Annotated in this window: 100 protein-coding genes (1 of these 100 only partly in view); 26 read left to right on the top strand and 74 right to left on the bottom strand. The window is 69.5% G+C overall.

Annotation, left to right across the window (positions count from 1 at the left end):
* The 4 genes from IE160_RS04945 to IE160_RS04930 form a co-directional block, all read right to left on the bottom strand.
* Entirely contained in the window at positions 1-3,207 is a 3,207-nt protein-coding gene (locus IE160_RS04945; RefSeq protein ID WP_191151814.1) for an Eco57I restriction-modification methylase domain-containing protein, read from the bottom strand.
* Complete coding sequence (locus IE160_RS04940) at positions 3,204-6,572, bottom strand: helicase-related protein (protein ID WP_191151813.1); 3,369 nt, start codon at positions 6,570-6,572, stop codon at positions 3,204-3,206. Before IE160_RS04940 ends, IE160_RS04945 begins: the two co-directional genes overlap by 4 nt.
* A gap of 192 nt (positions 6,573-6,764) precedes the next feature.
* Positions 6,765-7,970 carry a hypothetical protein gene (locus IE160_RS04935; RefSeq protein WP_191151812.1) on the bottom strand — a complete coding sequence of 402 codons (1,206 nt, stop codon included), beginning with the start codon at positions 7,968-7,970 and terminating at the stop codon, positions 6,765-6,767.
* Entirely contained in the window at positions 7,967-8,560 is a 594-nt protein-coding gene (locus IE160_RS04930; protein ID WP_191151811.1) for a hypothetical protein, read from the bottom strand. The genes IE160_RS04935 and IE160_RS04930 overlap by 4 nt, the downstream gene beginning before the upstream one ends.
* A gap of 249 nt (positions 8,561-8,809) precedes the next feature.
* Here IE160_RS04930 and IE160_RS12710 point away from each other — a divergent pair, with 249 nt between their 5' ends.
* Positions 8,810-9,130, top strand: coding sequence for a sigma factor-like helix-turn-helix DNA-binding protein (locus IE160_RS12710; RefSeq protein WP_191151810.1), 321 nt, complete (start codon positions 8,810-8,812; stop codon positions 9,128-9,130).
* Positions 9,131-9,235: 105 nt separating this feature from the next.
* Positions 9,236-10,647, top strand: a protein-coding gene (locus IE160_RS04920; RefSeq protein WP_191151980.1) for an IS3 family transposase whose coding sequence is annotated in 2 segments (ribosomal slippage) — positions 9,236-9,572 and positions 9,572-10,647 — 1,413 coding nt in all. Because the reading frame shifts where the segments join, the coding sequence is not laid out codon by codon here.
* Between the two features lie 17 nt (positions 10,648-10,664).
* Here IE160_RS04920 and IE160_RS04915 read toward each other — a convergent pair.
* Positions 10,665-11,084: a hypothetical protein gene (locus IE160_RS04915; protein WP_191151809.1), complete on the bottom strand. Its 420-nt coding sequence runs from the start codon at positions 11,082-11,084 to the stop codon at positions 10,665-10,667.
* On the bottom strand, positions 11,084-11,281 hold the full coding sequence (locus IE160_RS04910) for a hypothetical protein (RefSeq protein WP_152583125.1): 198 nt from the start codon (positions 11,279-11,281) through the stop codon (positions 11,084-11,086). Before IE160_RS04910 ends, IE160_RS04915 begins: the two co-directional genes overlap by 1 nt.
* 110 nt (positions 11,282-11,391) lie before the next feature.
* Between IE160_RS04910 and IE160_RS04905 the strand changes: the two genes are divergently transcribed.
* The 3 genes from IE160_RS04905 to IE160_RS04895 all read left to right on the top strand — a co-directional run bounded on the left by IE160_RS04905 (position 11,392) and on the right by IE160_RS04895 (position 13,402).
* Complete coding sequence (locus tag IE160_RS04905) at positions 11,392-11,802, top strand: hypothetical protein (RefSeq protein WP_152583126.1); 411 nt, start codon at positions 11,392-11,394, stop codon at positions 11,800-11,802.
* A gap of 16 nt (positions 11,803-11,818) precedes the next feature.
* Positions 11,819-12,304: an HNH endonuclease gene (locus IE160_RS04900; protein ID WP_191151808.1), complete on the top strand. Its 486-nt coding sequence runs from the start codon at positions 11,819-11,821 to the stop codon at positions 12,302-12,304.
* Between the two features lie 114 nt (positions 12,305-12,418).
* Complete coding sequence (locus IE160_RS04895) at positions 12,419-13,402, top strand: carbohydrate kinase family protein (protein ID WP_191151807.1); 984 nt, start codon at positions 12,419-12,421, stop codon at positions 13,400-13,402.
* Positions 13,403-13,466: 64 nt separating this feature from the next.
* On the opposite strand, the gene IE160_RS04890 is transcribed toward IE160_RS04895, so the two are convergent.
* The 4 genes from IE160_RS04890 to IE160_RS04875 form a co-directional block, all read right to left on the bottom strand.
* Complete coding sequence (locus IE160_RS04890; protein WP_191151806.1) at positions 13,467-14,033, bottom strand: hypothetical protein; 567 nt, start codon at positions 14,031-14,033, stop codon at positions 13,467-13,469.
* 108 nt (positions 14,034-14,141) lie between these two features.
* Positions 14,142-14,834 carry a DarT ssDNA thymidine ADP-ribosyltransferase family protein gene (locus IE160_RS04885; protein WP_191151805.1) on the bottom strand — a complete coding sequence of 231 codons (693 nt, stop codon included), beginning with the start codon at positions 14,832-14,834 and terminating at the stop codon, positions 14,142-14,144.
* Between the two features lie 174 nt (positions 14,835-15,008).
* Entirely contained in the window at positions 15,009-16,580 is a 1,572-nt protein-coding gene (locus tag IE160_RS04880) for a bifunctional phosphatase PAP2/diacylglycerol kinase family protein (protein ID WP_191151804.1), read from the bottom strand.
* A gap of 63 nt (positions 16,581-16,643) precedes the next feature.
* Positions 16,644-17,573 (bottom strand): J domain-containing protein, encoded by a 930-nt coding sequence (locus IE160_RS04875; protein ID WP_191151803.1) that lies wholly within the window; start codon positions 17,571-17,573, stop codon positions 16,644-16,646.
* Between the two features lie 26 nt (positions 17,574-17,599).
* Between IE160_RS04875 and IE160_RS04870 the strand changes: the two genes are divergently transcribed.
* Positions 17,600-19,843, top strand: a complete 2,244-nt coding sequence (locus IE160_RS04870; RefSeq protein WP_191151802.1) for a S9 family peptidase — start codon at positions 17,600-17,602, stop codon at positions 19,841-19,843.
* Positions 19,844-19,876: 33 nt separating this feature from the next.
* On the opposite strand, the gene IE160_RS04865 is transcribed toward IE160_RS04870, so the two are convergent.
* Positions 19,877-20,794, bottom strand: coding sequence for an aldo/keto reductase (locus IE160_RS04865; protein WP_191151801.1), 918 nt, complete (start codon positions 20,792-20,794; stop codon positions 19,877-19,879).
* 119 nt (positions 20,795-20,913) lie between these two features.
* Here IE160_RS04865 and IE160_RS04860 point away from each other — a divergent pair, with 119 nt between their 5' ends.
* Genes IE160_RS04860 through IE160_RS04850 form a run of 3 tightly spaced genes read left to right on the top strand, consistent with a single transcriptional unit; the run spans position 20,914 to position 23,983 of the window.
* The gene (locus IE160_RS04860; protein ID WP_191151800.1) at positions 20,914-21,654 is read left to right on the top strand and encodes a Pr6Pr family membrane protein; all 741 of its coding nucleotides are present in this window, start codon (positions 20,914-20,916) and stop codon (positions 21,652-21,654) included.
* Complete coding sequence (locus tag IE160_RS04855) at positions 21,651-22,568, top strand: aminotransferase class IV (protein WP_191151799.1); 918 nt, start codon at positions 21,651-21,653, stop codon at positions 22,566-22,568. Before IE160_RS04860 ends, IE160_RS04855 begins: the two co-directional genes overlap by 4 nt.
* A gap of 23 nt (positions 22,569-22,591) precedes the next feature.
* Entirely contained in the window at positions 22,592-23,983 is a 1,392-nt protein-coding gene (locus tag IE160_RS04850; protein ID WP_191151798.1) for a maltokinase N-terminal cap-like domain-containing protein, read from the top strand.
* A gap of 121 nt (positions 23,984-24,104) precedes the next feature.
* On the opposite strand, the gene IE160_RS04845 is transcribed toward IE160_RS04850, so the two are convergent.
* Together IE160_RS04845 and IE160_RS04840 are read right to left on the bottom strand one after the other, a co-directional pair.
* Entirely contained in the window at positions 24,105-26,243 is a 2,139-nt protein-coding gene (locus tag IE160_RS04845) for a DEAD/DEAH box helicase (RefSeq protein ID WP_191151797.1), read from the bottom strand.
* A 161-nt stretch (positions 26,244-26,404) separates the two neighbouring features.
* A complete protein-coding gene (locus IE160_RS04840; RefSeq protein WP_191151796.1) occupies positions 26,405-28,261 on the bottom strand; it encodes a DUF2207 domain-containing protein in 1,857 nt (618 codons plus the stop codon).
* On the opposite strand from IE160_RS04840, the gene IE160_RS04835 reads away from it, so the two are divergent.
* Positions 28,260-29,693 (top strand): M20/M25/M40 family metallo-hydrolase, encoded by a 1,434-nt coding sequence (locus IE160_RS04835; RefSeq protein WP_191151795.1) that lies wholly within the window; start codon positions 28,260-28,262, stop codon positions 29,691-29,693. The genes IE160_RS04840 and IE160_RS04835 overlap by 2 nt on opposite strands.
* Before the next feature lie 21 nt (positions 29,694-29,714).
* Here IE160_RS04835 and IE160_RS04830 read toward each other — a convergent pair whose 3' ends face one another.
* Entirely contained in the window at positions 29,715-30,611 is an 897-nt protein-coding gene (locus IE160_RS04830; RefSeq protein ID WP_191151794.1) for a glycerophosphodiester phosphodiesterase, read from the bottom strand.
* A gap of 67 nt (positions 30,612-30,678) precedes the next feature.
* Positions 30,679-32,160, bottom strand: coding sequence for an SDR family oxidoreductase (locus IE160_RS04825; RefSeq protein WP_191151793.1), 1,482 nt, complete (start codon positions 32,158-32,160; stop codon positions 30,679-30,681).
* A 226-nt stretch (positions 32,161-32,386) separates the two neighbouring features.
* On the opposite strand from IE160_RS04825, the gene IE160_RS04820 reads away from it, so the two are divergent.
* The 3 genes from IE160_RS04820 (at position 32,387) to IE160_RS04810 (ending at position 33,845) form a co-directional block, all read left to right on the top strand.
* Positions 32,387-33,259, top strand: a complete 873-nt coding sequence (locus IE160_RS04820) for an HhH-GPD family protein (RefSeq protein WP_224744583.1) — start codon at positions 32,387-32,389, stop codon at positions 33,257-33,259.
* A 68-nt stretch (positions 33,260-33,327) separates the two neighbouring features.
* Complete coding sequence (locus tag IE160_RS04815; RefSeq protein WP_191151791.1) at positions 33,328-33,639, top strand: 2TM domain-containing protein; 312 nt, start codon at positions 33,328-33,330, stop codon at positions 33,637-33,639.
* A 44-nt stretch (positions 33,640-33,683) separates the two neighbouring features.
* Complete coding sequence (locus IE160_RS04810; RefSeq protein ID WP_191151790.1) at positions 33,684-33,845, top strand: hypothetical protein; 162 nt, start codon at positions 33,684-33,686, stop codon at positions 33,843-33,845.
* Positions 33,846-33,871: 26 nt separating this feature from the next.
* Here IE160_RS04810 and rbfA read toward each other — a convergent pair whose 3' ends face one another.
* From rbfA to nusA, 4 genes are all read right to left on the bottom strand, one after another.
* The gene (gene rbfA, locus IE160_RS04805) at positions 33,872-34,348 is read right to left on the bottom strand and encodes a 30S ribosome-binding factor RbfA (protein WP_191151789.1); all 477 of its coding nucleotides are present in this window, start codon (positions 34,346-34,348) and stop codon (positions 33,872-33,874) included.
* 82 nt (positions 34,349-34,430) lie between these two features.
* Positions 34,431-37,109, bottom strand: coding sequence for a translation initiation factor IF-2 (gene infB / locus IE160_RS04800; protein ID WP_224744582.1), 2,679 nt, complete (start codon positions 37,107-37,109; stop codon positions 34,431-34,433).
* Positions 37,110-37,184: 75 nt separating this feature from the next.
* On the bottom strand, positions 37,185-37,472 hold the full coding sequence (locus IE160_RS04795; RefSeq protein ID WP_179873567.1) for a YlxR family protein: 288 nt from the start codon (positions 37,470-37,472) through the stop codon (positions 37,185-37,187).
* A gap of 13 nt (positions 37,473-37,485) precedes the next feature.
* Positions 37,486-38,481 (bottom strand): transcription termination factor NusA, encoded by a 996-nt coding sequence (nusA, locus tag IE160_RS04790; RefSeq protein ID WP_152583398.1) that lies wholly within the window; start codon positions 38,479-38,481, stop codon positions 37,486-37,488.
* Between the two features lie 70 nt (positions 38,482-38,551).
* Here nusA and IE160_RS04785 point away from each other — a divergent pair, with 70 nt between their 5' ends.
* The gene (locus tag IE160_RS04785) at positions 38,552-40,027 is read left to right on the top strand and encodes an alanine/glycine:cation symporter family protein (protein WP_191151978.1); all 1,476 of its coding nucleotides are present in this window, start codon (positions 38,552-38,554) and stop codon (positions 40,025-40,027) included.
* On the opposite strand, the gene IE160_RS04780 is transcribed toward IE160_RS04785, so the two are convergent.
* The 19 genes from IE160_RS04780 to IE160_RS04690 all read right to left on the bottom strand — a co-directional run bounded on the left by IE160_RS04780 (position 40,024) and on the right by IE160_RS04690 (position 61,083).
* Positions 40,024-41,289: a hypothetical protein gene (locus IE160_RS04780; protein WP_191151788.1), complete on the bottom strand. Its 1,266-nt coding sequence runs from the start codon at positions 41,287-41,289 to the stop codon at positions 40,024-40,026. The genes IE160_RS04785 and IE160_RS04780 overlap by 4 nt on opposite strands.
* A gap of 109 nt (positions 41,290-41,398) precedes the next feature.
* Positions 41,399-43,171 carry a proline--tRNA ligase gene (locus IE160_RS04775; RefSeq protein WP_191151787.1) on the bottom strand — a complete coding sequence of 591 codons (1,773 nt, stop codon included), beginning with the start codon at positions 43,169-43,171 and terminating at the stop codon, positions 41,399-41,401.
* A gap of 332 nt (positions 43,172-43,503) precedes the next feature.
* A complete protein-coding gene (gene ispG, locus IE160_RS04770) occupies positions 43,504-44,631 on the bottom strand; it encodes a flavodoxin-dependent (E)-4-hydroxy-3-methylbut-2-enyl-diphosphate synthase (protein WP_179873872.1) in 1,128 nt (375 codons plus the stop codon).
* A gap of 87 nt (positions 44,632-44,718) precedes the next feature.
* Positions 44,719-45,780, bottom strand: a complete 1,062-nt coding sequence (locus IE160_RS04765) for an alpha/beta fold hydrolase (RefSeq protein WP_191151786.1) — start codon at positions 45,778-45,780, stop codon at positions 44,719-44,721.
* Between the two features lie 11 nt (positions 45,781-45,791).
* Entirely contained in the window at positions 45,792-46,736 is a 945-nt protein-coding gene (locus tag IE160_RS04760; protein WP_224744581.1) for an alpha/beta hydrolase, read from the bottom strand.
* Complete coding sequence (locus IE160_RS04755; RefSeq protein WP_191151785.1) at positions 46,733-47,494, bottom strand: 3-hydroxybutyrate dehydrogenase; 762 nt, start codon at positions 47,492-47,494, stop codon at positions 46,733-46,735. The genes IE160_RS04760 and IE160_RS04755 overlap by 4 nt, the downstream gene beginning before the upstream one ends.
* On the bottom strand, positions 47,491-48,144 hold the full coding sequence (locus IE160_RS04750) for a TetR/AcrR family transcriptional regulator (protein WP_179873561.1): 654 nt from the start codon (positions 48,142-48,144) through the stop codon (positions 47,491-47,493). The genes IE160_RS04755 and IE160_RS04750 overlap by 4 nt, the downstream gene beginning before the upstream one ends.
* On the bottom strand, positions 48,141-49,742 hold the full coding sequence (locus IE160_RS04745) for a class I adenylate-forming enzyme family protein (RefSeq protein ID WP_191151784.1): 1,602 nt from the start codon (positions 49,740-49,742) through the stop codon (positions 48,141-48,143). The genes IE160_RS04750 and IE160_RS04745 overlap by 4 nt, the downstream gene beginning before the upstream one ends.
* Positions 49,739-50,827 carry a branched-chain amino acid ABC transporter permease gene (locus tag IE160_RS04740; protein ID WP_179873559.1) on the bottom strand — a complete coding sequence of 363 codons (1,089 nt, stop codon included), beginning with the start codon at positions 50,825-50,827 and terminating at the stop codon, positions 49,739-49,741. The genes IE160_RS04745 and IE160_RS04740 overlap by 4 nt, the downstream gene beginning before the upstream one ends.
* Positions 50,824-51,702, bottom strand: coding sequence for a branched-chain amino acid ABC transporter permease (locus IE160_RS04735; protein WP_191151783.1), 879 nt, complete (start codon positions 51,700-51,702; stop codon positions 50,824-50,826). The genes IE160_RS04740 and IE160_RS04735 overlap by 4 nt, the downstream gene beginning before the upstream one ends.
* Complete coding sequence (locus IE160_RS04730) at positions 51,699-52,457, bottom strand: ABC transporter ATP-binding protein (RefSeq protein ID WP_179873557.1); 759 nt, start codon at positions 52,455-52,457, stop codon at positions 51,699-51,701. The genes IE160_RS04735 and IE160_RS04730 overlap by 4 nt, the downstream gene beginning before the upstream one ends.
* On the bottom strand, positions 52,454-53,209 hold the full coding sequence (locus IE160_RS04725; protein ID WP_179873556.1) for an ABC transporter ATP-binding protein: 756 nt from the start codon (positions 53,207-53,209) through the stop codon (positions 52,454-52,456). Before IE160_RS04725 ends, IE160_RS04730 begins: the two co-directional genes overlap by 4 nt.
* 34 nt (positions 53,210-53,243) lie before the next feature.
* The gene (locus IE160_RS04720; RefSeq protein WP_179873555.1) at positions 53,244-54,434 is read right to left on the bottom strand and encodes a substrate-binding domain-containing protein; all 1,191 of its coding nucleotides are present in this window, start codon (positions 54,432-54,434) and stop codon (positions 53,244-53,246) included.
* Positions 54,435-54,618: 184 nt separating this feature from the next.
* Positions 54,619-55,866, bottom strand: a complete 1,248-nt coding sequence (locus IE160_RS04715) for an IS256 family transposase (RefSeq protein WP_191151187.1) — start codon at positions 55,864-55,866, stop codon at positions 54,619-54,621.
* A gap of 139 nt (positions 55,867-56,005) precedes the next feature.
* A complete protein-coding gene (locus tag IE160_RS04710; RefSeq protein ID WP_191151782.1) occupies positions 56,006-56,998 on the bottom strand; it encodes an IS481 family transposase in 993 nt (330 codons plus the stop codon).
* A gap of 107 nt (positions 56,999-57,105) precedes the next feature.
* Complete coding sequence (locus IE160_RS04705) at positions 57,106-58,431, bottom strand: M50 family metallopeptidase (RefSeq protein ID WP_224744580.1); 1,326 nt, start codon at positions 58,429-58,431, stop codon at positions 57,106-57,108.
* Positions 58,432-58,456: 25 nt separating this feature from the next.
* Positions 58,457-59,536 (bottom strand): 1-deoxy-D-xylulose-5-phosphate reductoisomerase, encoded by a 1,080-nt coding sequence (dxr, locus tag IE160_RS04700; protein WP_191151781.1) that lies wholly within the window; start codon positions 59,534-59,536, stop codon positions 58,457-58,459.
* Positions 59,537-59,559: 23 nt separating this feature from the next.
* On the bottom strand, positions 59,560-60,561 hold the full coding sequence (locus IE160_RS04695) for an FKBP-type peptidyl-prolyl cis-trans isomerase (RefSeq protein ID WP_224744579.1): 1,002 nt from the start codon (positions 60,559-60,561) through the stop codon (positions 59,560-59,562).
* An 18-nt stretch (positions 60,562-60,579) separates the two neighbouring features.
* Complete coding sequence (locus IE160_RS04690; RefSeq protein ID WP_179873552.1) at positions 60,580-61,083, bottom strand: OsmC family protein; 504 nt, start codon at positions 61,081-61,083, stop codon at positions 60,580-60,582.
* A 48-nt stretch (positions 61,084-61,131) separates the two neighbouring features.
* Between IE160_RS04690 and gabT the strand changes: the two genes are divergently transcribed.
* Positions 61,132-62,493: a 4-aminobutyrate--2-oxoglutarate transaminase gene (gene gabT, locus IE160_RS04685; RefSeq protein WP_191151780.1), complete on the top strand. Its 1,362-nt coding sequence runs from the start codon at positions 61,132-61,134 to the stop codon at positions 62,491-62,493.
* Positions 62,494-62,498: 5 nt separating this feature from the next.
* Positions 62,499-63,476 carry an asparaginase gene (locus IE160_RS04680; RefSeq protein WP_179873550.1) on the top strand — a complete coding sequence of 326 codons (978 nt, stop codon included), beginning with the start codon at positions 62,499-62,501 and terminating at the stop codon, positions 63,474-63,476.
* 15 nt (positions 63,477-63,491) lie between these two features.
* Here the strand turns inward: IE160_RS04680 and IE160_RS04675 are convergent, their stop codons facing one another.
* Genes IE160_RS04675 through IE160_RS04660 form a run of 4 tightly spaced genes read right to left on the bottom strand, consistent with a single transcriptional unit; the run spans position 63,492 to position 67,671 of the window.
* Complete coding sequence (locus IE160_RS04675; RefSeq protein WP_179873869.1) at positions 63,492-64,247, bottom strand: ABC transporter permease; 756 nt, start codon at positions 64,245-64,247, stop codon at positions 63,492-63,494.
* A gap of 38 nt (positions 64,248-64,285) precedes the next feature.
* Complete coding sequence (locus tag IE160_RS04670; protein WP_179873549.1) at positions 64,286-65,197, bottom strand: ABC transporter permease; 912 nt, start codon at positions 65,195-65,197, stop codon at positions 64,286-64,288.
* A 3-nt stretch (positions 65,198-65,200) separates the two neighbouring features.
* Positions 65,201-66,421 carry an ABC transporter ATP-binding protein gene (locus IE160_RS04665; protein ID WP_179873548.1) on the bottom strand — a complete coding sequence of 407 codons (1,221 nt, stop codon included), beginning with the start codon at positions 66,419-66,421 and terminating at the stop codon, positions 65,201-65,203.
* A gap of 41 nt (positions 66,422-66,462) precedes the next feature.
* The gene (locus tag IE160_RS04660) at positions 66,463-67,671 is read right to left on the bottom strand and encodes an ABC transporter substrate-binding protein (protein WP_179873547.1); all 1,209 of its coding nucleotides are present in this window, start codon (positions 67,669-67,671) and stop codon (positions 66,463-66,465) included.
* Between the two features lie 266 nt (positions 67,672-67,937).
* Here IE160_RS04660 and ald point away from each other — a divergent pair, with 266 nt between their 5' ends.
* Positions 67,938-69,053, top strand: a complete 1,116-nt coding sequence (ald, locus tag IE160_RS04655) for an alanine dehydrogenase (RefSeq protein ID WP_179873546.1) — start codon at positions 67,938-67,940, stop codon at positions 69,051-69,053.
* Here ald and IE160_RS04650 read toward each other — a convergent pair.
* From IE160_RS04650 to IE160_RS04605, 10 genes are all read right to left on the bottom strand, one after another.
* A complete protein-coding gene (locus IE160_RS04650; protein ID WP_179873545.1) occupies positions 69,050-71,695 on the bottom strand; it encodes an FtsK/SpoIIIE domain-containing protein in 2,646 nt (881 codons plus the stop codon). The two genes, ald and IE160_RS04650, sit on opposite strands and share 4 nt — an antisense overlap.
* A gap of 93 nt (positions 71,696-71,788) precedes the next feature.
* Positions 71,789-72,595: a zinc-ribbon domain-containing protein gene (locus tag IE160_RS04645; protein ID WP_191151779.1), complete on the bottom strand. Its 807-nt coding sequence runs from the start codon at positions 72,593-72,595 to the stop codon at positions 71,789-71,791.
* Positions 72,592-74,889 carry a transglutaminase-like domain-containing protein gene (locus tag IE160_RS04640; protein WP_191151778.1) on the bottom strand — a complete coding sequence of 766 codons (2,298 nt, stop codon included), beginning with the start codon at positions 74,887-74,889 and terminating at the stop codon, positions 72,592-72,594. Before IE160_RS04640 ends, IE160_RS04645 begins: the two co-directional genes overlap by 4 nt.
* A complete protein-coding gene (locus IE160_RS04635; protein ID WP_224744578.1) occupies positions 74,886-76,283 on the bottom strand; it encodes a DUF58 domain-containing protein in 1,398 nt (465 codons plus the stop codon). Before IE160_RS04635 ends, IE160_RS04640 begins: the two co-directional genes overlap by 4 nt.
* Entirely contained in the window at positions 76,280-77,248 is a 969-nt protein-coding gene (locus IE160_RS04630) for an AAA family ATPase (RefSeq protein WP_179873542.1), read from the bottom strand. Before IE160_RS04630 ends, IE160_RS04635 begins: the two co-directional genes overlap by 4 nt.
* Positions 77,245-83,154 carry an Ig-like domain-containing protein gene (locus IE160_RS04625; protein ID WP_191151777.1) on the bottom strand — a complete coding sequence of 1,970 codons (5,910 nt, stop codon included), beginning with the start codon at positions 83,152-83,154 and terminating at the stop codon, positions 77,245-77,247. The genes IE160_RS04630 and IE160_RS04625 overlap by 4 nt, the downstream gene beginning before the upstream one ends.
* 7 nt (positions 83,155-83,161) lie before the next feature.
* On the bottom strand, positions 83,162-84,559 hold the full coding sequence (locus IE160_RS04620; RefSeq protein ID WP_179873540.1) for a serine/threonine-protein kinase: 1,398 nt from the start codon (positions 84,557-84,559) through the stop codon (positions 83,162-83,164).
* Between the two features lie 46 nt (positions 84,560-84,605).
* A complete protein-coding gene (locus IE160_RS04615; protein ID WP_224744577.1) occupies positions 84,606-85,412 on the bottom strand; it encodes a PP2C family protein-serine/threonine phosphatase in 807 nt (268 codons plus the stop codon).
* Positions 85,413-85,452: 40 nt separating this feature from the next.
* Positions 85,453-86,049 (bottom strand): FHA domain-containing protein, encoded by a 597-nt coding sequence (locus IE160_RS04610; protein ID WP_179873538.1) that lies wholly within the window; start codon positions 86,047-86,049, stop codon positions 85,453-85,455.
* Positions 86,050-86,053: 4 nt separating this feature from the next.
* A complete protein-coding gene (locus IE160_RS04605; protein WP_179873537.1) occupies positions 86,054-87,490 on the bottom strand; it encodes an aminobutyraldehyde dehydrogenase in 1,437 nt (478 codons plus the stop codon).
* Positions 87,491-87,613: 123 nt separating this feature from the next.
* Between IE160_RS04605 and IE160_RS04600 the strand changes: the two genes are divergently transcribed.
* From IE160_RS04600 to IE160_RS04580, 5 genes are all read left to right on the top strand, one after another.
* On the top strand, positions 87,614-88,081 hold the full coding sequence (locus IE160_RS04600; RefSeq protein WP_152583427.1) for an Lrp/AsnC family transcriptional regulator: 468 nt from the start codon (positions 87,614-87,616) through the stop codon (positions 88,079-88,081).
* A 137-nt stretch (positions 88,082-88,218) separates the two neighbouring features.
* Entirely contained in the window at positions 88,219-89,547 is a 1,329-nt protein-coding gene (locus IE160_RS04595; protein WP_235923812.1) for an aspartate aminotransferase family protein, read from the top strand.
* On the top strand, positions 89,544-90,908 hold the full coding sequence (locus tag IE160_RS04590) for an NAD(P)/FAD-dependent oxidoreductase (protein ID WP_179873535.1): 1,365 nt from the start codon (positions 89,544-89,546) through the stop codon (positions 90,906-90,908). The genes IE160_RS04595 and IE160_RS04590 overlap by 4 nt, the downstream gene beginning before the upstream one ends.
* 126 nt (positions 90,909-91,034) lie before the next feature.
* Positions 91,035-91,580 carry a TspO/MBR family protein gene (locus IE160_RS04585; protein WP_179873534.1) on the top strand — a complete coding sequence of 182 codons (546 nt, stop codon included), beginning with the start codon at positions 91,035-91,037 and terminating at the stop codon, positions 91,578-91,580.
* A gap of 27 nt (positions 91,581-91,607) precedes the next feature.
* Positions 91,608-92,693, top strand: coding sequence for a hypothetical protein (locus IE160_RS04580; RefSeq protein WP_191151776.1), 1,086 nt, complete (start codon positions 91,608-91,610; stop codon positions 92,691-92,693).
* A gap of 16 nt (positions 92,694-92,709) precedes the next feature.
* Here the strand turns inward: IE160_RS04580 and IE160_RS04575 are convergent, their stop codons facing one another.
* Positions 92,710-93,702 carry an aldo/keto reductase gene (locus tag IE160_RS04575; protein WP_191151775.1) on the bottom strand — a complete coding sequence of 331 codons (993 nt, stop codon included), beginning with the start codon at positions 93,700-93,702 and terminating at the stop codon, positions 92,710-92,712.
* A 118-nt stretch (positions 93,703-93,820) separates the two neighbouring features.
* Here IE160_RS04575 and IE160_RS04570 point away from each other — a divergent pair, with 118 nt between their 5' ends.
* Together IE160_RS04570 and IE160_RS04565 are read left to right on the top strand one after the other, a co-directional pair.
* Positions 93,821-94,378 carry a methylated-DNA--[protein]-cysteine S-methyltransferase gene (locus IE160_RS04570; RefSeq protein ID WP_191151774.1) on the top strand — a complete coding sequence of 186 codons (558 nt, stop codon included), beginning with the start codon at positions 93,821-93,823 and terminating at the stop codon, positions 94,376-94,378.
* Positions 94,375-94,977 (top strand): DNA-3-methyladenine glycosylase I, encoded by a 603-nt coding sequence (locus IE160_RS04565; RefSeq protein WP_191151773.1) that lies wholly within the window; start codon positions 94,375-94,377, stop codon positions 94,975-94,977. Before IE160_RS04570 ends, IE160_RS04565 begins: the two co-directional genes overlap by 4 nt.
* Before the next feature lie 54 nt (positions 94,978-95,031).
* Here IE160_RS04565 and IE160_RS04560 read toward each other — a convergent pair whose 3' ends face one another.
* The 13 genes from IE160_RS04560 to IE160_RS04500 form a co-directional block, all read right to left on the bottom strand.
* Positions 95,032-95,793: a YaaA family protein gene (locus IE160_RS04560; protein WP_224744576.1), complete on the bottom strand. Its 762-nt coding sequence runs from the start codon at positions 95,791-95,793 to the stop codon at positions 95,032-95,034.
* Entirely contained in the window at positions 95,790-96,299 is a 510-nt protein-coding gene (locus IE160_RS04555; RefSeq protein WP_168212548.1) for a P-loop nucleotide/nucleoside kinase family protein, read from the bottom strand. Before IE160_RS04555 ends, IE160_RS04560 begins: the two co-directional genes overlap by 4 nt.
* An 11-nt stretch (positions 96,300-96,310) precedes the next feature.
* Entirely contained in the window at positions 96,311-96,571 is a 261-nt protein-coding gene (locus IE160_RS04550) for a F0F1 ATP synthase subunit epsilon (protein ID WP_152583436.1), read from the bottom strand.
* A 2-nt stretch (positions 96,572-96,573) separates the two neighbouring features.
* The gene (atpD, locus tag IE160_RS04545; RefSeq protein WP_152583437.1) at positions 96,574-98,037 is read right to left on the bottom strand and encodes a F0F1 ATP synthase subunit beta; all 1,464 of its coding nucleotides are present in this window, start codon (positions 98,035-98,037) and stop codon (positions 96,574-96,576) included.
* Positions 98,038-98,095: 58 nt separating this feature from the next.
* Positions 98,096-98,998: a F0F1 ATP synthase subunit gamma gene (locus IE160_RS04540; RefSeq protein WP_152583438.1), complete on the bottom strand. Its 903-nt coding sequence runs from the start codon at positions 98,996-98,998 to the stop codon at positions 98,096-98,098.
* A gap of 56 nt (positions 98,999-99,054) precedes the next feature.
* Positions 99,055-100,689 (bottom strand): F0F1 ATP synthase subunit alpha, encoded by a 1,635-nt coding sequence (gene atpA / locus IE160_RS04535; RefSeq protein WP_152583439.1) that lies wholly within the window; start codon positions 100,687-100,689, stop codon positions 99,055-99,057.
* Between the two features lie 63 nt (positions 100,690-100,752).
* Positions 100,753-101,544, bottom strand: a complete 792-nt coding sequence (locus IE160_RS04530; RefSeq protein WP_191151772.1) for a F0F1 ATP synthase subunit delta — start codon at positions 101,542-101,544, stop codon at positions 100,753-100,755.
* A 2-nt stretch (positions 101,545-101,546) separates the two neighbouring features.
* Complete coding sequence (locus IE160_RS04525) at positions 101,547-102,098, bottom strand: F0F1 ATP synthase subunit B (protein WP_152583441.1); 552 nt, start codon at positions 102,096-102,098, stop codon at positions 101,547-101,549.
* A gap of 10 nt (positions 102,099-102,108) precedes the next feature.
* Positions 102,109-102,342 (bottom strand): ATP synthase F0 subunit C, encoded by a 234-nt coding sequence (gene atpE, locus IE160_RS04520; RefSeq protein ID WP_152583442.1) that lies wholly within the window; start codon positions 102,340-102,342, stop codon positions 102,109-102,111.
* 57 nt (positions 102,343-102,399) lie between these two features.
* A complete protein-coding gene (gene atpB, locus IE160_RS04515; RefSeq protein ID WP_328821631.1) occupies positions 102,400-103,194 on the bottom strand; it encodes a F0F1 ATP synthase subunit A in 795 nt (264 codons plus the stop codon).
* A 137-nt stretch (positions 103,195-103,331) separates the two neighbouring features.
* Entirely contained in the window at positions 103,332-103,787 is a 456-nt protein-coding gene (locus IE160_RS04510; RefSeq protein WP_152583444.1) for a Cg1360 family ATP-synthase-associated protein, read from the bottom strand.
* Positions 103,784-105,004, bottom strand: coding sequence for an MraY family glycosyltransferase (locus tag IE160_RS04505; RefSeq protein WP_152583445.1), 1,221 nt, complete (start codon positions 105,002-105,004; stop codon positions 103,784-103,786). Before IE160_RS04505 ends, IE160_RS04510 begins: the two co-directional genes overlap by 4 nt.
* Positions 105,001-105,678: an L-threonylcarbamoyladenylate synthase gene (locus IE160_RS04500; protein ID WP_152583446.1), complete on the bottom strand. Its 678-nt coding sequence runs from the start codon at positions 105,676-105,678 to the stop codon at positions 105,001-105,003. Before IE160_RS04500 ends, IE160_RS04505 begins: the two co-directional genes overlap by 4 nt.
* Here IE160_RS04500 and IE160_RS04495 point away from each other — a divergent pair.
* Positions 105,677-106,354 carry an HAD family hydrolase gene (locus IE160_RS04495; protein WP_224744575.1) on the top strand — a complete coding sequence of 226 codons (678 nt, stop codon included), beginning with the start codon at positions 105,677-105,679 and terminating at the stop codon, positions 106,352-106,354. The genes IE160_RS04500 and IE160_RS04495 overlap by 2 nt on opposite strands.
* A 74-nt stretch (positions 106,355-106,428) precedes the next feature.
* Positions 106,429-107,592, top strand: coding sequence for a N(5)-(carboxyethyl)ornithine synthase (locus tag IE160_RS04490; protein ID WP_191151771.1), 1,164 nt, complete (start codon positions 106,429-106,431; stop codon positions 107,590-107,592).
* 17 nt (positions 107,593-107,609) lie between these two features.
* On the opposite strand, the gene IE160_RS12515 is transcribed toward IE160_RS04490, so the two are convergent.
* From IE160_RS12515 to IE160_RS04450, 8 genes are all read right to left on the bottom strand, one after another.
* Positions 107,610-108,011, bottom strand: coding sequence for an antitoxin (locus tag IE160_RS12515; protein WP_218925643.1), 402 nt, complete (start codon positions 108,009-108,011; stop codon positions 107,610-107,612).
* On the bottom strand, positions 108,008-108,478 hold the full coding sequence (locus IE160_RS04480; protein WP_191151770.1) for a helix-turn-helix domain-containing protein: 471 nt from the start codon (positions 108,476-108,478) through the stop codon (positions 108,008-108,010). Before IE160_RS04480 ends, IE160_RS12515 begins: the two co-directional genes overlap by 4 nt.
* Positions 108,479-108,526: 48 nt before the next feature.
* Positions 108,527-109,426, bottom strand: a complete 900-nt coding sequence (gene prmC / locus IE160_RS04475; RefSeq protein ID WP_431356476.1) for a peptide chain release factor N(5)-glutamine methyltransferase — start codon at positions 109,424-109,426, stop codon at positions 108,527-108,529.
* The gene (prfA, locus tag IE160_RS04470) at positions 109,423-110,505 is read right to left on the bottom strand and encodes a peptide chain release factor 1 (protein ID WP_179873517.1); all 1,083 of its coding nucleotides are present in this window, start codon (positions 110,503-110,505) and stop codon (positions 109,423-109,425) included. The genes prmC and prfA overlap by 4 nt, the downstream gene beginning before the upstream one ends.
* A 3-nt stretch (positions 110,506-110,508) precedes the next feature.
* A complete protein-coding gene (gene rho / locus IE160_RS04465) occupies positions 110,509-112,617 on the bottom strand; it encodes a transcription termination factor Rho (protein WP_191151973.1) in 2,109 nt (702 codons plus the stop codon).
* Positions 112,618-112,735: 118 nt separating this feature from the next.
* On the bottom strand, positions 112,736-113,689 hold the full coding sequence (thrB, locus tag IE160_RS04460) for a homoserine kinase (RefSeq protein WP_191151769.1): 954 nt from the start codon (positions 113,687-113,689) through the stop codon (positions 112,736-112,738).
* The gene (gene thrC / locus IE160_RS04455) at positions 113,686-114,768 is read right to left on the bottom strand and encodes a threonine synthase (protein ID WP_152583455.1); all 1,083 of its coding nucleotides are present in this window, start codon (positions 114,766-114,768) and stop codon (positions 113,686-113,688) included. The genes thrB and thrC overlap by 4 nt, the downstream gene beginning before the upstream one ends.
* On the bottom strand, positions 114,765-115,343 hold the end of the coding sequence (locus IE160_RS04450) for a homoserine dehydrogenase (RefSeq protein WP_191151768.1). The gene runs 750 nt beyond the window's last position; only the last 579 of its 1,329 coding nucleotides appear in the window; its start codon lies off the right edge, out of view — the gene reads right to left on this strand; the stop codon is at positions 114,765-114,767. Before IE160_RS04450 ends, thrC begins: the two co-directional genes overlap by 4 nt.

Genomic DNA, 115,343 nt, shown 5'->3' with positions numbered 1-115,343 from the left:
TCAAACCGGGGACGGTTCAAAGGGGTCGTGTCGGATGGTTCCCGTGCCTTCCCCGGTTGGCTTGAATAGACATGCGTATGCATGTTCGAGACCAGGCAACAGGTCCGCGAAGCCAAGCTCCTGAGCGATGATCTCGTCAATCTCGTCGGTGACGTTGCGTAACTCTGAGAGTACGTAGTTGCCCATGTACTTGCCTTTGTAAAGATTGAACATGACATGGTTCGGATATGAAGCAAGCAACTCTCCTGCAAGGCACTCCAGACGCAGTTGCGCTCTTTCGGAAAACGAGCTGGGGTCAACCGGCGTGGCCTTGATGCCCCCACCTGTGACGTCGAAATCGTCACCTGTCGAAAACCACCACACCAATGCGAACTTAGATGCGAGAGTCGCCAGCATTAGTTTGGCTGCCCGCTCGTCTTCGGTCTTGATTCGGCCGATCTTCGTCTGGTTTGTGAGACGACCGTCGCGCTCGTACGCGGGCGGGTCTTCGAGGAACACCGATACCCAGTAGAGCGCGGTTGTCTTGAAACCTACGGAGTGAGACGTCGCATTACGTCGTTCCAGCGCTCCCAACGAACCTGCGCGAGCACTTACGGCCTCGATGATTCGCCCGAATGCGGAGCTCGAAAGCCTTATCCAGCCGTGCTTCCTCTTCAGCGCTGGCGTGAGCATGAAGTACTGAAGGGTCTCGAAAAGAGCCGGCCGGAATGCTTCAAACCATCGATGTGTCTTGGTCACAAGCAATTGATTCTCGCCCGCTCCGCGGTGCCCGATGACAATAGTGCTCCTCACCCCCACGTTGCCGTTGAAGAGTGCCGCAGGCCTTCTCGAGAAGGTACTTACCCAAAGTCGCCCGAAGCGAGCCTCTAGTACCTTTCGAAGTTCAGAATATCCATCGCTGAAGCTAGCCGAAATGGGAATGATGATAGCCATTCGACCGTCGGGGCCAGTTATCTGAGCTGAGCGTTCCGTGCATGGCGCATAGATGTCGGGCAGTAAATCGGTCTGGAATCCCCTGTAGGCGTATTCTTTGACTTTGGCCTTCGCGATGTACGGAGGGTTGCCGATTACCACGTCGAAGCCGCCCTTATCGAACACCTCAGGGAATTCAATGAACCAGTGGAACGGTCTGCTGGCCAAGACCCACTCTTCGAGAGTCCCCTTGCGCTTCTCCAATGCGTAGTACTGGCGATTCACATCGTCTCGAACCTCAGTGAGCAGACTCTTCAGCCTTGACCTGACACCCTTTACTGCTTCTGCATCGCCGCCGACCTGCGCAGCGCGGAAATCCGAGTACGCAATTTCGACACGCCTCGCCGACAGCATCACTGCGGAAGACTCGTCGTCGACGAGCAGGAGCCCTTCCCCCGCAACGTCGATCTCCTCTGGCGTGCGGGCACCGACCAGGATGTTGCCCGTCTTGATATTGAAGTCGAGGTCCGGAAGAGGCTCGATCTTTGAGGGCGAATCGAGCGCTGACGCGAGTTTGAGGAAGAGGCGCAACCTCGCGACCTCGACCGCCGAAGGCATAATGTCGACTCCGTAGAGGTTCGACAAGCAAGCGTGTTTCAGGATGAAGTAGTCCCTACCTCCCTTGTGGCCGTCAACCTCGTCCATCAGCGCCTGAAGATCGGGACTAGGTTTCGCGATATCCATCGCACCGAGCAGAGACGTGTAGACCGGGACCAGAAGGTTGAGGGCAGCGAAGAGAAAGGCGCCTGAGCCGCATGTCGGGTCCACGATCCGTAGCTCGGTCATGGCTTGCCAGACAGCCAGCAATGTTGCCGGTTCACTGATGCGTCGAATCGCGTCGACTGTCAGCGCTTCGATGTTGAGGTTCGCACTCACCGCCTCGTCCACCGACGAGATCTCACCCGCCGCCAGCATGGCTCGTATGGATTCCAATGCGTTGCGACGCGCGTCCACCTCCCACCAGCTCTCCCCGGGCAGGCCGATCGACTCGGGGGCGTGCGTGAGCCACGTAGGGCGCCGGTGGCTCTCGCGCTCCGCTTCGATCGAATCAGGAAAGGGGATCGCCGCGCCGTGCTCGAGTGAGTCCCAGATGTATCGGTCCGGATCAGCCTGTGCGAGGTCCCAGACGGGAACATCTATCGACTCCAGGCGGGTCAGGATCACCGGTAGGAGCGTCGACCGCGTCATGAAGTGAGTGACATCATCTTTGGTGTAATAGGCGCCCATCTGCTTCGAGTTGACGAATTGCTCGAAGATGTAGCCGAGCACATCCGGGTTGATCTCATCCTCGGCGGCGGGCCTCGTGTCGAGATGCCAGTTGTATTCTGAAAAGAAACTGAGAATCCGCTCGAATGCACTATCGGGGACCGAGATTCGACCGCCGAACTCCTCCTCGATCGACGTCTTCCCGAAGATTCCGCCATTCACGTAGGGCACCTTGCCCAGAATGTCGTTGATCTGGGTATCCTCAATGGTTCCGGCAGGATCGTTCAGTCGCTCGAAAAACAAGGGCAGAAGAGCGTCACGGTAGAAGTTGTAGTAGTAGTCGCGACCCTTGAGCTCTTGCACGGCCGAAAGAGTGTGCTCGAGGTACCACAAGTCACCGTTCAAGAACTCCTTCTTCTGCAAGAAGTAGAGAAACATCATCCGGTTCAAGAGCGTCGTCGAGTAATCACTGGCGAACTGCTCAGACAGCCCAGCGATCTCACCAGCCAACGACTTGTGCTCTGCGGCGAACCGTTCGTAGAACCGTCGGGTCACATTCGTCGAGTCGAAATTCCCGTGTATACGATCGAGCACGTCGACGATCGTGAAGCCCGCCATGTGATCCTCCGCCGTGAAGGCGAGGCCCGCGAGACGTTGTGCCAAGAACGCCGGAAGTGCGCCTGGTGCAGTTTCGATCGACTCGAAGGTAGTAGTGCCCGCACTCGTGCGGCGCGGCCAATGCCAGAACCACGCGTCGGGGCTTTGAAAGATTTCCATCCGTTCGGCCGACAAAGGTGCGAGCTCCGAATCGACCGCACGCATCGCAGCGCGGGTCGGAGCCTGGTTCGACGTCACCGTGTAAATCCGAAAACCCTTGAGATGAGAGGCGATCGCGGGGTTGTAGTAGACACCCTCAACCTCGATCGTCGGCAGAGTGCCGCTTGGGGCATCCCAGAGAAGCTCCGAAACGAATACACCAGATACTCCTTCGACGACGAAACGTTCTTGGAGCGCCTTAACTCTCGTCATTTCCGCCAAGGGTCGACCTCCATCGCACTTGTTCCCACGGGGTTGAAGCCCATAGAGGTGATCACCTGAATACGGTCAGCACCCAGGTCGCGCACGTCGAGCAGAGTCTTGTCCTGGTGCATCGACAACAGTCTGTCCATGAGCTCATCCGAGTCGCCGAGCAGACGGGCTGCGCGAAGAATGCCCACAACGTCCTTCTTCGCGTTGTCGCGAAGTGGACTCTCATTCACCGCGTCGATGAGCTCGCTCACCTGAACTCGCGTGATCGTGGTGATGTCGACCCGGTCGACTTGACGCTTGAGGAACTCGTAGAGCTGCTTCCTGAGTCCATGATTCAGCAGCACAGTGTTCTGCTTCACCTGATCAGTCATCGTCTCCGCAGCGCGACGCATGTGCTCGAACTGGTCGTCGAGTGCCTCAGCCGCGACCTCACCATACGAGCTCTCGGTCGCCTTCAGCGCTTCCATCGGCGTCAACAGCGTCACTTCTGTTGCACTGCTCTGAATCAGGAGATCTGTGCCGGCATCTGAGCGGCCGTAGGTGATCGCGCTTGGGCTCCGATCAGTAGACACCGCCTTGGTCGAATACACGAGGTCTCTCAACTGCTGTGCGATCTCCTGGTCTGCAGCCTGTGCGCGATCCCAGACACCCAGGGCATACGACGATGCATCGACCTCACCCTCGTCTTCGCCCAAGTTCGCACTGCCGTCGAACAGCCCAGTGAAGTCGACCGTGAAGTCATCGTCCTCGAAGAACTTCTCCCCGCCGCCGATGATCTGATGGGAGTTCTTGAGCCGCGCTTGGAGCCTCTGCCGGAGCTTGATGATGGCCTCGACACCTGCGTGCGGCAAGAAGGAGATCACTCGAATCGACTTCGCGTCCTGACCAACACGATCGACGCGCCCTGCTCTCTGGATCACTTTGATAATCGTCCACGGCAAGTCCCAGTTGACCACGATGGCCGCGTCCTGGAGATTCTGGCCTTCACTCAGTACGTCGGTGGTGATGAGCACGTCGAGCTCGGTTTCGCCGGTGGGCAGACCTCCCAGATGCTCGTTCGCGTGAGGAGCGAATCTGCGTGCGATCTTTATGACGTCGCCGGACTGGCCGGTCGCGCTTCCGAACGAACGCTTCGACCAGCGCGGAAGATGTTCGGCGATGTAATCGACTGTGTCCTTGTACTCGCTGAAGACCAACACCTTCTCGCCAACTGGCTGACCCTCGATCAACTCAGCGAGAGCCCTCAGCTTCGTATCGTTTTCCGCATCCCACGTACCGCGAGCGTCGAGCAGATCTTGGAGTACCGCCGAGTCAGAACGCGCGTGCGTCAGAAGCTCTTCCTTACGAAAAAGATCGGGTCTCGCCCAGCGAATACCTGCGGGCTTCTTCGAGGCCAGTTCCTTGTGGGCTCCCTCGGCATATGCGAGCCATTGGGACGCAGTCCAGTTGATGCCCCAGGGTGACGAGTCCTCTACTTCCTGAAGTCCGTCCTCCTCGATGTCGGAATCAACGTTGTCGAGGTCGAAGAACGACTCTCCGTAATTGCCAAGCGGCACTTCGAGATGGTTCGAGAGTGCATAGTCGAGCACCGCGTTCCTTGCAATCATCCGCTTGACGGTGAGGACGAAGGCGTGCGCGCTGGATGTCAACCGCTTCAGAGCGGTGGTCCGGATGAAGCCGGCCGCGGCAGTGATTGAGATCCGCAGATCCTCGAGCATCTCCTGCTCTGCTGGGTTCTCGCCCTCGACATTCTCGACCAGGTACTTCCCCAACTGGTAACGCGCGTAGGTGAGGTTGTCGATCGCATCGAACGTCTCGTCGGTAGCCAGCGCATCGTTCGGGTCATCAGGGCCGCCCGAGTAGGGCAGAGCTTCTGGAATACGTTTCGGGAAACGGAATCGGGTTCCGTCGGGAAACTTGAGCGTGACGTCTCCGGTCGCAGGATCTGTGTGTCCATAGGTCGACTCGAGGAACTTCCTCGTGCGACGCACGAGGAACTCGCTGAGCAGACGTTGCCAGTCCTCATTCTGCTCCGACTGTTCGAACGCGGCAAGGGTGTCGAGACGACCCCCAGTCTTCTTCGCTACCTGCAACGCCCCCTGGCCCGCCCCCTTTTCAGAATCGAGTTCAGCCATGTGCCGGTCAGGTCGAATGCCGAGCGGTTCGTCCCAGCCCAGCTTCAGTCCGAGCTGCCCTCCGATGTCGCGGTGTCGTGCATTGAACATCGTGGCCGTCAACAGCACGACCTTGCTGTCGTTGTCTTCGACATAGCCTCGAATGGCATCCCATGCCTTGCGGCCTCGACTTCGAAGGTTGTGGGACTCGTCAATGAGGACAAGCCGATACCGCCTGAGCTCCGGGAGTTCCTTCCGAACCATGCTGAGACTCAGCACCTTCCCCGGAATGTGAAAGCGGTGAAGGTGCTCTTCCCACATCTTGACGAGATTCTTAGGGGCGATCACCAGCACGCTCTCCCCAACGGTCGCAGCGATGGCGGTACCCGTGAGCGTCTTGCCGAGTCCGACGACGTCGCCAATGACCGCTATTCCTTTTCGCTCGATGAGCCGCGTCGCCACTTGGACTGCGCTTATCTGATGCGGCAGCAGCACCTTCTTGACCTCGGGCGGAATGTCGAGCGTGAGCCCTTCCCTCGCATCCCGGGATAGCTCGTATGCCAGCCGAAGATAGACGTGGTACGGGCTAGGCTGCTCCAGCCGGATGAAGGACTCCTCTAGAACCCGCTCGAGCTCGCGGGTGATGTCGATGGAGAACATGTCTTCCCAGCGGGCATCGAACCAGAGCGACAGCTCGTTCGCGACCTGCTGGTCGGTCTCCTCCAGGCTCAGCTCGCCCTGCTTGACGAGACCGGCCGCTGTGAAGTTTGACGAGCCTACTACGGCTCTCCGATTCTGCATGCCTGCCGCCTCGTGAGCGATGTACAGCTTGGCATGGAGGGCCTCCCGCGCGGAGAACTTCACCTGCAACAGGCCGTTCGCAAGATCCATCTGCAGTTGTCGTAGTCCGGCAACCTCTGCTTCGGTCGGGACGCCCCACGTGAGCTGTCGGGCAAACCCCAGCACTGCCATGTTGGCACGATTCACGGCGGTACTCATATCTACAATCTGCGGGCCAGCTTCTATCGACTGGCGAACCGCATCCTCGGTCGAAACAGCCATTCCTACTAGGAGGCGGACCTGCCGGCGACCTTCTGGAGGCGGCTTCATCTGGCCGATGCTCTCCCTGAGCAGCCGCCAGCCACGGAGATTGAAGTACCCCACGCAGGCGTCGAACGCCAACGAGTGCGGAAGAACCTTGTTGAGCGCGTCCGCCAGTGACAGTTCTCCGTTGTCAACAATCGTGCTCATGGGCATATCTCCTCTTGGCAAGACGTGTTTGATGAAGCGTGATGGTGCAGGCAGCTACTGGTCTGGCCGTGGTGCGCGGTGACCGGACGTTGAGTATCCCGCTCGGGAACTTTAGTCATCATCAACCCGTCCTTCTCCGGTCAGAAACAAGTTCTCCAGACTCACACCGACCGCCGACATCGATGTCTGTAGTCATGCGAGGTGGCCCCCGAACCATTGCTCGGGCTCGACAACCGCGACGCGCACGGCGCCCTCGTCGGTGACGGCGACGAGGTCGCCATAGGTAGTAAGGCGCAGCGCCGTGTGCTCGGGAGTGGCGGCGAGCACCTCGGCCTGGAGCCGCTCGGCATGGTGGCGGGTGTCGGCGGGCACAGCATCCCGCAGGGTAATGCCGGAATCGAGGTCGACGATGCGTCCGTCGACCGCCTCGTAGTAGTGAGGCGTCAAGAACCCGCGGGCGAGACCGTCGTCGGGCTCGTCCCCGAGGTAGCCGAGCAGCCGCGGCACGTTGTCGACGAAGCCTCCGACCGCACCGTCCCGCTCGTCGACCCATACTCCCCCGAGCGGGCGGGGCGCCAGCCACACTCGCCGCTTGCGCGGCCAGAGCTCGGCGTCGACTCGCTTGCGCAGGCCGTCCCCCGTGGCCGGGTCGACGAGGTCGCCGATAGCGCTCGGAACATAGCGGGCCGCCGGAATCTCGCCCGTCCAGCGCGCGCCGATCGCGGGGCGGCGCTCGACTGCGGGGGTTTCAATCTCGATGACGTCGGCATCGGAAGAAGGGGGTTCGGGATTCTCAGCGGCTGGACGCTCCACATTCGGCTCGTGAGGCTGTGTCATGACGGGGGACTCTGGCTCAGCATCCGGACTCAGAACTGCCTCGTTGTCGATCTGCCACTTGCGGATGACATCGCTGAACGGCCGGTACTGGCCGGTGCGGATGCGCTGCAGGCGACGGACCATGCGCGTAGCCAGCGCCTCGATCGGCAAGCCGTTCATGCTCGCGAACTGCTTGACGAACCCCGCGACCTCCTCCAGCTGGGCGGCTCCGGCGTTCTCGCTGAAGTGCAGCCACGTGTTGCGGGCGTAGTGGACCTTCTTCGCCATCGCGACCGAGTCAGGCTTGCCGGAGAGCGCACGCCTCAACGGGGAGTCTGGGTTCTTGAAGTACTCGGGAAGCAAGACGCTGGGATCCTGCGGATTGATGCGCCCTTTCCAGATTCCGTCGGTGCGACGCTGCTCCTCTAGATCGGCCCACCACTCCGGGCCATCGAGCTCGGTGATGCGGGTATCGCACCGCCCGTGGAGGTCGATGCCGAGGCCGCGCATGAGTGACAGGTAACCCTTCATGATCTCGCCGTAGCTGTCCTGCTCCGGCATCTCCACCCTGACCTGCGTCATGCGTGCAGGGGCTCCAGGCCGGGCTTGCCGAAGCCGCGCGCTATCGGCATGACGCGGGTGATCGCGAAAGCGACGAACGCCGCCGTCGGGTCGTCGCCGATGGCGAAGCCTGGCGCATCCTTGAACCGCTTCGCCGCCGGGTTCAGCTCTGCGACCGCGCCGGTCTCCGCACCGTGCTCCCGTAGCAGGGCGCTGGCATCGAGGCCAGCAAGCCGGTCGAGCGTTGCCCACTCGACCGTCTGCAAGGTCGGCCACTCGCGCTCGCCGTAGGCCATGGCGCGCAGGATGCCTACACGGAGGTCGCCGGACTGAGCGAGCGACATCTTGCCGGCGCGCTCGAGGCGGCGGTAGTCGTCGGCTCCCGCCCAAAAGTCGAGGAGGCGGATGTCGTGCTCGTGCCCGTCGTCACCGCCGGGCCAGGTGCAGACGCCGATCGTGGCGTGGAAGCCGTCAGCCGTCTTCACGGTTGCGACGCGGGCGCGGCCCTCGACGACCCCCTCGTCGCGGGCCGACATGCTCGTCCCTTCGATGGTGTGCACGTCGGGGTCGATGCTCAGGGTGAGGCCGCGGAGCTCGATGGTGGGATTCATGGCCGTTCGCTCCCTCCGCTTTCCCATATGGAGTCAATGCGGGCGCGGGTCCCGACCAACGACATCGAAAGTGTGAGGACCCTCACCGCAGTTCCACCCTATTGGTGAGTGGCAGTCGCGAAGAGACCCCGTAGTGGGGTTGTCGCTCGTGGTGAATGTCCTTCGTCGAACGTACGCTGAGCAGATGTCATCAGAACGCGAACCGGAGCTACACACATCGGACGTCGGACATAGTGGAAGTTCAGTCCTGTGAATCGTGAGGAGCGCGACGCGGAATTCGTTCGGCGGTATCGCGAAGGGGAAACCCTCGACGCCATTGCACAGTCCCATGGACTCACACGAGAGCGCGTTCGACAGGTCATCAAGAAGGTCGGTGGGCCTGTAGCCGAAGCAGCTCGCACAGAACGAGCTCGACGTCGCGCGGCCGAGCAAGATCACGCGGACGCTGAACTCTTGGCACAGTTTGAGCGCCTTGCTCGTGACATGGCTTCCCGCGGCATGACACGAGGTGTCGTCGTGGGCCGCCTCACCCTGCTCTATCCAGAAACCCTACGTGTCAGGGTTGGGTGAGGCCAGTCGCTCGGAGCAAGTCCGCTGTTTGACGTAGGGCGGAGAACCAGGAATTCAACCATCATGTCCAGTCCGTCTTTGATCGCCGTGCGCGACGATAGCCTCATGACCAACGAAAGTCCCGGGCCCCGAGCTGGGGGTCCGGCGTCGCGGCGTTCGTTCACCCCGGCGCAAAAACTTGACCACCTCGCGGCCTACGAGGACGCGATCCTCCGCAACCAGGGAGGGGCGTATCTGCGTGAGCAGGGTATCTACTCGTCGCAGGTCACCGAGTGGCGCAAGCTCCGCGACGCCGGAGTCCTGGCCGGGAAGAAGCCCGGTGAGAAGATCGGCCGGCTGACCGCGGAGCAGGCCGAGATCGCCCGGTTACGGCGCCAACTCGACCAAGCTGAACAGCGTCTCGCGACGACGGAAGTTGCTCTGACCATCATGGGAAAAGCGCACGAGCTCTTGGAGAATTTGTCCAAGAGCTCGCGGGACGAACCCCCGCACACGAGCTCCTGATGACCGCCTACGTCGAGTTGACCGGGTCGGGCACCTCGACCCGGACCGCAGCACGGCTGACCGGGGTGTCGCGGGCGACTGCGACCCGCAAATCACCGCCTGTGGCTCTGCCTCGGGTGCGCGTCACGCCGGCGAATAAGCTCTCCGTTCTCGAGCGTGCCCGAATCCTGTCGGTGGTGAACTCGCCCAGGTTCGTGGACCTGCCACCGATCCAGATTTTCGCTCAGCTTCTCGATGAGGGCATCTATCTCGGCTCGATCTCCACGATTTACCGGGTTCTGACCGAGAACGCGCAGGTGAAGGAGCGCCGCCGGTTGGCTAGGCACCCGGCCCGGGCGGTCCCCGAGCTGGTCGCGACCGCGCCCGGTCAGGTGTATTCGTGGGACATCACGAAACTGCCGGGCCCGATCAAGGGCAAGTATTACGACTGCTACGTCATGATCGACATTTTCTCCCGCTATGTCGTCGGCGCCTACGTCCACACCTCCGAATCGGCGATCCTCGCGGTCGAGATGATGACAGAGACGTTCAAGATCCACGGCACCCCACAGGTCGTCCACGCCGACCGGGGAACCTCTATGACCTCGAAGACCGTCGCGGCGTTGTTGTCGGATCTGGAGGTCACGAAGTCGCACTCGAGACCCCGGGTGAGTAACGACAACCCTTACAGCGAGAGCTGGTTCAAGACCCTCAAATTCGCGCCCGTGTTCCCCGAACGCTTCGAATCCGTCGGTCAAGCCCGGGCCTTCATGGCCGAGTTCGTCGAGGGCTACAACCACACTCACCGGCACATCGGCATCGGGCTGAACACCCCCGCCGACGTCCACTACGGCCTCGCCGCAGCCAAAGCCGCCGAACGGTCAGCGACCCTCGCCCTCGCTCGCGCGCAGAACCCAGAACGCTTCAGCAGCAACCTTGACCCGAAAATCCTCGCCCTGCCCGGCACGACCTGGATCAACAAGCCAACCGAACAAGAAGCCGGAGAGGAACCCGCACCGAAACTAGCCGCCTAAAGACCCGCTGGCCTCATTCACCTTGACAAATTCCGCTGCGCCAACGTCAGCAAGTGAGTGAGTGACCCCCGCTCGGCGTGAAACTGCCAGTGCGCAGAAGGAACCGAGTGCATGTCGGTGCGGTAGTCGAGACGAAAGAGCGGCTGCCGGTCAAGCACGGAGTATGCGGCGAACTCAGAACGGACGTTCTTGAGGTACGCGCCGGACGAGTCAGCCTCGAGATAGATCTGCGCGCTCATCGTGGCAAGCAGTGAGCCATCGACGTGCAAGGGAATGAGCGCTGTCGACCCGTCTTCGGTCGTAGGTCGCACAAAGTAGCGGTCACCATGCACCGTTGCCTCGGCATCGAACCCAGGGGTACCGGGAAGCGTGCCAGTGAAGGTCTCGCTCAGCTCGCGAGCGAATGCCACGACCTTCGATTCGAGACTGCTCGCCACTACTCGAAGGGTGTCTCTGCCTCACCCAACAAGAAGCCGATGGCGTCAAGGCGTTCTAGGGCGTGCCATTCGTCGCCGATCAGAAGACCCCGCTGAGCATCCGCACGCAACGAAACCTCGTCGCGCCCAACCGACTGCACAATGGCGAGACGCTCAGATTCGAGCGACTCGCGCGTCGGTGTTTCGATTCTGCCCACAGTGACCTCCTTGATCACATCAGAGTAGATCACCGACCTCCGACAGCCACCCAAGCTCTGGACAAGGTGTGGAACGAATAGGCTGCCTGCCAACGAGGTGAGGAGCAGTCATGCTGTCGAGCGAAGAGCAAGCACTCCTGCGCCTCGAGATCTTCGCCGACCTCGAGCTCTTCATCGCGTCGCGCGGCGGGTTCGCCAGCCGCGACGAGCTCACGACCTTCACTCTGCGCAGCGGCATGCGCATGCCCGTCATCGACCGCAACAAGGGCATCCGCAACCCCGCCGAGTTCGACGCCACGCTCTCGATCGTCTCCGCCTCCGACAAGGGCCGCTACAACGTCTACGACGACGCCATCGACCGCGAGCGCGGGCTGCTCTTCTACTCGTGGGCCCAGGGCCCACTGCACGCCGGCGACAACCGCAAGCTCAACCTCGCCTTCGAGCAGCAGGCGCCGATCATCCTCTTCGAGAAGCCACTCGCCAACGTCTACGTGCCCGGCATCGGGGTGCTCGCGCCTTAGGCGATGCAGTATCGACGTGCTGCCCGACCAGCGGCAGTTCGTCATCGACCTCGACGACAGCGGAGTGCGAGCATCCCCGACCACGACCCTCGACAAGCGCTACGTCGAGCGCCTCGTGCGGCAGCGCGTGCACCAGCCCGTGTTCCGCGCGCGCGTCCTCAGCGCGTACGGCAAGCGGTGCGCCATCTGCACCCTCACATACGCCGAGCTTCTGGATGCTGCGCACATCCTGCCCGACAGCGACGAGCGCGGCCTTCCGGTGGTCACGAACGGCATGGCGATGTGCACGATCCACCACCGCGCCTACGACCAGAACTTCCTCGGCGTCAGCCCCGACTACACCGTGCACATCAACGAGCGACTGCTCGCCGACCGCGACGGGCCCATGCTGCAGTACGGGCTGCAGGCGATGGACGGCAAGCGACTCGAGCTACCGTCGCGACGCGACGACGCGCCCGACCGCGAGCACCTCGCCGAGCGTTTCCACGCCTTCAGCGTGTAGCCATCGGCGGACTGCCCCGACAACGTCACTCCGAGTCGAAGCACGGCTACGAATACCCGGATACGGTGGAAGTCAACGGCGCTCGGGGATGCGCCAGCACGTGAGGGGGCTCTGATGACCGAAGAACGACGGAGGGCGACGCGCGCGCTCGTGCTCGGCGAATCGCTCATCGACATCATCCTCGACGGCGAGACGCGCACCGAGGTGCCCGGCGGCAGCCCCATGAACCTCAGCATCGGCCTCGCCCGCCAAGGCATCGACGTCGCCTTCATCACGTCGCTCGGCGCCGACCGGCACGCCGACACCATCGAGCGCCGACTCGTGCACGAAGGCGTCGACGTGTACACGCCACGGCGCGCCGGCCGCACCTGCACGGCCACGGCCACGCTCGACGACCGAGGAACACCCAGCTACGACTTCGACCTCACGTGGATGCTCGACCACACCGACACTCCCGCAGGAGTGCCCGACGTCGTGCACTTCGGCTCACTCGGCTCGGCCCTGCAGCCCGGCGCCGACCAAGTCGACGAGCTCGTCGCCCGGTACCGTGGCGACGCCCTCGTCACCTACGACCCCAACATCCGCCCGCGCATCGAGCCCGACCGCGACGCCGCCCGCGCACGCGTCGACCGGCACGCCGCGCTCAGCGACATCGTCAAAGCGAGCGACGAAGACCTCGCCTACCTGCACCCCGAACTTGTCGCCGACCCGGCAGACATCGCCGACGAGGTGCGCGAAGCCATGATCGAGTCGACCATCGCGCGCTGGCTCGCCGCCGGCACCTCGCTCGTCGTCATCACCCGCGCCGAGCACGGCATCGACATGGCTACCGCGCAGAGCAGGCTGCACATACCTGGCCACCACCCGGCCGTTGTGGACACGATCGGCGGCGGCGACGCGTTCATGGCCGGCCTCATCGCCGGGCTCGACGTCGTCGGACTCTTCCGCGCCACCGGGCGCGACACCCTGAGCACGCTCGCCCCGCACACCCTGCGCCGCGCCGGCTCGTGGGCGCAGCGCACCGCCGAGATCACCGTCGGCCGAGTCGGAGCAGACCCGCCCACCTCGGTGGAGCTGCTGCCGCGCCGTCAGGCCTAGAGCTACTGCTCGGCGTGAGTGCAGACCAGTGCTGCCCCGGTAAGCGCGCCCCGGCGGCCGACCACTAGCAGCTGACGAGCTCCTCCGGCAGATCGAAGGTGAACTGGATCATGATCGACTCCGAGAGGTCATCGTTGACGAGGGCGCTCGCTCCCGACAGCACGCCGCCGTCGTAGGTGAACGTCGCGTTGCCCTCTTGCGTCGACCATGTGCCCTCCGGCCCCTGATAGTCGATGAAGTTCGCCCGCGCACCCGACTGCTCCTGCGTGTACGCGAAGAACAGCACGTCCTCACCCTCCGCAGACTGTGCGACCGCGATCGAGTTGAAGACCTCGGTCGTGAGCTCGTTCGACTGCACCGGCTCGCAGTTCACGGCCTCGATCACGCTGTAGCTCGTCGTGCCCACCGTGATCGTGCCCAGATCGGCACCAGCGCCGGCCTCAGCATCACCGTCAGACGATTCCGACTCGCCGCCGTCAGCCTCGGCCGGCGCCTCGACCTCCTCGCCCGCAGCCGGAGCCTCAGCCTCACCCGCACCGCCGGCGCATCCCGCCAGGGCGACCACGAGCGCCCCCACCATGAGCGGCACGAAGCCAGGCACCAGCCGCTCAGAAACGTCCTTCACCGTCATCAGTCACCCTCCCGAGTACAGACATGTCGCTTTGCGTACACGACATACTTTCCCCAAGAGCGCGCCCAGGCGCAAGCAATTGTCAGGAAACTGGCGGTGCTGCGCGACCTACTCGGCGACGACCGGCACGAACCACGGCGGGTACACGGCGACCTTGATCGACACCCCCGCCGACTTCAGCAGCGCGCGCACCTCATCGCGGCGCGGGTCATTCGCCACGGCGACGAGTGCCACCGACGACAGCGGCACCGTGCCGGGCACGAGCGCCTCCGCTGCCTGCAAGACTGCGGCATCCGAGGCCGCGCGGGCGAGCATCCGCTTACGATCCTCCGGCGACCGCGCCAGCGACGTCACCACCGCAGCCGCATCACCGTCAGAGACCACCAGGTCATCATCGACCGACGACAGGTCGACGCCCAGAACGACGAAATCGACCGTGGATGCGGCCCGCGCCTCATTACTCCACGTCGGGCCCGCAGCGCCGTCCTGCACCTCACCCCACCAGGTCGCGAGCGGGCTCAACGAGAACGGCACGCAGTCCGCCACCGATACCGAGTCGTCGACCGGCGCGGTCGACCGCAGTTCATCCGTGATCGCACTCGCCAGCTTGAGCGCCGGCGACGCGGCCGACGACGGCCGCAGCTCACCCGCCTCCAGAATCGCCGGCAGGTTCGACACGTGCGTGACGTGGAACATGCGGTGCGGAAGGTTCGGCGGCCGCACCTCCGCCGCCTTGCCCGTCGCCCCCGGCGCCGGACTGCGCAGACTCTTGGCCGCCGTGCGCGGCGACCGACGACTCACGAGCGGCTTCTGCGGCTCGGGCGGCGGATAGCACGTTGCGCACATGCCGGGCTCGAAACCGTGGACGCACTCCTCAGGCACTGCACTCCTCTACCGGGCCGGCGCGAATGCCGCGGCCCGTCACTCCAGGCTACCGCGCCCACCCGAGGGCGCCGCCCGCCCCGCAGCGCGCGGTCAGGGCGCACTCGGCGCGTACACCCGCAGACCGCCCGGCCGCATGGCGACCTCCACGACACCGGCGAGCTGCTCGACGGAGGCCTCGCCGTCGCACGCGAAGCCCGGCTTCGTCGACCGGTCGTGCAACGCCATACGCACCTCGTCGGCGTGGAACGACTGCATGGCCATCCGCGGCCGCCGCCCCGCGTGCAGGATGCGCACGTCGAGCGCGCCATCGTCGAGCCGGCCGCGCCACAGCGGCCCCTGCTCGAGCGTGCCGTAGTCGTTCACCCCCACGAACACCGACCACACGCGCGCCGCCTCACCGTTCACCGAAACCGTGAACGGCGTCGACCGGCGCAGCACCCGCCGCACCGCGAGCACCGCCCCCAGCGGCTTGCCCACCCGCTTCGCCAGACGCGAGCGCTCCTCCACGAGCTGCGGATACACCCCTAGCGACACCGTGTTGAGCGCCGTCGACCACGGGCCACCCCCGATGCGCACCTCGGCGACATCGTTCAGCAGGCCCGCACCCTCGACGATCGCGTGCGCAGCAACCGCGATGGAGGCCACGCCCGCGGTGCGGGCGAACGCATTGCGCGTGCCCGCCGGAAACACCGCGAGCGGCAGACCGTGCTCGCGCGCCACCTGCGCGACCGCCGACACCGTGCCGTCACCGCCCGCCACCCCGAGCGCGTGCACGGCGTGCGACCAGCCCCGACGCCTTAGCGCGCGTCGCGCGAGCGCCGCCACATCACTGTCGGGCGTCGTGCGCACGACGTGGGCACGCGGCAGCCGGCGCTCGATCTCGCGCCCAGCATCGCCGCCGAGCCCCGCCGCCGGGTTCACGATGACGATGAGACCGCGCCCCTGCGGCAGAGCGGGCAACGGGATGCTCGGGGCCGCCGACCCGACAGCGCGCCGACCCGACCGTGCCGACCGCGCGACCGCCGCCGAGGCTCCCGCCGCACCCAGACCGATGAGCGTGCCGCCCACCACGTCGGAGGGCCAGTGCGCCCCCGTGTGCACGCGCGAATAGGCCACCGCCGCCGCCACCGGGGCGATGACCGCGCCCGCCACCGGGCGCTCGATCGCGACCCCCGCCGCGAACGCCGCAGCGCTCGCCGAGTGGCCGGAGGGGAACGACGGCGACGACGGCAGGCGACGGATGCGCCGCGCCGCCGGCAACAGCGTGTGGTCGGGGCGCTGCCCGCCGAACAGCCGCTTGCCGATGAGGTTCGCGACCGCGCTCGCCGTGAGCAGACTGCCGACCCCGCGAATCCCGGCGCGCCAGCGCCCCGCCGCCGCGAGGGAGAACGCGATGCCGAACCACAGGAGCCCGCGGTCGGCTGCTCGAGACAGGGCGCGTAGGCCGCCATCGACCCGCGGGTGGTACGCGCCGCGGTTCAGGCGCTTGACGATCGCGCGGTCGGCGCGCCCCACCCACGCCGGCAGCACGAGGCGACGACGACCAGGCTCGGCGATCAGGCTCGGCGAGCCGGCCCTCGCCGCGGCGCGCTGGACGGCGCTGCGAGCGACGGGGGCGTCGGCGGCGCGAGCGGGACTGGAGGGCGCGCGAGAACGAGGCATAACACCACCGTGCCGCGTGGCGGCACCGCGCGAAAGGGGGTTGCGCGCCGGGCGCGTGCCCCGCTACACGAAGCGCACGGTCTGCTGCAGGCGCGTGCGCACCTCGAACAGGTCGGTGCCGCCCACGCCGACACCCGGCAGGCCTGTGCGGATGAGGTTCACGAGGCGCGACCGCTGCACGAGCAGGCCCTGCGCCCCGCGGATGGATCGCAGCTCGGTGAGGGAGGCAGGAGCCTGAGCATCATCGACCACGATCACGAACGCCGAGAACTTGACCTTCGCCGCTCGCGCGACGACTTTCGCGCGCTGCGCGAGCAGGTGCAGGGGGCGTTCCTCCGACCCGAGACCCTCGCCGATGAGTTCGCCGCGCTTGATGCGCACCGGCTCGCCCCAGTCCTCGCTCAGCACCGCCCACAGGCCCGTCGGGCCCAGCACGATGTGGTCGAGCTTGTCGTCGCGCGTCGGGCCCGCCAGCACGTCGTGCCAGATCGTGAAGCCCATGCCGAGCGTCGTGAGCGCCGTCGCCGACTTCTCTTCCGCGATCGCCGCCGCCAGCAGGTGGCGAATCTCGCGGGGTGCGCGCCGCACCAGCTGCGGGTCGAACGGGTCGACCTCGCCGTCGCCGCGGCCGATCCACTCGTTCATGAGATCCAAGAACTGCTCGCGGTACCAGCCACCGGGGTGGCCGTGCGCTTTCGCGCTCGGGCGGGTATCGCCGCGCCGCATGCCGCCGCCAGACGTCGACTGCGCCCACGTCGACCCGGGCGCACCGGCGCCGCTATCGGCGCCGACATCGTAGGCGCGCCGTGCCGCGGGCGTGCCGACGCGCTGCCAGGCCTGCTGCACGCGATCGAACTCCGCTGCCGACCCCCCGGTATCCGGATGCGCGGCACGCAGCCGCGCTCGGTACGCCCTCTTCAGCTCGTCATCGCTCGCCGTCGGGCTCACACCCAGCACCTCGTACGGACCGGCGGCAAGTGGGGACTCAGACATCTCCTCACCAGCCTACGCTGGAGACGATGAGTACCTCCCCAGCACCGACCCCGCCTACCGCCGCCCGCAAGCCGCACGAGCGCCGCCACCACGGCGATGTGTTCCTCGACCACTACGAGTGGTTGCGCGAGAAGGACAGCCCCGAGGTGATCGCCCACCTCGACGCCGAGAACGCCTACGCCGACGAGCGCATGCGGCACCTCGGCCCGCTGCGCGACCGCATCGTGGAGGAGATCCGGTCGCGCACGCAGGAGACCGACATGGGCATCCCCGTGCGGGACGGCGACTGGTGGTACTACGGGCGCACCATCGAGGGTCAGCAGTACGGGCTGCAGTGCCGCGTGCCCGCCGCCCCGATCGACCCCGCCAACCCGCTCGACCCGGCAGTGTGGACTCCCCCACCGCCCCTCGACGACCCCTCCCAGCCGCGCGAGGGCGAGCAGCTCCTGCTCGACGCGAACGTGGAGGCCCAGGGGCACGACTTCTTCTCGTTGGGCTCCTTCGACGTGAGCGACGACGGCACGATGCTGCTGTTCGGCGTCGACACGATCGGCGACGAGCGGTACACGCTGCGCATCCGCGACTTGGCGACCGGCGAGCAGCTCGCCGACGAGATTCCCGGCACCGCGGCCGGCGCCTTCTTCGACCCCAGCGGGCGTTACGTCTTCTACTCGACCGTCGACGAGTCCTGGCGCCCCGACACCGTGTGGCGGCACGAGGTCGGCACGCCGACCGCCGACGACGTGAGCGTCTTCCACGAACCGGACGACGGCTACTGGGTGGGCGCAGGGCGCTCCCGCTCGAAGCGCTGGCTCGTCATCGAGGCCTCGAGCAGCATCACGAGCGAGGCGCGCGTGCTCGACGCCGCCGACCCCACCGGCGAGTTCACCGTCGTGTGGGCGCGCGAGCACGGCGTCGAGTACGACCTCGACCACGCGGTGATCGGCGGGGAGGACCGCTGGCTCATCACCCACAACCGCGAGGCGCCCGACTTCACGGTCGTCTCCGTACCCGTGGATGCTCCGCTCAGCGAGCCCGAGACGCTCATCCCGCACGAGCCGGGTCGCCGGGTCGAGGGCGTCGACGCCTACGCGGCGTTCCTCACCCTCGACTACCGCCGCGAGGGGTTGCCGCGCACCGCGATCGCGCGCCTCGCCGACGTGCAGCCGCACCGCTCGCTGGCCGAGCAGCTGCACTGGGACGAGCTCGTCGTGCCCGTGCACGGCGGCCCCGACGCGCTCGCGAGTGTCGGCACCCGCGGCAACCCGGAATGGCACCAGCCGACGCTGCGCATCGGCTGGGTGAGCTTCATCGAGCCGACGACCATCGGCCAGCTCGACGTGGCAACCGGAGCGATCACGGTGCTCAAGCGGCAGCCCGTGCTGGGTGACTTCGCGACGGAGGAGTACGAGGAGCGCCGCGACTGGGCGCGCGCCGACGACGGCACGCTCGTGCCGATCTCGCTCGTGTGGAAGCGCGGTCTCGTCCCCGCCCTCGACGTCGATTCGGCCGCCGGGTCGTCTCGCGCCGAGGTGAGCGTCGAACCCGCCCCGGTGCTGCTGTACGGCTACGGCTCCTACGAGGCGAGCATGGACCCTGGCTTCTCGATCCCCCGCCTGTCGCTCCTGGACCGCGGCGTCGTGTTCGCGATCGCGCACGTGCGCGGCGGCGGCGAGCTGGGCCGCGCCTGGTACGAGCAGGGCAAGACGACGTCCAAGACGAACACCTTCACCGACTTCGTCGCGTGCGCACAGCACCTCGTCGACTCGGGCGTGACGGTGCCCGAGCGTCTCGTCGCCGAAGGCGGCAGCGCTGGCGGCCTCCTCATGGGCGCGGTCGCGAACCTTGCGGGCGACCTCTTCGCCGGCATACTCGCCGACGTTCCCTTCGTGGACCCGCTCACGAGCATCCTCATGCCCGAGCTGCCGCTCACCGTCATCGAGTGGGACGAGTGGGGCAACCCGCTCGAGGATCCCGAGGTGTACGAGTACATGAAGGCTTACTCGCCCTACGAGAACGTGACCGAGCAGCGGTACCCGCGCATCCTCGCCGTCACCTCGCTCAACGACACGCGCGTGCTGTACGTCGAGCCGGCGAAGTGGGTGGCCCGCCTGCGCGAGGTGGGGGCGGATGCGCTCCTGCGCTGCGAGATGGAGGCAGGCCATGGCGGCGTGAGCGGCCGATACGCGGCGTGGGCGCAGCGCGCCATCGAGCTCGCGTGGATGCTCGACGTGCTCGGCCTCGCCGACCCCGCCGACCCCGCGGAGTAGCCGAGCAGACGAGCCGGCGAGGCGCCAGCCTGGCTAGGCCAGGCGCGCGAGCTCGTCCTCGCTCAGGACGAGATCGAAGGACTCGATGAGGCTCTGCAGCTGCTCGACGCTGCGCGCGCTCGCGATCGGGGCGGCCACGCGTCGCTGCTGCCGCAGCCAGGCGAGAGCGACGGCCGCCATGCTCACGCCGCGGTCCGACGCGACCGATTCGAGCGCGTCGAGCAGTTCGACGTTGCGCGGCGTCTCGAGCAGCCGTGAGGCAGCGCCGGCGCTCGGCGAGTCGACCGTCGCACCCGCCCGGTACTTGCCGGTGAGAAACCCGCCCTGCAGCGCGCCATAGGGCAGCTCGATGATGTCGAGCTGCTTCAGGGTCGGCACGAGACCCGACTCGATATCGCGGTGCACGAGGCTGTAGCCGTCCTGCGAGACGGTGAAGGGCTCCACGCCGTGCGCCTTGGCCACATCGACCGCGGAGTGCAGGCGATCGGCCGAGAAGTTGCTCGCGCCGATGCGGCTCACGAGGCCCTCCGCGACGAGCTCGCCGAAGGTCATGACGACGTCATCCTGCGGCACCTCGGGGTCGTCGCGGTGGGCGTAGTACAGGTCCACGTAGTCGGTCTGCAGGCGCTCGAGCGACTCGTTCAGCGCCGCGCGCACGTTCGCCGGCGCGAGCCCGGGCCGGTCGGGCTTGGCGAACACCTTGGTCGCGATGCTGACCCGCTCGCGCATGCCGGGGCGCGCGCTCAACCAGGCGCCGATGACGCGCTCCGACTCCCCGCCGACGTGCCCGTCCACCCAGATCGAGTACGAGTCGGCCGTGTCGATGGCCGTGCCGCCCGCCTCGACGAACGCGTCGAGCACCGCGAAGCTCGCCGACTCGTCGGCCGTCCACCCGAAGACGTTGCCGCCCAGCACGAGAGGGCCGAAATCATGGGATGCGGAAGAAGTCATCCCGCCAGGCTATCGACCCGTACCTGAGCATCCCGACACGCAGACAGGTCGGTATGTACCCCGAATTGTCACCCCATGCATCTGGATATACCTGGTCACGGGTTGGTAACGTCGAGCAGGTGACTCCGTCGTCCCCCCTCGGCGAGACCGCAGCTTCAGCCCGACTCCACACCCTCCGCCACATCGCGGGTGTCATCAGCATCGTCGTCGGTCTGCTCGTTCTGGTCGCGCTCATCACCCAGATCACCGACCAGCTCGAGTTCGGTCGTTTCGAGCCGACCGAGTACTTCGCCTACTTCACGATTCAGACCGCGATGATCAACATCGTCGTCCTCATCGCGGGCGGCGTGCTCGCCTTCGCGATGGAACGCGATACGCGCCTCTACACGGCGATCCGCGCCTCCGCGTTCACGTACGCGCTCGTGACGGGCGCCGTCTACAACCTGCTGCTGCGCGATGTCGTCAACGCCGACGGCTACGTGGGGCCGGTGTGGGCCAACCAGGCCCTGCACGTGTGGGTGCCGATCTACTTCGCGCTCGACTGGCTGCTGACGCCCGGCCGCGTGCGCATCGGGTGGTCGACGCTGTGGCTGGCCGTGAGCTACCCGCTCATCTGGGTCGCCGTGACGCTGCTGCGCATCGAGTTCCTCGACGGCTGGTACCCCTACCCGTTCCTCAACCCGGACGGACCCATGGGCGTTCTCGGCGTGGTCACCTACGTCGTCGCGATCGCCGCCGCCATCATCGTGCTCGCGATCATCGCGGTGACCATCAACCGAGTGCACACGCGCGGAGTGCGCGAGGTGAGCCACGGTCGCCGCGGCACAGGGCCCATCCACCTGCCATCATCGAGGGCATGACCCACGGCGCGACACTGCCCTCGAGCCCACTCCCGACCTCGAGCTCGACGCACCCGCTCCTGCTCATCACCCACGACGGCTCCGGTGCGGCGACGGGCTTCGTGGAGGCCGATGCCGAGCATCCTCACCTGAACATTCACGATCTCGGGGTGACGCGCGGTGACGGCATCTTCGAGACCTACAGCATCGGCCGCGGCCACGTGCAGGCGCTCGACGCGCACCTGGAGCGCTTCGCCCGCTCGGCGCGCATGCTCGACCTGCCTCAGCCCGACCTGGGAGTCTGGCGCGACGCGGTGCTCGAGATCGGCCAGCGCCTCGCCGACCACGAGGAGGCGTGGGTGCGCACGATCCTCACGCGCGGCATCGAAGGGCACGACATGCTCACCGGCTGGGCGCAGGGCCGCCCCTCGCCCGACTACCGGCGCGAGCGCACGGAGGGCCTGCGCGTCGCCCTGCTCGACCGCGGGCTGCGCAGCGACGTCGCGCAGACCAGCCCCTGGCTGCTCGCGGGGGCCAAGACCCTCTCCTACGCGGTGAACCGCGCCGCCGTGCGGGAGGCGCAGCGGCGCGGGGCCGACGACGTCGTGTTCGTCTCGACCGACGGCTTCCTGCTCGAAGGGCCCAACTCGACCGTCGTGCTGCGGCGCGGCGACACCCTCTCGACCCCGCCAGTCGACTTCGGCATTCTGCCCGGCACGACGCAGGGCGACCTCTTCGCCGCGGCACCCGAGTGGGGCCTGCAGGCGGTCATGGAACCGCTCACACCCGACGACCTGCACGCCGCCGACGCGGCCTGGATCGTCTCCAGCGTGCGGCACGTGACGCCGATCCGCGCGGTCGATGGCGTCGAGCGGCCGATCGACGCGAGCCTGAGTGCCGCCTGGAACGGGTACCTCCACGCACGACTCTCCTAGGCGGGGCTTGTACGGTGGGTCGCATGGACAGCACGACGGAGTGCCTCACCGACTGGATGACGCGACAGCGGTGGTACGCCGGCAAAGGGCGCATCCCGCAGCTCGTCGAGGTCTTCCGTGAGGAATGGCAGGCACGCGCAGTGACGCCGCACGACGGCGACCCGTCGAGCGAGCCCGCAGCACCTGCCACGTCCCAGGCCTCCGATGATGAGGACGCCCGCATCATCGTGCTCCTCGTGCGCGACCTCGCCAACAATCCGCCCTCGCTCTATCACGTGCCGATGGTCGAGCGCTCGACCATTCCGAAGGGCGCGGGCCCGTACCTCATCGGGCGCACCGATGACGACCGCTACCTCTTCGACGGCGCCTTCGACCCGCTCTACACGACCGAGCTGCTGCACCGCCTGTCGGTGACCCGCGCCGACACGCGGTCGCGCGTGCACGGCGGCGAGCAGTCGAACACGTCGATCATCTACGACCAGGGCTCGGAGGCCGCGGTCGTCGCCAAGATCTTCCGCCTCGTGCACACGGGCGAGAACCCGGATGTCACGTTGCAGACCGCTCTCACGAGCGCCGGCTACCGCTCGGTTCCGCGGATGCTCGGCTACCTGTCCGGCACCTGGCACGACCCCTACGAGCAGGAGGAGCGGTCGGTCGGCCACCTCGCGTTCGCGCAGGAGTTCATCCCGGGCGTGCAGGACGGCTGGCAGATCGCCCTGCAGTCGTCGGCCGACCGCGACGACTTCACCGCGCACGCCGAGCGCCTCGGCCGCACGACCGCGGAGGTGCACACGGGTCTCGCGGCGTGCCTGCCGACGCGCGAGGCGACGCTCGGCGACATCGTCGGCTTCGTCGCGGGGTGGCACCAGCGCCTCGCGATCGCGACCTCCGACGTGCCCGAGCTGCGTGCCCTGCGGCCCGCGATCGAGGCCGTGTACGACTCGGCGCAGGACGCGCCGTGGCCGAAGCTGCAGCGCATCCACGGCGACTACCACCTCGGGCAGGTGCTGCGACGGCCGAGCGGCGAGTGGCTGCTCGTCGACTTCGAGGGCGAGCCGCTTCGGCCCCTCTCGGAGCGCACGCGCGCCGACTCCCCCCTGCGCGACGTCGCGGGCATGCTGCGCTCGTTCGACTACGTCGTGGGCGCGCGCCGCAACACGGCGGCCGACGAGGCCGCGCGCGACGCGGTCGACCCCGAGTGGGCGCGTTCCGCTCGCGCGGGGTTCCTCGACGGGTACATCGCCGAGAGCGAGGTCGACCTGCGCGCGCACCGGCAGCTGCTCGACGCCTTCGAGCTCGACAAGGCCGTCTACGAGGCCATGTACGAGGCGCGCAACCGCCCGGCCTGGCTGCCGATCCCGCTCGCGGGCATCCGCTACCTCGTCTCCGAAGAGCGGCTCGCCGCTCGTCGCTGACGCACGATCTCGCCCGAGTCACTCCATTCGTGACACATCACGCGAAACGTTCGGCGTGAGTCGTCACAAACGGCGTGACTGGATACCCGGGTGACAGGGGGCGACGCGGGCAAGGCGCGCGCTAGAGGGTCTTCTCGAGCTCCTCGGCGAGCATCTGGCTGAGCGCCTGCACCTGCACGGTGCCCTCCGCTGTGACCTCGACATCGGAGCCGTCGAGCGCGCGCGCCGCGAGGCCCGCCTTGGCGTCGATGAGGTCGGCGATGCGCAGGTCGATCGTCTGCGCGGCGAGGATGCGCCATGCCGTGACGGGCAGCTCCTGACCGATGCGGTGCACGCGGTCGATCGCCTGCGTCTGCTCTGCCGAGGTCCACGACAGCTCCGCGAGGACGACGTTCGACGCCGCCTGCAGGTTGATGCCCACGCCCGCGGCCGAGAGCGAGCACACGATGACGCTCACATCCGGGTCGTTCGTGAACCCGTCGATCGCCTCCTGGCGCGCCTTCGGGCTCTGGTCGCCGCGAATGCTCACCGAGCGCATGCCGACCGAGGCGAAGTGCCGCTCGGCCGCGTCCATGACGTCGATGTGCTTGGCGAAGAACACGACCTTGCCCACGTTGCGCGCCAGCTGCGCCGTGTAGTCCGCCGCGAGCACTGCCTTCGCCGTACCGATCTGGCGCACCATCGTGAACACGTTGTCGCCGTTCGAGGCGCCCTTCGACTCCTCGAGCTCGGCGTGCGCGACGAGGCGCACAAGATCGTGGTCGATGCCGATCGGCGGCACCTCGCGCGCCGCGACGACGCGCCGGTACCGGTCGACGAGGCGCGCGAGCAGCGCTGCCTCGGAGGCCCGGATCGAGCGGCCGAACTCGTCGTCGAGCTCGACGGGGATGTCGGCGATGCGACGGGCGGGGATGTCGGAGGCGACGTCTACCTTCTTGCGGCGCACGATGCCCATGTCGATGACGCACTGGCGAGCGGCTGCGAAGAAGCCGGGGTCGGCGGGCGTCAGCTCGGTCTCCTCGAGGGCGGCCATGAGGCGGCCCGTGGGCTTCTTGTCGTCGATCCAGCCGAGGAACTTCCAGATCATGCGGAAGTCTTCGATCTGGTTGATGAGCGGAGTGCCGGTGAGCGCCATCATGAGCGCCTTCGGGTGCAGCACGCGCAGAGCCGCCGCAAGGGACTGCACGTGGCGCGTGCGCTGCGATGTCGCGTTCTTGATGAAGTGCGCCTCGTCGACGACCATGCCCTTGAAGCCGAACCGGCCGAGCCAGCCCACGTGACGGTCGAGGATCTCGTAGTTGACGATCACGACGTCGCTGAACGCGTCGAGGTCGTCGCCGTCGCCGTGCACGACCGTCGCGGTGCGCTGCGGGATCCAGCGCTGCACCTCGCGCGCCCAGTTCGTCTTGACGACGTTCGGCACGACCACGAGGAGCGGGAAGGCGCCGGCGACGTTGGCCGCCATGAGCGCCTGCGCCGTCTTGCCGAGACCGGGCTCGTCGGCGAGCAGGAAGGTGCGGTGACCGCCACGCACCGCCTCGATGAGGCGGGCCTGGTGGCGCATGAGCTCCATGCCGCCGGGGGTGACGAGCGAGCCGGCCTCGGGCAGCGTCATCGACGCGGCCTGACCGCCCGCGCCGTACTCGAACGAGCGGAACAGCGGGTCGATGAGCTCCCAATTCGACAGGCGCGAGCCCGTCGACGACGCCGCCGCCGAGAGCGCGCTCAGATCGGGGGCGAGGAAGGGGTTCGCGAGCTGCGCCTGCTTGACGCTCGGGGGCACGACCTGCTTCGCCACCTCGGCCGTGACGGGCGTGGGCTCGCTCACGATGAGCAGGTCATCCGGCTCCAGCTCGGCACCCGACGCGAGAAGCATGTCGCGTCGCAGCGCCCTCGCGGCATCGGAGACCTTCGCCTCGGGAGCGAGCAGCGCGATGAGCGAGGTGTCGCGGGCGGCGGTCTTCGCCATGATGCTCGCGAGCCCGTCGAGGCGCTTGAGAACCTCTGCGCGCTCGCTGTCGCCGACCTCCGAGTCCTGCTTGACGCGGGCCCGCTCCTCGCGCACGAGCAGCGCCGCGACCTGGAACTTCGTGCGGTTCGAGGGGCTCGCCTTGCCGCGCTCGGCGGCGTTCTCGACCTCGCGCACGGCGCGGGCGAGAATCGGGATGATCCCCTGCTCATCGAGCGGGCGGCGACGGCGCGAGCCGTTGCCGCTCGACTTGGACGAGCTCTTCCTCTGACGCTGGCCGGTCCGGGCCATGCCCCTCCTCGACAAGACTGGAGCACGGCGTGCGTGCCAGCCGAACGGTGACTGCGCGATACCGCCTACTCGAGCTGCGGTACCGCCGAACGTGATGCAGCACTCCGAGGCCCTGACCCGATCGAGGAACGACCGGTGAGCGGAATGCCGTGAGGAAGAGTTTACACCCCGCCGCCGCCTCCGCCGCCACCGCCACCGCCGGACGACCCGCCGCCGCCCGAACCGCCGCTCGAGCTCGAGCCCGAGTAGCTCGACGACAGGGTCGTGCTCACCGACGACACCCCCGCCGCGAAGGCACCCACGCTGAACGAGCGCGAGCTCGAGTACCAGCCGGGCTGCTGGCCTTCGCCGTAGTACTCGCCGATGACCTCGGCCCACTCCTTCTCGTGCTTGCCGAGCACCGCCCACGGCAGCAGGCGCTCGTAGAGCTTGAGCCGCTCGCCGCTGTCTGCCGCGTTCACGGGTTCGCGCAGCGCCCCCTCGGGCGACTGCAGCACGCGCATGCGGTCGGCCTCGGCGAGCTCCAGGTAGTCGTCGAGACCCTTCAGGTGGTCGACGATCTCGGCACCCTCCGCAGTGAGCGGCTGCTTCCACAGATTGCCGCCGACGATGAAGAAGCACAGCATCGGCACGAGGATGAGCGCGAACGTCACGAGACCGGCGCGCCCCTCGTCGTCGAGCGAGACCGCGCCGATGAACGACAGCACGCTCGCCCCTGCCGTGAGAGACGAGAGCCCGAACGAGTACTTGGCCGGGATGCTCCGCCTCCAGCCGCGCGACAGCACCGACTTCGCGACGCGCGCGAGCTGCTTCTGAATCTTCGTGCTGAGCGTCGTGTTCTGCGCCTTCAGGGTGTGCTCGGTGCCGCCGACGAGCCCGCCGCCGAAGAAGTAGGTGAGCAGCCGACGCTCCTCCCCCTCCACGCCGAGAGACGACTCGAGCCGCAATCGCCACTGCTGACGCTTGAAGAGGCCGCCCTTGTCGACCTCCATGATCGTGATGACGCCGCGCACCGCGAAGTCGACGAGTTGCGAGGCGACGCCGCGCGACTTGCGGTGCGTGAGGACCGCGGCGTCGAGCAGCGACACTCCCTTCGGCGGGAGGTACTCGGGCACGATCACGGGTCGGCCCGGAGCATCCCGAAAGCGGGTGCGCCGCAGGATGATCGCCGCGATCGCCGTCACCAGGGCGATGGCCACGCCCGCGAACTGCACCCACGCCCACGGCGAGGCGAGCGGCGAATCGTCGAAGAGCGTGAACGTGCCCGGCTCGAAGGCGACCGCGAGCGTCACGTTCTGGAACGGCAGCAGGTCGCGCCCCTCCGCCACGATCGTGTCGCCCTCGGCGGTGATCGAGCACGTGTCGCGCGACCCGCCGTAGCCCTGGTAGCACGCGAGCTGGCCCTCGATGAGAGCACCATCGAGGCCGTCCTCCAGCAGCAGGGTGCCGCGCACGACGCCGAAGGGCTGCGGCCAGTCGGTGCCGTTGATGTTCCAGTAGAACTCCTCGGCCGTCGTGGTCGTGAAGTAGTCGACCACGTCACGCTGCGTGTACGTGATGACGTAGGTCTGCACGCCGCGCACGAAGCTGCCCTCCGGCACGGCGGAGGTGACCGTCACGATGCCCGAATCGGCGTCGACGCTGTACGGTCGCGGATCGCCCGACTCGTCGGTGACGGAGACCACCTCGAGGCTCGTCGTGTGCCCCTGGTAGGTGGCCGGGATGGCGCGGCGGATGCCGCGGTTCTGGTCGAACTCGGGGAACCGGGCGACGATCGTCTCGGTGGTCGTGAGCGTCGAGTGGCCGTCGTCGTCCCGCCCGAGCACGTACTGCGCCTCGAAGCTGTCGAACCCGAAGTCGTTGACGTCGGCCGGGAGCATCGCACCGCCGACCGCGGCGAGCGGTGCCGTTGCGGTGCTCGCGGGGCTCCCCAGCGGCGGGGGCGCCGCCTGCGCGGGGCCGGCCGCCGCGAGCGGCGTGAGGATTCCGAGGCAGAGGAGTGCGACGATGGTGCGCATGGCTTCGACCGTATCCGCAAACCGTTCGCGCGACGAGTACCCAGACCGGGTCAGCGCCGGGGTCACCGCCGGGTTCAGCGACGACCAGGCTCTCGAGGCACTGCGACAGCTGCTGCGCATCCCCACCATCTCCCGCCCCGCCACCGGGCCGGGGCCGCGCACCGACCCAGCCCCCTTCGAGCAGTTCATCGCCGCGCTGCCCGGGCTCTTCCCCCACGTGCACGCGACGCTCGAGCTCGAGCGCGTCGGCGGAGACCCCGGCTACGCGCTGCTCTACCGGTGGCGCGGCACCGACCCAGCCGGCGCGGCCGAACCCACCGTGCTCATGGCGCACTACGACGTCGTGCCGGCGACCGACGAGGGCTGGCAGCATCCGCCGTTCGCCGCCGAGATCGTCGGCGCCGGCGACGCGGCCGTGCTGTGGGGGCGCGGCACGCTCGACGACAAGGGCTGCGTCGTCGCGATTCTCAGCGCCGTCGAGCGCCTCCTCGTCGCCGGGCACACGCCCCGGCGCGACGTGCTGCTGTGCTTCGGCAACGACGAGGAGGTCTTCGGCACCGGGGCGCGCAGCATCGTCGACGTGCTGCGGGAGCGGAGCATCCGGCCCTCCCTCGTGCTCGACGAGGGTGGCGCGATCGTGCGCGAGATCTTCCCCGGCGTCGACGAGGACTACGCCGTGATCGGCGTCACCGAGAAGGGCGTCACGACCCTGCGCTTACGGGTGGACGAGCACGGCGGCCATGCGGCGAGCCCGCCAGCGTTCGCCGCGACCGAGCGACTGGCCCGCGCCATTCTGCGCCTGAACCGACGGCCGTCGCGGGCCCGGCTGGGCACGACGACGCGCACCATGATCCGCGCGCTCGGTGCACGAGCTCGGCAGCCGCTGCGCGCCGTGTTCGGCGCCGTCGACGTGCTCGCCCCCCTGCTTACGCGCGTGTTCGTGCGTCGCGGCGCCGAGACCGCCGCCCTCACGCGCACCACGCGCGCCGTCACCGAGCTGCGCGCCGGGCACGCCCACAATGCCCTCGCCGAGTTCGCCGAGGCGACCCTCAACATGCGCATCGCCCCCTGGTCGAGCGTCGAGGAGGCCGTCGAGGAGGTGCGCCGAGCGATCAACGACGACGCCGTGCAGATCGACGTGGTCGAGGCGAGCGAGCCCTCCCCCGTCTCCCCCGACCGCGGTGCGGCGTGGGACGACCTCGTCGCGGCGATCCGCGCCGTGCACCCCGGCCTGCTCGTGACGCCCTACGTCATGATGCAGGCGAGCGACGCGCGCTGGTTCACGGCCGTCAGCGACCACGTGTACCGGTTCGCGCCGTTCCGCATGAGCGGCGAGGAGCGCGCCTGCCTCCACGCGAAGGACGAGAGGATGCGCGTGACCGCCTTCCTCGACGGCATCGAGGTGTACCGGGCGCTGCTCGCGCGGCGGTGACGCTCGCGCCGTGCCGCGCGCTTAGGCCTCGGCCGGGGAGGGCTGCCAGTGGGCATGCCGGCGCGGAGCATCCGTGACCACGGCGTCGACTCCCAGCGCGATCGCGCGCTGCCACAGCCGCGGGTTGTTGAGGGTGTAGACGACGACCGTGATGCCGGCGTCGTGCAGGGCGTCGACCGCGTGCGGCTCGACCTCGAACGAGCGCAGGCTCGTCACGACGGTCGAGGCGCCCACGCGCTCGGCGAAGCGCACCGGGTCGGCGGGAAGTCTCCTTACGACCGCCGCCCGGGCCAGACTGGGCGCCGTGCGCCAGAGCTCCAGGAGCGTCTCCTCCTCGAAGCTGCCGATCACGACGCGATCCTGCACGCCGTGCCGGTAGATCTGCGCCGCGAGCGGCGCGAGGCCCTCCTCGGGCCACACTCCCTTGAGCTCGATGAGCGCACGCGCGGCGGAGCGCTGCAGGAGCGGGAGGAACTCGCCGAGGGTCGGGATGCCCGTGCCGCTCCACGCGCTGCCGTACCAGGTGCCCGCATCGAGGGCGCGCAGTTCGGCGAGCGTGTGCTCGGCGACGGAGCCCGCGCCGTTCGTCGTGCGGTCGAGCAGCTCGTCGTGCACGATGACGGCGTGGCCGTCGAGCGTGAGGCGCACGTCGAGCTCGACGATGTCGGCTCCGCTCGCGAGCGCCGCCTCGAGCGCGGGCAGGGTGTTCTCCGGCGCGCTCGCCGGGTCGCCGCGGTGGGCGATCGTGAGCGGCATGCCGTCGTTCAGGCGGGCAGAGCCGAGAGGCTGCGCGGCGTGCACGGTCGCCGCGGTGTGGTCGATCGCGAGCACGGCGACGAGGGCGACCGTGGCGGTGAAGCAGGCGGCGATGCGACGCGCGGAGTAGCCCGCGGGGTGGGTCCTGCTGGGGTGCGCCATCGACATCGCTTTCGGGTGAGTCTCATGGGTGCCGCCTCATTGCGGTCTCCCCACCCTAGCGCAGTCGTTACCGTTTCGTTACTTTCTCGTCGACCCGTGTCGCCGCGGCCTTTGCGGCCATGGAGGCGGCCATGCCCGCGAAGATGACGCCGTGGAACGGCAGGATCGCGAACCAGTAGAGGCGCCCGCCGAGACCAGAGGGGAAGAAGATCGCGCGCTGCAGCAGGCGCGATCCGCCGCCCTCGCGAGGCTCCACGGTGAACTCCAACCAGGCGCGGCCCGGCACCTTCATCTCGGCTCGCAGGCGCAGGAATCGACCACGGTCGCGCTGCTCGACGCGCCAGAAGTCGAGCGCGTCGCCCGGGGCGAGCATCTCAGGGTGGCGGCGCCCGCGGCGCAGCCCCACTCCCCCGACGAGCTTGTCGAGCAGCCCACGAGCGGCCCACGCCATCGGCAGCGAGTACCAGCCGTTGTCACCGCCGATGCTCTCCACGATGCGCCACAAATCCTCAGGCTCGGCCTCCGACTCCACCTCGCGCAGGTCGGTGAACACTGTCGCGCCGCTCCACTGCGGGTCGGTCGGCAGGGGGTCGCTCGGCGCCCCCTCGACGGCGCCGTTGCGCCAGCTCGTCTCGACCTCGCCCTCGCGCATCTTCGCGAGCGCGTACCGCACCGCCGTGCGGTAGCGGGTGAGGCCGCCCTCGGGCGGCGGGATGTGCTCGTCGATGTCGGACTCGCCGACGACCGCGTCGTACTGGAGGCTCGAGATGATCGGCACCGCGAGCGAGCGCGGAATCGGCGTCACGACGTTCACCCACTGGCTCGCGAGGTACGGCGTGAGCACGGGCAGGCTCGCGATGGGACGCTGCTTGAGGCCCGCCTCGACCGCGTAGCCGTTCATCATCTGCCCGTAGCGCAGCACGTCGGGCCCTCCGATGTCGAAGGCGCGATTCACCTCGGGAGGCAGGCTTGCCGCACCGATGAGGTAGTGCAGCACGTCGCGCACCGCGATCGGCTGAATGTAGTTGCGCACCCACTTCGGCGCGGGCATGTACGGCAGCGCCTCGGTCAGGTGTCGGATCATCTCGAAACTCGCCGACCCTGAGCCGATGACGACCCCGGCCTGCAGCGCGGCCGTCGGCACACCGGAGGCGAGCAGAATGTCGCCCACCTCCTTGCGGGAGGCCAGGTGCCGCGAGAGAGGGCCGTCGGGATGCAGACCGCCCAGATACACGATCCTGGCGACCCCAGCATCCTTCGCCGCGGTGGCGACCGTCGTCGCCACGTGCCGTTCCACGGCCTCGAAGTCGCCCTTGCCGCTCATCGAGTGCACGAGGTAGTAGAGCACCTCGACGCCCTCGACCGCGCTGCGCACCTCGCCGGGGTTCGCGAGGTCGCCCTGCACGACCTCGACGTCGCCCGCCCACGGCACGTCGCGCAAGCGCGCGGGGTCGCGCACGATCACGCGCACCTCGTGGCCCGCTTCGAGCAGGCGCGGCACGAGTCGTCCGCCGATGTATCCGGTCGCTCCTGTGACGAGAATGCGCATGCAGCCACGCTAGGTCGCGTTGCTGGGCGCGAGCCGCGCCGGGCCGCGCCAACCCGTGCCGCGCGCCATGCGCCACGCCGCGCCATCCCGTGTCGCGGCATGCGCCGCGCCACGCCACGGCGATGCGCGGCACGGCCCAGATTTGCCGCACATGTGGGTTACGAGTGGACCCAAGCGCCCATTCGCGCCAGATCTGGCACCAACGGGGCCGCCTACTCTGGGGAGGGTGAGTGACATTGCGCGGAGCGTGGGCCTGTGGTTCGAGGAGCACGCTCGTGATCTGCCGTGGCGGCGAGCCGGCTTCACGCCGTGGGGCACGCTCGTGAGCGAGATCATGCTGCAGCAGACGCCCGTCGCGCGCGTCATTCCGCGGCTCGAGCAGTGGCTCGCGCGCTGGCCGAGCCCCGACGCTCTCGCCGCCGACTCCCCCGCCGAAGCGGTGCGGGCCTGGGACCGCCTCGGCTACCCCCGCCGCGCCCTGCGCCTGCACGCCGCCGCCGTGGCGATCAGCGAGCGGCACGGCGGCGAGGTGCCCCGCGACGTGGATGCTCTGCTCGCCCTCCCCGGCATCGGCGAGTACACGGCCCGCGCCGTGGCAGCCTTCGCCTTCGGGGTGCGCACCCCGGTGGTCGACGTGAACACCCGTCGGGTGCTGGCCCGCGCGGTCGCGGGTCAGGGCGAGGCGGGGCCCGCGCGCACGCGCGCCGACCTCGCCGCGATGGAGGCGCTGCTGCCGAGCGACCCGGCCGAGGCGCAGCGGTTCAACGCGGGCGCGATGGAGCTCGGCCAGACGGTGTGCACGGCGAGCACCCCGCGCTGCGCGAGCTGCCCCCTCGCGCGGCTGTGCGCGTGGCGCGCGGCGGGCTACCCCGAGTACGACGGCCCCACGGCCCCACGGCAGGCACGCTTCGCGGGCAGCGACCGCCAGGTGCGGGGGCTCATCATGCGCGAGCTGCGGCAGAGCGACACCCCTGTTCCCGCCGAGGTGGTCGAGTCGCTCTGGCCGGTGGCCGCGCAGCGCGAGCGCGCCCTCGCGAGCCTCCTCGCCGACGGTCTCGCGCTCGGCGACCCGAGCACGGGCTACACCCTGCCTGACTGAGGCGTGGGCACGGGCATCCACCGTTCGGAGGATGCGCGCAGCCGCACTGCGCACGTACCATCTGGGGCATGAGCACGCACGACAGCAGCCACGACAGCGCCACCGAGTCCGAACGGGTTCGCAAGCAGGCCTACCGCCGCCTCCGGGCCAAGCGCGACTTCCTGCGCTTCCTCCTCGTCTGGGCGGCCGTGTCGACGATCGTCGTCGCGGTGTGGGCGCTCGCGACGCCGAACACCTTCTTCTGGCCGCTGTTCCCGATCGGCGGCATGGGCATCGCCGCCATGTTCATGGCGATCGACGCCTACGGCCCGGGCACGGTCATCACCGAGTCGGCGATCGACGCCGAAGTGCAGCGCATGAACTGGCGCGGCGGCGCCTGACGACCGACTACCGCACCGTCAGCGAATACTGCGAGACTGTCCTCATGAGCGAGATGCAGTCAGCCCCCCGCAATCGGTTCACCGACCTCGTCGGCAAGCTCGGCCTCGCCGTGCTCGTCGTCATGGGCGCGCTCATCATCGTCGGCGCGGTCGCGCTGTCGATCGTGTCGATCGTGTCGACCGGCTCCATCGACCTCGGGCACTAGCGCGAGTCGGCCTAGCGCGCGTCGTCCTAGCGCGGGTCGTCGTCGAGCGCGTCGTCCTCGAGCTCCTCGTCGACCTCGTCGACGTGCTCCCGCGGCTTGACGTACGGGTCCGGGTCGCCCGCGTACTGCGCGGTGGCCGCTGAGCTGAGTGTGAGCTCGTCGCGCTCCCGTGCCTCGCGCAGAAGGGCTTCGATCGAGGCGGCGTTCTCGGGCACCCCGTCGGGGATGAACTCGAGAGACGGCGTGAGGCGCGTGTTGAGGTTGCGCCCCACCTCGGTGCGCAGCATCCCCGTCGCCGCCGTGAGGGCGGCAGCGCTGTCCGCGCGCTCCTGATCGGTGCCGTACACCGTGTAGAAGATGGAGGCGTGCTGCAGATCGCCCGTCACCTGCACGTCGGTGATCGTCACGAAGCCGAGACGCGGATCCCGCAGCCCCTTGTCGAGGCGCTTCGCGACGACCTCCTTGATGCGGTCGGCCACCTTGCGTGCGCGAGGGTTCGCCATGGTGCTGTCTCCTTCGAAAGAAGAGGGATGGGGTGCCCGCCCGTGCGGGCGGGCACCCCGGGGTTGAGGGAGCTCGCGCGCGCTACTCGCGCGGCTTCTCCTTCATCTCGATCGTCTCGATCTCGTCGCCGATCTGGATGTCGTTGAACTTGCCGAGACCGATACCGGCCTCGAAGTCCGTGCGCACCTCGGTGACGTCGTCCTTGAAGCGGCGCAGCGACTCGATCGCCAGACCGTCGCCGACCACGACGCCGTCGCGGATGACGCGGGCCTTCGCGTTGCGCGTGATCGTTCCGCTGCGCACGATGACACCGGCGATGTTGCCGAACTTCGAGGAGCGGAAGATCTCGCGGATCTCGGCGACGCCCGACTGCACCTCTTCGAACTCGGGCTTGAGCATTCCCTTGAGCGAGCCCTCGATCTCCTCGAGAGCCGCGTAGATGACCGAGTAGAAGCGAATGTCGACGCCCTCGCGCTGAGCGCGCTCGCGCGCCTTCGTGTCGGGGCGCACGTTGAAGCCCACGATGATCGCGTTGTCGATCGTCGCGAGGTTCACGTCGCTCTCGGTCACCGCACCCACACCGCGGTGGATGATGCGCAGCTGCACGCTGTCGTCCACCTCGATCTTGAGCAGGGCCTCCTCGAGCGCCTCGACGGCACCCGAGACGTCACCCTTGATGATGAGGTTGAGCGATTCGACCTTGCCGTCTTCGAGCGCCTTCGTGAAGTCCTCGAGGCTGATGCGCTTGCGCGCCTTCGCCAGGAGGGCGTTGCGCTCGGCGGCCTCGCGCTTCTCCGCGATCTGACGCGCCGTGCGGTCGTCCTCCGTGACGATGAAGGTGTCTCCGGCGCGCGGAACGCTCGAGAGGCCCTGCACCTGCACGGGACGCGACGGGTAGGCCTCGTCGACCTTCTCGCCGTTCTCGTCCGTCATGGCGCGCACGCGGCCGTAGGCCGTGCCCGCGACGATCGGGTCGCCGACGCGCAGGGTTCCCGCCTGGATGAGCACGGTCGCGACCGAGCCGCGGCCCTTGTCGAGCTTCGCCTCGATGGCGACACCGCGGGCGTCGCGCTGCGGGTTCGCGCGCAGGTCGAGACCCGCGTCGGCGGTGAGCAGCACGGCGTCGAGCAGCTCGGTGATGCCGATGTTCTTGAGCGCCGAGACGTCCATGAACATCGTGTCTCCGCCGTACTCCTCGGCGATGAGCCCGTACTCGGTGAGCTGCTGGCGCACCTTCGCCGGGTTCGCGCCCTCGGAGTCGATCTTGTTGACCGCGACGACGATCGGCACGTTCGCCGCCTGGGCGTGGTTGAGCGCCTCCACGGTCTGCGGCATGATGCCGTCGTCCGCGGCGACCACGAGGATCGCGACGTCCGTCACCTGCGCACCACGAGCACGCATGGCGGTGAACGCCTCGTGACCCGGGGTGTCGATGAAGGTGATGGCGCGCTCGATCTCCTCGTGCTCCGTCCACACCTGGTAAGCGCCGATGTGCTGCGTGATGCCACCGGACTCGCCCGCGACGACGTTCGCCTCGCGAATCGCGTCGAGCAGCTTCGTCTTACCGTGGTCGACGTGGCCCATGACGGTCACGACCGGCGGGCGGATGACGAGGTCCTCCTCGTCGTCCTCCTGCTCGAGGTCGATGTCGAAGGCTTCGAGGAGCTCCTTGTCCTCGTCCTCCGGGGAGACGATCTCGATCTTCCACCCGAGCTCCTCGCCGAGCACCTCGAAGGTCGCGCCGTCGAGCGACTCGGTCGCCGTCGCCATCTCACCGAGGTGGAACAGCACGGTCACGAGGTTGCCGGGAGGCACGCTCATGCCGCTGACCTGCTCGAGCTTGTCGGCGAAGTCGCTGATCGATGCGCCCTGACGCAGACGGATGACCTTCTTGCCATCGCCGCGGGGAACGCTGACGCCGCCGACCGACGGCGCCTCGCGCATCTCGAACTCTTGCCGCTTCGTGCGCTTCGACTTGCGCGCGCGCGACTTGCCGCCGCCACGACCGAAGGCACCTGCGGTGCCGCCGCCGGGGCCGCGACCACGGCCACCGCCACCGGGGCGCGGGCCGCTGAAGCCGCCACCGGGGCGGAAGCCGCCGGGCGCGCCACCGGGTCCACCGGCACCTCCAGGACGACCGGGGCCGCCCTGGCGCGTCTGGAACGGCGCGTTGCCGCGACCGCCGCCGGGACGGCCGGGGCCGCCCTCGGGGCGAGGCGCTCCCGGGCGGGGTGCGCCGGGGCGCGGCGGGCGCGGAACGGCGCCGCCCACGCCACCGGGGCGGGGCATGCCCTGGGAGGACGAGTACGGGTTGTTGCCGGGCCGCGGCGCACCGGGGCGAGACATGCCCTGCTGGGAAGCGAAGGGGTTGTTGCCGGGCCGGGGGCCTCCGGATGCCGCCGGGCGCGCGGGCGCGTCGCCCTCGGCGGGCTGCTGCGGAGCAGCCGGAGCCTCAGCAGCCGGCGCTTCAGGAGCCGGCTTCTCGGCCGACTCGGGAGCCGTCTCGACCGTCTCGGCGGGCTTCGGAGCCGGCTTGGGCGCGGCCTTCGCGGGAGCCTTCGCCGCGGGCTTCTCTTCCGCCTTCGGCGCGCCGAGGCCTGCTTCTTCGACCGCCTTGCGCAGCTTGCGGGCGACGGGGGGCTCGATCGTCGACGACGGCCCCTTGACGAATTCGCCGAGCTCTTTGAGCTTCTCGAGGGCGACCTTGCTTTCGATGCCGAGTTCGCTCGCGATCTCGTGCACGCGTGGTTTTGCAGCCACAATTCTCCTGTCTGGATCCGCACCCAGACAGGGGCGGATCACTAGTGGTGGACGGGTCTCATTTCGAGCCGCTCATTAGTTGTCCATTGGCCGATCAGCCTGTTCTCTCGTGGAGCCGGTTGCTCCGATGGTGTGTCGTACGTGGTCTGCGTCGAGCGGACCGCTCACGCGCAGTGCGCGCGCCCATGCCCGCCGCTGCGAGGCGGCTTCGACGCAGTCGAGGGTGGCATGCACCCACGCGCCCCGTCCCGGCAAGCGGGCCAGGGCATCCGCCTCGACCCTCCCCTCGCGCGCCACGACCCTCAGAAGTGAGGAGCGGGAAGCACGCTGGCGACAGCCGATGCAGGTTCTGACGGGTTCCATTGTAGCCCCTGGCCTACTCCTCCATGACGGAGTCGGGCTGAATGTCGATCTTGGCGCCAGTCAGCTTGGCCGCCAAGCGGGCGTTCTGGCCCTCCTTGCCGATGGCGAGGGAGAGCTGGTAGTCGGGCACGAGGGCCCGCACGGCCTTCGTGTCGGCGTCGATGACGAAGGCGTCGGAGACCTTCGCGGGCGACAGCGCATTCTTCACGAAGGTCGCGAGGTCGTCGGAGTGGTCGACTATGTCGATCTTCTCCTGACCGAGCTCGGCCGTCACCGCGCGCACGCGCTGCCCGAGCTCGCCGATGCACGCGCCCTTCGCGTTGACGCCGGGCTCGAGCGAGCGCACGGCGATCTTGCTGCGGTGCCCCGCCTCGCGTGCGATCGCGGTGATCTCGACGAGCCCGCTCGCGATCTCGGGCACCTCGAGGGTGAAGAGCTTGCGCACGAGCGAGGGGTGGGTGCGGCTGACGGTGATCGACGGACCCTTGAGACCCTTCGAGACGCTCGTCACGTACACGCGGATGCGACGGCCGTGCGCGTAGTCCTCCCCCGGCACCTGCTCCTCGGGCGGGAGGATCGCCTCGACCGTGCCGAGGTCGATGTGGATCATGCGCGGGTTGGGTCCCTGCTGGATGACGCCGGCGACGATGTCGCCCTCGCGCCCCTTGAACTCGCCGAGAACGCGGTCGTCGCCGATGTCGCGAAGGCGCTGGTTGATGACCTGCTTGGCCGCGAACGCGGCGATGCGGCCGAAGTCGTCGGGGCTGTCGACGGCCTCGCCGATGAGGTTCTCCTCCTCATCGAACTCGGGCACGTAGATCGTGACGTGGCCCGACTTGCGATCGAGCTCGGCACGAGGCTGCGGGCGGTCGGAGCCGCGGTGATCGTCCTGCTCCGTGTGCTTGAGGTAGGCGGTGAGGATGGCCTGCTCGATGATCTGCACGAGCTCGTCGAACGGGATCTCCCGCTCGCGCTCCATCATCCTCAAGACGGTCAGGTCGATGTCCACGGTGTCGCTCCTCTATTCGATTGCAGACCCCCACGGTACCGGACATCGCTAGTGTGTCTGAATGGACGCCATGGACGGTGTCAACGACCTCATCGCCTCTCTCGGCGGCTCGCTGTGGCAGTGGATCGTGCTGCCGATCGTCATCGGGCTCGGCCTGTATTTCACGGTGCGCACGAGGGTAGTGCAGTTGAGGCTCATTCCCGCGATGTTCCGCACTCTCACCGATGTGACGCCGCGCGATGCCGGCGGCGAGCCGCAGTCGGTCTCGGCGTTTCAGGCGTTCACCGTCTCGGCCGCCTCTCGCGTCGGCGTCGGCAACATCGCGGGTGTGGCGACGGCGCTCGCCCTCGGCGGCCCCGGCGCGATCTTCTGGATGTGGACGATGGCCTTCATCGGCGGCGCGTCCTCCTTCGTGGAGTCGACGCTCGGGCAGGTCTACAAGACGAAGGACAGGGACGGCTTTCGGGGTGGCCCCGCATACTACATGCAGCGCGGCCTCGGGAAGCGGTGGATGGGCATCCTCTTCGCCGTCGTCCTCATCGTCGTGTTTCCCTTCGCCTTCTCGAGCCTGCAGGCGAACACGATCGTGAGTGCCGTCGGGGGCGCAGCCGGCCTGGAGGACCCGGGGATGCTCCCCTGGGCTATCGGCGGCGTTCTCGCCCTCGCGACCGGCCTCGTCATCTTCGGCGGCATCCGTCGCATCGCGAGCGTGACCCAGTCGCTCGTGCCCGCGATGGCGCTGCTCTACCTCCTCATCGGCATCGTCATCGTCGCGATGAACATCGAGGAGGTGCCGCGCGTGTTCGCGCAGATCTACGCCGGCGCCTTCGGGTTCCAGTCGATCGCGGGTGGCGCGGTGGGCACGATCATCCTCGTCGGCATCCAGCGCGGCATGTTCTCGAACGAGGCAGGTCTCGGCTCGGCGCCGAACGCCGGTGCGGCTGCCGCGGTCACGCACCCGGCGAAGCAGGGCCTCGTGCAGACGCTGGGCGTCTACTTCGACACCTTCCTCGTCTGCTCGATCACAGCCTTCATCATCCTCGTGACGAATCCCGACCTCGCGGCCGCCGAGCGCGGCGTCGACCTCACGCAAGAGGCCGTCGTCTCCTCCCTTGGCGAGTGGGCCGGAGTGCTGCTCGCGGTCGTGATCCTGCTGCTCGCCTTCAGCTCGATCCTCGGCAACTACTACTACGGGGAATCGAATCTGGAGTTCATCACGACGAGCCGGCCCGCGCTCATCGTCTACCGCAGTCTCGTCGTGCTCGCCGTCCTCGGCGGCTCTGTGGCCTCGACGACGCTCGTGTGGACGACCGCGGACGGCGTGATGGGCATCATGGCGATCATCAATCTCGTCGCCATCGCGTTGCTCGGCGGCGTCGCCTTCCGCGTGCTCACGAACTACCAGGACCAGCGCGCGGCGGGGAAGGACCCGGTCTTCACGCGCGACCAGCTGCCCGACGTCGCCGGCATCGAGCTGTGGGTCGACGAGGACTCGGTGACGGGCCCGATTCCGCTCGTGCGCGGCACGCGCGGTGCCCGGCGCTAGTCGCGGCGGGTGCGACGCCGCGAGGCACCGACCGCGGTGATGACGACGCCGCCGAGGAGGAGCGCGCCGGCGATGACCCCGATCGCGAGGACGAGCTGGTCGTCGGCACCGGTCGCCGCGAGCTGCTCTTCCGCGTCTCCGGCGAGCTCGACGGCGGCGCGTTCGATCGCGATGCCGCCGGCGGTGAACGTCCCAAGGCCGCTCACCAGGTAACCTCCGCTGATCGCGGCTGCGTCGAATCCCCCCTGCGGCGAATCCTGCGTCACCGCGGAGAGGTCGCCCGCCGCGTCCAGAGGGGCCAGCAGATCGACACCGGGCTCCGAGGCCGAGGTGGGCTGCGTGCCGAACTCACTCAGGTCGGTATAGCCGAAGCTGAAGACGGCCATCTGACCTTGCTCGATGTCGGGCGACACGATCCAGAGGTTGAGTTCGCTGTCGAACTCTGCACCGTTCACCGTCACGGGGAAGAACGCCAACCGCGACTCGGTCTCGCCGCCCTCCCAGAGCACGCTCACGATGAGGGCCTCGTCGGTGAATCCGGCGACGATGACAGCGATACCGCTGCGCTCCGGATCCAGCAGTTCGGCCGGACCGGCCGAGATCGCGAGCGACTCGAAATCGCCGAAGGACCCGGAGGAGCCCGTGAAGACTTCCGTCACGGTTCCGGTACGCGCGTCGATGCGAACGGCTGTTCCGTCGCTGAAGTACACAAACGCCGCCGTGCTCGGCGCAGCCTCCTGGCTGACGCCGCTCTCGAAGTCGAGATCGAGACCGTACGCGCTGAGCACGTCGAGCAGAGCGAGGCCCGTGCACGCCACCGGCCACAGGCCGGTCTCGCCATCGTCAGGGTTCGCCACCGGCAGCGGCGACCCCAAGGGCACGCCGTCTTCGTCGTACACCCGAATCGCGCACAGGTACTGCACGCTCTCGCCGAAAATCTGCCCTGCGGAGAGGAGCGCCACGTAAACGCGGTCCTCTGAGTCGAAGCTCAGCGCCGTCGTCGTCCACGGCGTGATCTCCGGCGTCGTCGGGCCGCCAAACAGCTGCAGCTCGATCTCCGGCGGGGGCCCCTCGTCGCCGTCCGCGGGGAAGACCTCCGGAATCGCCCCGAAGGTGCTCTGGTCGCTGCTGAGGACGACGGGAGTGTCGCCCTCGACGGTGTCGGCGGCAGTCGCGGGGGCCACCGCACCGAGCGCGAAGGCGAGGGCCACACCGCCCGCCATGACCGTGCGTCGGAGGGCAGGGGCGGGGGTGGACAACATGGTGCTCCAGGGGCTCGGGAGGGGTGGGAAGGCGCTCGCGGCCGCGACAGGTCAACCGACCCGGCGACTCTTCACCCTAACCCGGACGAGCGCGGAAAGCGACGCGCTCTCACTGCGGTGCGTCGCGCAGGCGGTCGAGCACCTCGTGCAGCGCGATCTCCTCGAGCTCGCCCGTGCGGCGATCCCAGAACTCGACGCGTCCCTCGGCGGCTCCGCGACCGACGATGACGATGAGCGGCACGCCGATGAGCTCGGCATCGCCGAACTTGACTCCCGGGGAGACCTTCGGTCGGTCGTCGAAGAGCGTGTCGAACCCCGCACCCTCGAGCTCGCTCACGAGCGCCTCGGCAACGTCGAACACCGCGGCGTCCTTGCCGGTCGCGACGATGTGCACGTCGAAGGGCGCCACGTTGCGCGGCCACACGAGACCGCGCTCGTCGTGATTGGCCTCGGCGATGACACCGAGGATGCGCGTCACGCCGATGCCGTAGGAGCCCATCGTGACGGTCACGAGCTTGCCGTTCTCGTCGAGCACCTGCAGCCCGAGCGCCTCGGCGTACTTGCGACCGAGCTGGAAGACGTGCCCGATCTCCATGCCGCGCGCGGTCTCGATCGGCCCGGAGCCGTCGGGGGCGGGGTCGCCCTCGCGCACCTCGGCGATGTCGGCGAGGCCGTCGGCGGTGAAGTCGCGGCCCGCGACGAGGCCCAGCACGTGCTTCTCGTGCTCGTTCGCGCCCGTCACCCACGCGGTGCCGTCGACGACGCGAGGATCGACCAGGTACCGGATGCCCGTGCTCGAGCCCTTCCCGAGCACGGCGCCGCTCGGCGACCAGGGGCCGATGTAGCCCTTGACGAGGCCGCGATGCGCGGCGAAGTCCTCCTCGGTCGCCGCCGCGACATCTGCGGGAGCGAAGGCCACCTCGGCGCGCTTGAGGTCGACCTCCCGGTCGCCGGGCAGGCCGACGACGACGAGCTCCTTCGTGCCGTCGAGCGCCGTGAGCCGCAGCACGACGTTCTTGAGCGTGTCCGCCGCCGTCCACAGGCGATCCTCGCGCGGGTGCTTCTCGTTCGCGAGGGTGACGAGCGTCGCGATCGTCGGTGTCTGCGGTGAGTCGATGATCTCGGCAGCGGGGTGTCCGTCGATCAGCTGCGGGGCGGGCGAGACCGAGCGGTAGGCCTCGACGTTCGCCGCGTAGCCCCCTGCCGACCGCACGAAGGTGTCCTCACCGATGGGCGTCGGGTGCAGGAACTCCTCGCTGCGCGAGCCGCCCATGGCCCCGGCGTCCGCCTGCACGATGACGTACTCGAGCCCCAGGCGGGAGAAGATGCGCTCGTAGGCGTCGCGCTGCGCCTGGTACGAGGCATCCAGACCCTCATCGGTCACGTCGAAGGAGTATGCGTCCTTCATGGAGAACTCGCGGCCGCGCAGCAGGCCGGCGCGCGGGCGCGCCTCATCCCGGTACTTGTCCTGGATCTGGTAGATCGACAGCGGAAGATCTTTGTAGCTGCCGTAGAGGTCCTTGACCGTGAGCGTGAAGACCTCTTCGTGCGTGGGCGCGAGGAGGTAGTCGGCGCCCTTGCGGTCCTTGAGACGGAAGATGCCGTCGCCGTACTCCTCCCAGCGGCCGCTCGCCTCGTAGGGTTCGCGCGGCAGGAGGGCGGGGAAGTGCACTTCCTGGCAGCCGATCGCGTGCATCTCCTCCCGGATGACGGCCTCGACCCGGCGCCGAACGCGCAGGCCGAGCGGCAGCCAGGCGAAGACGCCCGGCGCCTGGCGCCGGATGTACCCGGCGCGCACGAGGAGGCGGTGGCTGGCCACCTCAGCGTCGGCGGGATCGTCGCGAAGTGTACGGAGGAAGAGCTGGGTCAGTCGCGTCGTCACCGGTTCAGACTACTGGCCTCGGCGCGTCGCGCCGGATGCGCTGGCCGAACCCCCCGTTCGGGGGCCAGAATAGAAAATAGGCCTGCGAGCGGCGGCAAGGGGGGCTTGGGTCGCTCGCAGGCCCTTCCCGCCCACCCGCGATGCGGCGTGAGAGGGAAACCTGCACGACGGAAGATTCCCCTGATCGCCTCGTGCGAAACGTGCACCGCCCCCCGGTGCTTCTCAGTGTCGACTCCCCCAGTCGATGACTTGAGCCTACTGACCGGGGGCACGTCGCGGTCAGTCCCCCGATGTGGGGTCACTTCTCTCGCATCGGCCCCTCGGAGGCGCGATCAGCTCGTGAGCACCTGCGGTTCGCCGACCGGGGCATCCGGCATCGAGGCCGCGATGCGGTTCGCCTCCTCGATGAGGGTCGCGACGATCTCCGACTCCGGCACCGTCTTGATGACCTCGCCCTTGACGAAGATCTGGCCCTTGCCGTTGCCGCTCGCGACGCCGAGGTCGGCCTCGCGGGCCTCGCCTGGACCGTTCACGACGCAGCCCATGACGGCGACGCGCAGAGGCACGGTCATGCCCTCGAGCCCCGCCGTCACGTCGTCGGCGAGCGTGTACACGTCGACCTGCGCGCGACCGCACGAGGGGCAGGAGACGATCTCGAGCTTGCGCTCGCGCAGGTTGAGCGACTCGAGAATCTTGAGGCCCACCTTGATCTCCTCCGCCGGCGGCGCCGAGAGGGAGACGCGGATGGTGTCGCCGATGCCCTCGCCGAGCAGGATGCCGAAGGCCGTCGCGCTCTTGATCGTGCCCTGGAAGGCGGGGCCTGCTTCGGTCACGCCGAGGTGCAGCGGCCAGTCGCCGCGCTCGGCGAGCTGGCGGTAGGCCTTGACCATGACGATGGGGTCGTTGTGCTTGACCGAGATCTTGAAGTCGTGGAAGTCGTGCTCCTCGAACAGGCTCGCCTCCCACACCGCGCTCTCGACGAGCGCCTCGGGCGTCGGCTTGCCGTACTTCTGCAGCAAGCGGGGGTCGAGCGAGCCGGCGTTGACGCCGATGCGCAGGCTCACGCCCGCATCCTTGGCCGCCTTCGCGATCTCGCCGACTTTGTCGTCGAACTTCTTGATGTTGCCCGGGTTGACGCGCACTGCGGCGCAGCCGGCGTCGATCGCCTGGAAGACGTACTTCGGCTGGAAGTGGATGTCGGCGATGACGGGGATCTGGCTCTTCTTCGCGATGATGTGCAGCACGTCGGCGTCGTCCTGCGTCGGTACCGCGACGCGCACGATGTCGCAGCCCGTCGCGGTGAGCTCGGCGATCTGCTGGAGCGTCGCGTTGATGTCCGTCGTCGGCGTCGTCGTCATCGACTGCACGCTGACCGGGGCGTCACCACCGACGAGCACCTTGCCGACCTTGATCTGGCGGCTGACGCGGCGGGGGGCGAGGGTTTCGGGAATCTTGGGCATTCCGAGGTTCACAGCAGGCACGATGCTCAGTGTACGCATCGAGGCTGAGCAGAGAACCCTCGCCCGCCGAACCCTCGCGCCACCCGGTCAGCCCGCAGCGTCGAGGTGCTCGAGGAGGGCGGCCACGAAGCTCTCGGCCTGCTCGAGGTGGGGCGAGTGACCGCACCCCTCGAACACGACCTCGCGCAGGGATCCCCCGGCACTCGCGTAGCGCTCGAGCACGGCCCGCGTCTGGCTCACCATCGGCTGCGGAGGTGCGACCTCGGCGCCGGGCCACCCGGGGATCGCCCCGAGCTGGCCGAGGAAGTTCAGGTCGAAGGCCGAGGTGTCGGAGACGATCGCGTCGGCGTCGCCGCGGATCCACAGGATCGCGGGCTTCGTCTCGAGCTCGGTGATGCCGGACAGGTTCAGGTGCGTGGGCGCCATCGTGTTGAGCACGCCGCGCGGCCCTGGAGCGAATCCCGGCCAGTTCTCCGACGGGACGCTGTCACCGGGGTAGTTGTCCTCCCCCGTCGCCGTCGTGAGCATCGACGCGACCCAGAGATCCTCGTGGGGCAGGCCATCGGGCTGCGCCACATAGGCGGTGCGGTAGACAGACCGCGGAGACGTCTGCTCCTCGCCGCCGAGGTCGCCCGCGGCGAGCCGTGCGATGAAGTCGGGGTTGCCGCCGCCCCCGCCCGTGCCGGCGGCGTCGGGGGTCAGGAGCGAGCCATCGAGGGCGGTGCCGCCGAAGCCGTATGGCGAGATGGGCGATTCGAGCGTGACGCTCAGCACGGCGTCGGGATTGTCGAGAAGGTACTGCAGCACGACACCCGCGCCCATGCTCCAGCCCACGAGGTGCACGGCGCCCGTGCCGAGCGTCTCGAGCACGCTCGCGACGTCGTCGGAGAAGTCGCGCAGCCCGCGGGTCGCGTCGACCGGCTTGACCTCGGAGCCGCCGAAGCCGCGCAGGTCGACCGCGAGCGCGCGCCACTGCGGCGGGAGCGCGAGCATCGTCGGCTGGTAGGAGTGCGAGGAGGACACGTTGCCGTGCACGAAGACGACGGTGCCGACGGGCTCTCCCTCGGCGGGGCGCTCGAGCACCGCCGCGGTGAGTCGCGGTGCAGGCACGGAGTGGGCAACGATGCCCGGCAGAAGCATCTCGGTCATGATCGGGCCTTTCAGTCGTGGACGGTCGCGGCGGGCGCCGCAGCGGAGGGGACGTGCAGTGCGTCGCTCACCGCGCGCGCGACGCGGCGCGCACCCGGCTCGGCGAGCACGATCGTGTAGTGGTTGACGTCGTCGACCTCGATGACGCGCATGCCCGAGATCGTCGGCTGCTCGCTCGTGCGCTCGGGGCGGTAGAGCGCCTCGGGCTCATCGAGGAGGCCGCGCGGTGCGCGCAGGAAGGTCGTCGGCTGGCGCACGCTCTCGAGCGCCCGGCGGTAGCTCTCCCCGCCGTACAGCTCAGCGACATCGGCGCCGACCGCCGCCAGGTCGCCCGAGGGCTTCAGGGCCGGGGGCTCACCGTGCAGGTCGTAGTCGACGTAGGCCTCGACAGCGCGCGACCAGCGGTCGCGGAAGGCGGGATGCTCACGCCAGAAGTCGCGGTACTCCTCGACCGAGGCGAACGTCATCGAGAGGCGCCGCGCGGCTGGCCCGAGCACAGCCGTGCCGTCCGGTACCGCAGCACCGTGCGCCTCGTCGCCCGACCCCGCGCGCTCGGGCGGGTCGAGCGGCAGCCCGCCGTCCACGAGGGTCAGGGAGGAGACGCGGTCGGGGAAGCGCGCCGCGAGCAGCACCGCGACGAACGCCCCCATCGAGTGGGCGACGACGGCGACGCTCTCGAGCCCCAGGTGGTCGAGCACGGCGACAAGGTCGCGGGCGTGCTGCTCGAGGCCGTATGGACCCCCGAGGTCGCGTGATCGGCCGCGACCGCGCAGGTCGGGAGCGATGAGCCGCACGCCGGGGAGATGGTCTGCCAGGAGCGGCCAGCACCGGTGATTCGCGGTGATGCCGTGGATCGCGAGCACCGCGGGCGCATCCGGAGAGTCGTTCCAGATGCCGACCGTGAGCGCTCCCCCGAGGACGGGGACCGCGATCGTGGCGGGGGCGAACTCGGTCATCGTGCGCTCCACCCGCCGTCCATCGAGTACGAGGAGCCCGTGACCATGCCCGCCGCCGCGCCGCACAGCCACACCGCGAGAGAGGCGACCTCGTCGGGCTCGACGAGCCGCTTGACGGCGCTCTCGGTGAGCATGATGCGCTCGACGACCTCGTCCTCGGGAATGCCGTGCACGCGCGCCTGGTCGGCGATCTGCTTCTCGACGAGCGGCGTGCGCACGTAGCCGGGGTTGATGCAGTTGCTCGTGACGCCGTGCGGGCCGCCCTCGAGCGCGGTGACCTTCGACAGGCCCTCGAGACCGTGCTTCGCCGAGACGTACGCAGACTTGAAGGCGCTCGCGCGCAGCCCGTGCACCGAGCTGATGTTGATGACGCGACCCCAGCCGCGCTCGTACATGCCCGGCAGGGCGGCGCGCGTGAGGAGGAACGGCGAGACGAGCATGAGGTCGACGATGAAGCGGAAGCGCGCCGGGTCGAACTCGGCGATCGGGCTCACCGTCTGCACCCCCGCGTTGTTGACGAGGATGTCGGCGCGCAGCTCGACTTCGGCGAGAGCATCCAGATCGCTCAGATCGACCTCCCACGCCTCGCCGCCGATCGCCGCAGCGACGCGCGCGGCGCCCTCGCCGTCGCGGTCGGCGATGACGACGTGCGCCCCGGCCGCGGCGAGCGCGCGCGAGCACGCCTCACCGATGCCGCTCGCGCCGCCCGTGACGACCGCCCTGCGACCGTCGAGCTCTCCCTGCACGACCTGCGTCATGGTGCCCCCTCCTGGGTTCCGCGCGCTGCGAGCGCGTTCTCGATGAAGCGCATCATGCTGTCGAAGACGGCGTCGGGCACGTCGGTCGTGCCGCTCGCGAGCGGATCCGCGCTCGCCCCGCTCGCCCCCTCCTCGCCCCACAGCACCCAGCGCATGCCGATCATCTCGCCGACGCCCATGAGCGCCCAGGCCGCGACCGTCGGATCGATGTCGCCCACTTCGCCACGCTCGCGTGCAGCCGTGAGGCCCTCGATGTAGCCGTCGACGATGCGCGAGTAGTGCAGGCGCAGAGACCGCGGGGAGACGAACTCCGCCTCGCGCACGATGCGGTACAGCGCCGGATGCTCGGCCGTGAAGCGGAAGAAGCCGCGAAAGCCCTCACGCTCGCGCTCGATGCGGCTCATGTCGTCGGTCGCGTGCTCCGTCATCGCGTGCCGCACGCGGCGGTTGAGGTCGTCGACGAGCTCTTCGAAGACCTGCAGCTTCGAGTCGAAGTAGAGGTAGAACGTGCCCTGCCCGACGCCTGCGCGCTCCGTGATGCGCACGATCGACGACTCGGCGTAGCCGAGCTCGGCGAAGACATGCTCGGCGGCGTCGAGGATCGCCCGGCGGGTGCGCTCGCCGCGCGCCGTGCGCGGTGCCGCGCTCACGAGGCACCGCCCGTCGCGGCGAGCTGGGCGCCGCCCCAGGCCTCGAGCAGGTCGCGGCGGCGCACCTTGTCGGCGCCCGACCGGGGAATGGACTCGATCTCGAGGATGCGCGTGGGCACCTTGAACCGTGCCAGTCGCGCCGCGCAGTGCTCGCGCAGCGCCGTCTCGTCCCGAGGGACGCCCGAGCGCGGCACGATGTAGGCGACCGGCACCTCGCCCCATCGCTCGTCCGGCACGCCGATGACGGCGACGTCGGAGACCGCGGGGTGCTCGAACAGCACCGCCTCGATCTCGGCGGGCGCGACCGACTCCCCACCCGTGATGAAGATGTCCTTGATGCGATCGATCACGCGGTAGTAGCCGTCGTCATCGCGCGCCATGAGGTCGCCGGTGCGCAGCCAGCCGTCGGTGAGCGTCGCCGCGGTCTGCGCCGCATCGCGGAAGTACCCCGTGAAGACGCTCGGCCCCCGCACGAGCAGCTCTCCCGTGCCGGCGCCCTCGATCGGCTCGCTCGTCACCGGGTCGACGAGCAGCACCTCGACGTGGGGGTACGGCCGCCCCGCAGACCCGACCCGACGCCGAGCGTCCTCATCGGGCAGGCACAGCACGTTCGGCGAGGCTTCGGTGAGGCCGTAGCCCTGCGTGAGCGCGACGCCGCGAGCGTGCCAGGTGCGCAGGAGCGGCTCGGGCATGGGAGCGCCGCCCACGATCGCGTGCCGCAACGTCGACAGGTCGGTGCTCGCGAAGTCGGGGTGCTCGGCGAGCAGCAGGTAGTTCGCGGGCACACCCATGGTCGTCGTGATGCCGCGGTCGGCGATGAGGTGCAGCACTCGACCGGGGTCGAAGGTGCGCTCGAGCACGACGGTGGCCCCCATCCACCAGGCGAGCAGCGGCTGCACGTTCCAGCCGCCCACGTGGTACTGCGGCATGACGGCGAGCACGGTGTCCTGGCTCGTGATCTCGGCGGTGCGCGAGAGCGCGAGGTTCGTCCAGAAGCAGTTCGCGTGGGTGAGGATGACGCCCTTCGGGGCGGCGAGGGTGCCCGAGGTGAACATGAGGAGCAGGGCGTCGTCGTCGCCCACGGGGCGCTGCGGCGGGGCATCCGCGAGGCGGCCGCGCAGCGGCGCAGGCACCGCGCGCTCGACGCCTCGAGAACCGACGCTCGCGCGGGGCGGCGGGGCGAGAAGCCGCTCAAGCGACGCGGAGGCGAGGGAGGCGAACTCGTCCTCCACGACCAGCAGGGCGGGGTCGGAGAGCTCGAGCTGCTGCGCGATCTCGCGGGGCGACAGGCGCCACGAGATGGGCACGAGCACGAGCCCGGCCTGCGCGCACGCGAAGAACAGCACGACGTGGTCGGCGCTGTTGCCCGTGAGGGTCGCGATGCGGTCGCCGACGCCGTACCCGGCGCTGCGCAGCAGACGGGCGAGTCGGGATGCTCGATCGTGCAGCTCGCGATAGCTCAACTCGACACCGCGGTCGTCGATCGCGATGCGCTCCGGGGTCGCCCTGGCACGATCCCCCGTCCAGCGGCCGAGAGTGTGCAGGCCGTCGTGCTGGGTGTCGTGCGGGTGGGGGTCGAGCGGGTGGGTCTCGGTCATCGCGCCTCCTCGAGCGGGCGCTCCGGCTCAGGACGCCGTCGCGCCAGGCGCGCGGTCGCCCGACGCGCGAGGCCCGCCAGGCCACCGGGCAGAAGCACCACCACCAGGATAAAGAGGGTGCCGAGAATGAACAGCGGCTCGCTCAGCGGAATGCGCAACACATCGGGCAGGTCGGCGATCGTCTCGGAGCGCGAGAGGGCCGTGAGGCGCTGGTCGAGGAGCGTGTAGATGAGGCCACCGACGACCGCTCCCCAGCGGGACCCGACACCGCCGAGCACGACGATCACGAGCAGGGTGAGCGTGAAGTCGGGCGTCGTCACGGCCGGCGTGACGCCGCTCTGCAGGAGCAGGTAGACCATGCCCACGAGCGCCGCGAGCGAGCCGGCGAGCACGACGGTGATGAGTCGAACGGTGAACGGCGTCATGCCCAGCACGCGCACCCGCAGGTCGTTCTCCCGTGCCGCGACGACGACGTGGCCGGCGCGGGAGCGCTCGAACCACGTGACGATGAGGAACACGACCACGAGCATCCCGAGTGCGATCCAATACAGGTTGCGCGTATTGATGACGCCCACGAGCTCGGTCGGGATGTTCGCCACCTCGAGAGGCAGCCCCTCTTCGCCGTTCGTGATCGCCGCGTTGCGGCGCACGAGCACCGAGCCGGCCTGGGCGAAGGCGAGCGTCACCATCGCGAACGCGATACCCGTGACGCGCAGACTCAGCGCGCCGAGTGCCGCGGCGAGCACGACCGCGCCGAGCAGCACGACGCCCATGGCGGGCACGAGGGCGAGCTGCGTGTCCCGCAGCACGATCCCGAGGCCGTAGGCGCCGACCGCGAAGTAGAGCGCGTGGCCGAACGAGAGCAGGCCGGCGACTCCGAACAGCAGGTGGTAGCTGAGGGCGAGGGTCGCGAAGACCATCGCGAAGGCGAGCAGCTGCAGGGTGCCCGGCGTGTACGTCGCACCGGGCAGGATGCCGGGCAGGCTCAGGTTGAGCACCGGGAGGAGCGCGAACACCAGGATGAGCGCCCCGCCGATGACCCACGGGGTCGCGCGAGCGGTGCGGATGCGGTCGATGAGGGTCATGATGCCTTGCTCCCGAGGAGTCCCGTGGGGCGGACGAGCAGGACGACGGCCAAGAGCACCACGACCATGAAGTCCCCCGTTCCCCCCAGATAGAAGTTGGCGAACTGCTGCAGCACGGCGACGACGACCGAGGCGATGGCCGCCCCCGTGAGCGAGCCGAGGCCGCCGATCACCGTGACGATGAAGGCGAAGATGAGCAGCGATCCGCCGATGAGCGGGGAGACGTAGCCGAAGTAGTGCGAGGCGAGAACGCCGCCGATGCCCGCCGCCGCGCCGCCGATCGCGAAGACCATGGTGAAGGCTTTGCGCACGTCGATGCCGAGCGCCGTCACCATCGCACGGTTCTCGACGCCCGCGCGGATGATGAGCCCGTAGCGCGTGAACTTGAGGAAGAGCACGAGCGCGAGAAGCACGAGCAGTGCCGCCGCGATGAGGATGAACCGGTCGTTGGGGATGAGCGCACCCCCGATGTCGGTCGTCTGCGCGAGCCACTCGGGCCCGACGATGAAGATCGGGTCGACGCCCCAGATTCCCTCGAAGAGCGCGACGGTCGCGAGCGAGAGGCCGACGGTCACGAGCACCTGCTCGATGTGCCGCAGATAGAGCGGTCTGATGAGCAGCAGCTCGGTGAGCGCCGCGACGGTCGCACCGACGATCGCGCCCACGAGGATCGAGAGCAGGAAGGTGCCCCACGACCCGTCGTCCATGCGGCGCGCGAACTCCCAGCCGAGGAACGCGCCGAGGGTGAGGAAGGAGCCGTGAGCGAAGTTGAGCACGCCCATGAGGCCGTAGATGAGCGAGAGGCCGCTCGCCACGAGGAAGTACAGCGCCCCGAGCCCGAGACCCGTGATGAGAAGAAGGATCACGGTGCTCATCGGTCGACCTCCGAGTCGGTACGCGCGTCGTCGTCGTCGCCCGTCGTGTGGACGCCGAGGAGGCGCTGGGTGCGCTCGTCGTCGTCGAGGAGCTCGCCCGCGTCTCCCGTGTGCACCACGCGGCCGCCCTCGATCACGACGACGGTGTCCGCCAGGCGGCGCACGATCGGCAGGTTCTGCTCGACGAGCAGGATGGGAGTCGTGGCCGCGGCGCGCTCGAGCGCGGCGGCGACATCCTGCACGATCATCGGCGCGAGGCCCTTGGTGGGCTCGTCGACGAGCAGGATGCGGTTGTCGTTGAGAAGCGTGCGAGCCAGGGACAGCATCTGCTGCTGGCCGCCGGAGAGCGACCCGGCCCGTTGAGCACTGCGCTGCACGAGGTCGGGGAAGAGCTCGTCGACGAGGTCGCGATGAGGCGCGCCGCCGCGCGTGGCGAGCCTGAGGTTCTCGGCGACCGTGAGCTGCGAGAAGACCTCCCGGTCTTCCGGCACGTAGCCGACCCCGCGCTGCACGATGCGGTGCGTGGGCAGGCCGTCGATGCGCTCGCCCTCGAACTCGACCGTGCCGGAGCGGGTGATCAGACCCATGATCGCGCGCAAGGTGCTCGTCTTGCCGACGCCGTTGCGACCGAGGACGGCCGTCACGCCGGTGGGAGGCACCTCGAAGTCGACGGACTCGACGACCTGCTGGCCGTCGATGAGGGCGCTCAGGCCGCTCACGCGGAGAAGCGGTGCGGTGCTGGACGGGGCGCTCACAGGCTCTCTCCCAGATAGGCGGACTGCACGGTCGGGTCGGCCATGACGGCCTGCGGGGTATCCCACGCGAGCACCTGGCCGTGGTGCATGACCGCGACAGTGTCGACGAGCCCGAGCACGACGTCCATGTGGTGCTCGACCATGAGCACCGTGCGGCCGCTGCGGTGGACCCGGCGGATGACCTCGACGAGCTCGGGCACATCGCCGGAGGCGACTCCTGCCATGGGCTCGTCGAGGAGGATGACACTCGGCTCGGTCGCGAGCAGCATGGCGATCTCGAGCTTGCGCTTGTCGCCGTGCGAGAGCACGCCAGCCGTCGTCTCGGCGTGGTGCGTGAGCCCGACCTCCTCGAGCCTCTCCTCGGCCGCGCTCGTCGCGGCGTCACCCCGCCTCGGACGGGCGAGCACCGAGAGCTCGTGCCCGATCGACACCTGAGCGGAGAGGCGAACGTTCTCGAGCGCAGAGAGCCCCGTGAAGAGACTCGAGGTCTGGAAAGTGCGACCGAGACCAGCCCGTGCGCGGCGCTGCACGGTCAGGCGCGTCACGTCGTCCCCGCGCAGCAGCACCCGGCCCCCGGTGGGGGTCATGATGCCGCTCATGAGGTTGAACAGTGTCGTCTTGCCGGCGCCGTTGGGGCCGATGACGCCGAGCATCTCGCCGCGGCCGACCGAGAGCGTCACGTCATCGATGATGCGTGCGCCCCCGATCTGCAGCTCGAGGTGCTCGACGGCGAGCACGGGCTGGTCGGTCATGGTGCGAACTCTCTCTGTGCCGTGGGCCGGGCGACTAGCCGACGACCGGCGGGGCGACCGTGTCGGCCTCGACGATCTCGATGAGCTCCGGCACCCACGAGCCGTCCTGCTCCACCAGGCGGGCCTGGAACATCGGCTGCAGCACAGCGTGGTCCTCGGCTCGAATCGTCGTCGTGCCCTTCGGCCCCTCGAAGGTCCAGCCCTCGAGCGCCGCGATCATGCCGTCGACGTCATCGCCGCCCTCGCGGATCGCCTGCACGACCATCTGCGCGGCGACGAAGCCGTCGGGGGAGAACAGGTCCGGCGTGGCGCCCGCGGCCTCGAGGCGCTCGATCATGGCCGCCTCGACCTCGGTGCCCGCGGCCCCGCCGAAGTAGTGGTTGAGGAAGCTGATCTGGTCGCTCGCCTCGGCGTAGGCGCCGTAGGTGGCGACGTCACCGAGACCGGTGACGACGGGGATCGCGTCGAACACGCCCTGCTGGTCGAGCGCCTGCCACATGGCCGCGCTCGTCGCACCGGCCCAGGCCACGAAGACCAGGTCGGCGTCGGCGGAGAGGATCTGCTGGGCGAAGGGAGTGAACTCGGTCGCGTCCTCGGGGACGAGAATTCCCTCGACCTCCGCTCCCGCTCCGCCGAGTACCGCGTCGACGCCGGCGAGGTTGCCCTGACCGAATGCGGTGTCCTGCGCGAAGACGACGACCTTCTGACCGGCCGGGTCGCCGATGAACGTTCCCGCCGTGGCGACGTCCTGGTAGGTCTGGCGTCCCGAGCGGAAGGTGTAGTCGTTGATGCCCGTCACGGCGTCTGCCGCCGAGGGGCCCGCGATGTAGAGGATCTGGTTCTGCTCGGCCTGCTCGGCGAGCGAGAGGGCGATGCCCGAGGACACGGTGCCGGCGAGGATCTGGACACCCTGACCGATGACGTCGCGAGCGAGGTTGACGGCGGTGTCGGTGTCACCGGCGTCATCGTAGACCGTGACGTCGATCTCTCGGCCGTCGACGGCTCCCGTGCCGTCGGTCGCGTAGTCGAGACCGGCTTCGAAGCCGGCGAGGTATGCGCCGCCGTAGGCGGCGAGCGGGCCGGTCTCGGAGGTGATGACCGCGACGGGAACGGCGGGCTGCGCCTCACCGTCGGTGCCGGGATCGCTCGCCGTGGGCGCACAGCCCGCGAGCGTGAGGCCGGCGATCGCGAGGATCGCCGGGACGAAGAACTTCTGGGTGCGCATGTGCGTGCCTTTCCTGCTGCCGTAGAAGGATTCGGGGCTGTGACCTGACAGGTGGTTCAGGTTTCAGGAAACGTATCGTGCGTGTCACGACGATGTCAACGCGACACGGCGGTTCGCCCCGCCCGCTGACGAGCGAGCAGCGCGGTCAAGTCCCTGGAAGTGGTGTAACGGCTGATCCTTCGCTTTATGCGCTGAGAGCGATGAAGGTGTCGGCGACCACCTCGTCTCCGTTGTTGGGCAGCACCCGCATGCGGGAGCGTGCCAGGACCTCCAGGCCCAAGTAGCGGCGCCCCTCTGCCCACTCATCGGTCTGCTCGGCCAGAACGCCGCCGACCAGGCGGATGACGCTGTCGCGGTTGGGGAAGATGCCCACGGAGTCGGTGCGGCGGCGGATCTCGCGGTTGAGGCGCTCGTTGGGATTGTTCGACCAGATCTGCGACCAGACATCTTTGGGGAACTCGGTGAAGGCGAGAATGTCGGCCCGAGCGGTATCGAGGTGCTCGGCGACCGCGGGGAGCTTCTCGGCGACGTAATCCAGGGTCCGATCGAACTGGGCGTGGACGTCGGAGGCGGTGGGCTGGTCATAGACGGAGTGCAGCATCGCCTTCACCGCCGGCCACATGCTCTTCGGGGTCACGCTCATCAGGTTCGCCGCGTAGTGGGTGCGGCAGCGTTGCCAGGTGGCGCCGGGCAGGTTCGCTGCGATCGCGTCCTTTAAGCCGGCGTGCGCGTCACTGGTGACGAGCTGCACGCCGGTGAGGCCGCGGGCGACGAGGTCGGCGAAGAACGCATTCCACGCCGACCCGGTCTCGCTCGTGGCCGTCTGCAGGCCGAGGACTTCCCGGCGGCCGTCGCCGTTGACCCCGGTGGCGATCAGCACGACCGTGTTCACCACCCGGCCGCCCTCGCGAACCTTCATCGTGAGAGCGTCGGCAGCCACGAACGTGAACGGGCCCGCCTCAGCCAACGACCGATGTCGGAACTGGTTCACGTGCTCGTCGAGCTCGGCCGCCATCCGCGAGACCTGCGACTTCGATAGAGCGTGAATGCCGAGAGTCTTCACCAGCTTGTCCATCCGCCGGGTGCTCACCCCGGCGAGGTAGCAGTCGGCAATCACGGTGATCAGAGCCGCCTCGGAGCGCTTGCGACGCTCCAGCAGCCACTCCGGAAAGTAGGTGCCCGATCGTAGTTTCGGGATCGCGACATCGATCGTGCCGATGCGAGTGTCGAGGTCACGGTGCCGGTAGCCGTTGCGGTGCGTCACCCGATCAGGGCTGGGCTTGCCCCATTCGGCGCCGACCACAGCGTCGGCGTCAGCGGACAGCAGGGCGTTGATCATGGTCTGCAGCAGATGCCTCATCAAATCCGGCGAAGCCTCCGAGAGGGCTTCACCCAGAACGGTCGCAGGGTCGACAATGTGTGGAGCGGTCATCGTGTTGATGCCTTTCGAGTGGAGGTAAGAGACTTCTCGAAGCATCACACGGTGACCGCGTCCACGTCAGCAACGACGTGCGCGACCACCGTGCGTTACACCACTATGCGGGACTCCACTGGCAGCGCGCGGCGGTGCCCTAGTTGTAGTGCCCAGGCAGGTTGTTTAGCCGGCTGATGGGTGGGACCTTGCCGATGGCCGTGTGCAGCCGATGGTGATTGTAGTGATGGAGCCATGCCGGGAGGGCTGCTCGGCGGGCTGACTCGGAGTTGTAGTGCTTCGTGAATGCCCATCCGTCGGCCATGGTGCGGTGGAACCGTTCGATCTTTCCGTTGGTCTGCGGCCGGTAGGGGCGGGTTCGCTTCGGCGTGATCCCCAACTCACGGCAGGCGGCCCTCCATGCATGGGATCGGTAGGCGGAGCCATTGTCAGAGAGCACGCGCTCGACGGTGACGCCACGATCGGCGAACCAGGACGTTGCTCGCCGGAGCACCCCGATTGCGGTGGCTGCGGTCTCGTCGTCGTGGATCTCGGCGTAGGCCACGCGAGAGTTGTCATCGATGACGGTGTGAACGAAGGCGTGCCGCATCAGCTCGTTGTGATGTCTGCTGCGTGCGAGACCGGGTGTTGACTGACGATTTCGTCTGCCCTGTTCGCGGCCCACGAACCGCCACCCTCCGCCGTTGGGAATGTTGCCCAGCTTCTTCACGTCGACGTGGATCATCGCCCCCGGCCTGTCATGCTCGTAGCGGCGAGCCGGCTCTCCGGTCTTCACGTCCACGTGGGAGAGGCGGTTGAGTTTGCAGCGCACCAGCACCGCGTGCACGGTCGAGGAGGGCACGCCCAGCAGGCCAGCGATCTGAACCGGCCCGAGACGCTTCTTGATCCGCAAATGCACGATCTTCTTCACCACCGCCTGCGGCGTCTTGTTGGGATGCGTGTGGGGTCGGCTGGAGCGATCGGCCATGCCTTCAGGGCCGAGCTCGAGATACCGTTTGGCCCATTTCGCTGCCGTCGGATAGGACACGCGAAAGTAGTCAGCCGCGGCCGAGATCGACCAGCCATCATCGACAACCTGCCGGGCAAGGCGAAGACGTTGGCGAGGCGTCAGGGCGGCATTACCGTGGGACACGAGAACCTCCTTGGTTCAGAGCGGATGCAGTAAGCAGCTCCACTCTGCCTCGGAGGTTCTCGCCATGTCAGGACGTCCAGATCAAACAACGTCCCTGGGCACTACACCTAGAACAGGGTGATCGGCTTGACGATGTCGGCGTAGATGAGCAGAGCGCTCATGACGCCGAGCACCACCACCACGGCAAGCGTGATCGGCACGAGCTTGGCCGTGTCGACCGGCCCGGGGTCGGGCTTGCCGAAGAGCGCCCACAGACGACGGCGCGCACCCTCGAACAATGCCCCGGCGATGTGCCCGCCGTCGAGCGGCAGGAGCGGGATGAGGTTGAACACGAAGAGGGCGACGTTGAGCGAGGCGAGGAGACCCGTGAGCGCGGAGATGCGCTCGACGACGGGCAGCGTGTCGATGCTCGCGATCTCGCCCGCGATACGGCCGACGCCCACCACGCTGATCGGGCCGTTGGGGTCGCGCTCCCCCGGGCCGAAGGCGGCCTCGGCGACGTCGATCATGCGCTGGGGCAGCGTCAGGATGATCTCGCCCACCCGCACGATGTTGTCGCCCACGGCGGGGAGAACCTCGCTCGCGGGCTGCTGGGCCGTCTCGAAGGCTGCGCCGATGCCGATGAACCCGACCTGCTGCGTGAGCAGCTCGCCGTCCGCGCCCTCCACGAGCTGACCGCGCTCGTCGATCACGTAGCGCTCCGTGAGCAGCGGTGTGAGCGTGGTCGACACCGCCGAGCCTCCGCGGTCGAGGGTGAAGTCGAGGGGCTCGCCGGCTGCGTCGCGCACCGTCGTGAGCACGGCATCCCACTCATCGATCGGGGCGCCGTCGATCGCGACGATGCGATCCCCCGGCAGCAGCCCTGCCTCCGCACCCGGCGCGAGCGGATCGCCCGGCGCGCACTCCTGGCGCTCGCTCGTCGCCGGCAGCACGCACTCGTTGACGCTGCCGATCGTCGTCGAGGGCTGCGCGATGCCGAAGCCCATGAGCACGACCGCGTAGAGCACGACCGCGATGACGAGGTTCATGAGCGGGCCGCCGAGCATGACGATGACGCGCTTCCACACCGCCAGCCGGTAGAAGGAACGGTGCTCCTCCCCCTCGACGATCGTGTCGGCGGAAGCCGAGCGGGCGTCCTGCACGAGGGTCTGGAAGAAGCCCGTTGTCGCATAGCGCTCCGCCGAGCCGGCGGCGGGCGGATACATGCCCGCCATCGAGATGTAGCCGCCGAGCGGGATCCACTTGAACCCGTACTCGGTGCCGCCACGCCGCCACGACACCATCGTGCGCCCGAAGCCGACCATGAACTGGCCCACGCGCACGCCGAAGAGCTTCGCGGGCACGAAGTGGCCGAGCTCGTGCAGGGCGATCGACACCACGAGGCCGACGACGACGACGAGGATGCCGACGATGTACAGCAGCACGGTCTCCACGAGCGGTAACTCTAGTGCCGCGCGCTCAGCGTGAGCCGATGAGCGCGTCGGCCTCGGCGCGCGCCCAGCGCTCGGCGTCGAGCACGCCGTCGAGGGTCATGGCGTGCGGCTCGTGCCGATCGACGACCGCGCGCACGGTATCGAGGATCTCGAGGTAGCCGAGCGCCCCGTCATGGAAGGCGTGCACGGCCTGCTCGTTGGCCGCGTTGAACACCGCCGGGAACGTCGCCCCCGCAGCACCCACCTGCTTGGCGAGCGCGACGGCCGGGAAGGCCACCTCGTCGAGCGGCTCGAAAGTCCACGTGCTCGCCGTGCTCCAGTCGAGTGGCGCACCGACACCGGCGACGCGGTGCGGCCAGTCGAGGCCCAGGGAGATCGGCAGGCGCATGTCGGGCGGCGAGCACTGCGCGATCGTCGAGCCGTCGACGAACTCGACCATCGAGTGCACGATCGACTGCGGGTGCACGGTCACGTCGATGCGCTCGTAGGGGACGTCGAAGAGCAGGTGCGCCTCGATGACCTCGAGGCCCTTGTTGACGAGCGTGGCCGAGTTGGTCGTGATGACGCGCCCCATATCCCACGTCGGGTGCGCAAGCGCTTGCGCGGGCGTGACGTCGGCGAGCTCGGCACGCGTTCGCCCGCGGAACGGGCCGCCGCTCGCCGTGAGCACGAGCCGGCGCACCTCGTGGTGCTCGCCCGCGAGCAGAGACTGCGCGATCGCGGAGTGCTCGCTGTCGACTGGCACGATCTGGCCGGGCGCCGCGAGGTCCGTCACGAGGGACCCGCCGACGATGAGGCTCTCCTTGTTGGCAAGGGCCAGGATGCGCCCCGCGCGCAGCGCCGCGAGCGTCGGCGCGAGACCGACCGACCCGGTGATGCCGTTGAGCACGACGTCGCAGGCGACGTCCTGCACGAGCTCGGCTGCGGCCTCGGCGCCGAGGGCGACGTGCTGCACGGAGTGGTCTCGTGCCTGCTGCTCCACGAGCTCGCGATTGCGGCCGGCTGCGAGCCCGACGACGCGGAAGCGCTCCGGGTTCGCGGCGATGACCTCGAGGGCCTGGACCCCGATGGAGCCCGTGGAGCCGAGGACGATGATGTCGCGCATGCGCCCTATCCTGCCGCGTGCGCTCAGCGCGTGCCGAGGATGTCGACGACGAAGACGATCGTGTCCTCCGCGCCAATCGAGCCGTCTGGCGTGCCGCCCTGCGGGCCGTAGCCGAGGTCGGGCGGGATGATCGCGATGACCTGGGAGCCGACGGCCTGGCCGACGAGCGCATCGCGGAAGCCCTGGATGACGCCGTCGGTGGGGAACGTGGCGGGGGCGCCGCGCTGCCAGCTGGAGTCGAAGACGTCGCCCGTGTTCCAGTTGATGCCCGTGTAGTGCACGGTCACCTCGGCGCCCTCCTCGACGACGGGGCCCTCTCCCTCGATGAGCACGGCGAGGCCGAACTCGGCGGGCGGCGCCTCGTCGGGGATGACGATCGTCGGCGCGCCGTCGTCGTCGAGCGTGACCTCGGGGAAGCCGTCGGGCGCCTCGCCCGCCGCGCCCTCGGCGCGGTCGAGGGGCGCGTCGAGGATCTCGACGACGTCGATCACGAAGACGAGGGACTCGGTGCCCGCGAGCTGCAGCTCGGGGATACCCGCCTCGCCGAAGCCCTCAGCGGGTGGGATGACGCCCGCGATGCGGGCGCCGGGTGCGGCGCACTCGAGGAGGAGCGAGAAGCCGACGAGCTGCTCGCTCGCGGTGTCGATGGGGAAGGCCTCGGCGTTCTCGCCCGTGAAGCCCGTCGACGCGAGCTCGTCGCCGGTCTCCCCGTTGAACACGGAGTACTCGATGAGGACGGTGTCGCCGTTCTCGGCGCGATCGCCCTCGCCCTCGGTCAGCAGTGATCGCTGCGTCGACTCGGCCACGAGCGGAGCCTCGAAGCTGATCTCGGGCGCCGACCCGGCAGCGCCGTCGACCGCGACGGCCTGCGAGGCGTCACCGGCCTCGACGCAGCCCTCGAGGGCGGCGTCCGGTGAACCGTCGCCGGGGGTGCACGCGGCGAGGGAGACGAGAAGGCCCGCGGTCAGCAGGGCGAAGGGAGTACGGCGCACGAGGAAGCTCCGGTAGCGGTCGGGGACGGGCACGAAGTCTCCATCCTGCCATCAGAGTCTTGGTGCCCCCTGCGCGCCGGCGACGAGCGTGACCGGCTCGTGCGCGACGGGGAAGCTCACCGAGTTGGCGATGAAGCACAGCTCGCTCGCCCGCTCGTGCAGGTGCGCGGCCCGGCGCGCATCCTCTTCGCTGTGATGGGCGGCGAGCGTCACGCGCGGGCGCAGCGTCGCCTCGACGAGCCGGCCGCCCTCACCCTCCTGCTCGAGCGTCCCGCTCGCCTCGTCGCGGTAGTCGACGACGACGAGGCCGTTGCTCGCGGCGACATGCAGGTAGCTCAGCAGGTGGCACTGGCTGAGGGCTGCGATGACGAGCTCCTCGGGGTTCCAGCGCTCGGCATCACCGCGGAAGGTGCGATCGCTCGACCCCTCGATCTCGTGGGTCTTGCCTTCGGCGAGGATGCGGTGGTCGCGACCGTAGGAACGGTACGTGGCCGTGCCCTCGCCCCGATTGCCCGTCCACTGGATGCTCACCGCGTAGCCGTGCTCGCTGCCCATGTCGCGCCCCTTCGGTCGATCAGTGTCGCGGAGTACACTCATCCCACCATGACAGACACCCTCTCCGCCTCCTCCGCGAGCCTCGCGTCGGGCACCGACATCGCCCAGGAGCGCCGCGTCGTCACCGAGATTCCGGGCCCGCGCTCGCGCGAGCTGCACGAGCGCCGGCTGGCCGTCGTCTCCGCCGGCGTCGGCACGACGCTGCCCGTCTACATCGACCGGGCGCACGGCGCCATCGCCGTCGATGTCGACGGCAACCACTTCATCGACCTGGGCGGCGGCATCGGTGTCACGACGGTCGGCCACACCGACGATGCCGTCGTCGAGGCCGTGCGCGAGCAGGTGGGCCGTCTCACCCACACGCTCTTCACCGTGACACCGTACGAGCCGTACGTGCGCGTCGCCGAGCTGCTCGTGCAGCACTCCCCCGGCGACCACGCGAAGAAGGTCGTGCTCGTCAACTCGGGCGCTGAGGCTCTCGAGAACGCCGTCAAGATCGCGCGCAAGCACACGGGGCGCAACGGCGTCGCGGTGCTCGACCACGGCTACCACGGGCGCACGAACCTCACGATGGCGATGAACTTCAAGGCCGCTCCGTACAACACGGGCTTCGGGCCCTTCGCGGGCGATGTGCACCACGCCCCGAGCTCCTACCCGTATCTCGACAAGCTCTCGGGCCCCGAGGCCGCGAAGCGCACGATCAGCTACCTCGAGAAGCGCGTCGGCGCCGCCGACCTCGCGTGCCTCGTCGTCGAGCCGATCCAGGGCGAGGGCGGGTTCATGGTCCCCGCCGATGGCTACCTCCCGGCGCTCGTCGAGTGGTGCCGCGCCCACGGCATCGTGTTCGTCGCCGACGAGGTGCAGAGCGGTGTCGCGCGCACCGGTGCGTTCTACGCGAGCGAGCACTTCGGCATCGTGCCCGACCTCATCACGACCGCGAAGGGCATCGCGGGCGGTATGCCGCTCGCGGGAGTCGTGGGGCGTGCGGAGATCATGGACTCGGCCCACGCGGGAGGGCTCGGCGGCACGTTCGGCGGGAACCCCGTCGCGTGCGCGGCCGCCGTCGCCGTGCTCGAGCAGATCGTCAGCCGCGACCTGCTGGCCGAGGCGCGCCGCATCGAGGGAGTGCTCAAGCCCGCCCTGCTCGAGCTGCAGCGCCAGCATCCCGTCATCGGCGATGTGCGCGGCATGGGCGCGATGCTCGCGATCGAGTTCACCGACCCCGAGACGGGCGAGCCGGATGCGGCCACCGTCGCGCGCGTGGCCGCCGCCGCCGCCGAGCAGGGTGTGCTCGCCCTCACGGCGGGCACGTACGGCAACGTGATCCGCTTCCTCCCGAGCCTCGTCATCAGCGACGCGCTGCTGCTCGACGCGGTCGGCGTGCTCGACGCGGCGCTCTCCGCTTCCTGAGCGGGATGGCCGGCACCGAGCGCGCTCTCGAGCCCGCGGGCTGCGTGGAGCTCGCGCGGCTCGAGAGATCGGGGCTCGTCGAGTCGCGCCACCTCGGCGCAGCAGCCGTCGTCGACGCCTCCGGACGCGTACTGCGCGCCGTCGGCGACGTGCGCGCGACGATCTACCCGCGCTCGACGCTGAAGCCGCTGCAGGCGATCGCGATGCTCGAGGCGGGAGCGCGCTTCACCGACGAGCAGCTCGTGCTCGCGACCGCGAGCCACTGCGGGTCGCCCGCGCACCTCGCCGTCGTGGAGGGCATGCTCGCCGAGGACGGCCGGTCGCCCGACGACCTGCAGTGCCCGGTCGAGCCGCCGCTCGGCTCCCGCGAGCGCGCGGAACGACGCGCGGCGGGGCTGGCTGCCACGCGCGTCACGATGAACTGCTCCGGCAAGCACGCGGGCTTCCTGCGCGCGAGCGACGCCCTCGGGGCGGATGCCCGGCACTACCTGCACGTCGAGCATCCGGTGCAGCGGCGCGTGGTCGAGACGATCGCGCAGTGGACCGGTGAGGCCGTGCACCGCACGGCCGTCGACGGCTGCGGGGCTCCCCTGCACGCGACCTCCCTCGCGGCTCTCGCGCGGGGCATCGCCCGCGTCGCGGCAGGAGAGTCGGCGCACGCCGCCGCGTTCATGGCCGCCGTGCGGGCGCAGCCTTGGGCCATCGACGGTGTCGGGCGCGCCAACACTGTCGTCATCGAGCAACTCGGGCTGCTCGCGAAGATCGGTGCGGAAGGGCTCGTCGTGCTCGCGACCCCCGAGGGGGTCGCCGTCGCCGTCAAGGTGCTCGACGGCGGCATGCGCGCCACGACGCCCGTGGCGCTGGCGCTCCTCGTGGCAGAGGGCGTCGTCGACGCCGAGGCAGCCGAGGAGGTCGTCGCCTCGCTCGCGCCGCCCGTGCTGGGCGGCGGCGAGGTCGTCGGCGGCCTCGTCGTGAGCGTCTAGCGCCGTCCGGCCGTCCTACGTGGTCGTGGCGAGCTTGCGCCGCCGCGCGGCCGCGCTCAGCTGAGCGATGAGCACGAGCGCGATCGCGAGGAAGAACACGCCGGATGCGATGACGTTCGCCTCAGGCGGGATCCCTCGCGCGGCCGCGGTGTAGACGAAGCTCGGGAAGGTCACCTCGGCACCCCGGTTGAAGTTCGTGATGATGAAGTCGTCGAAGCTCAGGGCGAACGACAGCAGCGCAGCGGCCACGACGCCGGGCAGGAGCATCGGGAACGTGATGCGCCAGAACACCTGCCGCGGGTTGCCGTACAGATCGCGGCCCGCCTCCTCGAGCGCAGGGTCGATGCTCGCCACGCGGGCGCGCACGGTCACGACGACGAAGCTCAGGCAGAACAGGGTGTGCGCGAGGATGATCGTGCCGAGCCCCTTGGGCACGCCCGCCTGGAGGAACTGCGCGGCGAGACCGGCTCCGAGCACGACCTCCGGCGTCGTCATGGGCAGGAAGATCAGCAGGGTCGTGGTGTTGCGGAACCGGAAGCGGTACCGCACGAGCGCGATCGCGATCATGGTGCCGAGGGTCGTGGCGAGCACGGTCGCGACGACACCGATGAGGATGCTGTTGCCGAACGCCTGGCACACGGTCTGCGCCTCGCACACCGTGAGCCAGTTGTCGAGCGTGAACCCGCGCCAGATGATGTTCGTGCGTCGCGCGTCGTTGAACGAGAACACGATCGTGTACACGATCGGGATGAGCAGGAAGACGAACGCCATGCCCGCGTAGACCCAGATGGCCCACTTGCCGAAGCCTCTCACAGCAGCTCCTCCGTTCCCGAGCGCTTCACGTAGAGGCTCACGAGGATGAGGATCGCGGCCATGAGCACGATCGAGAGCGCCGCGGCGGCGGGGAAGTTCTGCAGCACGAGGAAGTTCGTCTCGATCACGTTGCCGATCATCGTCGTCTCGGATGATCCGAGGAACTCGCGGGAGGCATTGATGTAGTCACCAGCGGCGGGGATGAACGTCAGGAGCGTGCCCGACATGACGCCCGCCGCCGAGAGCGGAAGGGTCACCGTGCGGAAGGTCACCGCGGGGCTGCCGTAGAGGTCGTTGCCGGCCTCGAGCAGACGCAGGTCGAGGCTCGCGAGCGTCGCGTAGATCGGCAGGGTCATGAACGGCACGAAGTTGTAGGTGAGCCCGAAGATGACGGAGAACGCCGTGCCGGTGATCGCCTGCCCCGGCGGCAGGATCGCGAGAGCGCCGAGGACACCCGCGATGGGGCCTTCATCGGAGAAGATCTGCTTCCACGCGAGCGTGCGCAGCAGGAAGGAGATGAAGAACGGCGCGATCACGAGCACGAGGGCGAGACCCTGCAGCAACGGGTACGGCCGCAGCGTGATGCCGATGAAGTACCCGAGAGGGAAGCCGATGAGGAGCGCGAAGAGGGTCGCCAGCGCCGCGTAGCCCGCCGACCGCAGTGACTGCTCGCCGTAGGTCTCGAGCACCGTGACGTAGTTCTCCCACCGGAACGCGTTCGTGTAGATCCCGAACTGCAGCGGGTCGGGCGCCTGGAAGCTCGTGATGATGAGCGAGATGAGCGGCGTGACGAAGAAGAGCACGAGATAGAGCACACCGGGCAGAAGCAGGAAGAGCGCGATGGGGCTGCGCCGCTTCGCCGCGGGCTCGGCCGCGCTCGTCTGAGCGGAGAAGGCGGTGAAGGCCACGGCTCAGTCCGCCCCGAGCTCTGCCTCGAGCTTCTCGCGCGACTGGGTGGCGATCATCGAGGTGTCGGTGTCGTCCTGGAAGCGCGAGCCGGCTGCCGTGTAGGACTCGTCCGCGAGCCCGAAGGTGTGGCCGACGTCCCAGCTGAGCCAGACCTCATCGCCATCGTGGTGCATCGCGGTGATGCTCGTGTTCTGGGAGAACACGGTCACGACCCCGTGCGTGGGCAGCGTCACCTCGTACTGCGTGCTCACGCCGCTGAAGGAGACATCCGTCACCCGGCCGGGCCCGACGACGTTGCGGTCGCTGGACTGCTTCGGAGCGCTGTCGTGCAGCGTGACCTTCTCCGGGCGCACGCCCACGGTGATGCGCCCGCGGTGCCGCTGCGCTCGATCGGAGCGCACGTCGATCGTCGTGCCGGAGACGTCGACGGAGATCGAGGATGAGCCGCTCGACGTCACCTCACCGGTGAACAGGTTGGACTGCCCGAGGAAGGTCGCGACGAAGGCCGTGTGCGGAAGCTCGTAGAGCTCCTGCGGGTTGCCCATCTGCTCGATGCGGCCCTTGTTCATGACCGCGACCGTGTCGGCCATGGTCATGGCCTCTTCCTGGTCGTGTGTCACGTGCAGGAAGGTGAGACCGACCTCGCTCTGGATGTCCTTGAGCTCGATCTGCATCTGGCGGCGCAGCTTGAGGTCGAGCGCCCCGAGCGGCTCGTCCAGCAGGAGCAGAGCGGGGCGGTTGACGACAGCGCGGGCGAGAGCGACGCGCTGCTGCTGACCACCCGAGAGCTGCGCGGGCTTGCGGTTCGCGACGTGGTCGAGCTCGACGAGCTGGAGCGCCTCGTGCGCGAGCGGATCGGCGTTCTTGATCCCGCGGCGCTTGAGCCCGAACGCGACGTTCTCGATGATCGTCATGTGCGGGAAGAGCGCGTAGCTCTGGAACACCGTGTTGACCGGCCGCTGGTAGGCCCGAATGCTCGTCACGTCCCGACCGCCGATGAGGATGCGACCGGTCGTCGGCTCCTCGAGCCCGGCGATGAGCCGCAGGGTGGTCGTCTTGCCGCAGCCGGACGGGCCCAGCAGAGCGAAGAACGATCCGGCCGGGATGGTCAGATCGAGCTCCTCGATGGCAGTGAACCCGGGGAATCGCTTGCTGATGCCGACCAGCTCGAGGTCGGCACCAGCCTCAGCGAATCCACCCTGCGGAACCTCGTTGTTCGTCACGTCGGTGGTGCTCCTTGGGGAATGTTGCGCGGGGGTGGTCGTCAGGCGCCGAGCAGGATCGCCTGGAAGGCCGCCTGGTACTCGTTCTCCTCCTGGGCCGACAGGCCGCGGAAGATCTTGGTCTGCGCGAGAGTCGCCTCATCCGGGAAGATGAGCGGGTCGTTGGCGAGGTCGGCGTCGATGTCGAACATCGCCTCGCGAGCGCCCACGACGGGGGTGATGTAGTTCACCCACGCGGCGACTTCAGCAGCCACCTCCGGCTGGTAGTAGTAGTCGATGAGCGTCTCGGCGTTCGTCTTGCGCGGCGAGCCGATCGGGATGAGGAAGTTGTCGCTCCACAGCGTGGCGCCTCCCTCGGGCAGGACGAACTTCCACTTCTCGTAGCCGGCCTCGAAGTTGAGGACCGTGATGTCGCCTGACCAGCAGATCGCGGCGAGGGTGTCCTCGTTCACGAGGTCCTCGGTGTAGGCGTTGCCGCGCACGTTGCGGATCTGGCCGGACTCGACCTGCTCGCGGAAGACGTCGAGGGCGGCGTTGAACTCCTCGGCCGTGAAGTCGCCGGAGATGTCGACGCCGTTCTCGAGCATGATCACGCCGATCGTGTCGCGCATCTCGGAGAGCACACCCACGCGACCCGCGAGATCGGGGCGCCAGAGGTCGCTCACCGCGCCGACGGGGTCGGTCTGCTCGGTGTTGTAGGCGATGCCGGCGAAGCCCGACTGCCACGGGAGCGAGTGCTCGCGGCCCGGGTCGAATGCCGGGTTCTGCAGGCTGGGCGTGAGGTTGCTGGCGTTGGAGATGTTGCTCTTGTTGAGGGGCTGCGTGTAGCCGAGCTGGATCCAGCGGCTCACCATCCAGTCGGTGAGGCAGACCGTGTCCGCCCCGATGTCCTGGCCGAGCGCGAGCTGATCGCGCACCGTCGCGAAGTAGGAGTTGTTGTCGTCCACCGTGACGAGGTAGTTGACGTCGATGCCCGTCTGCTCCTGGAACGCGAGGAGAGTCGGGTAGTTGCCGTCGTCATCCTCGTCGATGTAGAAGGGCCAGTTCGCCCAGTTGAGCGTCTTGTCGTCGGCGGAGGTGTCCTCGGCGGGAGTGAGCTCCCCGCCCGCATCGGTCGAGCAGGCGGCGAGGGCGAAAGCGGTGGCACCGGCACCCGCACCGGCGAGCATCGCGCGTCGGCTGACCTGGGCGCGCTTGGCCTGCTGGATGAGGGTGCGGATCATCGGGTCTTCGGGAAGCGGACGGTTCATGGCTCTGCTCCTTGCATTCGCGGTCAGGTACGTCGGTGTCCTTGCGTGCTGTGACAGGTCGATACTGACATATGGACCGCGCTCACTGCACTACCCGACGCGGGATTCGTCTATTCTGAAACACGATTGTCACGAAATCAGCACATATCGGCAAAGATGAGTGCGGAATCCATCGTTCTGGGCCGCTACAGTGGTGCCGCAGCGCAGCGTGGCGTCGGGATGCTCCCCGCGCGACGCGCGCACCGATACCGTCGCGAGGAGAACTGATGAGAATCGCCGTTCCGGCCGAGGTCAAGAACAACGAGTACCGCGTGGCCATCACCCCCGCGGGAGTGCACGATCTCGTCTCCCACGGGCACGAGGTGCTGGTGCAAGCCGGCGCCGGCCTCGGGTCGCGCATCACCGACGATGCGTACGCCGAGCAGGGCGCGCGCATCGTGCCGGACGCCGCGGCCGCGTGGGGCGAGGCGGAGCTGTTGCTCAAGGTCAAGGAGCCGGTCGCCGCGGAGTACCCGTACTTCCGTGAGGATCTCGTTCTCTTCACCTACCTGCACCTCGCCGCCGAGGAGGCGCTCACCCGGGCCCTGCTCGATGCCCGCGTGACGGGCATCGCCTACGAGACCGTGCAGCTTCCCACGCGCAGCCTTCCCCTGCTCGCGCCGATGAGCGAGGTCGCAGGTCGCCTCGCGCCCATCGTCGGCGCGAACGCCATGCTGCGGCCCTACGGCGGCCCCGGGCTCCTCGTGCCCGGTGTTCCTGGCACCGACCCCGCGAACATCGTCGTGCTCGGCGGCGGCGTCGCCGGGACGAACGCTGTCGCCATGGCGGTCGGACTCGGAGCCGAGGTGACCGTGCTGGACACGAACCTGCAGCGCCTTCGCGAGCTCGACGCGCTGTACGCCGGGCGCATCCGCACGATCGTGTCGAACGGCTACGAGATCGAGCGGGCCGCCGTCGAGGCCGACATGCTCATCGGGTCGGTGCTCATCCCGGGTGCGCGCGCGCCGAAGCTCGTCAGCAACGACCTCGTCTCGCGCATGAAGCCCGGCAGCGTGCTCGTCGACATCGCGGTCGATCAGGGCGGCTGCTTCGAGGACTCCCGGCCGACGACCCACGCCGAGCCCACCTTCACGGTGCACGAGAGCACGTTCTACTGCGTCGCGAACATGCCGGGTGCCGTCGCGGCGACCTCCACCAATGCGCTGACGAACGCGACGATGCCGTACGTGCGGGCGATCGCGAACCACGGCTGGCGAGACGCCCTGCGCGCCGATGGGGCCCTCGCGCTCGGTCTCAACACGCAAGGGGGCCTCGTGACCAACGAGGCCATCGGCGCCGCGCACGGCCTCGAGTCGGTGGAGCTCTCGGCGATCCTCGCCTAGGGCTCGGATGCGCCGGCCGCGTCGTCGGCGAGCTCTCGCCACCGCGCGCGGACGAGGGGCGCCTCGGGCTGCAGGAGCCACACCTCTCCCCCGTGCGCGTGCAGCGAGGGGGGCCGCTCGCGCAGGCCGAGCAGGGCTCGCAGCTCAGACGGGCCGACCTCGGCCAGGATGACCGAGCAGGTGCGCCGCAGCTCCTGCAGAGCGCTCCAGCGGGTCGTCCAACCCTCGACATCGTCGAGGATGACGCGCGGCTCGAGAACCGCGGCACTGCCCAGCCCCGCAGCCTCCTCGGCCGAGTGGAGGACGAGGTCGGGGTGAGCACGGCGCAGTCGATCGCCGACCCAGCGCGGTCGTCGAGCGATGACGACGCACGGCCGGGGACCCGGGGCGACGATGTCGGGCACGGGGGGCGGCTGCGGCGCGGGCAGCGGGCGCGAAGCCATGATCTGCACCGCCGCACCGCGCCAGTGAGCGCGGCCGGGAGGCGCGCGACGCTCCGAGACCGCGGAGACCCTGGAGGGGGAGGTCGCGCTGCTGCTCTCGGTGCCGAGCTCGAGCGAGCTCGGGAAGCGCCCGCCGGTCAGGCCCTGCTGCAGACCGCCCGACGCGAGCGCGGCGACGACCGCTCCCCCGCGCCGCCGCAGGGCACTCGCGACGTCGTCCCACAGCCTCAGGAGTTCCGCACGCTCATCGCCGCACTGCCGCAGCACGTCGTCGAGGTCGTCAGCGAGCAGGATCGTGCGATCGGGGGTTCGATCGCGGAGCGCGAGGAGCGTCGCCTCGGCGTCCACCCAGTCTGCCGGGAGCGTCACGATGGCGCTCCCGTCCTCCTGGGCCGCCTCGGCGATCGCGGCGAGGGCGCTCGTGCGTCCGCTGCCGGGTGCGCCGACGACGGCGAGCGCGCCGTCGCGCTCGGGCCACCAGACGGCGCGAGTACGCCGCAGCTGCTCTGGTCGATCCGCTACCCCGAACGCCCACCCGGCCTCGACCGCGTCGTCGGCACTCTCCCGGGCGACCTCGCGCGGTGTCACGATGGTCGGCAGGGGCGGCTGCCAGAGGCGCTCCACGGCGGGAGAGTCTCGCCAGCGCTCGCGCACCGCCCGGACATCTTCGGGCGCGATGAGCGCGGTCTGCAGCTCGCGCGTGCCCTCGGCGTCGGTGACGAGTGCTCTCCCGGGCGGCAGAGCGCGCAGGCGGGGGGCGAGGCCTGCCCCGAGCATCCCCGCATCGGCGTTGTCGGCGATGCGGAAGGAGACGCGGATCGCGCAGTTCGCCGCGATCGCATCGCGCACGGCGCTGCCGGGGTGCTGCGTGCACAGCACGAGGTGGATGCCGAGCGAACGGCCCCGCGCCGACAGGTCGATGATCGTGGAGTGCAGCTCGGGGAGGGCCGCCAGCAGCGCCGCGTACTCGTCGATGACGATCACGAGTCGGTCGAGCGACGCTGCGGGATCGCGGACGTCGCGCGCGCCACGATCGCGCAGCCATCGCTCGCGGCGCTGGATCTCAGCGCGCAGCGAGGTGATCGCCCGCGACGCGGTGGACTCGTCGAGGTCGGTGATGACCTCGAGTGCGTGCGGGAGCTCGGCGAGGTCGGGGAAGCTCGCCCCGCCCTTGAAGTCGACGAAGAGCAGGGAGAGCTCGGCGGGCGACGACCGGTGCGCCCAGCCCAGCACGAGGGTGCGCAGGAACTCGCTCTTGCCGCTGCCGGTCGTGCCGCCGATGAGGATGTGGGGCCCCTGCGCGAGGGGGTCGATCGCGCACTGCCCGGCCTCGGAGCATCCGACCGGGATGCCCGACGACGACTCGCGCGCGGGCTCGAGACTCGACCACGCCACGTGATCGGGCAGGCGCGCCGAGTGCGCCTCGATCGCTCGACGGCGGCGCTCGCGCTCGGGCGCGCTCCAGAACTCGGGCCGAGCCCGCACGGGAGCCTGCCCCGCGATGCGCACGGTCATGCTGCTCGCCGCGTGCACCTCGATCTCGACGTCGGGGCGGGGAGCGCGAGCATCCGCGTCGACACCGGAGTCGTCGTGAGGGCCGTCGAGCGCGGCGAGCACCGTGACGCCGGGCTCGAGTCGCAGGCGGGCGACCATGGCACGCGCAGCGGGCCCGTCGCCGCGGACGGCGATAGCGCCGCGCGGCACGAGCACCGGCAGCGCGGGGTGCCAGCTCGCGCGGGCGAGAAGCACCTCCCGCTCGTGTGCGTGCGCGTCGGGTCGCGACCCCTCGATGTGCGCGGACGCACGCTCGGGAGCCCGGTCGCTCGGCGCGCGCGCGACCCCCACGCGCACGCCCCCGCTCCCCGTCGGGGCGACCTCGGTCGGCCGAGCGGGAGTCAGGGCATCCCGCTCGGCACGCTCAGCCCGGTGGGCCTCGTCGATGAGTCGCGCGTAGGCGCGGCACTCCTCCTCGAACCGCGACGCGTCCTCGCGAGCGCGCCGACGTGCCGTGCGCCGGCCGTCGAGCATGCTCGCGACCGCGATGACGGGGCTCAGCGCCGCGAAGACCAGGACGTAGGGCGAGCCCGTGATGGCCCCGATGAGGATCGCGCCGCCCAGCGGCGCGATCACGGCGAGCAACGGGAACGACGGTGACTGCGGCGGGGCCGGCTCGGCGGGCGGGGGCGGGAGGCGGCTCACGCCCCGAGCACAGCAGAGTCGCCCGCGCGCGTGGGAGCGAGAGCGCCATCTCGTGGTCTCGGACGAGGTGAGGAAGGGTGGGGAGGAGTCTGCTCAGCTCACCACGACGAACTGCTCGCCGATATCGATGCGGGTGCCGCGCACGATGCGGTAGCGGCGGCCGGGCTCGCACAGTCGCGGCGCGGCTCCCGGCTCCCGGATGACCGAGCCGTTGCCCGAGTGACGGTCGCTGAACCAGAAGGTGCCATGCTCGTGCCCGAACTCGAAGTGCGTCTTCGAGACAGAACGGCCCGGGTCTAGGATCGTCACGAGGTGGTCGACGAACTCGCCCGGCTCGGCGCGCGGATGCCGCCCGGCCAGCCCCGAACCCGTGACCGTGACGCTCTCCCCCGTGCTGAACTGCAGCACGAAGCGGTGCCCCTCCGCGGTGCGCGGCACCATGCGCGTCGCCTCGGTGTCCTCCTCCGGTGCGAGCTCCGGTTCGGGCTCCAGTTCGGGCTCCGGTTCGAGCTCCCGCCCGGACTCCGCTGCAGGCTCGGAGGGCGCCGCCGGCTCGGGCGGCGCCGCCGGCTCGGGAGGCGGGAAGCTCATCGGCTCGATAACGCGTGTGCGCGAGGCGAGAGAGGTGCCGCACTCGGCGCAGTAGAGGTCCTCCGGCTCTGCAGGGGTGCCGCACCGGGAGCATCGTTCGTGAGACTCCTCGAGGAAGGATGGGGAATCCGGCTCCGACGCGGGCTCCGGCTCCGGCTCCGGCTCCGGGCGAGCCTCCTCGCGCTGCGGCGCGGGCGGGATGGTGGGGCGCACGAGGGGCGGCGGCTGGGCGGCCGTGACCGAGCGGCCGCACTCGCCGCAGAACATCGCGATGGGCGGCAGCGCCGCGCCGCAGTGCTGGCACGTCACGGCTCTCGAACCCCCGCCTCGACCCGCATGCGGTCAGGATACCGCCGCAGGGAGCGCGTGGAGAGCGCCGCCCCCCAGCGCTGCCGCCGCGTGAGCGGCTGCAGCAGCGACGCCCGTACTCCGTCGGCGGCGGCCCAGACGCGGTCCGCCTCCTCGTGGTCAGGCTCATCGGGCGCGTAGACCGCGCGATCGGCGACGCGCGCGAGCACGAGCGCTTGCGGTCGGCCGATGACGCCGGCGACCTCGCGCCGGGTGCCCGTGGCGGGAAGGGCGAGGCCGAGGTCGCGCGCCGTGTCCGTCACGTCGCGCCACCCCCCGAGGATGCGCAGCGCGGGATCGCCCTGCCGCCGGCGCCGCAGACGCCGGCGCCGCTTGAGCAGTGCGATGGCGATGAGGGGCGAGGCGAGCAGGCCCAGGGCGAGTGCGAGGGGCCCGAGCACGCGGAGCACGGCGAGCACCGTCGCCCAGAACGGATCGAGCTGCTCGTCGTCGCTCTGCTCGATCTCCGGCGGCGCTTGGTCCTCGATCGCAGGCGGCTCCTCGACGGGAGGCTGCGCGGGGTTCTGCGGTCGCACGACGGGCACGGGCTCCTCGGGCTCGACCGGGGGCAGCTCGCGCCGCTCGGAGACGACGTCGACGGCCTGCCAGCCCGCGTTCGTGGAGACCTCGATCCATGCCGTGCGATCACTCGCGAGCAGGGTCGTCGGGCCGGCTTGAGCGAGCGGGCCGTAGCCGAGCACGATGCGCGAGGGGAATCCCAGCTCGCGGGCGATGAGCGCCGCCGCCGCGGCGTACTGCTCGGCATCGCCGACGATGGGCGCGCTGCCGATGAAGTCCTCGAGCCGCGCGAGTGAATGCCCCGGGCGGCTCGGCGCCTCGTCCTCGTCGACGCCGTGGGAGAGATACCCTTCCTCGCGCAGCCTCTCGAGCGCCGTCTCGAGCTGCGCTCCCGGCTCGTCGATGCCCTCGGTCACCTCGGCCACCCAGTCGGCGAGGGCCTCGGGCACCTGCGCGATGCCCGGTACGGCCGCGGGTCCCGGTGCCGCGGCGCGCAGTCCCGCAGCGGACTCCGTCGCGTCGAGCACCACGTCGAGCTCGTACGTGAGACCGGTCGGAGCCCCGCCCACGAGGGCCGCGGTGCCCGTCGTCGCGTTGTACACGAAGCTGTCGCGAAGGTCGTCGGCGTCGTCGGCGAGGATGCGCACGGCCGCGACCTGACCCAGGGTGGGCAACCAGACCCCGTGGTCTCGCTCGAGGGTGAGGGTCACCGTCGTGCGCTCACCGGGCAGGATGTCGGGCGGGCGCTCGGTCGGGATGCGCACGAAGCTGCCCGAGGCAGAGTCGACCGCGTCGCTGCCGACGGCGAAGACGACGCCGTCGTAGCTGTCGAGAGCGGCGATGCGGATGCGCGCGCCCGCGGGTGCACCCTCCACGCGCAGCGCCGGCAGCTCCGCCACGGCCGGGTCGAACACCGCACGATAGGCCGCGAGGGGGCTCGGTTGCTCGAGCGGCGAGAAGGGACGCTCAGCGGACGTGCGCAGCACCGTGCGGTTCTCGGGAGGGGCGATGAGGCCGGCGACGGCCGCGCCGGCGACCCCTGCGAGGAGGAGGAGCGCGGTCGCCGCAGCAAGGGTGCGGGCTCCGGCGCCGCGGGTCTCGACGGCGGAGGCCGCGAGCTCGTCCCGGCGGCGGTGGCGCGCCCGCGCCGCCATCCAGAGCAGGAGCGTCGTCGAGAGGGCGATGGTCGTGCTGATGGGCAGCAGCGGTGACTGCGGGCCGATCGCGATCACGATGAGGTACCCGACGATGGGCACGAGGGCGGCGAGCGCGGGGCGGCGGCCGCGTAGTGCGACGAGGAGCGTCAGGAGGGGGCCGACGAGGAGCAGCACGAGGGCGGGGACGAGCAGGGCCTCGTAGGCGCCCACGGGCAGGTCGATCGTCACGAGCTGCCGCCACCCGAGCACGACGCCGGCGAAGAGCTCGGCGAGCCCCTGCGGTTCGGGCAGCACCCCGTACACCGTGCGCCCCGGCACCGCGAGCGGCACCCCCACGACGGTGAACACCGCGACGGTCGCGCCGAGCACTCCCCAGGCCGGCCACCGGCCGAGCGTCGAGGCGAGGGCGATCGTCGTGGCGGCCGTGATCGCGATGACGGCCAGGGTCACGAGCTCGCCGGAGCGGTAGAGGGGCCAAAGGGCGACCGTGATGATCGCCCAGGCGAGCACCGTGAAGATCGCCGCACTCACGAGGACCGCCGGACGCGGCATGGCCGGGGTCGGGCGCGTGGCCGTCACGAGTCTCCACCCCGCATGGCGTGGCGCAGGTCGTTCAGCGAGCCGAGCGTGAGCACCGTGAACGCTCCGAGTCGACGACGACCGGGCACATGATCGGGGTCGCACTGGAGCGCGACGACCTCCACTGCCGGCGGGAAGCTCGCCGCCGCGGTGCGCAGTCGCGATGCGGTGACGGTCGAGCCGACGACGAGGAACGCGACGGAGATGCCGCGCGCGCTCTCGCCCGCGAGCCGAGAGGTGTCGAGGATTCCGAGCGCCGAGGGGCTGTGCTCGACGACGGCGAGGGAGTCGAGCAGGCGGTTCGGCGTGAGGGTCGGAAGGGTGTCGACGGCGAGCACCGCGCGCTTGGCGAACTCGGGAGTGATCGCGCTCACCACGACGGAGACTTCGCGCGCATCGCGGATGGCGCGAGCACCGAGGCTGCCCGTGACGCTGACGGCGAGTTCGAACTCGGCGTCGGAGCCGAAGTCGATGCTGGCGATGCTCAGCGCCACCACGAGGTGGCTGCGCCTGGTCTGCTCGAACTGCCGCACCATGAAGGTGCCCGTCTTCGCCGTCGACTTCCAGTGGATGTGTCGGCGCTCGTCGCCGGGCACGTACTCACGCAGCGCATGGAAGGCGAGGTCGCTCGACGTCAGATCGCGCGTCGGTTGGCCTTCGAGGTCGCGCACGAGCCCGCTCGAGGTGGAGGGGATGTCGATCGTGCGAGGGTGCACGACGAATTCCGCCGCCTCCGTCCAGAGCCGCTCGCGCCGAACGAGGCCGATGGGGTCGGCGCGCACCGTGCGCACCGGGCCGAGAGTGAGCCGCCCGCGGCGGTCGGTGGGGATGTCGACGCTGCGCAGGGCCTGCCCGTGCGAGGGAAGACCGGGCACGGGCACCGGGATGACGGAGGTGCCGACGGGCAGGTCGACGATCGTGCCGAAGGAGCGCCGCGCGCTGTCATTGCGCACCAGGATGCCTGCCTGCGCCGGATCGCCGACGGCGACGCGCTGAGGTGGAGGGGTGAGCGCGACCGTCCATCGACGACTGCCGACGACGTAGAGAAGTGCGACGAGCGCGAGCGAGGCGCCGACGACACCCGCTACGACGAGCTCCTGCCAGCCCCAGGCATAGCCCCCGAGCAGCGCGAGCGGAACGAGCGCGGCAACGACCCAGCCGAGCGGCGTGACGACGGAGGACGTCGCGGCGATCGCCCGCGAGACACCGGCGCGCGCCGTGCGCCATACCCGCACGATGGCCACGACGGCATCCGCCGCGGGGCCCGTGCGAGCGCCGACGATGCGCGTGCGGGCCGTCGTGACCGTGGCACCGAGCGAGTGCTCCTCGGGCCCGCGGCGGCCGGGCTCCGAGCTGCGGCCGCGCGAGTGCCGCACGGAGGGAGGGGACGTCACACGGCGATCCGCTCGCTCGGCGGCGGCGTCTCGACGAGCACCTCGCTGATCACCGCGGAGGGGGTCACGCCATCGAACTCCGACTCGGGGTCGAGACCGAGACGGTGCGCGAGCACAGGCTCCGCGAGCGCCTTGACGTCGTCGGGGATGACGTAGTGGCGCCCCTCGGTCGCCGCGAAGGTCTTCGCGCAGCGCACGAGAGCGAGTGCGCCGCGCACGCTCGCGCCGAGACGCACGTCGTCGTGCGCGCGCGTCGCCTCGACGAGGCGTGCGACGTAGTCGGTGATCGTCGGGTCGACGTGCACGGTGCGCGCCACGGAGATGAGGTCGCGTACGGTCTCCAGTTCGACGACGGGGTCGACGACGAGCGCTCGAGGGCCGCCTGCGCCTTCGAGGATGCGCACGGTCGCCGCGTGGTCGGGGTAGCCGATCGCGGTCTTCATGAGGAACCGATCGAGCTGAGCTTCGGGGAGGCGGTAGGTACCGGCCTGCTCGATGGGGTTCTGGGTGGCGATGACGAGGAAGGGAGCTTCGACGTCGTGCGAGACGCCGTCGATCGTGACCTGGCCCTCCTCCATGACCTCGAGCAGCGCTGACTGCGTCTTGGGGCTCGCTCGGTTGATCTCGTCGGCGAGCACGATCGTCGCGAACACCGGGCCGCGGTGGAAGCTGAAGTCGCCGCTGCGCTGGTCGAACACCGTGATGCCCGTGATATCGCCGGGCAGGAGGTCCGGGGTGAACTGCACGCGCGTCGTCGTGCCTCGCACGCTCTGCGCGAGCGCCCTCGCGAGCGAGGTCTTCCCCGTGCCGGGTACATCCTCGAGCAGCAGGTGGCCTTCGCTGAGCATCGCCGTGAGGCTCAAGCGAATCACGTAGCTCTTGCCGAGAACCGCTCTCTCGACGTTCGCGATGACGCGCTCGGTGATGTCGGCGAACCAGCGCGCCTGCTCGGCGGTCATCGTCATGGCCTGTACTCCCGGGTGTAGATGGTGGAACCGACGGTCACGGTGATGACCAGTCTGGGGTCGTCGGGTGCCGCAGCCGTGATGGTGCACTGGCCCGGCGCGTCGGGGTCGGTCGTGACCTCACCGCCCAGGCACTCGTACTGCACCGCCGTGTACGCGGCACCGGGCGTGATCGTCGACCAGGTGACGTCGACGCTGCGGTCGGGCGGTCCGGTCGAGATATCGGCGAACTCCGCGGTCGCGTCGATGCGCACCGCGGTCTCGAGCGGCACGGCCTCCGACCACTCGCCGCACACGGTGATCTCGGGGTACACCCGGCACCCGCTGAACTGCACCTGCAGCACGGCGCCGTAGTGGGTCGACCCCGCGGTCAGCGCGATCGGCAATTCGAGAGGAGCCGACTCCGCCGGATCGACGCCCTCGCCCACGAGTCGATAGCGCACGCGGTCGACGGGATCGCCGCCCTCGGTCGTCACGCCCGTCACGCGGGAGTTCCACCGACCGGTGTCGGTCTCGACGCCCGGAGTGATCGATGCGGCGACCACTTGCGAGGGCGTGGCGCGCGGCACGGCCGTGACCTCGACGCTCGCCGTGCATCCCTGCCCGTTGTAGGCGTAGACGACCGCACGGTACTCGGTGCCGGCGGAGAGGCCCGTGAAGACCGTCGAGCTGGTGCCGGCATCGAGCACGCGCACACCGGCTGGAGCACTGTGGCTCGGCGAGCCCTCGGAGACCCCCGTGACGGTGCAGGCAGGTGCGGAGCCCGAGTCGTCGAGCCACACGTAGTAGGCCTGCACGCTGCGACCGTTGCCCGCGAACGCCGAGGGCCAGGCGACCGTCACCTCGTGGTCGTCGATACCCATGCCCGAGGTCGATCCCGAGGCCGTCGGTGCCGCGGTCGGGATCGGCGGCCCGGCCGGAGTGCCGGTCGTCTGCGCCGAGTTCCAGCTCGTGAGGGCGCCGAAGGCGTCGTTGCGTGCGCTCACGCTCACGCTGTAGGACGTTCCGTTGGCGAGTGCGCCCGCGTCCACGACGTTGAGCCAGTACTCGGTGCCGACCGCGTCCGAGGCCGACACCGTCTGCGTGCGCGACACGGAGCCCACGGTGATGCGGTAGCTGCGAATGGGGGAGGCCCCCGCGCTCTGGTCTGGCTTGGTCCAGCCGATGCGCAGGCCGCCGTCGAGCGGCGCGACGCCGAGGAGCGAGGGGGCAGGCGGCACGAGATCCGACCACACCGGGTCGGCGAGGGAGGTCGGGTCGGAGTCGCCCTGCGCGTTGACCGCGACGACGCTCACGCGCACTCGGTTCGACGAGCCGTTGCCCTCCGTCGGCACCGTGCACGGCGAGGTCGCGCACGTCACCACGGTCGATGAGCCGGACTCGACGGTCGTCACGGTCGCCTCGAAGCCCTCGATGGGTGCGTTGTTGGATGATCCCGGCGACCACGCGAGCGTGAGCTGCCGGTCGCCGTAGCTCTGCACGCGGAGGTTCGTCACGGGGTCGGGCACATCCTGCACCGAGATGCGCACCGACCCCCACACGTAGCGCTCCGGGTCATCGGTGACGTCGGCGACCTGGTACTCGAGGTTGGTGTCGATGGGCGCGGCAGAGTCGCCGACCGTGACGGCGAGACTCTGACCGTCGTTGACCGGCTCGATCTGCACGCCGGCAGGCAGACCGCCGTCGAGGCCGCGCACGCCCACCACGCGCAGCGGCTGCCCGGGGAACGGATTCGTCGCCTGGTCGTTCGCGAGCACGTCGATGATGGTGGTCTCGCCTCGTGGCGCGATGGCCGCATCGGTCGCGGGGGCGGCGAGGGGGCGCGTGGAGGGCACGACGCTCACCTGGATGCGCCCCGGGGTTCCCGGCGCGGCATCATCGCGCACACTGAGCGTGACCCCGGTCGTGGTGCCGCGAGGCGTGCTCGCCGGCACGCTCACGCGCAGCCGCTGCCCGAGCAGGTCGGCCTCGAGTCCCGGCGTCGGGCCGTCGATGATGTCGTAGGCGAGCTCGTCGATGTCGTCGGGGTACGGGTAGCTCGTGACCCGGACGAGGTCGAGCTCGGCCTCCTGGCCAGGCTCGAGCTCGATGCTCGCGCCCACGAGGACGGGCGGCTGGTTCTCGCGCGGCGTGACCGTGATGGGCAGCACGATCGTCGCGACGCGCCCGTCGGGGTCGGTCGCCGAGTCGCCGTCGGTGACCTCGAACGACAGCGAGGCGGGGCCGAAGTACAGGTCGGAGGAGGTGAACCGCAGCGTGTCCTCGTCGACGACCGGGTCCTCCCCGTTGGAGCGCGAGGCCTGCACGGTCGCGGTGTCGGTGAGACGCACGGGCTGCCCGCCGACCGCGATCACGTAGTCGTTGATGTCGATGAGGATCGACTCCTCGCTCACGACCTCGATGCGCTCGGCGCGCCGGTCGAGCTGCGGGAGCGCGTCGTCGGTGCCCGGCACCCACACGAAGGCGGTCGAGCGCACGGCGGGGTCGTCGGGGTGCACCACCTGGAACGGGATGATCTGCCGCTCCTCCCGCACCTCGACGAGGATGCGGCGGTCGGGCTGGATGACCGCTCCCGCCTCGTATCCCGGCACGAGCTCGAGACCGAGGTCGGCGGTCTCCCCCTCGGAGAAGAAGACGCGCGCGAGCACGTCGACGGCCACGGACTCCTGCTCGAGGATGTCGGTCAGGGAGAGCACGGTGTCGCGCGCGACGGGCGGCGTGAGCGGGGCATCCGGATCGACCGTGACCGTCACGAAGGCCTGCGAGCGGCCCGCGAGCGGGTTCTCGATCGTGTAGACGAGGCCGTAGGTCCCCTGCGCTGTAGGCGGCGTGACGCGCACGAAGCGCCCCTCGACGACCTCGGCGTCGAGCGCGGGGTCGTTGGGCTCGACACCGACGACCGCGAGCGGCGAGCCGTCAGGATCGGTGTCGTTGTCGAGTACGGGCACGAGCACCGTCACGCCGGGGCGCACGACGACCGCATCGTCGTTGGCGACGGGGTTGCGGGCCCCCTCGAGCCGCGGGCTGATGCCGACCCGGATCGTGCCGCTCGCCCGAGCGCCGAGCGCGTCGACGACGGTGTACCGGAAGCTGTCGGTGCCCGCGGAGTAGCTGCCGGCCTCGTAGTCGATGTAGTCCTGCCCGCTCTCGACGATCGAGCCGCGCTCGGGACTCGTCTCGGGGCCGATCAGCTGCACCGAGTCGCCATCCGGGTCCATCGTGTCGACGGGGATGCGGATGCGGACGGTGTCGCCCGCGATGACGCGCGCGGTCACCGTGCTCGTGACGGGAGCCTCGTTGGTGGCCTCGTTCGCCTCCCGCACTCGGATGCTGACGGTCGCCTGCGCGCGCTCCTGACCGAGCGGGCCGAGCACCTCGTACACGGCGGTGAAGTCGCCGGGCTGGTCGGGAGCGAGGTAGCGGAGCCGGTCGCCCGCGACGAACAGCAGGCCCGATTCGCCGTCGAGGCCGCTGATGAGGTCGGGGGCGAGCGTGATGGGCTCATTGTCGGGATGCTCGTCGTTGTCGAGCACGGGAATCGACACCGCGTCGCCGACGCGCACCGAGATGCTGTCGTCGACCGCGATCGGGGGCTGCTGGCGGTCGGGGCGGGGAATCTCGATGACCGTGATCGTGCCGACCGACTCTGAGGCGCCGTTGCTGATGCGATAGCGGATGCTCTGCGGCGTGTCGAGCGGACGCGTGAGGGTGACGCGCACGTCGCGCTGGTCGATGATCTCGGCACGGATGCCCGACCCGGAGGGCACGTCGACGATGCCCGTGACGATGAGGACGCCGCCCGTCGGGTCGATGTCGGTCGTCGCGACGGCGACCGTGCTGTTGCTGAGGGTGCGCACGAAGGCGGTCTTCGGAACGGTGATGGGCGCTGAGCCTGATTCGGGCGGCGCGGCGACGTCGATGCGCACGAGCCCCGTCGCCGTCGTCGCGCCGTCGGTGACCACGTACTCGAGGTAGTGGGTGCGCACCTCGGTGCTGCGGAACCGGAAGGTGCCGCGGTCGAGGCTCGTCGTGATCGTCGCGCCCGCCTTGTCGGGCACCGCGCTGAGCCGGATGGTGCCGGAGCCTCCTCGCACGTGGATGAGAGGCTCGACGCGCACCTCCTGATCGGCGTACGCGAGCACCATGAAGGGCTCCGCGATGATGGGCACCTGACCGGAGGGGCGCACCGTCACCGCGAGCTCGCCCGAGCTCGACGCAGTGCCGTCGGAGACGGAGAGCGCGACCGCGCGCACCTCGCCGGCCCCGCCCGCCTCCGAGAAGGTCACCCGGCCGTCCGGCCGGAAGGTCGCCGTGTCGGGAGCGAGTGCGAAGGCCGACTCGAGGTAGATCGGGTCGCCGTCCGGGTCGTACCATTCCCCGAGCACGGCCGCGGTCGTCGTGCCCCCTTGCGCGACGGTCGTGCGGGAGGCACGCACCTGCACGGGCGGAGCGTTCTGATCCGGAGACCGCACGCTGACCGTCACTCGCGCCGAGTCGGCGCCGCCGCGGCCGTCGGTGATCGTGTAGTCGAACTCGATCTGCCCCGCGGCCGAGGGCTCGAGGGTGAGTTGGAGCTGCTGCCCCTCCGATACGAGATCGATGCGCCCGATGCCCGGCTCGATCGGCGTGACGGCGCTGATCGCGAGGACGTCGCCGTTCGGGTCGCTGTCGTTGAGCAGAACCGGCAGCACGGTCGAGCGTCCGGGGCGGGCCCCGAACTCGTCGTCCACGGCGACGGGCGGAGCCTGCACGCGCTCGAGCTCCGGGGGCACATCGAGGTCGTCGAGCTGCTCTTCGCGCTCGTCCTCGTCCTGCACGATGAGCTCGTCCCAGTTGTCGATGAGCGCGCCGTTCGACTGCACCGCCCACGCCGAGCCGGAGGCCGCGTCGCTCAGCACGAGACGGTCGTCGCGCACCTCGAACCGCAGCAAGGCGGCGGGGCTCATCCCCTGCAGGGCGAGCGCATCGGCCACCGAGCCGCAGCGCCGCCAGGCGCTGCCATCCGTCCACGCGGCATAGGAGCACTCGCCCACCCTCACGGGCGAGGCAGGAGCACCGGATCGGTCGGCCGCGAGCGAGCGCGACTCGCCCGAGTCGAGCAGCACCTCGACCAGGCCGCCGTCGTGCGCGAGCAGAAGCCCCGGGCCCTGCGGCGTCGGCGCCGGCAGTGCGAGGGTCGACCCCGGCGGCACGACGCCATCGAGAGGGATGCGGCGATCCGCCGTGATGAGCACCCGCTCGTCGCGATCCAGCACGACCCACGAGTCTCCGACGATCGTGATCGCGGCGTCAGCGGATGCGTCGATGTCGATCGCCCAGGTCTGCTCGACCCGATCGGTGCGATCGGGCAGAAGGCGGTAGACCTCTCCCGCCTCCGGAGCCACGACGACGACGCCGTACCCCTCCTCCTCGGCGAGCGCCGATCCAGCGCCGAACACGAACGACGCGCTCGAGGCGGCATCGAACTCGTCGAAGCCGAGGCGGGGAACGACCCAGGTCTCCCCGGTGCTCGCACTGTGCACGACCATGGATTCCGCGACCGCGCGCACCGAGGCGCCGTCCGGCGGCAGCGGCACCGTCTCGCGCACCTCGGACCTGGCGACGTCGAGGATGTCGGCCGTCGCGTTCACCGCGTCCACGACGATCACCTCGTCGTCGTCCTGCAGGATGTCGAGCTGCGACCCGCCGCTCTCGACGACGGAGTCGAGAAGGCCGATCTGCAGGTTGGCGCGACCCACCGTCTGGCGCTCACCGCTCGCGATCCACAGAGAGCCGTCGTCGAGGTCGACGCGCTGGGTCTCGAAACCGGGGGCGATGACGGCGAGCGTCGCGACGAGCGCGGCGACGAGGGATGCGCCGACCCCGGTGATGAGGGTCGAGCGTCGAACCGGCACTCTCAGTCGCATGGGGTGATCACTCCGCGACCGCGCACTTCTCGTCGCTCGGCGCGCCCACGCGCCCCTCGCGCGCGACGCTCACGGTGACGCACACGGTGTCGCCCTCGACGACGGCGACCGCGAACTCGGCGGTGCGCTGCAGGGTCGTGGCACCACCGTCGACCCGCACCTGATACGCGTCTCCCTCGGACAGGCCCGGGTCGTTCCAGGAGAAGATGATGGTCGACCCCGAGCGCTCTGCCTCGACGTTGCTCACCCGCGGCAGACCGCCGTCGGCAGCCTGGAGCGCCGAGAGCGTCGCGGTGGCGCCGAGGCCGACCACGACGATCGCGATGACGAGCAGCGCCGCCGCGATCATGCGCGACTGGCGCGCGCGCCGTGCCCCCGCGGTGCGCGGTGAGGCGCCTTCCGGCTCGGAGACGGCTGCGGCGACAGCTCGACGCCGACGCAGGCGGCGACCGCGCGTACCCCCGGCAGGCTTGCCCGCCGCCGCTCGCACGATCGTGCGGTCATGGGGGTTGCCCGCACTCGCGATCGCCCAGTCATCCATCGCGACGTCGGCCTGCGTGGGCGTGAGACCGAGCTCCGCCTCGATGCGCTGGAGGTCGCGCACGAGCTCCAGCACGGTCGAGTGGCGTCGCGCCGGGGCCCGGTTCATCGCGCGCCGCAGCACTGCCTCGAGCGACTCCGGCACGTCGTCGCGGTCGAGGGCGGGCACGCGTGCCCGACTGATGCGACCGATGAGAGCCTCGGAGGCGTTCGAGCCGTCCACGACCTCGAAGGGCGAGCGGCCCGCCAGGAGCGTGTAGAGCGTCGCGGCGAGCGACCAGACCTCGCTCTGCACCGAGCCGGTCGTCTCGTCGAGCAGCACCTCGGGAGCCGACCATGGAATCGACATTCCCACGCTCTCCTGCGTGGAGGCGGCGCTGAGCGAGGAGGCGATGCCGAAGTCGCTCAGCACGGGGTGGCCGTAGGCGGTGAGCATGATGTTGGAGGGCTTGATGTCGCGGTGCAGGACGCCCTGGCGATGCGCGGTCTCGATCGCGCCGCCGATGCGCACCCCGATGCCGAGCACCTCGGCCACGGGAATGCGCTCGGCGCGATACCGGGTGGCGAGCTGCGCCGAGCACAGCTCCATGACGAGGTACGGCCGGCCGTCGGCGGAGATGCTGGCCTGGTAGACGGTGAGGATGCTCGGGTGGCTCGAGAGCTGCGCCATGAGGTTCGCCTCGACCTGGAACATCTGCCGCACATGCTCCGTCACGACGTCCGAGAGCAGCACCTTCACGGCGACCTGCCTCCTGGGCATGTTCTGCTCGTACAGGAAGACGTCGGCGAAGCCACCCGAGCCGAGTACGCGCACGTGGCTGAACCCGGGCAGGATCGGAGGGTCGGACGGTCGACGTCGAACCATGACTACCCCCTCCCCAGACGGCCCTCGCCGCAGTACGGCGCGTACGTCAGTCTAGGGATTCCGACGGGGATGACGTCGGAGCGTGCACGACGTCGATGACGATGATGGTGATGTTGTCCCGTCCGCCCTGCGCGAGTGCGGCATCCAGGAGCGCGTTGGCGGTCTCGCGGGCGCTCAGGCGTGCGGCGAGGTGCAGGCGGATCCGCTCGGCGGGAAGCTCCTTCGTGAGCCCGTCAGAGCACAGCAGGAGCCGCAGGCCCGGCGCGAGGGGCACGGTCGTGAGATCGGCCTCCGGTTCGAGGGAGAAGCCGACGGCGCGCGTGATGACGTTAGATTCGGGATGCGCCTCGGCGTCCGCCGCGAGAATCTGCCCGGCGTCCACGAGCTCCTGCACGACCGAGTGATCGCGCGTGACCTGCGTGAGTTCATTGCCCTGGAAGCGGTAGACGCGCGAGTCGCCGACGTTGAAGACGCGGAACACCGCGCCGCCGTCGAGCACATCGAGACCGGCGCCCGTGACGGTCGTGCCGATGCCGCGCTCCTCCTCGTCGAGGTGGTGGATGTCCCACGTCGCGAGGTGCAGCGCCTGCTGCACGCGCTCGATGCCCACGAAGTCGCCCTCGACGCACGCCTGCAGCCGACGCACGACGGCGTCGCTCGCCCGGTCGCCGTGCGAGTGGCCGCCCATGCCGTCCGCGACGGCGAAGAGCGGCACATCGGCGAGATAGCTGTCTTCGTTGGCCGCTCGCCGGTAGCCCGTGTGGGTCACACCGTGCCAGGAGAGCTCGACCGTTCCACCGTGGCCGGGCAGGGCCACGGTGTGGCGCACGCTGCTGCGTCCGAGGGCGGTCACGGGTACTCCGGTCGATCGAGGGTGCTGGCGCCGCGCGGCGTCAGGGAGTCGCCGCGGCCACGAAGTCGACGACGACGGCATCGCCGATCGCGACGACGGCGTCGGGCAGGACGACACTCGTCTCGCCCGGGCGGAGCCGGCGCACCGGCCCCTCCGACCAGTGTACGTCGATGCCGTTCGTCGAACCGAGGTCGGTCACGACGAGGGTGTCGCCGAGCTGCTCAATGCGGGCGTGGCGCGCCGAGACATCCCGGTGCTCCGCCGGGATCTGCACGCGACGAGGCTGCGGAATCTCGTCGATGCGTGCCGCGCTCGGGTGACGACCGATGATCGCCGGTCGGTCGAGGGGGATCGTGAGGTCGGTGCCGCGGATGCGCACCGCCCAGATCGTGGGCGTGCGCTCGGGCTCGGGTCCGGCGGGCTCGGGCGGGAGATCGTGAGAGGGCAGAGGTGCGGTCGGCGCCGGCGAGGAGAGCATCGATCGGTCGCGGGCCGGGGCGTGCGGCTGGATGAGCCCGATCACGGTGTCCTCGACGTCGGCGACGGGATGCTCCGCGGCTGCGCCTCCCGCTCCGAGTGCTGGGGGGCGCTCCCGCAGGACGGTGTCCTCGTCCTCGGGCTCGATCGTGGACGCCACGGGTCTATTCCCCGAGGAAGCTCATGACGTGCTTGAGCCGCGTGTAGTCCTCGAAGCCGTACTGCGAGAGGTCCTTGCCGTATCCGGAGTGCTTGAAACCGCCGTGCGGCATGTCGGAGACGAAGGGGATGTGAGTGTTGATCCACACGCAGCCGAAGTCGAGGTCGCGCGACAGCCGAAGGGCGCGCGCGTGGTCGCTCGTCCACACGGAGGCGGCGAGCGCATAGCGCACGCCGTTGGCAAGCGCGAGGGCCTCGGCCTCGTCCCGGAAGGTCTGCACGGTGAGCACGGGGCCGAAGATCTCCTCCTGCACCGCTTCGTCCTCCTGCCGCATGCCGGTGACGATCGTCGCCTCGTAGAAGTAGCCCTTCTCGCCCTGCCGACGGCCGCCCGTGACGATGTCGGCGTGGCGGGGCAGACGGTCGACGACGCCGGCGACCTGGGCGAGCTGGTTCGCGTTGTTGAGGGGGCCGTAGAGGATGCCTTCCTCGTGGGGCGCGCCGGTGCGGGCGTGCGACCGCGCGCGGGCGGCGAGGGCTTCGACGACGGCGTCGTGCACGGACTCGTGCACGATCACGCGCGTCGCCGCGGTGCAGTCCTGGCCAGCGTTGAAGTAGCCGGCGAGCACGAGGCCCTCCGCGACCGCCTCGGGGTCCGCGTCGGGGAAGACGATCGCGGGCGCCTTGCCGCCGAGCTCGAGGTGCACGCGCTTGAGGTTCTGCGCAGCGGACTGGGCAACGGCCATGCCGGCGCGCACCGATCCCGTGATCGCAACCATCTGAGGCGTCGGATGCTCGACGAGAGCCGCACCCGTGCCGCGGTCGCCCACGACGACGTTGAGCACACCTGCCGGCAGGAACTCGGCCGCGACCTCGGCGAGCAGGAGCGTCGACTGGGGTGTCGTGTCGGAGGGCTTGAGCACGACCGTGTTGCCCGCCGCGATCGCCGGGGCGATCTTCCACACCGCCATGTTGAGCGGGTAGTTCCACGGCGTGACCTGCCCGACGACGCCGATCGGCTCGCGGCGCACCCACGAGGTGTGGCCCGCGAGGTACTCCCCGGCCGAACGGCCCTCGAGGTCGCGCGCGGCACCGGCGAAGAAGCGCAGCTGGTCGACCGACTGGTCGATCTCGTCGGCGACGAGGCTCGCACGAGGCTTGCCGGTGTCGTGGGACTCGAGGTCGGCGAACTCGTCAGCCCGCCTCTCGACAGCATCGGCGAGGCGGAAGAGCGCGAGCTGACGCTCCCCCGGCGTCGTGCGACCCCACGCGGCGAACGCCCGCTCGGCGGCGGCGTAGGCTGCGTCGATCTCGCCGGGCGTGCTCACCGGGGAGTGGGCGTACACCTCCTCCGTCGCCGGGTCCACGAGCTCGGTGTGGGCCTCCGCCGTGCTCCCGACGTACTGGCCATCGATGAAGTTCTGCAGGATGCGCGTGCTCATGTGTCCACTGTATCGCGGCTCGCGCGGAGTATCCCGGTCGATTTCGACGGATTTCGTCGCTGAGAATCCGCTTTTCCTGCGGATCCGCTTGTGATCGGCCTTCGAGACTGCCAGAATCGAGGCATGGTCGCCCGCCCGAAGCCCGTTCAGCTCGATGATGTCTCCAAGGCGATCATCGAGCAGCTGCAGACCGACGGTCGACGCTCCTACGCCGAGATCGGCAAGGCGGTCGGGCTGAGCGAAGCAGCCGTGCGCCAGCGCGTGCAGAAGCTCACCGAGTCGGGCGTCATGCAGGTCGTCGCGGTGACTGACCCGATGCAGCTGGGTTTCTACCGGCAGGCGATGATCGGCATCCGCGTCTCCGGCGACACGACCGCGGTCGCCGACGAGCTCGCCTCGCTCAGCGCCGTCGACTACCTCGTGCTGACCGCGGGCAGCTTCGACATTCTCGCCGAGGTCGTGTGCGAGAACGACGATGACCTCATCGACCTGCTGAACCGGCGCATCCGCGCCATCGACGGCGTCCACTCCACCGAGACGTTCGTCTATCTACGACTGCAGAAGCAGTTCTACAACTGGGGAACACGATGACACTCTTGAAGAAGAAGCAGAAGAAGCAGAAGGCCGACGCCACCGTGCACCACACCGACGCCGCGCCGCCCGCCCTGAGCGGCGCCGAGGCGCGTGCCGAGGCCGAGCTGCAGCGCAAGGCGAAGGACCACCTGTGGATGCACTTCGCCCGCCAGTCGGGCATGGCCGCCGGGGAGGGCGTGCCCATCATCGTGCGCGGTGAGGGGCACCACATCTACGACTCGCACGGCCGCAAGTACATCGACGGGCTCTCGGGTCTCTTCGTCGTGCAGGTCGGGCACGGCCGGGAGCGCCTCGCCGAGGCGGCGCGCAAGCAGGCCGAGGAGCTCGCGTTCTTCCCGCTGTGGTCCTACGCCCACCCGAAGGCCATCGAGCTCGCCGACCGGCTCGCGGACTACGCCCCCGGCGACCTCAACCGCGTGTTCTTCACGACCGGCGGCGGCGAAGCCGTCGAGTCGGCGTGGAAGCTCGCCAAGCAGTACTGGAAGCTCGTCGGCAAGCCGATGAAGCACAAGGTCATCTCGCGCGCCGTCGCGTACCACGGCACCCCGCAGGGCGCCCTCGCGATCACCGGCATCCCGGGCATGAAGGAGATGTTCGAGCCGCTCACTCCCGGCGGGTTCCGCGTGCCCAACACGAACTACTACCGCGCCGAGGAGATGGGCTTCCACGGCTCGCTCGAGGAGTTCGGGCAGTGGGCCGCCAACCGCATCGAGGAGATGATCCTCTTCGAGGGCCCCGACACGGTCGCCGCGGTGTTTCTCGAGCCCGTGCAGAACTCGGGCGGCTGCTTCCCGCCGCCCCCCGGTTACTTCCAGCGCGTGCGCGAGATCTGCGACCAGTACGACGTGCTCCTCGTGAGCGACGAGGTCATCTGCGCCTACGGCCGCCTGGGCGAGATGTTCGCGTGCACCGCGTTCGACTACGTGCCCGACATCATCACCTCCGCCAAGGGGCTCACGAGCGGGTACTCCCCCCTCGGCGCGATGATCGTGCGCGAGAAGCTCTACGAGCCCTTCACCCACGGTCAGACGGCGTTCTACCACGGATACACCTTCGCCGGGCATCCCGTCTCGGCCGCCGTCGCCCTCGAGAACCTCGACATCATGGAGGAGGAGGGCATTCTCGAGCACGTGCGCGAGAACTCGCCGAAGTTCCGTGCGGCGCTCGAGCGACTGAAGGATCTCCCCATCGTCGGCGACGTGCGCGGCGAGGGCTACTTCTTCGGCATCGAGCTCGTCAAGAACAAGGAGACCAAGGAGACCTTCTCGGAGGACGAGGCGGAGCGCCTGCTGCGCGGCTTCCTCTCCAAGGCCCTCTTCGAGGCCGGGCTCTACTGCCGGGCCGACGATCGCGGCGACCCCGTCATCCAGCTCGCTCCCCCGCTCACGATCGGGCCTGCCGAGTTCGACGAGATCGAGGGCATCCTGCGCAGCGTGCTCACCGAGGCCTCGAACCGACTGTGACCGGGTCGGACCATCGCGGCCTGAGCTTCTGGCATGCGACGGTCGACGATGATCTGACCCCGCGCCCTCCCCTGGAGGGCGACACCGAGGTCGATGTGGCGATCATCGGCGCGGGGCTCACGGGGCTGTGGACAGCCTACGAGCTGCAGCGACGCGACCCTGGTCTGCGCATCGCGCTGCTCGAGAAGGAGATCGCGGGGTTCGGCGCCTCCGGCCGCAACGGCGGCTGGGTCTCGGCGCTCTTCCCGCGGTCGACTGCGTCCCTCGCCGCGCAGCACGGCCGTGAGGCGGCGCTCGCCATGCGACGGGCGATGATCGCGACGGTCGACGAGGTTGGCGCGGTCGTCGAGCGGGAGGGCATCGACTGCGACTACGCCCGCGGCGGCACGGTCGTCTACGCGCGTTCGGACGCGCAGTGGGCGGATGCTCGTTCCCAGGTCGCCGAGGCGCGCGAGTTCGACATCGATGCCCTCGAGCTGTGGAGCGCCGAGCGCGTTCGCGCAGCAGGCGCGCACGGCGCGGTGTACGACCCGGCGTGCGCGCGCGTGCACCCCGCGGCGCTCACGCGCGCCCTCGCGCGCATCATTGAGTCGCGCGGTGCCGTCATCCACGAGCAGACGGAGGTCACGACGTGGTCGCCTGGTCGGGTCGAGACCACGCGCGGTGCCGTGCGCGCCCGCCACGTGATCGCCGCGCTCGAGGGCTACGGCGCCCGGCTGGCACCCCTGCGCCGGCGGGTGCTGCCCCTGTACTCGCTCATGATCGCGACGCAGCCGCTGAGTGAGGAGGTCTGGCAGCAGCTCGGCATCGAGCACGGTCAGACGTTCTCGGATGGGCGGCACCTCGTCATCTACGGTCAGCGCACCGCCGACAACCGCATCGCGTTCGGCGGGCGGGGCGCCCGCTACCACTGGGGCAGCGCGATCCGGCCTCAGTACGACCGCGTCGACGGGGTCTTCGCACACCTGGCGGCGACGCTGCGCGAGCTCTTCCCCGTGCTGCCCGAGCTCTCCATCGAGCACGCGTGGGGCGGCCCGCTCGGCGTGCCCCGCGATTGGCACGCGAGCGTGCACTACGACTCGAGCACGGGGCTCGGGCGGGCCGGAGGGTACGTCGGCGACGGCCTCGCCACGACCAACCTCGCGGGGCGCACGCTCGCGGACCTCGTGACGGGGGCCGACTCCGAGCTCACACGCCTGCCGTGGGTCGGCCACCGCTCGCCGCGGTGGGAGCCCGAGCCGCTGCGCTTCCTCGGCGCGAACGCCGGCCTGCTCGCGATGACGGCGGCGGATGCCGAGGAGCGCGCCACCGGCCGCTCGTCCGTCGTGGCACGGGTCATGGCGCCGCTCATCGGGCACTGAGCGCGGTCGCGTCGCGAGCACGGCGCGAGCACGCCATTTGCGCAGGATGTTCGGAGCCTTCGCGCCTACTCTCGACCTGGTCCAGGAGCATCGTCGTCCAGAAGGATCGGGGGCCGGGAGGTGAGCATGATCCGAGCACGGACGCAGGAGTCCGCTATCGCGGCGTCCGGCGACCACTCCGCTGTTCGGTCCGCCTTCGCGCTCACCGGATTCCTCGCGGCCTCCTTCCTCGTCGCCGTCATCGGCGGCGCTCTCTCGGCGCCCGCGATCTCCGGGTGGTACGACGATCTGGCCAAGCCGATGTGGACACCGCCCGACGCCCTGTTCGGGCCCGTCTGGACCGTGCTCTATTCGAGCATGGCCGTCGCAACCTGGCTGGTCTGGCGCCACCCTGCGTCGACCGCTCGTCGCCGCGCGCTCGTCGCGTACGTCGTGCAGCTCGTGCTCAACGGTCTCTGGACCCCGGTCTTCTTCGGGCTCGGCTCGCTCGTCGGCGCCAGTGGTCTGTGGATCGCGCTCGGCATCATCGTCGCGCTCGACTTCGCGATCCTCGCCACGATCATCCGCTTCGCCGACATCAGCAAGCCCGCCGCCGCCCTGCTGATCCCCTACTGGTTCTGGACCCTCTTCGCGACGACACTGAACGCCGCGATCGCCGTGCTCGCGGCCTGAGGGCGGTCGCGACAGTAGCGTGAAGGCATGAGCCATTTCTCGACCGAGCCGAGGCACGCGCGGCGCGATCGGGGCGCGCGGGTGGGCCGCGGCGCCCTTCAGGCGGTCGCGGCCGTCTGCATCGTCGGCCAGGGGCTCGTCCTCGCGGGCGCCGGCTGGGCGGCGGCGAATCCGCGCCAGGTGGATGACCAGCTCACGGTCTGGAGCTACGAGCCCGAGCCCACCATCGTGCGGTACGCCGACCAGGCAGGACTGAGCGAGCAAGGGCGGTTCCTCTTCTACGCGAGCGTGCCCGAGGTCCTGCCTCCTGAGCGCTTCGACCTGTTCTGCTCCTTCGAGGAGACGGGCCTGGGGGTGCTCGGCTGCTACACGCTCGCCGACGGCCGCATCTTCCTCTACGACGTCACGAACGACGACCTCGACGGCTACGAGGTCGTCGTCGCGGCGCACGAGATGCTGCACGCCGCCTGGGACCGCCTGAGCGCCGAGGAGCAGGATGCCCTCGCCGTGCTCCTCGAAGCGGACTTCGCCGCCCTCGGGCCCGAGCACGAGCTCGTCGAGCGCATCGCGGAGTACGAGGCGCTCGACCCCACGTCGCGCATCCCCGAGCTCTACGCGATCCTCGGCACCGAGATACCGACCCTCGCGGCCGAGCTCGAGCAGCACTATGCCCGCTACTTCGACGATCGCTCTCTCACGACCGACCTCTACGCGCGGGTCGCCGCCGTGTTCGACAGCCTCGAGGAGAGGCTGCAGCAGCTCAGCGACGAGCTCGACGCGCGCTTCGCCGCGCTCGAGGCCGATCAGGCGGAGTACGCCGACGCGGCGGCGGCGCTCGAGGCCGACATCACGGCGTTCAACGAGCGGGCCTCGCGACCCGGCGGCTACACGAGCCAGTCGGCGTTCGAGGCCGACCGCCAGGCCCTCCTCGACCGCCAGGCAGCGCTCGAGATCGAGCGGGAGAGCCTCAACGCGGCCGTCGACGACTACAACGCGCTGCTGGAGGAGCTCGAGGAGCTCAACGCCGAGGCCGCCGAGCTCAACCGGGCGATCAACGTCGACGCCGAGCCGCTGCCGCCCTCGCAGGGCTCCGACGACGACCTCGCCGACTGAGAGGCGCGCTCCCGGGCTACGAGGAGGGCGCCGAGTGGTCGACCCCGGGCGGGAAGAGCTCGTCGATCTCGGCGAGGTCCTCGGCCGTCGGGGTCCAGGCCTGAGCGGCTGCGGCGTTCTGCGCGACCTGCTCGACGGTCGTCGCGCCGGCGATGACACTCGCGAGAGCCGGGCGGCTCAGCAGCCAGCCGATCGTCGCCTCGAGCATCCCGATGCCGCGCGCAGCGCAGAAGACCTCGAAAGCCTCGATGCGGTCCCACGGCGCGTGCTCCACGAGGTGCGGGCGCTGCCGCATGATGCGTGTGTCGGCGGGCCCGCCCTCGCGGGAGAACTTGCCCGTGAAGAGGCCGTTGTAGAGCGGGAAGTACGGCAGGAAGCCGACGCCGAGCTCCGCGGCGGCGGGAAGCAGCTCGCGGTCGGCGCCCCGTCGCAGCAGGCTGTACTCGTTCTGGGCCGAGATGAAGCGCGGGTGGCCGTGCAGCTCGGCGAGCAGGTCGGCGCGTGCCAGCTGCCAGCCCGCGAAGTTGGAGTGGCCGATGTAGCGCACCTTGCCCGCGTCGATGAGCTCGTGCAGCGCCGCGAGGGTCTCCTCGAGCGGCGTGAGCGGGTCGGGGGTGTGGAACTGGTACAGGTCGATCGTGTCCGTCTGCAGGCGTCGAAGGCTGCCCTCGACGGCGAGGCGGACGTAGCGGCGCGCGCCCTTGGCACCCCAGTGCGGGATCGGGCTCTCGTAGTCGGCGTGCCCGAACTTGCTCGCGAGCACGACCTCGTCGCGGCGGCCCTGCAGCGCCCGACCCATCATGGTCTCGCTGCGTCCGTACTCGTACCCGTAGATGTCGGCACCGTCGAGCAGCGTGATGCCGTGGTCGAGCGCGGCGTGCAGAACACGCTCGGTGCCGTCCTGGGTCTCGGTCGCGGTGCCCGGTCGGCCGAAGTTGTTGCAGCCGAGGCCGACGGCGGAGACGCGCAGTCCGCTGCGCCCCAGGGTACGATACGTCATGGTCGTCATGCCCCCATCCTCGCGCACGAGCCTCCGCGCTCCCTCCTCAGCCGAGCGCGCATCGGCAGCGATCCCCGTGTCTGTTTTCCGCCGGTCTCGGGATGCTCGGGGCCGTAGTCTGCTCGGTATGACCCAGCTCGACACCGCGCCCGCCCGCCTCTCCCCCGCTGAACCCTCCGTCGCAGAGCCTCCCGCCGCGAGCGCCGTCGCCCGCCTCACGACGGCCTCACCGCTCGGGCGCATCGTCGTCGAGGGCGACGGCTCGGCGATCACGCGCCTCGAGATCGAGCGCGCGGGTGCGCTCTCCACCGACGGCCTGCCCGATGCGCCCGACGACCTCACTCGCCGCGCGGTCGACCAGCTCGGCGAGTACTTCTCGGGGTCGCGGCACGACATCGACGTGCCCGTGCGGCTGACCGGCACGCGGTTCCAGCGCGCCATCTGGGAGGGCCTGCGCGCCATCCCTTTCGGTGCAACCCGCAGCTACGGCGAGCTCGGTCGTGACACCGGGCGCGCCACAGCCGGGCGGGCGGTGGGCGGCGCCGTGGGCGCCAACCCCGTGCCGCTCATCGTGCCGTGCCACCGCGTCCTCGCGAGCGATCAGCGCATCACCGGCTACAGCGCCGGAGATGGCGTGCCGACCAAGGTGTGGCTGCTCGACCACGAGGGCATCGCGCACCGATGAGCCCGGCACCCGATGTGCGCATCGCCGACGACGGGCTCGCGCGGTGCGGCTGGGTGGGCGACGATGCCGAGTACCGCCGGTACCACGACGAGGAGTGGGGCGTGGCCCTGCACGGCGACCGCGCACTCTTCGAGAAGCTCTCCCTCGAGGCCTTCCAGTCGGGGCTCTCGTGGATCACGATCCTGCGACGCAGAGAGGGCTTCCGGCACGCCTTCGCGGGCTTCGACCCCGAGACGGTCGCCGGCTTCGGCGAGGACGACGTGGAGCGCCTGCTCGCCGACGAGTCGATCGTCCGCAATCGGGCGAAGATCGAGGCCACGATCGCCAACGCGCGGCTGCTCGTGACCCGCATCGCCCTCCACCCGGGCGGGCTCGACGAGCTCGTCTGGCAGCACGCCCCCGCGCCGCGCTCGACGCGCCCGGCCCAGCTCGCCGATCTGCCCGCGACCACCCCCGAGTCGGTCGCCCTCGCGCGGGCTCTCAAGGCCGTCGGCTGGCGCTTCGTGGGCTCGACCACGGCCTACGCGCTCATGCAGTCGGCCGGTCTCGTCGACGACCACATCGTCGGCTGCTGGCGCGCCGCGGCACCGCGCCCCTGATGTGCAGGCTCTGCCCTGCGGGCACTGCTGCGAGATCTGCTGCCCTGCAGGCTCTCAGGCTCGCGGCACCACGAGGTCGAGCTCGCCTGGAGCGCCCGGCCGCAGAATCCACCCGAGGTCGGCGGAGCGTGCAACGAGGCCGTCGAGGGTCGTGGGCATCGAGCCGGACTCGAGGAGCGCGCGCAGATAGCGTCCCTTGGCCGACTTGTTCGCGTGAGAGAGGGCGCGCGTGACGCCATCGTCGCCGGCAGCGACCACGCGCACGAAGCGGGCGTCATCGCGCTCGGGAATCGGCCCGAGAGCCGAGTAGGCCTCCGAGCGCAGGTCGAGAACGGGGCCGTGGCGCCGAGCGAGGATTCGCGCAATGGGGTCCGCCCAGTGGCGCGCCAGCCTGACGTCGGGCAACCGGGAATCGTGCGAGAGGCGGTATGCCGGAATCGGGTCGTCCGCACGCAGCAGCCCGAACAGCGCGGACTGGATCACGACGTGCTCGGCAGCGCGACGGCGAGCGTCCTCGCTCCACGCCTCCACCGCGAGGGCGTCGTAGAGCACGCCGGTGTACCGCTCCAGCGCCGGCAAGGTGGCCGAACTGCGCACCTGCCGGTTGCGCTCGAGCTCGATCGAGGCCGCTCGGGCGCTGATCCGCAGGGCCCGGGTACCCGTCTCGTCGTCGGCGGACACCGCCGCGAGCTGGTCGAGCATCGACGCGCGCAGCTCGGTCAGCACCGGATAGCCCAATCGCGAGAGGGCGAGGCGCGAGCGCGGCACTCCCCCGTCCCGCTTGGTCTCCGACGGCGGCAGGAGGAGCAGGGTCACGAGCGCAGGAAGGCGATCGCTTCGGTCACGAGCGCATCGAGTTCGGAGACGGTGTCGAGCGTGAGGCGCGGGCACGCATCGGCCGCACCCGACCAGGACGCGTACTCGTCCAATCGCTGCTCGACGGCGTGCCAGGTGGGTTCGGCGAGGTGCTCGAGATCGCGTCTGCGCTCGTCGAGCCGACGCCGATGCAGCGCAGTGTCGCTGCACACGGTCTCGATGAACCGCACCTCGACGCCCACACGCTCCGCGAGGAGGACCCACTGGTCACGGGCGGGCGACACGGCGTTGACGGCGTCGACGATGATGCCCTGGCCCGCGCGCAACACCGACTCGGCGATCGTCTCCGCGACCAGGTACGCGGCGAGTCCCGTGGGCTGGTCGCTCTCGATACCCGAGCGCAGGATCGCGGATTCGAGCGGATCCACCGAGACCACGGGAGTGCGCAGCTGCACCCCGAGCGCTTCCGCGACAGTGCTCTTGCCGGAGCCGGGCAGCCCGGCCATGGCGATGAGCACTAGAGCAGTTCGGCGGCGCCCGCGACGATTGTCACGGTGTTGTTCTCGACCGAGAGGAACCCGTCTTCGGCGCGCGCCGTGACGACGGCGCCCTCCGTCGGCGTGATGCGCACCTCTCCGGCGCCGAGGATGCCCAGCAAGGGCTCGTGACCGGGCAGGATGCCGATCTCACCCTCCGTGGTGCGCGCGACGATCTGCTTCGCGACGCCCGACCACACCTCTCGGTCGGCGGCGACGACGCTCACCGTGAGCTCGGCCACGACTAGTCGTTCTCCTTCTGGATCTGAGCCCAGCGCTCCTCGACGTCGCTGATGGTTCCGACGTTGAAGAAGGCCTGCTCGGCCACGTGGTCGTACTCGCCCTTGGCGATCGCGTCGAAGGACTCGATCGTGTCCTTGAGCGGCACCGTGGAGCCTTCGACGCCCGTGAACTTCTTCGCCATGTAGGTGTTCTGCGAGAGGAACTGCTGGATGCGGCGAGCACGCGACACCGTGATCTTGTCCTCCTCGCTGAGCTCGTCGACACCGAGAATGGCGATGATCTCCTGCAGCTCCTTGTTCTTCTGGAGGATCTGCTTGACGGTCGTCGCGACGCGGTAGTGGTCCTCGCCGATGTAGAGAGGGTCGAGGATACGGCTCGTCGAGGTGAGCGGGTCGACCGCGGGGTAGAGACCCTTCGAGGCGATCTCGCGGCTCAGCTCCGTCGTTGCGTCGAGGTGCGCGAAGGTCGTCGCGGGTGCCGGGTCGGTGTAGTCGTCGGCGGGCACGTAGATCGCCTGCAGCGAGGTGATCGAGTGGCCTCGCGTCGAGGTGATGCGCTCCTGGAGGATGCCCATCTCGTCCGCGAGGTTCGGCTGGTAGCCCACCGCGGAGGGCATGCGGCCGAGAAGCGTCGACACCTCGGAGCCCGCCTGCGTGAACCGGAAGATGTTGTCGATGAACAGGAGGACGTCCTGCTTCTGCACGTCACGGAAGTACTCGGCCATCGTGAGGGCCGAGAGGGCGACGCGGAGACGCGTGCCCGGCGGCTCGTCCATCTGGCCGAAGACGAGGGCGGTCTTGTCGAAGACGCCCGCCTCCTCCATCTCCATGATGAGGTCGTTGCCCTCACGGGTGCGCTCGCCGACACCGGCGAACACCGAGACACCGCCGTGATCGGAGGCGACGCGCTGGATCATCTCCTGGATGAGCACGGTCTTGCCGACACCGGCACCGCCGAAGAGGCCGATCTTGCCGCCGAGAACGTAGGGCGTGAGAAGGTCGATGACCTTGATACCGGTCTCGAAGAGCTGCGTCTTCGACTCGAGCTGGTCGAAGGCCGGGGGCTTGCGGTGGATCGGCCAGCGCTCCGTGATCTCGATCTTCTGACCGGGCTCGGCATTGAGCACCTCGCCGATGACGTTGAAGACCTTGCCCTTGGTCACGTCGCCCACGGGCACCGAGATCGGCTCACCCGTGTCGCGCACCTCCTGGCCGCGGACGAGACCGTCGGTCGGCTTGAGCGCGATGGCGCGGATGAGGTCGTCACCGAGGTGCTGCGCGACCTCGAGGGTCAGCGTCGTGGTCTCCTCGCCGATCGTGATGTCGGTCTTGAGTGCGTGGTAGATGCCCGGGATCGCGTCGTGGGGAAACTCGATGTCGACGACGGGGCCCGTGACGCGGGCGACGCGGCCGACGCCGTGCACGGTGGTGTCCCCGGCGGGCTTCTTCTTGGTTGCGGTAGCCATGAGCTCTCTTTCTCTAAGAAGCGTTCTGTGTCTGTTGGTAGACGCGCCCGTGGCGCGTCTACTTGGCCGAGCTGAGGGCGTCTGCGCCGCCCACGATCTCGGAAATCTGCTGGGTGATCTCGGCCTGGCGGGCGTTGTTCGCCAGGCGCTGGTAGTCGAGGATGAGCTTGTCGGCGTTGTCGCTCGCCGACTTCATCGCCTTCTGTCGTGCCGCGTGCTCCGACGCCGCCGACTGCAGCATGGCGTTGAAGATGCGGCTCTCGATGTAGACCGGCAGGAGGCCGTCGAGTACCTGGTCGACCTCGGGCTCGAACTCGTACAGCGGCAGGATCTCGGCGTCACCGGGCTCCTCGACACCGTCGACGACCTCGAGGGGCAAGACGCGCACGATCTCGGGAACCTGCGAAACAAGGTTGACGAAGCGGTTGTAGACGATGTGAATCTCGTCGACGCCCTCGCCGCCCTCGCCGCCGGCGATGAACGCCTCGACGAGAGTGTCGGCGATGTCCTTGGCCGTGGAGAACTCAGGCTGGTCGGTGTTGCCCGTCCACTCCTTGGCCGCGGCACGGCGACGGAACGCGAAGTACTGCACGGCCTTGCGACCGATGAGGTAGTTCACGACCTCCTTGCCCTCGTCCTCGAGTCGGGTGCGCAGCTCGTTCGCCTCACGAATGGCCTGCGAGGAGAATGCGCCCGCAAGTCCGCGGTCCGAGCTGAAGACGACGACGGCGGCCCGCGTCGGGTTCTCGCGCTCGGTCGTGAGCACGTGGTCGACGTTCGAGTAGGTCGCGACCGCCGATACGGCGCGCGTCACCGCCCGGGCGTACGGCGCCGACGCGGCCATGCGCGCCTGAGCCTTCTGAATCCGCGAGGCGGAGATGAGCTCCATCGCGCGCGTGATCTTCTTGGTCGTCTGGGCAGTACGAATCTTCTGCCGGTAGACCCGAAGTTGCGCTCCCATGTGTGTCGTCTTTCCTTAGGTGTCGTCGTGTGGTCGGTCGCGATCGAGCCGAGGCTCTAGCGCTTCCTCCGCACGATCTTCTCCTGGTTGATGTCGGCTTCCTCGGTCTCGTCGAACTCCTCCGAGCCGGCCTGCACGCCATCGGCGCCGCCGCCCTGGAACTCCTCGAGGAAGGAGTCGATCGCCTTCTCGAGCTCGCCCTCGGTCTTCTCGTCGAGCACGTTCGTCTCGCGCAGGGTGGTGAGGATCTCGGTGTTGCGGTGGAGGTGATCGAGCAGCTCGCGCTCGAAGCGCAGCACATCGCTGATCGCGATCGAGTCGAGCTTGCCCTTCGTGCCTGCCCAGATCGAGACGACCTGCTCCTCCACGGGGTACGGCGAGTACTGCGGCTGCTTGAGCAGCTCGGTCAAGCGCGCACCGCGCGACAACTGGCGACGGCTCGTCGCATCGAGGTCGGAGGCGAACATCGCGAACGCCTCGAGCGAGCGGTACTGGGCCAGCTCGAGCTTGAGCGTGCCGGAGACCTTCTTGATGCTCTTGACCTGCGCGTCGCCACCGACGCGCGAGACGGAGATGCCGACGTCGACTGCGGGGCGCTGGTTCGAGTTGAACAGGTCGGACTGCAGGAAGATCTGGCCGTCGGTGATCGAGATGACGTTGGTGGGGATGTAGGCGGAGACGTCGTTCGCCTTCGTCTCGATGATCGGCAGACCCGTCATCGACCCGGCACCGAGCTCGTCCGAGAGCTTCGCGCAGCGCTCGAGAAGGCGGGAGTGCAGGTAGAAGACGTCACCGGGGTAGGCCTCGCGACCCGGCGGGCGACGCAGGAGGAGTGAGACCGCGCGGTAGGCCTCGGCCTGCTTCGACAGGTCGTCGAAGATGATGAGCACGTGCTTGCCGCCGTACATCCAGTGCTGGCCGATGGCCGAGCCGGTGTAGGGCGCGAGGTACTTGAAGCCCGCGGGGTCGGAGGCGGGGGCCGCGACGATCGTCGTGTACTCCATGGCGCCGGCCTCTTCGAGCGCGCCCTTGACGGCGGCGATCGTCGAGCCCTTCTGGCCGATGGCGACGTAGATGCAGCGCACCTGCTTGTTCGTGTCACCCGACTCCCAGTTGGCCTTCTGGTTGATGATCGTGTCGACCGCGATCGCCGTCTTGCCGGTCTGGCGGTCGCCGATGATGAGCTGGCGCTGGCCGCGACCGACGGGGATCATGGCGTCGATCGCCTTGATGCCGGTCTGCATGGGCTCGTGGACGCTCTTGCGCTGCATGACGCCCGGCGCCTGCAGCTCGAGGGCGCGACGGCCCTCGTCGGCGATGTCGCCGAGGCCGTCGATGGGGGCGCCGAGCGGGTCGACGACGCGGCCGAGGTAGCCGTCGCCGACGGGGACGGAGAGGACCTCGCCCGTGCGGGTGACCTCCATGCCCTCGACGATGCCGGAGAACTCGCCGAGCACGACGACGCCGATCTCGCTCTCGTCGAGGTTCTGCGCAAGGCCGAGCGTGCCGTCGGAGAAGCGGATGAGCTCGTTGGCCATCACGCCGGGCAGGCCCTCGACGTGCGCGATGCCGTCAGCGGCATCGACCACGCGGCCGACCTCGGTCGCAGCGGCGGCTCCGGGAGCGTAGTCGCGCGCGAACTTCTTGAGCGCGTCGCGGATCTCGTCCGGGCTGATCGAAAGTTCTGCCATGTTCTTCCCTTTTCGTTCGCAGCCCCGACTCTGCGGGGCTCCGTCTGGTGTTCTCGAGCGGACCTAGCCGGCCAGTCGAAGTGTGAGTTCTGCCAAGCGTGCAGCGACGCTGCCGTCGATCACGTCGTCGCCGACCTGAACGCGGACCCCGCCGACGAGCGCGGGGTCGATGACCTGGTTGAGGGTGTGGTCGCGGCCGTAGCGCTCTCGCAGCATGGCCCCGATGGATGCGCGCTGCTCGTCGCTCAGCGGACGGGCGACGCTCACGGTGGCGATGCCCTTACCGAAGGAGTCGGCGACGATCGCCGCACCCGTGCGCACGAGCTCGCCGATGCGGCGGCCGCGAGGCTGCTGCACGAGGTGACCGGCGATCGCGACCGCCTGCGTGCTCGCGTTGTCGGCGAGCAGGCTCTCCACGAGCGACCGCTTGCCCTCGGCCGAACCGCGCTTGCTGCCGAGAGCGAGCTCGAGCTCAGCATCCGACGCGACAGCGGAACCGAACGTGAACAGCTCCGCCTCGAGACCCGCTTCCGCGGACGTCGACGACGCCACCGCGCGGATGCCGATCTCTTCGAGGCCGGCGAGGAACTCCTCGGCGTTCGACCAGCGCTGCTGCGCCATGGCGGTGAGAAGCGCGAGCGCGGCCGGGGAGAGACTGCCGAAGAGGGCCGAGAGCAGCGCCTCCTTGTCCTTCGGGGAGGCCGAGGGGTCGGTGAGCGCACTCTGCAACTGCGTCGACGTGCCGATCGTGCGCGACGCCGCGAGCAGCTGCTCGCCCGTCGTGAGATCGACGCTCTTCGTGGCGGCGAGTGCCGAGCGTGCCGCCTCCAGAGCGCTTCGCGTCGCTGAGCCCATGGTTACTTGGCCGCCGTCTCTGACTTCTCGAGGTCGGCGAGGAAGCGGTCGACGAGCGCCGTGGCCTTCTTGTCGTCCGCGAGGGACTCCCCCATGACGCCGCTCGCCAGGTCGATCGCGAGCGAGCCGACCTCCGAGCGCAACGAGACGAGCGCAGCCTGGCGCTCGGCCTCGATCTGGGCCTGCGCCGTTGCGGTGATGCGCGCGGCCTCGCTCGACGCCTGCTCTTTAAGCTCGGCGAGGATGGCGCCGCCGTCGACGCGAGCCTGCTCGCGGATCTTCGCGGCCTCGGCACGGGCCTCGGCGAGCATCGCGTTGTACTTCTCGAGCGCCACCTTGGCCTCGGCCTGAGCCGACTCCGCCTGCTCGATGCCGCCCTCGATCTTCGCGGCGCGCTCGTCGAGCATCTTCTGCATGCGCGGAAGGACGACCTTCCAGAACAGCAGCAGGACGAGCGCGAACGGGATGATCGAGTAGACGATGTCGTACCACGCCGGGATCAGGGGGTTGACGTCCTCCCCCGGTTCCGCCGCAATGACGAGTTCAGTGAGCATGGAGTGAGCCTTAGACGAAGATGAAGTAGGTCGCGATACCGATGAACGCGAGCGCCTCGGTGAAGGCGATACCGATGTACATGAGCACGGTCAGACGACCCTGCAGCTCAGGCTGGCGGGCGACCGACTCGATCGTCTTGCCGACGACGATGCCCACGCCGATGGCCGGGCCGATGGCCGCGAGGCCGTAGCCGACGGTCGCGATGTTGCCGGTGATCTCGGCGAGAACGGTGTTTGCGTCCACGAGGGGTGTTTCCTTCCGGTGAGGGACAAACCGAGCGGCTGCCCGGCTCTTGCGTTGTTAGTGCTCGTCCGCCAGCGCGAGCTGGAGGTAGACGGCGGTGAGAAGAGTGAAGACGTAGGCCTGCAGCAGCGAGACGAGGATCTCGAAGAACGTGAACACGATGCCGAAGGCCTGAGTGCCGACGCCCGCGAGAATCCACCAGCCGCCGAGGTCGACCATGAAGAATGCGGAGGCCGAGAAGAACAGCACGAGCAGCAGGTGGCCGACGACCATGTTCATGAGCAGTCGCAGCGTGAGTGTGACGGGGCGCAGCACGAACATGGAGACGAGCTCGATGGGCGTCACGATGATGTAGAGCGGCCACGGCACACCGGGCGGGAAGAGCGCGTTGCGGAAGAAGGCGACCGGGTGCTTGCGCAACCCCGCGTAGACGAACGCGAGGTAGGAGGCGGCGGCGAGCACGAGCGGCAGACCGATTACGGAGGTTCCCGCGATGTTGATGCCGGGAACGATGCCCGTGAGGTTGAGGAACAGCACGAGGAAGAAGATCGTCGTGAGCAGCGGCAGGAAGCGCTTGCCGTCGACCTTGCCGAGCAGGTCTTCCGCGATGTTGATGCGCACGAAGTCGAGCGCCATCTCGATCGTGCCCTGGAAGCGGCCGGGCACGATGCTCATACGGCGCGTACCGAGCCAGAACATGAGGATGAGAAGCCCCGCGATGACGAGGCGCAGCAGCATGATGCGGTCGATCTGGAAGAACTCGTTGCCCTCGAAGAAGATAGCCGGAGGGAAGAAGTCACCGATCGAGGGACCGCTGAACTCCGGCCCGTCCGAACCGTCAACGGTCGTCACTGGCAGGAACGGGATCAGGGCGGCAGCGCTCAGGGGAGTCTCCAGAATCGGGGCATCACGGGGTCATGACGCGGCGATCGGCATCGATTACTCCACCCTACCAACAGTTGGAGCGCCCGGCCGAATCGAGGTCAGCGCTACGAGGAGCCGGGCAGGGTGATGTCGCTCACGTAGGGCACGCGCCCGCGCGACACGGCCACGAGGTCGGTCACGAGACCGCCGAGGACGGCGATCACGAGGGTCACGAAGAGCACGACGGGGTCGACGAAGGAAGCCTCGCGCAGGGTGAACACGAGCACGAGGAACACCACGAACTTGAGCAGCCAGGCGCCGAGCACGAGGGCGAAGAACACGGGCGAGAGCAGGTCGCCCTTCGTGATCCGGTCGGCCAGCAGGATGCTCGCGGCGGTCACGGCGAGGAAGACGAAGCCCATGCCGGCGCCGATGAGCGCGCTGAGAAGCCCGGGAAGCTCGCTCACGAGCGCGCCGACGACGCTGCCGACGACGGCGATCGCGGCGAACAGAGCCGCGCCGTAGAGGAGGGAGAGCCGCAGGACGGGTGCGGCGCTCGAGCGAGGGGGTGTCGTGGTCATCGGGAAGTCTCCGCGGGGGTCGTCGGGGCCGTGGTTGTAGCCAGGGCCGTGGTTGTTGACGTGGCAGTGGTGTCATCGTCGTTCGTCGCGTCCGCTTCGAGCGATTCGGCGTCGTAGGACTCGACGGCGCGCCGCTTCTCGCGCGTGAGGGGGGCGAGCGTCACGAAGGCGCACGCGATGAGGCCCACGATGATCGCGGTGAGCGCCCACCACCAGGCGACGAACATGAACAGGAGGGTGCCGATCGCCACGACTGCCGTCCACGCGTAGAAGATGAGGACGGCGTGCAGGTGCGAGTGGCCCATGTCGAGCAGCCGATGGTGGAGGTGCTTGCGGTCGGCGCTGAATGGCGACTTGCCGGCGCGCAGGCGGCGCAGCACGGCGAGGCCGAAGTCGAGCAGCGGCACGACGAGCACGGCGAACGGCAGCAGGATCGGGATGAAGGCGGGCAGCAGCTGACCTGCGTCGACCGCGGCAGGGTTGATCTGGCCCGTCACGGTGACGGTCGAGACGGCGAGCAGGAGCCCGACCACGAGCGCTCCCCCGTCGCCCATGAAGATCTTCGCGGGGTGCCAGTTGAAGGGCAGGAACCCGGCGACGGCCCCCAGCAGCACGGCCATGAGCAGCGAGGCGAGGTTGAACGCGGTCTGCGAGGTGTTGATCGCGAGCAGGTAGCTGTAGATGAAGAAGACGCCACCGGCGAGGAGCGTGACGCCGGCGACGAGGCCGTCGAGGCCGTCGATGAAGTTGACGGCGTTCATCACGAGCACGACGGCGAGCACGGTGATGATGAGGGAGAGGTTCGGCGAGAGGATCGTGATGCCGCCGATGGGCAGGGAGAGGATCTGAACGCCCGCCCAGGCGAGGAACCCGCCGACGAGCAGCTGCCCGGCGAGCTTGGTGAGCCAGTCGAGGTCGTAGAGGTCGTCGACGACACCGATGGTGAGCATGACGAGAGCGCCGACGACGATCGCGAGCAGCGGGAAGGGGTCGGCGTAGACGAGTCGGAACCAGCTGATCTGGGAGGCGGCGGCGAGGGCGACGAGAATGCCGACGGCGATGGCGATGCCGCCGAGACGGGGGGTGGGTGTCGTGTGCACATCCCGATCGCGGATGCCCGGATAGATCTTGAAGCGATGGCCCAGCCGCAGCACCGCCCACGAGGCCCCGAAGCTCACGACGGCCGCGATGAGCCCGACGAGCACGTAGAAGGTCACGCCAGGCGCTCCGTACCGACGATGCGCGCGAGCTCCTCGGCGGAGATGACGCCCTGCCGCAGGATGCGCAGCCTGCCCTCGGGCAGGTGGAGGCTCGTCGCGTCGACGATGGTCGACCCGGGGTCAGCACCGTCAGCGGGGGGCGCCCCGACCTCGCCGGCGTCGAGGTAGACGCTCACGCGATCGCCGAGCATGGCCTGCGCCTCGGCGGCGGTGCGCGCAGCCGGTTCACCGCTGATGTTGGCGCTCGAGACGGCCAGCGGACCCGTGTCGGCGAGCAGATTCAGGGTGTAGCGATTGTCGGGCATCCTCAAGGCGACCGTTCCGCGAGTCTCGCCCAGATCCCACGCGAGCGATTCGCGCGCCTCGACGATCACGGTGAGGCCACCGGGCCAGAACTTCTTGACGAGCGCGGTCACCTCGTCGGGCACCGTCTCGGCAAGGGCGGCGAGAGTCGGGATGCCCGGGATGAGGACGGGAGGCGGGGCGTCCCGCCCGCGCTCCTTGGCGTCGAGGAGGCGCTGGACGGCTTCAGCGCGGAAGGCGTCGGCGGCGACCCCGTAGACCGTGTCGGTCGGCACGACGACGAGCTCGCCGCGTCCGATGGCGCCGCGCGCGGCCCGCAGACCCTCGAGGAGTTCGCTCTCGTTCGAGCAGTCGTACACCGTGGCCATGATGCCTCTCATCGTAGTAGGGCAGACTGGCGCTCTCATGAGCCTGCTGTTCCTCTTCGACATGGACGACGTTCTGTACGACTACGACTGGCGGGCGCGCATGGCGTCGCTCACGGAGCGCAGCGGGCACGACCTCGCCGAGCTGCGCCGGCGCTGGTGGGTCAACGGGCTCGAGTGGCGGGCCGAGGCGGGCGACCCCGCCGACGCGCACGAGTACTTGGCGAGCGTGTGTGCCGCGATCGGCACGGAGGTCTCGCGCGAGGACTGGGTGCGGTTCCGTGCCGAGGCAACGACCGCGCGGCCCGACGAGCTCGACGCCGTGCGGCGCGCGGCCGAGCTCGGCAGGGTCGCGCTGCTGACCAACAACGGCATCCTCATCCACGAGCACCTGCACGAGGTCGCCGCCGAGCTCGTCGACATCATGGGCCGTGACAACCTGCACGCGAGCGCCATCTTCGGCGCGCGCAAGCCCGACCCGGTCGTCTTCGAGCGCGCGATGGCGCACTACGGCGCGGTCGCCGAGAGCACCTTCTTCACGGATGACCGGCTCGAGAACGTCGAGGGCGCCCAGTCGCTCGGCATCACCGCGCACCACTACCGCGATGCGGCCGGCCTGCTCGCGGCCATCGAGGCCTTCGCGGCGGAGCGCGAAGCCGCCGCCGAGCGTCGGCCCTGACTTGGGGCCGTGGCTCGGGGCTCTGGCTCGGGGCTCTGGCGCGGGGCCCTCACGGCGGAGCCTAGGCTTCAGGCATGACCTCTCCTGATGCCTCCTCCGAGCTGCTGCGCCTCGGTGTGATGGCGACATCGCGCAAGGCCGATGAGCGACGCCTGCCGATCCACCCCGCGCACGTCGAGCGCATCGATGCCGACCTGCGGGCGCGCATGTTTCTCGAGCGCGGCTACGGCGCCCGCTTCGGTGTCGCCGATGCCGAGCTCGAGCCCCTCGTGGGCGGCATGCTCGATCGGCCGGAGATCCTCGATCGGGCCGACGTCGTTCTGCTACCCAAGCCGCAGGCCTCCGACGTGCAGGCCTTGCGCGAGGGCCAGGTGCTGTGGGGCTGGCCGCACTGTGTGCAGGATCCCGAGATCACGCAGCTCGCCATCGACAAGAGCCTCACCCTCATGGCGTGGGAGGCCATGAACCACTGGCGCAGCGACGGCAGCTTCGGCCTGCACGTCTTCCACAAGAACAACGAGCTCGCCGGGTACTGCTCCGTCATCCACGCCCTGCAGCTGTGCGGCTCGACGGGCGACTACGGCCGCCGCCTGACCGCGATCGTGATCGGCTTCGGGGCGACCGCACGCGGTGCCGTGACCGCGCTCAATGCGCACGGCGTCCACGATGTGCGCGTGCTCACGAATCGCGACATCGCCGCCGTCAGCTCACCGATCCCGTCGGTCGACATCGTGCAGTTCGAGCATGACGACGCCTCCCCCTCCGCGAGCACCGTGAACACCGATGAGGGGCCGGTCGCCCTGCCCGAGTACCTGGCGAAGAACGACATCGTCGTCAACTGCACGCTGCAGGACCCGAATGCACCGCTGACGTACCTGCGCCTCGACGATCTCGGCGCCTTTCGCCCCGGGAGCCTCATCGTCGACGTCTCGATCGACGAGGGCATGGGGTTCAGCTGGGCGAGGCCGACGTCCTTCGCCGACCCGATGTTCACGGTCGGCGACTCGACGAACTACTACGCGGTGGACCACACCCCCACGCTGCTCTGGAACTCGGCGACCTGGGAGATCAGCGAGGCGCTCATGCCGTTCCTCCGAACCGTGATGGAGGGGCCGGCGTCGTGGGCCGAGTCCGACACCATCCGACGCGCGATCGAGATCGAGGGTGGCCGCGTGCGCAACGAGGCGATCCTGACCTTCCAGGGGCGGTCGGCGGAGTACCCCTACCCGACAGCCTGAGGGCGTCCCCACCCACGTCAGGGCGATGCAGAGTCGAGTAGTCGCGTGACGATCTCGGGGATGCGAACAGTGACTGCCGCCCAGAAGAGGTCGTCGTTCATGCCGACATAGCCTGCGTGCGCGGCAATGATCCGCGTCGCCTTGATCGCAGTGACTTCGTCCGGAGTCAGCCGCTCGGCGAGTGCCGCGAACTCGGACCGCTCGAGCAGCGCCGCGAGACGGATGACGACCATGCTCGCCACGTCGTAGTGGGGCGCTCCCTCCGCGAACGACTCGCGACCCGCCTTGATGACGGACTCGCATCGTTGCTGGATGCGCTGCAGCTCGTCGCGAACATTCTGCGCGTCCGTGCGCGAGCGTCGATCGGTGTCGCTTCGTGGCCGCGGCTCGAAGCGGCGCGAGTCGCCCGCGTCGCTCATAGTGCAACGGCCTCGAGCGTCGCCTCGGCGGCCTGAGGAGAATCGGCGGTGTCCGTGACCACGTCGACCGGGAACCCGGTCAAGGCGCGCACCTCCTCGCCGAACAGCGCCAGGTCGAAGAGGTCGACGCGCGGGCCAGGCGACACGAGGAGGTCGATGTCGCTGTCGAAGTGGTCTTCTCCGCGGACAGTCGAGCCGAACACCCGAACCCTCTCGATCCCCCGCCGTGCCGCGATCGCGGTGATCTGATCGGCGAAGTCGGCAAGGGGCAGTGACGGGCGATAGTCGGCCGCACGCAGCACTCTCTCGAGCATCTCGTCTGACGCCGCACGCGTGCCCTTCTCCATCTGCGCGAGACTCGGCTGGCTGATACCGGCGCGGCGCGCCAGCTCGCTCTGGGTGAGCCCAGCGTCGAGTCGAGCCCGACGAATGAGCTCGCCCGGCTGAGTCGTGAAGAAGCGAGCCATACTGTGAATATATCACCGCGCTATATCTCCGAAAAGAGGATGCCCTGCTCAGCGGGTGGCGGTCGTGGCGCGGTCGCGGCCGAGGAGGTCGCGGTGGTGGGCGATCGCGCTCCAGCCGTCGGCGCGCAGGAGCGCGGCGATGTCGGCGGCCTGCAGCTCGCCGTGCTCGAGCACGAGCGTGCCGCCGGGGTGCAGCAGGCGACGGGCCGTCGTCGAGACCGCGCGCACAGCATCCAGCCCGTCCTCTCCCCCGTACAGCGCGTGCGCGGGGTCGAACAGGCGCACCTCGGGGTCGCGCGGCACCGCGTCGCGGGGAATGTACGGGGGGTTGGAGGCGACGACGTCGACGGTGCCGTCGAGCTCCGGCAGAGCATCCGCGAGGTCGGCGAAGACCGTGCGCACGCGGTCGTCTCCCCAGCGGCGCACATTGCGGTTCGTCCAGACGAAGGCGGCGGGCGAGTTCTCGACGGCGACGACGCGCGCGTGCGGCACCTCGACCGCGAGGGCGAGGGCGATCGCTCCGCTGCCCGAGCCGAGGTCGACGGCGAGCGGCAGCGGGGAGGCAACTGTCACGAGGGCGTCGATCGCGTGCTGCACGACCTGCTCGGTCTCGGGCCGCGGCACGAAGACACCGGGGCCAACCTCGAGCTCGAGGGTGCGGAAGCCCGCGCGACCCGTGATGTGCTGCACGGGCTCGCGGCTCGCACGGCGCTCGATCGACTCGGCGATGATCATGCGCTGCTCGGCGTCGAGGGGCGCGGCGATGAGCGCCTTCGCCTGCACCTGGCCGCGACTGAACCCGAGCACATGGCCGATGAGCAGGTCGGCGTCGGCCTCCGGAGTCGGGATGCCCGCCTCGCGCAAGCGGTCGATCGCGTCGGCACGCACAGCGGCGAGATCGGGGGCCAGCGCCGGCCCGGCGGTCGTGCTCACGTCGCGATCGCTCACGCCGTCTCGTCGCCGAGAGCGGCCAGGCGGGCCTCCTCATCAGCGGCGATGCACGACTCGATGACGGGGCCGAGGGCACCGTTCATGACGGCGTCGAGATTGTAGGCCTTGAACCCCGTGCGGTGGTCGGCGATGCGGTTCTCGGGGAAGTTGTAGGTGCGGATGCGCTCCGAGCGGTCCATGCCGCGAATCTGGCTCTTGCGGGCGTCGCTCGCGAGAGCATCCCGCTCCTCCTGCTGCTTCGCGAGGATGCGCGCGCGCAGGACGCGCATGGCGGCCTCGCGGTTCTGGATCTGGCTCTTCTCGTTCTGCATCGACACGACGATGCCCGTCGGCAGGTGCGTGATGCGCACGGCCGAGTCGGTCGTGTTGACCGACTGGCCGCCGGGGCCGGAGGAGCGGAAGACGTCGATCTTGAGGTCGTTCTGGTTGATGTCGACCTCTTCGGGCTCATCCACCTCGGGGAAGACGAGCACGCCCGTCGTCGACGTGTGGATGCGGCCCTGCGACTCCGTCGCGGGCACGCGCTGAACCCGGTGCACGCCGCCCTCGTACTTCATGCTCGCCCACACGCCCTGGGCCGGATCGGTCGAGGTCGACTTGATCGCCGCCTGCACGTTCTTGTACCCGCCCATGTCGCTCGACGTCGAGTCGAGCAGCTCGACCTTCCAGCCGCGCGACTCCGCGTAGTACGTGTACATGCGCAGGAGGTCGGCCGCGAAGAGCGCCGACTCCTCGCCGCCCTCGCCGCCCTTGATCTCCATGATCACGTCGCGCCCGTCGTCGGGGTCGCGGGGGATGAGCAGGCGGCGCAGGTTCTCGGTGCGGTCGACGAGCTCCGTCTCGAGCGCGGGAACCTCGGCAGCGAAGGCCTCGTCGTCCTTCGCGAGCTCGCGGGCCGCGGCGAGGTCCTCCCCCGCCTGCTGCCAGTGCTCGTGCGCCGACACGATGCGGCTGAGCTCGGCGTACCGGCGGTTGAGCTTCTTCGAGCGCGACGGGTCGGCGTGCACCGCCGGGTCCGCGAGCTGGTTCTGCAGCTCGCGGTGCTCGGCGATGAGCGCGTCGACGGATTCGAACACGGCTTAGTCGACCTTGTGCGCGCCCGCCGCCGGCAGAGACTTCTGCACGGCGACGAGGAACTCGACGTTCGAGCCCGTCTCGCGCAGCTTGCCGAGCACCATGTCGAGCGACTGCTGGGTGTCGAGGCTCGCGAGCGCGCGGCGCAACTGCCACGTGACCTTGACCTCGTCGGCGCCGAGGAGCATCTCCTCGCGGCGCGTCCCCGAGGCCGAGATGTCGACGGCCGGGAAGATGCGCTTGTCGGCGAGCTGACGCGAGAGGCGCAGCTCCATGTTGCCGGTGCCCTTGAACTCCTCGAAGATCACTTCGTCCATCTTCGAGCCGGTCTCGACGAGTGCGGTCGCGAGGATCGTGAGCGAACCGCCGTCCTCGATGTTGCGCGCGGCGCCGAAGAAGCGCTTCGGCGGGTACAGCGCGGCCGAGTCGACGCCGCCCGAGAGGATGCGCCCGCTCGTCGGCGCCGTCACGTTGTACGCGCGGCCCAGGCGGGTGATCGAGTCGAGCAGCACGACGACGTCGTGGCCCAGCTCGACGAGGCGCTTGGCGCGCTCGATCGCGAGCTCGGCGACCGTCGTGTGATCCTCGGCGGGCCGATCGAAGGTCGAGGCGATGACCTCGCCCTTGACCGAGCGCTGCATGTCGGTGACCTCTTCGGGCCGCTCGTCGACGAGCACGACCATGAGGTGCGCCTCGGGGTTGTTCTTCGCGATCGCGTTGGCGATGGCCTGCAGCACGAGCGTCTTACCCGCCTTGGGGGGCGAGACGATGAGGCCGCGCTGGCCCTTGCCGATGGGTGCGACGAGGTCGATGATGCGCGTGGAGAGCATCGTCGGGTCGGTCTCGAGACGCAGTCGCTCGGTCGGGTACAGCGGAGTGAGCTTGCTGAACTCGACGCGCGCACCGGCCTCCTCGATCGTCTGGCCGTTGATCGAATCGACGCGCACGAGCGCGTTGTACTTCTGACGCCCCTGGTTCTCGCCCTCGCGCGGCTGGCGGATGGCGCCGACGACGGCGTCGCCCTTGCGCAGCTGGTACTTCTTGACCTGGCCGAGCGAGACGTAGACGTCGCTCGGGCCCGGCAGGTAGCCGGTCGTGCGCACGAACGCGTAGTTGTCGAGAACGTCGAGGATGCCCGCCACGGGGATGAGCACGTCGTCGTCACTCACCTCGGGCTCGGCGTCGTCGCCACCCGGGCCGCGACCGCGCTTGCGGTCACGCCCGCGACCGCGACCGCGGCCCTCGGAGTCCTGGTCGGCACGCTCAGAGCGCTCGGGGCCGTTGGTGCCGCCCTGGTTCTGGTTGCCCTGGTTGTTCTGGCCGCCCTGGTTGCCGCGGCCCTGGTTGCCGTCGTCCTGGCCGCCGTCGCCCTGGCCGCCCTTGGCAGCCTGGTTCTGGTTGCCCTGGTTGCCGCCGCGACCACGGCCGCCGCGCGCGCCGCCATCGGCGCCGTCGCCCTCGGAGCGCTCGCCACCGCGATTGCGGCTGCGGCCACGGCCGCGACCGCGACCGCCCTGCGAGGAGTCCTCGCCGTCGGCATCGTCGCCCTGGGTCTTGTCGGACTGCTCGGCCTTCGCGGACTGCTGGGTCTTGTCGGACTGCTCGGCCTTGTCGGACTGCTCGGCCTTCGCGGACTGCTGGCTCTTGTCAGACTGCTCGGCCTTCGCGGGCTGCTCGGCGGCCGCCTGCGGCGTGACCGTGTCGGTCGTCGCGCGGCGCGAGGAGCGACGCCGCGGTGCGGCCTCCTCGGCTGCCGGCGCGCTCGTTGCCGCCTGCTCGGACGTCTCCGCCGCTGGTGCGGTCTGCTCCGGCTGGTTGGCCGCTGGCGCGGCCTGCGTGGTCTGGTCAGCCGCGGGAGCGGCCTCGGTCGACGTGTCGCTCGCGGCGTCGTTCGGCGAGCTGTTCTGGATGGCGGCCACGAGGTCTCCCTTGCGCAGTTTGGACACACCGGGAATGCCGCGCTCGATCGCCAGACGCTGAAGGTCGGCGAGCTTGAGCGTGCTCAGATCGGTGGGGGTGCCCGTCGCAGACGACGGTGCTGTGGAATCGGTCACGGGGTTCAGGTTCCTTTCGTCTCCACTGGCGAGGAAGCGCTCAGGGAGGATGCTCTGCATTGAGCCCCCTCGATCGAGAGGCGACGCGAGGAAGAAACCGGTGACGGTGTCGTTCACGCGTGGCGCGTACGAGACGGGGAAACTCAGAGCTGAGGGTGAATTCCGGTCGGATCGTGGGCTAGGCCGCAGCGTCCGCCGGACGTTCGATAACTGTAGCACCCTTGAAATCGACGGCCAGCATGTGCGACTCCCACGGCGTGGTGGCGTGGCTCCGTACGAGCTCGGCGGCCTTCAGCCGCTGCGCCGGATCGCTGCACAGGACGAGGATCGAGGGTCCAGCACCCGAGACGACGGCCGCGAAGCCCGCGGTGCGCAGGAGCTGGATGAGAGCATCCGTCTCGGGCATGGCGCTCGCCCGATAGCTCTGGTGCAGGCGGTCCTCCGTGGCGGCGTGGAGCAGTTCGGGGCTCTGGATGAGGGCCGCGATGAGGAGGGCGGAGCGCGAGACGTTGAAGATGGCGTCCTGGTGCGGCACCGACTCGGGCTGGAGCGAGCGGGCGAGCGCCGTGGACATCGTGCTCGACTCGGGCACGCATACGAGGAGGGAGACCCCGCGGTGGACGGTGAGGCGCTTGTGCTGCGGACCCTCGGGAGTCACCCACGCGATCGTGAGGCCGCCGAAGAGCGCGGGGGCCACGTTGTCGGGGTGGCCCTCGAGCTCGGTCGCGCGCGCGAGCAGCGCGTCGGAGTCGAGGTCGACGATGCCGGCCAGGAGGCCTTTGGCGGCCATGACGCCCGCGACGATCGCGGCACCGGAGGAGCCCATGCCGCGCCCGTGCGGAATCACGTTGTTCGCCACGAGGTCGAGCCCGGGCATGGGCACGTCGTAGTGGTCGAAGGTGTGCCGGATCGCGCGCACGACGAGGTTCGTGTCGTCGGTGGACACCTCTCCCGCACCGACGCCGCGCACGTCGACGGTCGCGCCGGGCGCCTGACGCACCGTCACCTCGAGCTCGTCGTAGACGGAGAGCGCGAGACCGAGCGTGTCGAAGCCTGGGCCGAGGTTCGCGGTCGTCGCCGGCACCTTGACGTGCACGCTGCGCCCCGCGAGCCGGGGGTCGACCGCGGTCACGCGCTCACCCGCTGCAGGCCGAGCACCGAGGCGACCTCGGCGGTGTCGACACCGACGACCGTGGGCTGCACGTCGACGCCGTCGGGGCCCTTGAGCGCCCACTGCGGGTCTTTGAGCCCGTGGCCCGTGACCGTGAGCACGACCGTCGAGCCGGCCGGGATCGCTCCCGCCTCGGCGCGCTCGAGCAACCCGGCCACCGAGATGGCGCTCGCGGGTTCGACGAAGATGCCGACCTCGCGCGAGAGCAGACGGTGCGCCTCGAGGATGCCGGCGTCGTCGATCGCGCCGAAGTAGCCCCGGCTGTCATCCCGCGCCGTGAGAGCGAGCTCCCACGATGCCGGGTTGCCGATGCGGATCGCGCTCGCGATCGTCTCGGGGTGCTTGACGGGCTCGCCGAGCACGATGGGCGCGCTGCCCGCGGCCTGGAAGCCGAGCATGCGCGGCATCTTGGTCGTCGTGCCGCGCTCGAGCTCCTCGCGGTAGCCGCGGTGGTAGGCCGTGTAGTTGCCCGCGTTGCCGACGGGCACGATGTGGAAGTCGGGGGCGTCCTCGAGCACCTCGACGACCTCGAACGCCGCCGTCTTCTGGCCCTCGATGCGATCGGGGTTGACCGAGTTGACGAGGTGCACGGGGTAGTTCGCGGCGAGGTCGCGAGCGATGTCGAGACAGTCGTCGAAGTTGCCCTGAATCTGGATGAGCTCGGCCTTGTGGGCGACGGCCTGGCTGAGCTTGCCCATCGCGATCTTGCCGTCGGGCACGAGCACAGCGGCGGTGATGCCCGCGTGCGTCGCGTACGCGGCGGCGGAGGCGGAGGTGTTGCCGGTCGACGCGCAGATGACGGCCTTGGCGCCGTGCTCGACGGCCTTCGAGATCGCCATCGTCATGCCGCGGTCCTTGAACGACCCGGTGGGGTTCATGCCCTCGTACTTGACGAAGACCTTCGCACCCGTGCGCTCCGAGAGGTACCGCGCGGGGATGAGGGGCGTGCCGCCCTCCCCGAGCGTGATGATCGGGGTCGCCTCGCTGATGTCGAGACGATCGGCGTACTCGCGCAGCACGCCCTTCCACTGCCTGCTCATGAGAGCCCTTCTACTCGCAGCACGCTCGCGATGCGGTGCACCACGCTGCTGCTGGTCAGTGCCGCGACCGTTGCGGCGAGATCGGCCTCTGCGGCCCGGTGAGTACCGATCACCAGGGTAGCGGCGGCGGCTGACGGCTCCGAACCAGGCTCGGTCTCGGGCACCGTCTGCTCGAGCGTCTCGACCGATACGCCGTGCTCGAGGAACACGGCGGCGATCGCCGCGAGGACGCCGGGCTCGTCGAGCACTTCGACAGTGATCTGGTAGCGGGTCGTGATGGAGGAGATCGGCAGCACGGGGAGGTCGGCGTGCGTGCTCTCGGCGACCCCGGGGCCCCCGACGACGTGCCGACGCGCGGCCGAGACGACATCGCCCAGGACGGCGGAGGCCGTCTGGATGCCGCCCGCTCCGGCCCCGTAGAACATGAGGGGCCCGGCGGCCTCAGCCTCGACGAAGACTGCGTTGTTCGCGCCGTGCACGGCCGCGAGCGGGTGGGTGTCTGGTACGAGCGCGGGGTACACGCGGGCCGAGACGCCGTCGACCCCGTCGGCGTCGCGCAGGCGCTCGCAGATCGC

It is taken from the genome of Chryseoglobus sp. 28M-23 (genome assembly GCF_014789785.1).
In the GTDB taxonomy this organism is placed as follows: domain Bacteria; phylum Actinomycetota; class Actinomycetes; order Actinomycetales; family Microbacteriaceae; genus Microcella; species Microcella indica.
Note: the sequence above shows the minus strand (reverse complement) of the source record. Positions and strands in the feature narration are given on the sequence as shown.

Coding starts and splice junctions, on each gene's coding strand:
- IE160_RS04945 (WP_191151814.1), bottom strand. CDS start 3,207: ATGACGAGAGTTAAGGCGCTCCAAGAACGTTTCGTCGTCGAAGGAGTA.
- IE160_RS04940 (WP_191151813.1), bottom strand. CDS start 6,572: ATGAGCACGATTGTTGACAACGGAGAACTGTCACTGGCGGACGCGCTC.
- IE160_RS04935 (WP_191151812.1), bottom strand. CDS start 7,970: ATGACGCAGGTCAGGGTGGAGATGCCGGAGCAGGACAGCTACGGCGAG.
- IE160_RS04930 (WP_191151811.1), bottom strand. CDS start 8,560: ATGAATCCCACCATCGAGCTCCGCGGCCTCACCCTGAGCATCGACCCC.
- IE160_RS04905 (WP_152583126.1), top strand. CDS start 11,392: ATGCTGTCGAGCGAAGAGCAAGCACTCCTGCGCCTCGAGATCTTCGCC.
- IE160_RS04895 (WP_191151807.1), top strand. CDS start 12,419: ATGACCGAAGAACGACGGAGGGCGACGCGCGCGCTCGTGCTCGGCGAA.
- IE160_RS04890 (WP_191151806.1), bottom strand. CDS start 14,033: ATGACGGTGAAGGACGTTTCTGAGCGGCTGGTGCCTGGCTTCGTGCCG.
- IE160_RS04880 (WP_191151804.1), bottom strand. CDS start 16,580: ATGCCTCGTTCTCGCGCGCCCTCCAGTCCCGCTCGCGCCGCCGACGCC.
- IE160_RS04875 (WP_191151803.1), bottom strand. CDS start 17,573: ATGTCTGAGTCCCCACTTGCCGCCGGTCCGTACGAGGTGCTGGGTGTG.
- IE160_RS04870 (WP_191151802.1), top strand. CDS start 17,600: ATGAGTACCTCCCCAGCACCGACCCCGCCTACCGCCGCCCGCAAGCCG.
- IE160_RS04865 (WP_191151801.1), bottom strand. CDS start 20,794: ATGACTTCTTCCGCATCCCATGATTTCGGCCCTCTCGTGCTGGGCGGC.
- IE160_RS04855 (WP_191151799.1), top strand. CDS start 21,651: ATGACCCACGGCGCGACACTGCCCTCGAGCCCACTCCCGACCTCGAGC.
- IE160_RS04850 (WP_191151798.1), top strand. CDS start 22,592: ATGGACAGCACGACGGAGTGCCTCACCGACTGGATGACGCGACAGCGG.
- IE160_RS04845 (WP_191151797.1), bottom strand. CDS start 26,243: ATGGCCCGGACCGGCCAGCGTCAGAGGAAGAGCTCGTCCAAGTCGAGC.
- IE160_RS04835 (WP_191151795.1), top strand. CDS start 28,260: ATGGCTTCGACCGTATCCGCAAACCGTTCGCGCGACGAGTACCCAGAC.
- IE160_RS04840 (WP_191151796.1), bottom strand. CDS start 28,261: ATGCGCACCATCGTCGCACTCCTCTGCCTCGGAATCCTCACGCCGCTC.
- IE160_RS04830 (WP_191151794.1), bottom strand. CDS start 30,611: ATGGCGCACCCCAGCAGGACCCACCCCGCGGGCTACTCCGCGCGTCGC.
- IE160_RS04825 (WP_191151793.1), bottom strand. CDS start 32,160: ATGCGCATTCTCGTCACAGGAGCGACCGGATACATCGGCGGACGACTC.
- IE160_RS04815 (WP_191151791.1), top strand. CDS start 33,328: ATGAGCACGCACGACAGCAGCCACGACAGCGCCACCGAGTCCGAACGG.
- IE160_RS04810 (WP_191151790.1), top strand. CDS start 33,684: ATGAGCGAGATGCAGTCAGCCCCCCGCAATCGGTTCACCGACCTCGTC.
- rbfA (WP_191151789.1), bottom strand. CDS start 34,348: ATGGCGAACCCTCGCGCACGCAAGGTGGCCGACCGCATCAAGGAGGTC.
- IE160_RS04795 (WP_179873567.1), bottom strand. CDS start 37,472: ATGGAACCCGTCAGAACCTGCATCGGCTGTCGCCAGCGTGCTTCCCGC.
- IE160_RS04785 (WP_191151978.1), top strand. CDS start 38,552: ATGGACGGTGTCAACGACCTCATCGCCTCTCTCGGCGGCTCGCTGTGG.
- IE160_RS04780 (WP_191151788.1), bottom strand. CDS start 41,289: ATGTTGTCCACCCCCGCCCCTGCCCTCCGACGCACGGTCATGGCGGGC.
- ispG (WP_179873872.1), bottom strand. CDS start 44,631: ATGCCCAAGATTCCCGAAACCCTCGCCCCCCGCCGCGTCAGCCGCCAG.
- IE160_RS04765 (WP_191151786.1), bottom strand. CDS start 45,780: ATGACCGAGATGCTTCTGCCGGGCATCGTTGCCCACTCCGTGCCTGCA.
- IE160_RS04760 (WP_224744581.1), bottom strand. CDS start 46,736: ATGACCGAGTTCGCCCCCGCCACGATCGCGGTCCCCGTCCTCGGGGGA.
- IE160_RS04755 (WP_191151785.1), bottom strand. CDS start 47,494: ATGACGCAGGTCGTGCAGGGAGAGCTCGACGGTCGCAGGGCGGTCGTC.
- IE160_RS04745 (WP_191151784.1), bottom strand. CDS start 49,742: ATGACCGAGACCCACCCGCTCGACCCCCACCCGCACGACACCCAGCAC.
- IE160_RS04740 (WP_179873559.1), bottom strand. CDS start 50,827: ATGACCCTCATCGACCGCATCCGCACCGCTCGCGCGACCCCGTGGGTC.
- IE160_RS04735 (WP_191151783.1), bottom strand. CDS start 51,702: ATGAGCACCGTGATCCTTCTTCTCATCACGGGTCTCGGGCTCGGGGCG.
- IE160_RS04725 (WP_179873556.1), bottom strand. CDS start 53,209: ATGACCGACCAGCCCGTGCTCGCCGTCGAGCACCTCGAGCTGCAGATC.
- IE160_RS04720 (WP_179873555.1), bottom strand. CDS start 54,434: ATGCGCACCCAGAAGTTCTTCGTCCCGGCGATCCTCGCGATCGCCGGC.
- IE160_RS04715 (WP_191151187.1), bottom strand. CDS start 55,866: ATGACCGCTCCACACATTGTCGACCCTGCGACCGTTCTGGGTGAAGCC.
- dxr (WP_191151781.1), bottom strand. CDS start 59,536: ATGCGCGACATCATCGTCCTCGGCTCCACGGGCTCCATCGGGGTCCAG.
- IE160_RS04690 (WP_179873552.1), bottom strand. CDS start 61,083: ATGGGCAGCGAGCACGGCTACGCGGTGAGCATCCAGTGGACGGGCAAT.
- gabT (WP_191151780.1), top strand. CDS start 61,132: ATGACAGACACCCTCTCCGCCTCCTCCGCGAGCCTCGCGTCGGGCACC.
- IE160_RS04680 (WP_179873550.1), top strand. CDS start 62,499: ATGGCCGGCACCGAGCGCGCTCTCGAGCCCGCGGGCTGCGTGGAGCTC.
- IE160_RS04675 (WP_179873869.1), bottom strand. CDS start 64,247: ATGGCGTTCGTCTTCCTGCTCATCCCGATCGTGTACACGATCGTGTTC.
- IE160_RS04660 (WP_179873547.1), bottom strand. CDS start 67,671: ATGAACCGTCCGCTTCCCGAAGACCCGATGATCCGCACCCTCATCCAG.
- ald (WP_179873546.1), top strand. CDS start 67,938: ATGAGAATCGCCGTTCCGGCCGAGGTCAAGAACAACGAGTACCGCGTG.
- IE160_RS04630 (WP_179873542.1), bottom strand. CDS start 77,248: ATGACGATGACCGCCGAGCAGGCGCGCTGGTTCGCCGACATCACCGAG.
- IE160_RS04625 (WP_191151777.1), bottom strand. CDS start 83,154: ATGCGACTGAGAGTGCCGGTTCGACGCTCGACCCTCATCACCGGGGTC.
- IE160_RS04620 (WP_179873540.1), bottom strand. CDS start 84,559: ATGGTTCGACGTCGACCGTCCGACCCTCCGATCCTGCCCGGGTTCAGC.
- IE160_RS04605 (WP_179873537.1), bottom strand. CDS start 87,490: ATGAGCACGCGCATCCTGCAGAACTTCATCGATGGCCAGTACGTCGGG.
- IE160_RS04600 (WP_152583427.1), top strand. CDS start 87,614: ATGGTCGCCCGCCCGAAGCCCGTTCAGCTCGATGATGTCTCCAAGGCG.
- IE160_RS04595 (WP_235923812.1), top strand. CDS start 88,219: ATGCACTTCGCCCGCCAGTCGGGCATGGCCGCCGGGGAGGGCGTGCCC.
- IE160_RS04585 (WP_179873534.1), top strand. CDS start 91,035: ATGATCCGAGCACGGACGCAGGAGTCCGCTATCGCGGCGTCCGGCGAC.
- IE160_RS04580 (WP_191151776.1), top strand. CDS start 91,608: ATGAGCCATTTCTCGACCGAGCCGAGGCACGCGCGGCGCGATCGGGGC.
- IE160_RS04575 (WP_191151775.1), bottom strand. CDS start 93,702: ATGACGACCATGACGTATCGTACCCTGGGGCGCAGCGGACTGCGCGTC.
- IE160_RS04570 (WP_191151774.1), top strand. CDS start 93,821: ATGACCCAGCTCGACACCGCGCCCGCCCGCCTCTCCCCCGCTGAACCC.
- IE160_RS04565 (WP_191151773.1), top strand. CDS start 94,375: ATGAGCCCGGCACCCGATGTGCGCATCGCCGACGACGGGCTCGCGCGG.
- IE160_RS04555 (WP_168212548.1), bottom strand. CDS start 96,299: ATGGCCGGGCTGCCCGGCTCCGGCAAGAGCACTGTCGCGGAAGCGCTC.
- atpD (WP_152583437.1), bottom strand. CDS start 98,037: ATGGCTACCGCAACCAAGAAGAAGCCCGCCGGGGACACCACCGTGCAC.
- IE160_RS04540 (WP_152583438.1), bottom strand. CDS start 98,998: ATGGGAGCGCAACTTCGGGTCTACCGGCAGAAGATTCGTACTGCCCAG.
- atpA (WP_152583439.1), bottom strand. CDS start 100,689: ATGGCAGAACTTTCGATCAGCCCGGACGAGATCCGCGACGCGCTCAAG.
- IE160_RS04530 (WP_191151772.1), bottom strand. CDS start 101,544: ATGGGCTCAGCGACGCGAAGCGCTCTGGAGGCGGCACGCTCGGCACTC.
- IE160_RS04525 (WP_152583441.1), bottom strand. CDS start 102,098: ATGCTCACTGAACTCGTCATTGCGGCGGAACCGGGGGAGGACGTCAAC.
- IE160_RS04510 (WP_152583444.1), bottom strand. CDS start 103,787: ATGACCACGACACCCCCTCGCTCGAGCGCCGCACCCGTCCTGCGGCTC.
- IE160_RS04495 (WP_224744575.1), top strand. CDS start 105,677: ATGATGCCTCTCATCGTAGTAGGGCAGACTGGCGCTCTCATGAGCCTG.
- IE160_RS04500 (WP_152583446.1), bottom strand. CDS start 105,678: ATGGCCACGGTGTACGACTGCTCGAACGAGAGCGAACTCCTCGAGGGT.
- IE160_RS04490 (WP_191151771.1), top strand. CDS start 106,429: ATGACCTCTCCTGATGCCTCCTCCGAGCTGCTGCGCCTCGGTGTGATG.
- IE160_RS12515 (WP_218925643.1), bottom strand. CDS start 108,011: ATGAGCGACGCGGGCGACTCGCGCCGCTTCGAGCCGCGGCCACGAAGC.
- IE160_RS04480 (WP_191151770.1), bottom strand. CDS start 108,478: ATGGCTCGCTTCTTCACGACTCAGCCGGGCGAGCTCATTCGTCGGGCT.
- rho (WP_191151973.1), bottom strand. CDS start 112,617: ATGCAGAGCATCCTCCCTGAGCGCTTCCTCGCCAGTGGAGACGAAAGG.
- thrC (WP_152583455.1), bottom strand. CDS start 114,768: ATGAGCAGGCAGTGGAAGGGCGTGCTGCGCGAGTACGCCGATCGTCTC.